General features: G+C 46.9%; 96 protein-coding genes (2 of these 96 only partly in view). 59 read left to right on the forward strand and 37 right to left on the reverse strand.

Annotated features, from left to right (window positions below; translation table 11 throughout):
• A protein-coding gene (gene ffoR / locus M1M80_RS01870; protein ID WP_019257422.1) for a ferredoxin--NADP(+) reductase crosses the window boundary here: on the forward strand, positions 1-20 show its 3' portion. Its footprint begins 991 nt before the window's first position; the window shows 20 of its 1,011 coding nt (coding positions 992-1,011); its start codon lies off the left edge, out of view; it ends in the stop codon at positions 18-20.
• Between the two features lie 30 nt (positions 21-50).
• On the opposite strand, the gene cobA is transcribed toward ffoR, so the two are convergent.
• The 5 genes from cobA to nirB all read right to left on the reverse strand — a co-directional run bounded on the left by cobA (position 51) and on the right by nirB (position 8,908).
• Complete coding sequence (gene cobA, locus M1M80_RS01875; protein ID WP_080428958.1) at positions 51-1,502, reverse strand: uroporphyrinogen-III C-methyltransferase; 1,452 nt, start codon at positions 1,500-1,502, stop codon at positions 51-53.
• Positions 1,503-1,563: 61 nt separating this feature from the next.
• Positions 1,564-1,884, reverse strand: coding sequence for a nitrite reductase small subunit NirD (gene nirD, locus M1M80_RS01880; protein WP_014662717.1), 321 nt, complete (start codon positions 1,882-1,884; stop codon positions 1,564-1,566).
• Between the two features lie 32 nt (positions 1,885-1,916).
• The gene (gene nasD / locus M1M80_RS01885; RefSeq protein ID WP_060397887.1) at positions 1,917-4,334 is read right to left on the reverse strand and encodes an NADPH-nitrite reductase; all 2,418 of its coding nucleotides are present in this window, start codon (positions 4,332-4,334) and stop codon (positions 1,917-1,919) included.
• 119 nt (positions 4,335-4,453) lie between these two features.
• Entirely contained in the window at positions 4,454-6,586 is a 2,133-nt protein-coding gene (gene nasC, locus M1M80_RS01890; protein ID WP_060397888.1) for an assimilatory nitrate reductase catalytic subunit NasC, read from the reverse strand.
• Between the two features lie 6 nt (positions 6,587-6,592).
• Positions 6,593-8,908, reverse strand: coding sequence for a nitrite reductase large subunit NirB (nirB, locus tag M1M80_RS01895; protein WP_060397889.1), 2,316 nt, complete (start codon positions 8,906-8,908; stop codon positions 6,593-6,595).
• Between the two features lie 165 nt (positions 8,909-9,073).
• Between nirB and M1M80_RS01900 the strand changes: the two genes are divergently transcribed.
• The 5 genes from M1M80_RS01900 to zinU all read left to right on the forward strand — a co-directional run bounded on the left by M1M80_RS01900 (position 9,074) and on the right by zinU (position 14,375).
• Positions 9,074-10,279: an MFS transporter gene (locus M1M80_RS01900; protein WP_060397890.1), complete on the forward strand. Its 1,206-nt coding sequence runs from the start codon at positions 9,074-9,076 to the stop codon at positions 10,277-10,279.
• A gap of 115 nt (positions 10,280-10,394) precedes the next feature.
• On the forward strand, positions 10,395-11,309 hold the full coding sequence (folE2, locus tag M1M80_RS01905; protein ID WP_060397891.1) for a GTP cyclohydrolase FolE2: 915 nt from the start codon (positions 10,395-10,397) through the stop codon (positions 11,307-11,309).
• Positions 11,306-11,890: a L,D-transpeptidase gene (locus M1M80_RS01910; protein ID WP_060397892.1), complete on the forward strand. Its 585-nt coding sequence runs from the start codon at positions 11,306-11,308 to the stop codon at positions 11,888-11,890. Before folE2 ends, M1M80_RS01910 begins: the two co-directional genes overlap by 4 nt.
• A gap of 82 nt (positions 11,891-11,972) precedes the next feature.
• Positions 11,973-13,145 carry an NAD(P)-binding domain-containing protein gene (locus M1M80_RS01915; protein ID WP_003241144.1) on the forward strand — a complete coding sequence of 391 codons (1,173 nt, stop codon included), beginning with the start codon at positions 11,973-11,975 and terminating at the stop codon, positions 13,143-13,145.
• Positions 13,146-13,181: 36 nt separating this feature from the next.
• The gene (gene zinU, locus M1M80_RS01920) at positions 13,182-14,375 is read left to right on the forward strand and encodes a zinc metallochaperone ZinU (protein WP_060397893.1); all 1,194 of its coding nucleotides are present in this window, start codon (positions 13,182-13,184) and stop codon (positions 14,373-14,375) included.
• Between the two features lie 48 nt (positions 14,376-14,423).
• On the opposite strand, the gene M1M80_RS01925 is transcribed toward zinU, so the two are convergent.
• Both M1M80_RS01925 and M1M80_RS01930 read right to left on the reverse strand, forming a co-directional pair.
• The gene (locus M1M80_RS01925; RefSeq protein ID WP_019257432.1) at positions 14,424-15,104 is read right to left on the reverse strand and encodes an amino acid ABC transporter permease; all 681 of its coding nucleotides are present in this window, start codon (positions 15,102-15,104) and stop codon (positions 14,424-14,426) included.
• Between the two features lie 9 nt (positions 15,105-15,113).
• Positions 15,114-15,977, reverse strand: coding sequence for a transporter substrate-binding domain-containing protein (locus M1M80_RS01930; RefSeq protein ID WP_080030895.1), 864 nt, complete (start codon positions 15,975-15,977; stop codon positions 15,114-15,116).
• A 382-nt stretch (positions 15,978-16,359) separates the two neighbouring features.
• Here M1M80_RS01930 and M1M80_RS01940 point away from each other — a divergent pair, with 382 nt between their 5' ends.
• The 6 genes from M1M80_RS01940 to bglC all read left to right on the forward strand — a co-directional run bounded on the left by M1M80_RS01940 (position 16,360) and on the right by bglC (position 20,351).
• Positions 16,360-16,815 carry an RDD family protein gene (locus tag M1M80_RS01940; RefSeq protein ID WP_060397894.1) on the forward strand — a complete coding sequence of 152 codons (456 nt, stop codon included), beginning with the start codon at positions 16,360-16,362 and terminating at the stop codon, positions 16,813-16,815.
• Positions 16,816-16,897: 82 nt separating this feature from the next.
• A complete protein-coding gene (locus M1M80_RS01945) occupies positions 16,898-17,230 on the forward strand; it encodes a YckD family protein (protein ID WP_060397895.1) in 333 nt (110 codons plus the stop codon).
• A 116-nt stretch (positions 17,231-17,346) separates the two neighbouring features.
• Positions 17,347-17,763 (forward strand): MarR family winged helix-turn-helix transcriptional regulator, encoded by a 417-nt coding sequence (locus M1M80_RS01950; protein WP_104010211.1) that lies wholly within the window; start codon positions 17,347-17,349, stop codon positions 17,761-17,763.
• A complete protein-coding gene (locus M1M80_RS01955) occupies positions 17,757-18,098 on the forward strand; it encodes a DUF3147 family protein (RefSeq protein WP_060397897.1) in 342 nt (113 codons plus the stop codon). The genes M1M80_RS01950 and M1M80_RS01955 overlap by 7 nt, the downstream gene beginning before the upstream one ends.
• 19 nt (positions 18,099-18,117) lie before the next feature.
• The gene (locus M1M80_RS01960; protein WP_060397898.1) at positions 18,118-18,846 is read left to right on the forward strand and encodes an AAA family ATPase; all 729 of its coding nucleotides are present in this window, start codon (positions 18,118-18,120) and stop codon (positions 18,844-18,846) included.
• A 71-nt stretch (positions 18,847-18,917) separates the two neighbouring features.
• Positions 18,918-20,351 carry a 6-phospho-beta-glucosidase gene (gene bglC / locus M1M80_RS01965; protein ID WP_060397899.1) on the forward strand — a complete coding sequence of 478 codons (1,434 nt, stop codon included), beginning with the start codon at positions 18,918-18,920 and terminating at the stop codon, positions 20,349-20,351.
• A 36-nt stretch (positions 20,352-20,387) separates the two neighbouring features.
• Here bglC and nin read toward each other — a convergent pair whose 3' ends face one another.
• From nin to hxlA, 5 genes are all read right to left on the reverse strand, one after another.
• A complete protein-coding gene (gene nin / locus M1M80_RS01970) occupies positions 20,388-20,786 on the reverse strand; it encodes a DNA-entry nuclease inhibitor (RefSeq protein WP_003241129.1) in 399 nt (132 codons plus the stop codon).
• A 26-nt stretch (positions 20,787-20,812) separates the two neighbouring features.
• Complete coding sequence (gene nucA, locus M1M80_RS01975) at positions 20,813-21,262, reverse strand: DNA-entry nuclease (RefSeq protein ID WP_133488530.1); 450 nt, start codon at positions 21,260-21,262, stop codon at positions 20,813-20,815.
• 174 nt (positions 21,263-21,436) lie between these two features.
• On the reverse strand, positions 21,437-23,161 hold the full coding sequence (gene tlpC, locus M1M80_RS01980) for a methyl-accepting chemotaxis protein TlpC (protein ID WP_060397901.1): 1,725 nt from the start codon (positions 23,159-23,161) through the stop codon (positions 21,437-21,439).
• 111 nt (positions 23,162-23,272) lie between these two features.
• Positions 23,273-23,830, reverse strand: coding sequence for a 6-phospho-3-hexuloisomerase (gene hxlB / locus M1M80_RS01985; RefSeq protein ID WP_003241122.1), 558 nt, complete (start codon positions 23,828-23,830; stop codon positions 23,273-23,275).
• Between the two features lie 5 nt (positions 23,831-23,835).
• Positions 23,836-24,468 carry a 3-hexulose-6-phosphate synthase gene (gene hxlA / locus M1M80_RS01990; protein WP_060397902.1) on the reverse strand — a complete coding sequence of 211 codons (633 nt, stop codon included), beginning with the start codon at positions 24,466-24,468 and terminating at the stop codon, positions 23,836-23,838.
• A gap of 231 nt (positions 24,469-24,699) precedes the next feature.
• Between hxlA and hxlR the strand changes: the two genes are divergently transcribed.
• The 6 genes from hxlR to M1M80_RS02035 all read left to right on the forward strand — a co-directional run bounded on the left by hxlR (position 24,700) and on the right by M1M80_RS02035 (position 53,110).
• Positions 24,700-25,062, forward strand: a complete 363-nt coding sequence (gene hxlR / locus M1M80_RS01995; RefSeq protein ID WP_003241118.1) for a transcriptional activator HxlR — start codon at positions 24,700-24,702, stop codon at positions 25,060-25,062.
• A gap of 576 nt (positions 25,063-25,638) precedes the next feature.
• Positions 25,639-36,402, forward strand: a complete 10,764-nt coding sequence (gene srfAA, locus M1M80_RS02000; protein ID WP_178938635.1) for a surfactin non-ribosomal peptide synthetase SrfAA — start codon at positions 25,639-25,641, stop codon at positions 36,400-36,402.
• A 12-nt stretch (positions 36,403-36,414) separates the two neighbouring features.
• On the forward strand, positions 36,415-47,166 hold the full coding sequence (srfAB, locus tag M1M80_RS02015; RefSeq protein ID WP_178938634.1) for a surfactin non-ribosomal peptide synthetase SrfAB: 10,752 nt from the start codon (positions 36,415-36,417) through the stop codon (positions 47,164-47,166).
• Between the two features lie 36 nt (positions 47,167-47,202).
• Complete coding sequence (srfAC, locus tag M1M80_RS02025) at positions 47,203-51,030, forward strand: surfactin non-ribosomal peptide synthetase SrfAC (RefSeq protein ID WP_060397904.1); 3,828 nt, start codon at positions 47,203-47,205, stop codon at positions 51,028-51,030.
• Between the two features lie 27 nt (positions 51,031-51,057).
• The gene (srfAD, locus tag M1M80_RS02030; RefSeq protein ID WP_003240143.1) at positions 51,058-51,786 is read left to right on the forward strand and encodes a surfactin biosynthesis thioesterase SrfAD; all 729 of its coding nucleotides are present in this window, start codon (positions 51,058-51,060) and stop codon (positions 51,784-51,786) included.
• Positions 51,787-51,883: 97 nt separating this feature from the next.
• Positions 51,884-53,110, forward strand: a complete 1,227-nt coding sequence (locus M1M80_RS02035) for an MFS transporter (RefSeq protein WP_060397905.1) — start codon at positions 51,884-51,886, stop codon at positions 53,108-53,110.
• Positions 53,111-53,138: 28 nt separating this feature from the next.
• Here M1M80_RS02035 and M1M80_RS02040 read toward each other — a convergent pair whose 3' ends face one another.
• Both M1M80_RS02040 and M1M80_RS02045 read right to left on the reverse strand, forming a co-directional pair.
• Entirely contained in the window at positions 53,139-53,678 is a 540-nt protein-coding gene (locus tag M1M80_RS02040; protein WP_060397906.1) for a YcxB family protein, read from the reverse strand.
• A gap of 49 nt (positions 53,679-53,727) precedes the next feature.
• A complete protein-coding gene (locus M1M80_RS02045) occupies positions 53,728-54,672 on the reverse strand; it encodes a DMT family transporter (RefSeq protein ID WP_060397907.1) in 945 nt (314 codons plus the stop codon).
• A gap of 124 nt (positions 54,673-54,796) precedes the next feature.
• Here M1M80_RS02045 and M1M80_RS02050 point away from each other — a divergent pair, with 124 nt between their 5' ends.
• Positions 54,797-56,131 carry an aminotransferase-like domain-containing protein gene (locus tag M1M80_RS02050; RefSeq protein WP_060397908.1) on the forward strand — a complete coding sequence of 445 codons (1,335 nt, stop codon included), beginning with the start codon at positions 54,797-54,799 and terminating at the stop codon, positions 56,129-56,131.
• Here M1M80_RS02050 and M1M80_RS02055 read toward each other — a convergent pair.
• The 6 genes from M1M80_RS02055 to bsdA all read right to left on the reverse strand — a co-directional run bounded on the left by M1M80_RS02055 (position 56,126) and on the right by bsdA (position 61,112).
• A complete protein-coding gene (locus M1M80_RS02055; RefSeq protein ID WP_060397909.1) occupies positions 56,126-56,800 on the reverse strand; it encodes a 4'-phosphopantetheinyl transferase in 675 nt (224 codons plus the stop codon). The two genes, M1M80_RS02050 and M1M80_RS02055, sit on opposite strands and share 6 nt — an antisense overlap.
• A gap of 101 nt (positions 56,801-56,901) precedes the next feature.
• The gene (locus M1M80_RS02060) at positions 56,902-57,549 is read right to left on the reverse strand and encodes a YczE/YyaS/YitT family protein (RefSeq protein WP_003240151.1); all 648 of its coding nucleotides are present in this window, start codon (positions 57,547-57,549) and stop codon (positions 56,902-56,904) included.
• 320 nt (positions 57,550-57,869) lie between these two features.
• Entirely contained in the window at positions 57,870-58,613 is a 744-nt protein-coding gene (gene tcyC, locus M1M80_RS02065; RefSeq protein WP_003240152.1) for a cystine ABC transporter ATP-binding protein TcyC, read from the reverse strand.
• Between the two features lie 13 nt (positions 58,614-58,626).
• The gene (gene tcyB, locus M1M80_RS02070) at positions 58,627-59,331 is read right to left on the reverse strand and encodes a cystine ABC transporter permease TcyB (RefSeq protein ID WP_003240153.1); all 705 of its coding nucleotides are present in this window, start codon (positions 59,329-59,331) and stop codon (positions 58,627-58,629) included.
• Positions 59,318-60,124: a cystine ABC transporter substrate-binding lipoprotein TcyA gene (gene tcyA, locus M1M80_RS02075; protein WP_060397910.1), complete on the reverse strand. Its 807-nt coding sequence runs from the start codon at positions 60,122-60,124 to the stop codon at positions 59,318-59,320. Before tcyA ends, tcyB begins: the two co-directional genes overlap by 14 nt.
• Before the next feature lie 115 nt (positions 60,125-60,239).
• Positions 60,240-61,112 carry a transcriptional regulator BsdA gene (bsdA, locus tag M1M80_RS02080; RefSeq protein ID WP_003240155.1) on the reverse strand — a complete coding sequence of 291 codons (873 nt, stop codon included), beginning with the start codon at positions 61,110-61,112 and terminating at the stop codon, positions 60,240-60,242.
• A gap of 89 nt (positions 61,113-61,201) precedes the next feature.
• Here bsdA and M1M80_RS02085 point away from each other — a divergent pair, with 89 nt between their 5' ends.
• The 5 genes from M1M80_RS02085 to M1M80_RS02105 all read left to right on the forward strand — a co-directional run bounded on the left by M1M80_RS02085 (position 61,202) and on the right by M1M80_RS02105 (position 64,854).
• Entirely contained in the window at positions 61,202-61,816 is a 615-nt protein-coding gene (locus tag M1M80_RS02085; protein WP_060397911.1) for a non-oxidative hydroxyarylic acid decarboxylases subunit B, read from the forward strand.
• 2 nt (positions 61,817-61,818) lie between these two features.
• Entirely contained in the window at positions 61,819-63,246 is a 1,428-nt protein-coding gene (gene bsdC, locus M1M80_RS02090) for a phenolic acid decarboxylase BsdC (protein WP_060397912.1), read from the forward strand.
• A gap of 5 nt (positions 63,247-63,251) precedes the next feature.
• Complete coding sequence (bsdD, locus tag M1M80_RS02095; RefSeq protein ID WP_019257455.1) at positions 63,252-63,479, forward strand: phenolic acid decarboxylase subunit BsdD; 228 nt, start codon at positions 63,252-63,254, stop codon at positions 63,477-63,479.
• The gene (locus M1M80_RS02100; protein ID WP_060397913.1) at positions 63,476-63,940 is read left to right on the forward strand and encodes a pyridoxamine 5'-phosphate oxidase family protein; all 465 of its coding nucleotides are present in this window, start codon (positions 63,476-63,478) and stop codon (positions 63,938-63,940) included. The genes bsdD and M1M80_RS02100 overlap by 4 nt, the downstream gene beginning before the upstream one ends.
• 68 nt (positions 63,941-64,008) lie before the next feature.
• Positions 64,009-64,854, forward strand: a complete 846-nt coding sequence (locus tag M1M80_RS02105) for an alpha/beta fold hydrolase (protein ID WP_060397914.1) — start codon at positions 64,009-64,011, stop codon at positions 64,852-64,854.
• Positions 64,855-64,893: 39 nt separating this feature from the next.
• Here the strand turns inward: M1M80_RS02105 and M1M80_RS02110 are convergent, their stop codons facing one another.
• Positions 64,894-66,372, reverse strand: coding sequence for a peptide MFS transporter (locus tag M1M80_RS02110; protein ID WP_060397915.1), 1,479 nt, complete (start codon positions 66,370-66,372; stop codon positions 64,894-64,896).
• A 279-nt stretch (positions 66,373-66,651) separates the two neighbouring features.
• On the opposite strand from M1M80_RS02110, the gene M1M80_RS02115 reads away from it, so the two are divergent.
• Positions 66,652-68,406 (forward strand): right-handed parallel beta-helix repeat-containing protein, encoded by a 1,755-nt coding sequence (locus tag M1M80_RS02115; protein WP_060397916.1) that lies wholly within the window; start codon positions 66,652-66,654, stop codon positions 68,404-68,406.
• A gap of 15 nt (positions 68,407-68,421) precedes the next feature.
• Here M1M80_RS02115 and M1M80_RS02120 read toward each other — a convergent pair whose 3' ends face one another.
• Positions 68,422-68,643 carry a YczF family membrane protein gene (locus M1M80_RS02120; RefSeq protein WP_003240168.1) on the reverse strand — a complete coding sequence of 74 codons (222 nt, stop codon included), beginning with the start codon at positions 68,641-68,643 and terminating at the stop codon, positions 68,422-68,424.
• A gap of 124 nt (positions 68,644-68,767) precedes the next feature.
• On the opposite strand from M1M80_RS02120, the gene gerKA reads away from it, so the two are divergent.
• Genes gerKA through M1M80_RS02135 form a run of 3 tightly spaced genes read left to right on the forward strand, consistent with a single transcriptional unit; the run spans position 68,768 to position 72,764 of the window.
• Positions 68,768-70,402: a spore germination protein GerKA gene (gerKA, locus tag M1M80_RS02125; RefSeq protein ID WP_003240170.1), complete on the forward strand. Its 1,635-nt coding sequence runs from the start codon at positions 68,768-68,770 to the stop codon at positions 70,400-70,402.
• The gene (locus M1M80_RS02130) at positions 70,392-71,615 is read left to right on the forward strand and encodes a Ger(x)C family spore germination protein (RefSeq protein ID WP_060397917.1); all 1,224 of its coding nucleotides are present in this window, start codon (positions 70,392-70,394) and stop codon (positions 71,613-71,615) included. Before gerKA ends, M1M80_RS02130 begins: the two co-directional genes overlap by 11 nt.
• Before the next feature lie 24 nt (positions 71,616-71,639).
• Entirely contained in the window at positions 71,640-72,764 is a 1,125-nt protein-coding gene (locus M1M80_RS02135; protein ID WP_060397918.1) for a GerAB/ArcD/ProY family transporter, read from the forward strand.
• Positions 72,765-72,870: 106 nt separating this feature from the next.
• Here the strand turns inward: M1M80_RS02135 and M1M80_RS02140 are convergent, their stop codons facing one another.
• Positions 72,871-73,551, reverse strand: a complete 681-nt coding sequence (locus tag M1M80_RS02140) for an ABC transporter ATP-binding protein (protein WP_060397919.1) — start codon at positions 73,549-73,551, stop codon at positions 72,871-72,873.
• A gap of 15 nt (positions 73,552-73,566) precedes the next feature.
• Complete coding sequence (locus M1M80_RS02145; RefSeq protein ID WP_060397920.1) at positions 73,567-75,027, reverse strand: ABC transporter permease; 1,461 nt, start codon at positions 75,025-75,027, stop codon at positions 73,567-73,569.
• A gap of 212 nt (positions 75,028-75,239) precedes the next feature.
• Between M1M80_RS02145 and yclJ the strand changes: the two genes are divergently transcribed.
• The 4 genes from yclJ to phrC all read left to right on the forward strand — a co-directional run bounded on the left by yclJ (position 75,240) and on the right by phrC (position 78,743).
• On the forward strand, positions 75,240-75,923 hold the full coding sequence (gene yclJ / locus M1M80_RS02150) for a two-component system response regulator YclJ (protein ID WP_003240180.1): 684 nt from the start codon (positions 75,240-75,242) through the stop codon (positions 75,921-75,923).
• Positions 75,910-77,331: a two-component system sensor histidine kinase YclK gene (yclK, locus tag M1M80_RS02155; RefSeq protein ID WP_080428959.1), complete on the forward strand. Its 1,422-nt coding sequence runs from the start codon at positions 75,910-75,912 to the stop codon at positions 77,329-77,331. Before yclJ ends, yclK begins: the two co-directional genes overlap by 14 nt.
• A gap of 157 nt (positions 77,332-77,488) precedes the next feature.
• Positions 77,489-78,637 carry a response regulator aspartate phosphatase RapC gene (gene rapC / locus M1M80_RS02160; RefSeq protein WP_019257465.1) on the forward strand — a complete coding sequence of 383 codons (1,149 nt, stop codon included), beginning with the start codon at positions 77,489-77,491 and terminating at the stop codon, positions 78,635-78,637.
• Complete coding sequence (phrC, locus tag M1M80_RS02165) at positions 78,621-78,743, forward strand: phosphatase RapC inhibitor PhrC (RefSeq protein WP_003240188.1); 123 nt, start codon at positions 78,621-78,623, stop codon at positions 78,741-78,743. Before rapC ends, phrC begins: the two co-directional genes overlap by 17 nt.
• 95 nt (positions 78,744-78,838) lie before the next feature.
• On the opposite strand, the gene M1M80_RS02170 is transcribed toward phrC, so the two are convergent.
• Entirely contained in the window at positions 78,839-78,946 is a 108-nt protein-coding gene (locus tag M1M80_RS02170) for a YjcZ family sporulation protein (RefSeq protein WP_019257466.1), read from the reverse strand.
• 150 nt (positions 78,947-79,096) lie between these two features.
• A complete protein-coding gene (locus tag M1M80_RS02175) occupies positions 79,097-80,461 on the reverse strand; it encodes an aspartate kinase (protein WP_060397922.1) in 1,365 nt (454 codons plus the stop codon).
• A 384-nt stretch (positions 80,462-80,845) separates the two neighbouring features.
• Between M1M80_RS02175 and yclN the strand changes: the two genes are divergently transcribed.
• The 4 genes from yclN to M1M80_RS02195 are packed head-to-tail and all read left to right on the forward strand — an operon-like array spanning position 80,846 to position 84,463.
• Positions 80,846-81,796 carry a petrobactin ABC transporter permease YclN gene (gene yclN / locus M1M80_RS02180; protein ID WP_003240192.1) on the forward strand — a complete coding sequence of 317 codons (951 nt, stop codon included), beginning with the start codon at positions 80,846-80,848 and terminating at the stop codon, positions 81,794-81,796.
• The gene (gene yclO, locus M1M80_RS02185; protein ID WP_060397923.1) at positions 81,789-82,736 is read left to right on the forward strand and encodes a petrobactin ABC transporter permease YclO; all 948 of its coding nucleotides are present in this window, start codon (positions 81,789-81,791) and stop codon (positions 82,734-82,736) included. The genes yclN and yclO overlap by 8 nt, the downstream gene beginning before the upstream one ends.
• Positions 82,730-83,488: a petrobactin ABC transporter ATP-binding protein YclP gene (gene yclP / locus M1M80_RS02190; RefSeq protein WP_003240196.1), complete on the forward strand. Its 759-nt coding sequence runs from the start codon at positions 82,730-82,732 to the stop codon at positions 83,486-83,488. The genes yclO and yclP overlap by 7 nt, the downstream gene beginning before the upstream one ends.
• A 21-nt stretch (positions 83,489-83,509) precedes the next feature.
• Positions 83,510-84,463 carry a siderophore ABC transporter substrate-binding protein gene (locus M1M80_RS02195; protein ID WP_060397924.1) on the forward strand — a complete coding sequence of 318 codons (954 nt, stop codon included), beginning with the start codon at positions 83,510-83,512 and terminating at the stop codon, positions 84,461-84,463.
• Positions 84,464-84,508: 45 nt separating this feature from the next.
• On the opposite strand, the gene M1M80_RS02200 is transcribed toward M1M80_RS02195, so the two are convergent.
• The 4 genes from M1M80_RS02200 to M1M80_RS02215 all read right to left on the reverse strand — a co-directional run bounded on the left by M1M80_RS02200 (position 84,509) and on the right by M1M80_RS02215 (position 88,041).
• The gene (locus M1M80_RS02200) at positions 84,509-85,927 is read right to left on the reverse strand and encodes an MDR family MFS transporter (RefSeq protein WP_003240201.1); all 1,419 of its coding nucleotides are present in this window, start codon (positions 85,925-85,927) and stop codon (positions 84,509-84,511) included.
• A gap of 19 nt (positions 85,928-85,946) precedes the next feature.
• Positions 85,947-86,825 carry a TetR/AcrR family transcriptional regulator gene (locus M1M80_RS02205; protein ID WP_060397925.1) on the reverse strand — a complete coding sequence of 293 codons (879 nt, stop codon included), beginning with the start codon at positions 86,823-86,825 and terminating at the stop codon, positions 85,947-85,949.
• A gap of 162 nt (positions 86,826-86,987) precedes the next feature.
• Positions 86,988-87,737 (reverse strand): oxygen-insensitive NADPH nitroreductase, encoded by a 750-nt coding sequence (gene nfsA, locus M1M80_RS02210; RefSeq protein WP_003240207.1) that lies wholly within the window; start codon positions 87,735-87,737, stop codon positions 86,988-86,990.
• Positions 87,738-87,753: 16 nt separating this feature from the next.
• On the reverse strand, positions 87,754-88,041 hold the full coding sequence (locus tag M1M80_RS02215) for a putative quinol monooxygenase (RefSeq protein ID WP_003240208.1): 288 nt from the start codon (positions 88,039-88,041) through the stop codon (positions 87,754-87,756).
• 138 nt (positions 88,042-88,179) lie between these two features.
• On the opposite strand from M1M80_RS02215, the gene M1M80_RS02220 reads away from it, so the two are divergent.
• Positions 88,180-88,494 carry an ArsR/SmtB family transcription factor gene (locus M1M80_RS02220; protein WP_003240210.1) on the forward strand — a complete coding sequence of 105 codons (315 nt, stop codon included), beginning with the start codon at positions 88,180-88,182 and terminating at the stop codon, positions 88,492-88,494.
• A gap of 1 nt (position 88,495) precedes the next feature.
• On the opposite strand, the gene gabR is transcribed toward M1M80_RS02220, so the two are convergent.
• Complete coding sequence (gene gabR / locus M1M80_RS02225; protein WP_060397926.1) at positions 88,496-89,935, reverse strand: MocR-like transcriptional regulator GabR; 1,440 nt, start codon at positions 89,933-89,935, stop codon at positions 88,496-88,498.
• Between the two features lie 105 nt (positions 89,936-90,040).
• Here gabR and gabT point away from each other — a divergent pair, with 105 nt between their 5' ends.
• The 4 genes from gabT to gdh all read left to right on the forward strand — a co-directional run bounded on the left by gabT (position 90,041) and on the right by gdh (position 94,599).
• The gene (gene gabT, locus M1M80_RS02230) at positions 90,041-91,351 is read left to right on the forward strand and encodes a 4-aminobutyrate--2-oxoglutarate transaminase (RefSeq protein ID WP_060397927.1); all 1,311 of its coding nucleotides are present in this window, start codon (positions 90,041-90,043) and stop codon (positions 91,349-91,351) included.
• A 68-nt stretch (positions 91,352-91,419) separates the two neighbouring features.
• Complete coding sequence (gabD, locus tag M1M80_RS02235; protein ID WP_060397928.1) at positions 91,420-92,808, forward strand: succinate-semialdehyde dehydrogenase; 1,389 nt, start codon at positions 91,420-91,422, stop codon at positions 92,806-92,808.
• A gap of 123 nt (positions 92,809-92,931) precedes the next feature.
• The gene (glcU, locus tag M1M80_RS02240) at positions 92,932-93,795 is read left to right on the forward strand and encodes a glucose uptake protein GlcU (RefSeq protein ID WP_003240218.1); all 864 of its coding nucleotides are present in this window, start codon (positions 92,932-92,934) and stop codon (positions 93,793-93,795) included.
• Positions 93,796-93,813: 18 nt separating this feature from the next.
• On the forward strand, positions 93,814-94,599 hold the full coding sequence (gene gdh / locus M1M80_RS02245; RefSeq protein ID WP_003240219.1) for a glucose 1-dehydrogenase: 786 nt from the start codon (positions 93,814-93,816) through the stop codon (positions 94,597-94,599).
• A gap of 44 nt (positions 94,600-94,643) precedes the next feature.
• Here the strand turns inward: gdh and M1M80_RS02250 are convergent, their stop codons facing one another.
• From M1M80_RS02250 to cutR, 3 genes are read right to left on the reverse strand one after another with little or no spacing between them, the layout of a single operon-like run.
• Entirely contained in the window at positions 94,644-95,258 is a 615-nt protein-coding gene (locus tag M1M80_RS02250; RefSeq protein WP_060397929.1) for a YcnI family copper-binding membrane protein, read from the reverse strand.
• Positions 95,259-95,271: 13 nt separating this feature from the next.
• Positions 95,272-96,897 carry a copper transporter YcnJ gene (gene ycnJ / locus M1M80_RS02255; protein ID WP_060397930.1) on the reverse strand — a complete coding sequence of 542 codons (1,626 nt, stop codon included), beginning with the start codon at positions 96,895-96,897 and terminating at the stop codon, positions 95,272-95,274.
• A gap of 34 nt (positions 96,898-96,931) precedes the next feature.
• The gene (cutR, locus tag M1M80_RS02260; RefSeq protein ID WP_060397931.1) at positions 96,932-97,504 is read right to left on the reverse strand and encodes a copper uptake transcriptional regulator CutR; all 573 of its coding nucleotides are present in this window, start codon (positions 97,502-97,504) and stop codon (positions 96,932-96,934) included.
• 164 nt (positions 97,505-97,668) lie between these two features.
• Here cutR and M1M80_RS02265 point away from each other — a divergent pair, with 164 nt between their 5' ends.
• From M1M80_RS02265 to M1M80_RS02285, 5 genes are all read left to right on the forward strand, one after another.
• Positions 97,669-98,022, forward strand: coding sequence for a reductase or disulfide isomerase (locus tag M1M80_RS02265; RefSeq protein WP_003240226.1), 354 nt, complete (start codon positions 97,669-97,671; stop codon positions 98,020-98,022).
• 173 nt (positions 98,023-98,195) lie between these two features.
• Positions 98,196-99,629 (forward strand): PTS mannitol transporter subunit IIBC, encoded by a 1,434-nt coding sequence (locus M1M80_RS02270; protein ID WP_060397932.1) that lies wholly within the window; start codon positions 98,196-98,198, stop codon positions 99,627-99,629.
• A gap of 24 nt (positions 99,630-99,653) precedes the next feature.
• A complete protein-coding gene (locus tag M1M80_RS02275; protein WP_003240230.1) occupies positions 99,654-100,085 on the forward strand; it encodes a PTS mannitol transporter subunit IIA in 432 nt (143 codons plus the stop codon).
• Between the two features lies 1 nt (position 100,086).
• Complete coding sequence (locus tag M1M80_RS02280) at positions 100,087-101,208, forward strand: mannitol-1-phosphate 5-dehydrogenase (protein WP_060397933.1); 1,122 nt, start codon at positions 100,087-100,089, stop codon at positions 101,206-101,208.
• Positions 101,209-101,295: 87 nt separating this feature from the next.
• Complete coding sequence (locus M1M80_RS02285; protein ID WP_019257484.1) at positions 101,296-102,363, forward strand: tartrate dehydrogenase; 1,068 nt, start codon at positions 101,296-101,298, stop codon at positions 102,361-102,363.
• Here M1M80_RS02285 and M1M80_RS02290 read toward each other — a convergent pair.
• Positions 102,358-102,954, reverse strand: coding sequence for a dienelactone hydrolase family protein (locus tag M1M80_RS02290; RefSeq protein WP_060397934.1), 597 nt, complete (start codon positions 102,952-102,954; stop codon positions 102,358-102,360). The two genes, M1M80_RS02285 and M1M80_RS02290, sit on opposite strands and share 6 nt — an antisense overlap.
• An 84-nt stretch (positions 102,955-103,038) precedes the next feature.
• Here M1M80_RS02290 and M1M80_RS02295 point away from each other — a divergent pair, with 84 nt between their 5' ends.
• Complete coding sequence (locus M1M80_RS02295; RefSeq protein WP_003240238.1) at positions 103,039-103,431, forward strand: 3-hydroxyacyl-ACP dehydratase FabZ family protein; 393 nt, start codon at positions 103,039-103,041, stop codon at positions 103,429-103,431.
• 35 nt (positions 103,432-103,466) lie between these two features.
• On the opposite strand, the gene M1M80_RS02300 is transcribed toward M1M80_RS02295, so the two are convergent.
• The gene (locus tag M1M80_RS02300; protein WP_003240240.1) at positions 103,467-103,631 is read right to left on the reverse strand and encodes a hypothetical protein; all 165 of its coding nucleotides are present in this window, start codon (positions 103,629-103,631) and stop codon (positions 103,467-103,469) included.
• Between the two features lie 132 nt (positions 103,632-103,763).
• Between M1M80_RS02300 and M1M80_RS02305 the strand changes: the two genes are divergently transcribed.
• From M1M80_RS02305 to M1M80_RS02345, 9 genes are all read left to right on the forward strand, one after another.
• Complete coding sequence (locus tag M1M80_RS02305; RefSeq protein WP_060397935.1) at positions 103,764-104,513, forward strand: Cof-type HAD-IIB family hydrolase; 750 nt, start codon at positions 103,764-103,766, stop codon at positions 104,511-104,513.
• A gap of 204 nt (positions 104,514-104,717) precedes the next feature.
• Positions 104,718-105,485, forward strand: coding sequence for a 5-oxoprolinase subunit PxpA (locus M1M80_RS02310; protein ID WP_019257488.1), 768 nt, complete (start codon positions 104,718-104,720; stop codon positions 105,483-105,485).
• Positions 105,486-105,506: 21 nt separating this feature from the next.
• The gene (locus tag M1M80_RS02315) at positions 105,507-106,721 is read left to right on the forward strand and encodes an NRAMP family divalent metal transporter (RefSeq protein WP_003240245.1); all 1,215 of its coding nucleotides are present in this window, start codon (positions 105,507-105,509) and stop codon (positions 106,719-106,721) included.
• Positions 106,721-107,518, forward strand: coding sequence for a putative hydro-lyase (locus tag M1M80_RS02320; RefSeq protein ID WP_060399988.1), 798 nt, complete (start codon positions 106,721-106,723; stop codon positions 107,516-107,518). The genes M1M80_RS02315 and M1M80_RS02320 overlap by 1 nt, the downstream gene beginning before the upstream one ends.
• Before the next feature lie 44 nt (positions 107,519-107,562).
• Positions 107,563-108,285: a 5-oxoprolinase subunit PxpB gene (gene pxpB, locus M1M80_RS02325; protein ID WP_060397936.1), complete on the forward strand. Its 723-nt coding sequence runs from the start codon at positions 107,563-107,565 to the stop codon at positions 108,283-108,285.
• A 2-nt stretch (positions 108,286-108,287) separates the two neighbouring features.
• Entirely contained in the window at positions 108,288-109,295 is a 1,008-nt protein-coding gene (gene pxpC, locus M1M80_RS02330) for a 5-oxoprolinase subunit PxpC (RefSeq protein WP_080010742.1), read from the forward strand.
• A 15-nt stretch (positions 109,296-109,310) separates the two neighbouring features.
• Positions 109,311-110,063 carry an IclR family transcriptional regulator gene (locus M1M80_RS02335; RefSeq protein ID WP_060397937.1) on the forward strand — a complete coding sequence of 251 codons (753 nt, stop codon included), beginning with the start codon at positions 109,311-109,313 and terminating at the stop codon, positions 110,061-110,063.
• 63 nt (positions 110,064-110,126) lie between these two features.
• Positions 110,127-110,768, forward strand: coding sequence for a spore germination lipase LipC (gene lipC, locus M1M80_RS02340; RefSeq protein ID WP_060397938.1), 642 nt, complete (start codon positions 110,127-110,129; stop codon positions 110,766-110,768).
• Positions 110,769-110,941: 173 nt separating this feature from the next.
• The gene (locus M1M80_RS02345) at positions 110,942-111,187 is read left to right on the forward strand and encodes a YczI family protein (protein ID WP_003240256.1); all 246 of its coding nucleotides are present in this window, start codon (positions 110,942-110,944) and stop codon (positions 111,185-111,187) included.
• Between the two features lie 5 nt (positions 111,188-111,192).
• Here the strand turns inward: M1M80_RS02345 and M1M80_RS02350 are convergent, their stop codons facing one another.
• Positions 111,193-111,480: an antibiotic biosynthesis monooxygenase family protein gene (locus tag M1M80_RS02350; protein WP_019257494.1), complete on the reverse strand. Its 288-nt coding sequence runs from the start codon at positions 111,478-111,480 to the stop codon at positions 111,193-111,195.
• A 151-nt stretch (positions 111,481-111,631) separates the two neighbouring features.
• Here M1M80_RS02350 and pbpC point away from each other — a divergent pair, with 151 nt between their 5' ends.
• From pbpC to mtlR, 3 genes are all read left to right on the forward strand, one after another.
• The gene (pbpC, locus tag M1M80_RS02355) at positions 111,632-113,638 is read left to right on the forward strand and encodes a penicillin-binding protein 3 (RefSeq protein ID WP_060397939.1); all 2,007 of its coding nucleotides are present in this window, start codon (positions 111,632-111,634) and stop codon (positions 113,636-113,638) included.
• A 100-nt stretch (positions 113,639-113,738) separates the two neighbouring features.
• Positions 113,739-114,641, forward strand: a complete 903-nt coding sequence (locus M1M80_RS02360) for an aldo/keto reductase (protein WP_060397940.1) — start codon at positions 113,739-113,741, stop codon at positions 114,639-114,641.
• A gap of 189 nt (positions 114,642-114,830) precedes the next feature.
• A protein-coding gene (gene mtlR / locus M1M80_RS02365; RefSeq protein WP_060397941.1) for a mannitol operon transcriptional activator MtlR crosses the window boundary here: on the forward strand, positions 114,831-115,343 show its 5' end (the start). 1,572 nt of this gene lie beyond the right edge of the window; 513 of the gene's 2,085 nt are visible here — the first part of the coding sequence; it begins with the start codon at positions 114,831-114,833; its stop codon lies beyond the right edge, outside the window.

A 115,343-nucleotide genomic window follows, 5' to 3' on the forward strand; every position in this document is an offset into this window, starting at 1 on the left:
AAAAATTGGTGCATAAATAAAACAGCCCTTGAGAAAAGGGCTGCTTGCAATCAGCTGTGAAGGAGCTTTTTTTTCGGTTGTTGATTCTGAATGAGAGCAAACAATTCCTCCTGTTCTTGGACAGTTGTGAATCCATAAGCACCGGCAGCTGAGTCATCGCCTATGCAGACGATGGGAGGTCGGCTTGCTGACGGTTCCGGCGAGATGCCAATTTGTTCGCCTGCGCTGATCAATTGCTGAACGGACGGTTTGCTCGGACAAATGATCATGTGCAACGGAGATTCACTGATGGTTCGCTGAATCATGTGGGTGAACCGGTCATCTATAACATTTTCATGGGTGACATAAAACGAACAGGGCTTCTGCGTCTGCATGTTTTCCACTGCATGGCGGCTCCCGACAACAAGACGTTTTTCAGATTCAGGCTGACTGGCGGAGACGCGAAAACCTCGTTTTTCAAGCTCTGTCTCTGCATGTTCAGATGCCGCACTCAGTCCGGCTGTCAGCTGGCGGATGTCGATTTTCTTGGAAGCAAGTGTTTGGAAAAATTCACAAACCGCACGGCGCGATGTGAAAAAAATGTCTTCAAAGGTGCCGATCTTTTGAAGAATCTCTTCATTGACGGGCGTATTCTCAGTCCGCCATTTCGGCCATTCGATGACATCGGCACCGGAATCGCGCAGCTTGTCTGCAAGCGGGTCTTCATCTTCGCCATGAGTGACAACCATCATATGCTGTCCGATGAGTGGTTTGCTTTCAAACCAGCTGTGTGTTTGAAAGTTGACGATATCTCCGATGACGATAATCGCAGGGTTTGTGATCTGGTGTTCCTGAACTTTTTGCTGAATGTTCTCAAGCGATCCTTTCACACTCCGCTGTCGGCCCCATGTTCCCCATTGGACCACAATGACAGGGACGGAAGGAGATTTTCCGTACGCAATGAGCTGCTTGCAAATATAAGGTAAATTCTTGACGCCCATGTAAAAGACAAGGGTTTGAACGCTCCGGGCAAGCCCTTCCCAGTCAAGATTCGGCGTGCCTTTTAATGATTTATCATGCGCTGTAATCATGGCAAAAGACGATGCGAAATCCCGATGCGTGACAGGGATGCCCGCATATAGCGGCGCTGCAATTCCAGAGGTGATTCCCGGCACCATTTCATAGCGGATGCCGTGCTCATGGAGAGCATCTGCTTCCTCGCCGACTCTGCCGAATACGCTCGGATCTCCGCCTTTTAAACGGACGACGGTTAACCCCTTTAATGCTTTTTCAACCAGCAGGGCGTTAATTTCTCTTTGTTTCATAAAATGGCGGTCTGGCAGTTTTCCGCAATAAATAAACTCGCAGTCCGGTGATGCAAATTCGAGCAGCTTCGGGTTGGCGAGCCGGTCATATAAAATGACATCTGCTTCCTCCAGCGCCTGTTTTCCTTTAATGGTGAGCAGCCCTGGATCGCCGGGGCCGGCTCCCACGAAATATACGATTCCGTTCTTCATGGTCATGTCATCCTTCCGTCACTGTAAAAAATGAAGGGATCACTTGAAAAGTGATCCGGTCTTTTGATCAATATACGAGATAAACATGTTCTCCTTCGATCAGCGTTTCGTATGTTTTAACGCATCCGTGATCAGGTTCTTGGACAATTCCGTCTTCTAAGGAGATTTTCCAGTCGTGCATCGGGCAGAAAACATATTCGCCGCTGACGATGCCTTCTGCCAGAACTCCGCCCTTATGCGGACAGCGGTTTTCGATGGCGCGGATGCTTCCATTTGAAAGCTTGAAGACTGCAAGCTCCTTATCTTCAATATACACTGTTTTGCCTAATTGTTCAGGCAATTCTCCAATTTTTCCGATACATACTTTTGTTACGTCTTTGTTCACCATGTCCGTTCCTCCTCAATGTTTGTTTTTTGTCATTATGATGTCGTCACGACATTTTCAAATAATTCTTTAGAGGTTTGTTTGTTTTCCAGGAAATTCTTCCACGGATCCTTGTGGACAGAGAGTGTTTCATTCATTCGGTCGTTCAGCTCCTGCCGTTTTTCCGGATCGTTTAACACGGATTGGACATGGGATAAACCGACGCGCTCAAGCCATGCGGAAGTACGCTCCAGATAGTTTGCGGTTTCCCGGTAATATTGCAGGTAGGCGCCTGCGTATTCTAAGACTTCTTCATTTGTTTTCACCTTCATCAGCAAATCACCGGCGCGCAAATGGGTTCCGCCGTTCCCGCCGACGTAAAGCTCCCAGCCTCCGTCAATGCCGACAACGCCAAGGTCCTTAATGCCGGATTCCGCACAGTTCCGCGGGCAGGCAGACACGGCCATTTTGACTTTATGAGGCGTGTTCAGCCCTTCGAATTTTTTCTCAAGCGCAATGCCCAGTGCCATGGAGTCTTGTGTGCCGAAACGGCAGAATTGCTCACCTACGCACGTTTTTACTGTGCGGAGTGTCTTTCCGTACGCGTAGCCTGACGGCATATCAAGATCTTCCCATACCTTCGTAAGGTCTTCTTTTTTCACGCCGATGAGATCAATTCGCTGGCCGCCGGTCATTTTCACGAGCGGGATCTCATATTTGTCGACGACATCTGCGATCTTGCGCAAATCTGTGGAGTTGGTCACGCCTCCGTACATCCGGGGAACGACTGAGTATGTTCCGTCTTTTTGAATGTTGGCGTGCATTCGTTCATTAACAAAGCGGGATGTCCGTTCATCCTCGTATTTGGTTGGATTGATCATGCCTAAGTAGTAGTTCAGAGCAGGCCGGCATTTGGAACAGCCTTCTGGTGTTTTCCAGCCGAGCACATTCATGATTTCTCTTGTATGTGACAGCCCTTTGGCTTTGATTTCTTCTACGACTTCATCTCTCGACAATGTGGTGCAGCCGCAAATCGCTTCTTTTTGCGCTGACGCATCAAAGTCTGATCCGAGCGTATGCTGGAGGATTTCTTCTACGAGCGGCTTACAGCCTCCGCATGAGCGGGATGCACCGGTGCATGCTTTGATCTCGTCCGTTGACGAGCAGCCCTTTTCCTGTATGGCTTGAATAATGTCACCTTTTGACACGCCGTTGCAGCCGCAGATGATTTCATCGTCGCTCATCGCTGCGGTAATGCTTGTGCCTGCTTCTTGGTTGAGAGGCTGTAAGATTGATATTTTAGAGGTTTCAGAGATATCGGCTTCTTTTTGAATCATAGAAAACAGGCGGTTGCCCTCGCTGCTGTCGCCGAATAAAACAGCACCGACAATTTGGTTGCCTCTCAGGACGATTTTTTTATAGATGCCGTCCTGCTCATCGAATACTTTAATCGCTTTTTTGTCCTCTGATTCATCAAAGTCACCGGCAGAGAAGACCTCGACGCCTGATACCTTTAACTGAGTAGAGAGAACGGAGCCTTCATACGGTTTTGTTTCGATGCCGCACATATGCTTCGCCAGCACTTTGGCCTGTTCATAGAGCGGCGCCACGAGCCCGTATGCGATTCCCCGGTGCTCAGCACATTCACCGACTGCATAAATGTGCGGGATTTCAGTTTGCATATAATCGTTGACAATGATTCCGCGGTTAACCGGAATGCCGCTTTCGGCTCCAAGTACTGTATTCGGGCGGATGCCGACAGCCATGACGACTAAATCAGCTTCAATGCTTGTGCCGTCTTTGAATCGGACGCCTTCGACACGGTCATCACCGACAATTGCTTCGGTTTGCTTTTCAAGTAAAAAGGTCATTCCTTGTTTTTCTAACTCGTTTTGCAGCAGGCGTCCTGCCGTTGCATCAAGCTGGCGTTCCATCAGGAATGGCGCGAGATGGATGACGGACACGTCCATGCCGAGATTCAGCAATCCGCGAGCGGCTTCCAAACCGAGCAGGCCTCCGCCGATGACGGCTGCTTTTTTATATTGTTTTGACGCGGCGAGCATCGTGTCTGTATCTTTGATGTCCCGGAAAGCCGTGACGCCTTTTTTGTCTGCGCCCGGAATCGGAAGGATAAAAGGGACAGAGCCTGTCGCCAGGATCAATTCGTCGTAAGGCTGGATTCGGTCTGCGTCTGTGATGACCGTTTTGTTTTCTGTGTCCACTTTGATGACTGTTTCATTTGTATACAATTGAATATTGTTTTCTTCGTACCAGTCCCAATCATTTAACGTAATATCTTTGATGTCGGTATCGCCTTGAAGCACTTTTGACAATAGGATTCGGTTGTAGTTGGGATGCGGTTCGGAACCGAAAATAGTGATCTGAAATTCATCTTTTGCAACACTCAATATCTCTTCAATGGCCCTTACCCCGGCCATTCCATTTCCAACAAGGACTAGCTGTTTTTTTCCCATCAGATGATCCGCTCCTTATCAATGTTTTTTCCAGCGTAGCACAGCAAAAAGGAATATTTAAGATACATGTTATAAAATGTAACAAAATATACGAAAAGTTCTAAAAATTTTATGAAAAATTAAATAGGTTTGATTCGGACCGCGCATATCTTAAAACCGGGCATTTTACAGGCTGGATCTAAGGCTTCTCCGATTAAATCATTCACGTTTTGAGCATCCGCCCAATGGATGGGAACAAAAACGGTATCTTTTCTGATTTGTTCCGATAATTTGCTGCGGACAGTGATGCTTCCCCGCGGGGATTCTATTTTTACGAGAACACGGTCTTCAATATGGAAGGACGCCGCTGTTTGCGGATGGATTTCCATAAATGATTCAAAATGTCTCGCGGCAAGGGCGGCGCTTTTTCTCGTTTGGACGCCTGTTAAGTAGTGAGACATGACCCTGCCTGTCGTTAAATACAGCGGATAATCGGCTGTCGGCTTCTCTTTTGGAACAGCCGGTTCGTTTGGAATCACACTTAATGCCGCTTTTTGGTCCGGATGTGCAAATGAGTCCGCAAACAAGCGTCCGGTTCCGGGGTGATCAGGTTCCGGACACGGCCAGTGAATGCCGCCTTCACGTCTGAGCCTGTCGTATGTGATGCCTGAATAATCGGCAATTCCGCCTCGGCTTGCTCCTCTTAATTCATTAAAAATATCCTCTGCTGACGTGTAAGAAAAGTAACGGCCTTTCCCGAGAGCGGATGCGATCTTACAAATGATCTGCCAATCATGCTTTGCTTCTCCGGGACACGGCCGGCTTGCTTCTCTTAATGTCACGCGGCCTTCGACATTTGTCATGGTGCCCTCATCTTCTAAGTAAGAGGAGGCGGGCAAAATCACATCTGCGTATGTTGCAGTTTCAGAAATAAACAAATCGATTGCGACAAAGAAAGTCAGTTTTCTTAAAGCTTTTTTCACGAGATTTGCATTTGGACTGGAAACAGCAGGATTGGAGCACATGAGGAACAGTCCTTTGATGTCGCCGTCATTGATTTTTTCCATCATTTCATAGGCTGAGACACCTTTTCGCGGGAGTTCATCCTGATGGATTCCCCACACTTTCGCAATATGCGCCCGGTGTTCTTCATTTTCGATAGAACGGTAGCCTGGAAGCTGATCGGCTTTTTGGCCATGCTCTCTGGCGCCTTGCCCGTTGCCTTGTCCGGTGATCGCCCCGTAGCCCGAGTAAGGTTTGCCGATTTTTCCTGTGATCAGCACCATGTTTAAGAAGCCTTTCACAGCCGCTGTTCCATCGGTTTGCTGTTCGATCCCGCGGGCTGTAAACAGCATGCCGGACGTTTCCTTGGCAAACTTCACGGCCGCTTTTCGCATGTGCGCCAGCGGGACACTCGTCTGTTCGGAGATATCATTCAGGCTCAGCGCGTCAGTATGCTGCTTCAGCTCCTCGAATCCATTTGTTCGTGAGCGAATGAAATCCTCGTTAATGAGCTGTTCGTCGATGATGATTTTGACGAGACCGTTGGCAAGAGCGGCGTCTGTGCCGGGTTTGATTTTCAAATGAAGATCTGCGATTTTCGTTGTCGCTGTTTCACGGGGATCAATGGCAATGATGTAAGCTCCGTTTTCTTTCGCTTTTTCAAAATACGGCATAATCGTAGGCTGGCATTCCGCAATATTGGTGCCGGCCAGTATGATCACACGGGTGTGGGGGATGTCTGATAATGGATTCGTTAAGCCTCTGTCCGCGCCGAATGTTTGGTTGGCTGCGGTTGCTGCGGCGGACATACAAAGTCTCCCGTTGTAGTCGATGTATTTTGTCTGTAAGCCTACCCGCGCGAACTTCCCTAACAAGTACGCCTCTTCATTTGTAATCGAGGCGCTTCCGTATACAGCCATGGCGTCATGTCCGTGTTCAGTTTGGATCATTGTCACTTGGTCTTTGATATGATTCAGTGCTTCTTCCCAGGAAACAGACATAAACTCGCCGTTTTTCTTCAGCAGCGGCCGGGTGATGCGGGAGGAGTTCAGTGCATGCTGATGGGCGTTCATGCCCTTCATGCATAACCGGCCCTGTGACGTAGGATTATCAATCCCGATCGCTGTGTACTTTTTCCGTGTAACGATGGTTTGTTCCACGAGCTGCATTTTGCACTGCATGCTGCAAAACGGGCATTGGGTGTCATACGTTTTTTCTGATTGGATGTCTTGCTGTTTCTCGCGGAAATATCTAAGCAGTCGTTCAGTCAAAATGCCTCATCCTTTCTTATGTGCGCCTGCCTCTATGGGCGTGTTTTGAATCAGTGACAGGTCTGTTTGGAGGCTTTCCAGCAGCTGTGTCCTTAGATCCTCTTCAAATAGCACTTCTCTGATATGCACGATCCCGAGACGGTCCATCCACTGATGCACGGCTTCCTCGTAATGAGCCGTTTCACGATAATACTGGATCAGTCCTTTGATCATGCCGGCAGTGCTGTCTGCGTTGTCTGTCACGCAAAACAGGGCTCCAGTACGGGCATGAGTTCCCCGAACACCGCCGATGTAAATGTCCCAGCCAGCTTTCGTCCGAATCGCGCCGACATCTTGTATGGCGGCATCGATGCAGTCTGTTTCACATGATAAGCTGATAGAAATATAGGCGGGCATGGAAAGCATCTCAAGATGTCTCTCGATCTGGGCTGCAAGCTGCTGAATCGATCGGTTTTGTCCGCATGTACATGCTCTGACACTTTGCAGTGCGCGGCGGTGTTCATTGGAGCAAACGTGCACTTTCAGGTCTTTTTTGATGTTCGGGAGATCCGCAGGTTTGATCCCGGAAAGCTTCAGTCTTTGGCCGTGAGTGATGGATACGCCAGGGATGCTGTATGCCTCGATGGTGTCAGCGATATTTCTTAGTTGCTCCGCGTTCGTCAGCCCGCCGTACATTTGCGGAACCAAGGTGTATGTATCTTCGGCGGCTGATTCAGGCTGAACAAAACCAGGGTGCAGCATTTCCAGGTAATATTGAATCGCCGGGACACACTTGCTGCATCCGTTTTTCGTTTTCCAGCCAAGCTGGCTCATCGCTTCTGCCGGATCAGTGCATGGTCTGCGCTGAAGCTCAGCAATGATGTCGTCTTCCGTAAAATCGGTGCAGTCGCAAAACGCAGGTGGGCCGGCGGGCTCTGTATATTCGCCGCTGGTCATGTGCTTCAAAAGATCTTCAACGAGCGGCTTACATCCTCCGCAGGAGCCGGATGCTTTGGTGCAGTGCTTGACTTCCTCAACAGTTGTTAAGCCTTTCGTGTGCACCGCTTCTTCAATCCCGCCTTTTGTCACTGAGTTGCATTGGCAAATTGTTTCACTGGAGGGCATGGATTCAAATAATGTGTCGGTTTTCTCGGGTTCGATGATCTGCTTTTTGACAATGGAGATGTCTCTTTGTTTGAGCAGGCTGTCGAGAAATCGTTGCTTGTCACGTGTGTCTCCGAATAAAATAACGCCGGCCAGTTTGTCATCCTCAAAGAGTGCTTTTTTATAAACGCCGGCTTGCTCATCGTAGATGTTGATGCTCGTCGTGCGTTCATCTTCGTGAATCTTTCCGGCTGACCACACATCAATTCCAGCTATTTTTAAAGCTGCAGATGGTGCTGAGCCTTGATATCCCTTACATAGAACGCCGCAAATATGTTTGGCGAGAACATTTCCCTGCTCATAAAGCGGGGCTGCCAAACCATATACCGTTCCGTTATGCTCGGCGCATTCCCCGACGGCATACACATTCGGTTCGCTCGTCTGCATGTAGTCATTCACGATGATCCCGCGGTTTACTGCAATTCCGGCTGATACAGCCAATTCAATATTCGGCCTCACGCCAGCCGCCATCACAATCAAGTCTGCTTTCAGTGAAGATCCGTCTTTAAAACGGATTCCGTCTGCCCGCGAGGTGCCAGAAATGGATACGGTGTCTTTCTCTAAAAGAAAGGTTAAGCCTTTTCGTTCCAGCTCCGTCTGCAGCAGCCGCGACGCCGTTTGATCGAGCTGTTTTTGCATGATGCCGGCGGAGTGGTGAATGACGTTGACATCCATGCCGAGATGCTGTAAACCGACAGCAGCTTCCAGTCCTAATAAGCCGGCTCCGATCACCGCTGCCTTTTGATAGTGTTTGGCCATGGTCATCAACGCCTGGCAGTCTTCTATTGTTCGAAACCCGTATACGCCTTCTTTGTCTGCCCCGGGGATGGGGAGAATATGAGGGGAGGAGCCTGTTGCCACAATTAATTTGTCATAAGACAGCGTGCGCTTCCGATCCGTGATGACCCTCTGCTGATCTGTATCAATTTGGACAACCGTTTCGCCCGTGTAAAGGGTAATCCCATGCTTGGCGTACCAACCCTTGCTGTTTAATGTAATGTCATCGAGTGACGCCTCACCCTGCAATACAGAGGATAAGAGAATGCGATTATAGTTGGGATGCGGTTCGCTTCCGAAAATGACAATCTCGAACATTTCGCGATTCAGCTTCAATACTTCTTCAATACAGCGGATTCCGGCCATTCCGTTCCCTGCTAACACCAATCTTTGTTTCTTCATGTGCCAGACCTCCTTTGATTCTCCTATTAAAAATTATGTCACAACGCATTGTTAACGCATTAAACGTGTCACAAAAACTTACACATGTCTTTTCCAGAAAAAAATGGTCATATATCCTTAATTCAGAAAATTTAAATTAATCAAGGGTCAAGAAAGGGGAAACTTATGAAGCTGTCGGAACTGAAAACTAGCGGTCATCCACTCACTTTGCTCTGTTCCTTTTTATACTTTGATGTGAGTTTTATGATATGGGTTATGCTTGGGGCGCTGGGTGTTTATATTTCTCAGGATTTTGGCCTGTCTCCTTTTGAGAAAGGGCTTATCGTGGCTGTGCCGATTTTATCAGGATCTGTGTTTCGTATCATTTTAGGAATATTAACGGACAGAATTGGACCGAAAAAAACGGCAGTGATCGGTATGGTGGTGACAATGGTTCCGCTGCTTTGGGGGACATTTGGCGGCCGTTCGCTGCCTGAGCTGTATGCCATCGGAATTCTGCTTGGCGTGGCGGGGGCAAGCTTTGCCGTTGCGCTGCCTATGGCAAGCCGTTGGTATCCGCCACATCTGCAGGGGCTTGCGATGGGGATCGCCGGCGCGGGGAACAGCGGCACCTTGTTTGCAACCCTGTTGGGCCCGCGTCTTGCAGAGCAGTTCGGCTGGCATATTGTCATGGGAATTGCGCTTATTCCTTTATTGATCGTCTTTGTTCTTTTTGTATCCATGGCAAAGGATTCTCCTGCACAGCCGGCGCCGCAGCCGCTCAAAAACTATCTCCATGTGTTCAGGCAAAAGGAAACATGGTTTTTCTGCCTGCTGTACAGCGTCACATTCGGAGGATTTGTCGGGCTATCAAGCTTTTTATCTATTTTCTTTGTCGATCAATACCAGCTCTCAAAAATTCACGCTGGTGATTTCGTTACATTATGCGTGGCAGCGGGGAGCTTTTTCCGTCCTGTGGGGGGCTGGATCTCGGATCGTGTCGGCGGCACGAAAGTTCTTTCTGTATTGTTTGTCATCGTGGCCCTGTGTATGGCCGGGGTCAGCAGCCTGCCGTCTCTTTCAATGGTCATCGTTCTTTTGTTTGTCGGAATGATGGGGCTCGGAATGGGGAACGGAGCCGTATTCCAGCTCGTACCGCAGCGCTTCCGCAAAGAAATCGGCATGGTGACCGGAATTGTCGGCGCGGCCGGTGGCATAGGAGGATTTTTTCTGCCGAACATCTTAGGATCGCTAAAACAGATGACAAGCACATATGCTATCGGTTTTATCACGTTTTCCTGTATCGCGCTGCTGGCGTTTGCGCTCGTGCTTGCCGCAGGCTATTACTGGAGAAAAAGCTGGAGCACGGAAAGCAGCCCCGCTGATATTTAGGCTTTGACGGACACGCATTTGTGCGTGTCTTTTTTATTTTCTCTTGATTTTCATCAGTGAACCCATCAAAATAAATAGTAATTATTACGATTTGTTAATGAGAGGAGTTTTCTGATTGAATCAACTTACGCCGCTTCCGGGAAAACCGGAACGTCTTCAATACTTTGGGTCGGTCAGTCCGATAAAAGGCGAGAAACCTGTAGAAAAAGAGAAAATGAAGGATCTGCAAAATATCAGGAAGGATTATTTTTTTGACATTCAGCATGTAGGTGTCGCTAATGTATCCCATCCGGTCACAATCACTTCTGCTATGACGCCTGCTGAGCAAACAACGGCTGCAAAATTTACAATGACTTGTGATTTGCGGAGAAATCAGAAGGGGATTAACATGAGCCGGTTAACAGAGCTTCTGCAAGTCTATCATCAAAACGGCTGGATTCTCTCATTTTCCTCACTTCAGCAATTTACGAAAGAGCTTGCGGAAAACATGGGCCAGTCCTCTGCTTCAGTCGAAGTGCGGTTTCCATGGTTTTTCGAACGGAAAAGCCCGAAGCTTGAGAAAGCGGGTCTGATGCATGCTGATATATTGATGTCTGTCACCTATCGCGAAGATCAGCCGTTTGAACAGCGTGCAGGCATTTCAGCGAAAGTAACGACTCTGTGCCCTTGCTCCAAGGAAATCAGTGAATACAGTGCCCATAATCAGAGGGGAACGGTCAGCATTTGGGCTGATATTCATCCGGCCGCATCGCTGCCAAGCGATTTTAAAGCCGATTTGCTTCACGCCGCAGAATCAAATGCCTCTGCGAAGCTGCATCCGGTGCTGAAGCGCCCTGATGAAAAAGCCGTGACGGAAACAGCATATGAAAACCCGAGATTTGTTGAGGATCTCGCCCGGCTGATTGCCGCGGATTTGTATGAGCTTGAATGGGTGTCAGCCTTTGAGATTGAATGCCGCAATGAAGAATCGATTCATCTCCACGATGCCTGCGCGAAGCTGCGTTTTTCGAAACAGGTGGATAGAATATGAAACGCTCATTATTAATTGTTGCAGTTCTTGTGCCGGCCAGCCTGCTGTCAGCGTGTTCTTATCATACGGAAGAACACGCAAGTTCAAATACGAAGAAAACGGACGAGCACATAACGGCCGCCCGAAAACCAGAAAAAACAAGCATTGATTGGACAAAGCCTTCAGGCGGTGAATACCCGGATATTAAGCAGAAGCATGTCTGGATTGATGTGGACGTGAAGGAACAGAAGGCTTACATCAAAGAAGGAAGCAAAACCATCTATACAATGATCGTCTCGTCAGGACTTGATCAAACAAAGGACGACACTACGCCAAAGGGCACCTTTCATATAGAGCCTGAACGGGGAGAATGGTTTTTCTCCGAAGGATATCAGGAAGGAGCGGAATACTGGGTTTCATGGAAAAACCATGGCGAATTTCTATTTCACAGTGTGCCGATGACAAAGGATAAAAAAGTCATCGATAAAGAAGCAGAAAAACTAGGGGCGAAAGCATCTCATGGATGTATCAGGCTGACCATTCCAGATGCGAAATGGATATATGAAAACATCCCCGAACATACAAAAGTTGTGATCAGCTGAAATAAAAGCGGTTGACAAAAAGGAAAAAAGAACATACGATTTAAATCGTAACAATTACGTTTTGTAGAGAGGAGATTCTCCCATGTATAAATGGCTGATCATTGGCGGCGGCATCCAAGGCACTACCTTGGCTGTGCATCTGGTGAAAAGCGGAAAGGCATCGATTAAGGATCTTGCTGTCATTGATCCCCATGAACGGCCTCTTGAATGCTGGAAACGAAACACTGGCCGCATTCAGATGAAATACTTGCGTTCTCCATCGGTTCATCACGTGGACACAGAGCCGTTCAGTCTGCAAATGTATGCGGATAAAAGCCAATGGCCGGAAGTGTTCTTTGGAAGGTATAAGAGGCCCTCGCTGTCGCTCTTCAATCAGCACTGCGAGACTGTGCTGGATGAGATACATATTGAGCAAGCATGGAAAACAGGCACAGTGACAGATTTGAGAAGGACAAACGGGTTGTGGGAAGCGGAGACAGATGCCGCCGGAACAATTACGGGTGAACGAGTGGTTTTAGCCATGAGTTTTTCTCATCAGCCTTCATGGCCGGAGTGGGCAAAACCATTTCAGAATGACGGCATTTATCATGTGTTTGATAGAGATGTGGACGATGTAAGGAATGAAAGTGTGCAAATGGCAGTTGTAGGCGGGGGGATAACGGCGGCTCATTACGCCATAAAACTCGCAGATGACGGCCATGATGTCACGATGCTAGTGAGGCATCCGTTCCGAATCTATGACTTTGACAGTGATCCGGGCTGGCTTGGTCCGAAATATATGAAAGCATTCAGTAAAACGTCAGACTATCAAAAGAGAAGGCAATGGATCACAAGCGCGAGACATCGCGGCTCTTTTCCAAAGGACATTTCAAGAACGCTTGCTGTCTATAGGGAAGAGGGCAGAGTAAAAGTTATTCAGGATGACATTGATTCTTGCCAAAAAACAGTTGATGGCAAGATACAGATACACGGTAAGAACAGCGAATCGCCATACGAATATGAGCGTATCGCACTGGCAACAGGTTTTACCTCGGACATCAGCCGGTTCGAGTGGGTGCAGAGAGCGGCGCAAGCCGAGCAACTGCCTTATGCAGGCTGCGGTTTTCCGATTGTCGGCCAGGATTTGCAATGGGGAAAAGGATTATACGTAATGGGAGCCTTTGCTGAATTAGAAATCGGGCCGACAGCGAGAAATATTTCCGGAGCGCGAAAAGCTGCTTACACCATTGCACATACGGCGAAGCATACATTTTAAATCGTAATCATTCTATTTTATAAGGAGGACATTACCATGAAAAAAATTCCGGTTACCGTACTGAGCGGTTATCTTGGAGCGGGAAAAACAACATTGCTGAACAGCATTTTGCAAAATCGTGAAGGCTTAAAAATAGCAGTCATCGTCAACGATATGAGCGAGGTGAACATTGACGCGGGCTTGGTGAAGCAGGAAGGAGGCCTTTCAAGAACAGATGAAAAGCTTGTGGAAATGTCAAACGGCTGTATTTGCTGTACGCTTCGTGAAGATTTATTAATTGAAGTCGAGAAGCTGGCAAAAGAAGGGCGGTTTGATTATATCGTAATCGAATCAACGGGAATCAGTGAACCGATTCCGGTGGCCCAGACTTTTTCTTATATCGATGAAGAGATGGGAATCGACCTTACAAAATTCTGTCAGCTGGATACGATGGTGACAGTCGTTGATGCCAACCGTTTTTGGCATGATTATCAGTCAGGCGATAGCCTTCTGGACCGCAAAGAAGCACTGGGGGAAGGGGATGAAAGAGAAATTGCCGACCTCTTGATCGATCAAATCGAGTTTTGCGATGTTCTGATCTTAAATAAATGTGATTTGGTCAGCGAGCAAGAGCTCGAACAGCTTGAAAAAGTGCTTCGCACACTGCAGCCAAGGGCCAAATTCATTCGTTCTGTTAAAGGAAATGTAAAACCCCAAGAGATTTTACATACAGGGTTATTTAACTTCGAGGAAGCGAGCGGATCTGCCGGCTGGATTCAAGAGCTGACGGCAGGACATGCGGAACACACCCCGGAAACAGAAGAATACGGCATCTCATCATTTGTGTATAAGAGACGTTTGCCGTTTCATTCCACGCGGTTTTATCGCTGGATGGATCAAATGCCAAAGAACGTGGTTCGCGCAAAAGGAATCGTCTGGTGCGCATCTCATAATAACCTCGCTTTACTAATGTCGCAAGCCGGGCCGTCGGTTACGATTGAGCCTGTATCCTATTGGGTGGCGGCACTGCCAAAGCTTGAGCAGGAGCAAGTCAAACAGCAGGAACCGGAAATTTTGGAGGACTGGGATCCAGAATTCGGCGACCGCCTGACACAGCTGGTGTTTATCGGAACAGACTTGGATGAAGAAGCAATCACGAAAGAGCTTGATCAATGCCTGCTGACTGAGTATGAATTTGATTCCGACTGGTCGCTTTTTGAGGACCCGTTTAAATGGAATCTGAATCAATAGAAAAAAAGCCGTCTCCTGCGGAGCGGCTTTTTTTAATGAAACGTTTGTTTAAACATAGTGAGCGTATTTTTTCTCAAGGATATTCTGAAAAGCCGCGGCAATTGAGCAAATGGCCCAATAAATGAGAGCGGTCAGAATATACATGGTCATGTAATCAAACTCTCTGCCGCCGATGATTTTCGCATGCTGGAGCAATTCCGGCACTGTAATCATCGCTGCGAGAGAGGACGCTTTGATTAAGTCGAGCAATACATTGGCAAGCGGAGGCAGCGCAATACGGATCGACTGCGGCAAAATGATGCCTCTCATCGTCTGCCAATAGGAAAGGCCGAGCGAGGATGCGGCTTCCCACTGTCCTTTTTCAACGGATGAAATGGCTGAACGGTTAATTTCCGCAATGTAGGCGGCGCTATTAAGGCTAAAACCGATTAAAGCGGCCGTGACGGCGGAAAATTCAATGCCGATGTAAGGAAATCCGAAATAAAGGATAAACAAGATCACCAAAATCGGAACGCCCCGCATAAATGAGATATAGAGCTTCGCCGGCCATCTTAACAAGGCAAGCTGAGACATTCTGGCGAGTGATATGAACAGGCCGATCACCGTTCCCGCAAACATGCTCACAAAAGAGATGAGCAGCGTATACCCAATGCCTCTTATGACATAAGGAAACGATTCAATTGCCAGCTTCGTGTTAAAAATATATTCCCACTGAATGCTATTAATCATGGCGTCCGATTACAAATCAACGTCCTGAACGTCGACATCCAGTTTCTTTGATACATCTGCTTTATTGAAGAATTGTTTCGACAGCTTAGTCAAAGTGCCATCCTTGCTCATTTCTTTCAATGTTTCGTTCATCTTTTTCTGAAGTGCTGCATTGCTTTTTTTCATGACAAGCGCCTGTTTGTTCGGCATGTACTTGATGTCAGGGTGGATCGTAATGTTGAGATCCGGGAATGCTGCGAGCGCAAGTGTCTGCAGGTAATAGTCGTTTAAAATGACATCAGTGCGTCCGTTGGCGACATCTTTTAAATACTGCTCGTTGGTCGCATTATCATAAATCACTTCTTTGGCGCCGTATTTTCTCGCAACATCCATGTAAACTGTCGTTGCCGCGCCAGCTGCTTTCTTCCCTTTTAAATCCTTTAGCGTTTTAATCCCTGATAAATCGTCTTTTCGGACAATTGCTGTGCCGTATGAATATTTATATGGAGTGGAAAACGCGAACTTCTTCTCGCGGTCCTTTGTCACATCGATGTCATTTGCGGCTGCGTCAACCTGTCCGCTGTTCACCGCTGTCAGCATCCCGTCAATGCCCATCTCCTTGAACTCAACCTTCAGCCCCAGGCGTTTTGTCGCTTCACGAACGACTTCAACCTCGTAGCCTGTCAGCTTATCGGAACCAGAATCGGTATCGTGGTAAGAAGTAGGATAAAGCGTGCCGGATGTAGCGACAACGATTTTCCCTTTGTCTTTGATCTGTTCCCAGCCTGTATCCTTGGAACCGGCTTCATTTTTGCCGGAACAGGCTGCCAATATAAGAAAGAAAGCCATTGTAAAACTGAATATAACGGCTTTGGATTGCATGAATGATTTCACCTTTGTTTCCCCCAATCTGTTAATCAACTAAAAAGATAGCATTGAACATAAGGGGTTGCAATATGTTGATGACGTTTTCAAAAAGTTCGAATTGTGTGTACAAAAGCGTGTGAGCGTTTAAAAGCGGCTATGAAGGGAAGGAGTGATAAAAAAGGAGTTGTCTAAGGATGAAAGCACTGACACATCAAGGGAAAGAGCATGTGAAAGTGAAGGAAGTAGCAGGCCCCGAAATTAGCCAATACTGTATGAAATGGTGAAGAAGCATGTAGTTGATCTTCTGCATAATTTAAGTCTTGCTGATGTCCATAAGGCATATGATATATTCAATAAGAAAAAAATGGAAACCATCAAAGCTATATTGAAAACATAATGGGGGAGTCAAATGAATATTTACAAACCAGCCGGATTCTGGATCAGACTGGGAGCTTCATTGCTGGATTACATTATTGTCTCGGTGCCTCTTTTGCTGATCTATTGGCTGATTACAGGAAAAGACCCGAATGACAGCATGTTCATCAGTTTGATTGTTCTGCTGTACTCTATTTTGCTGCCGGTGTTTTGGAACGGCTACCTTATCGGAAAAAGAATCTGCGGAATCAGAATCGTAAAAAAAGACGGATCACAGGTCAGCCTGTTAACGATGTTTTTGCGGGTTATTGTTGCCAGCCTGGTTTACGGCATCACCTTCGGACTCGGCTTGATCGCCAGCCTGATTCTCATCGGCGTGCGAGAAGACAAACGGACACTGCATGATTTAATCGCGGGAACGTATGTCACTTACGCGTCACCGGGTGAAGAAGAACTTGATAATGACGAACAGATCAGAAAGAGCGAATAATGGTTCGCTCTTTTTATTTTGTATGCATAAAAAATGAAATGCAGCAAAACATATGAAAAATAGGATTGGAGGAATAAATTGGATGAAACGAATGAAAATCAATATCATCACAATGTTCATAGCCGCGGCTGTCATTTCTCTGACCGGCACAGCTGAAGCCGCTGAAAAACAGCAGCAGCCTCCCGCTAATGTTTCACTGACAGATCAGCAAAAGAAAGAAATTGAACAGCTGGAAGCAGACATACTAAAAAAGCGTAAAGACGTAATCTCAAAATATGTGCAATACGGCGTCCTGCCTAAAGAAAGAGGAGAACACATCAAAAATCACATGGACAAACACTTTGAAATGATGAAACAAAACGGCTTTGTTCCAAAGCCCCATCCTCATGCGCATAAATTTGAAAAAAGGCATTAAGACGGTAAGCATCCAATGGAAATTGGGTGCTTTTTTATTGTGAAAAAGTTGTAATTTAGAAAATAACATCGTTCAAACCGTTTATATCGTATAATAAGATATAAAGGAGTGATATGATGGAAATGGATTTCATAGCTAAACTAAATCAGCAGTGGACAGATATTTATTATTTATTACATTACAAACATAAAGATAATATTTCTCACCAGGCAATACGGCTCATGCAGCATATTGAAAAGCAAGGCGAAGCAACAATAGGGGCTTTGGCTGAATACTTGTCTGTCTCTCACAATACAGCGTCAGAGCATACTAAACGTTTAATTCAAAAGGGATTTGTAGCTAAACGGCGAAGTCAGCAGGATGAACGAAAGGTTTTAGTTTTCTTGACACAAAAAGGAAGATCTGTTCTTGAACAGCATACACAGCTAGATAAAGAGAAGTTAAAAGATATAATTGAACGAATGAGCACATCAGAAAAGGAATTACTTGAAAAGGCATTTGAACTTTTAAGTAAGGAAGCTAAACAATGGTAGTTTTAAGCAAAGTAATCATCTCTGCGTTGATTATCGGTTTTGTTACTGAAATAGCAAAAAGACATCCGACCTACGGGGGAATCATCGCTGCTTTGCCCCTAGTCAGTTTATTAAGCCTTTTTTGGATGCAATTACAGGGTGAAAAAACAGCACAATTAAGTCAATTTGCATCTGGTGTGCTTACAGGAATCCCTGCTACAGTTTGTTTACTCGCTATTTTGGCGTTTTTGCTGAAAGTTCATGTACCGTTCTGGTTAGCATTCTGCGTTGGAATACTAGGATGGGCTGTATTTTTATGGATGCAAAAGATTTTTCTCAATATATTATGTAACTGAGTGATAGAAAGGAGATGCTATGTTTTTAAAAAAGGTTACCCTTCTTCGAGATAAGATTTCGGACTTTGACAAATTTCCATTTTCTATTCCGGCTATCAGTCAATTAAATGAAATTTTATTTACTAGCCCAGTGACTTTTTTTGTAGGAGAAAATGGATCTGGCAAGTCTACTTTGCTTGAAGCGATAGCAGATAAGTGTGAATTCAATACAGCGGGCGGAAGCCGGAATAATGTCTATGAATTACAGGAGTCAGACTCTCATTTAGGAGATTACATACGTTTATCTTGGCTCCCAAAGGTAACAAATGGCTTCTTCTTAAGAGCTGAATCGTTTTATCATCTTTCTCTTCATCTGGATGAGAAGGAATTAGATGCTGCGCAGCCATACCGTTCTTATGGAGGGAGGCCGCTGCACAAGCAATCACATGGAGAGTCCTTTATGTCTCTATTCTGTCATCACTTTAAAGAAAAAGCGATTTATCTTTTAGATGAGCCAGAAGCAGCACTTTCTCCAGCCAGGCAGCTGGCTTTTTTGAGAGTTATATATGATTTGGTGAAGGGTGGAAATGTACAGATGATCATTGCGACTCACTCTCCAATTCTGTTGGGCTATCCCAATGCTAATATTTTAAGCTTTGATGGTGGAAGAATACATCATACAGAATATGAGGATACAGAACATGTTCAATTAACACGATATTTTCTTGGACAAAGAGAAAAAATATTGGCTGAGCTGTTCCGCGACTAATATCGAGTTGATCTGAAACGCGTTTCATAACCTATGATAGGTTTATCAATAGTTCAGGAGTGATAAACACTATGATCCACCAGCATCCAGAATCTTTTCCGAAACATTTTTTGTGGGGCTCTGCTTCGGCAGCGTACCAGATTGAAGGCGCTTGGAACGAAGATGGCAAAGGCCCTTCTGTATGGGACGTGTTTACGAAAATACCGGGCAAAACGTTCAAAGGAACTAATGGCGATATTGCGGTTGACCATTATCACCGTTATAAAGAAGATGTCGCTTTAATGGCTGAAATGGGCTTAAAAGCGTATCGATTTTCCGTCAGCTGGCCGCGGATTTTTCCAAAAGGACAAGGGGAGGTCAATGAAGCAGGCCTTGCGTTTTACGATAACCTGATTGATGAATTGCTTTCTCATAACATCGAGCCTGTTCTGACTTTATATCACTGGGATTTGCCTCAGGCGCTTATGGACGAGTATGGCGGCTTTGAATCAAGAAATATCATCGAGGATTTTAATAATTACTGTATTACTCTTTATAAACGTTTTGGAGACAGAGTAAAATATTGGGTTACGTTAAACGAACAAAACTACAATTTTAATCACGGATTTATTACAGCCATGCATCCGCCTGGAGTGAAAGACAGAAAACGATTTTACGAAGCAAACCATATAGCGTTCCTGGCTAATGCGAAGGCCATTGAATCTTTTAGGGAATATGTGCCTGAAGGCAAAATAGGTCCAAGCTTTGCTTATTCTCCGGCATACCCTTTATCTAGCCATCCAGAAGACATACTGGCTTTTGAAAATGCTGAAGAGTTTATGAACAATTGGTGGCTTGACATGTATTGCTGGGGAACCTACCCGCAAATTCCTTTCCGCTATTTAGAAAAACAGGGCTGGGCGCCGACAATCGAAGCGGGAGATATGGAGCTGCTTGCCAAAGGGAAGCCTGATTTTGTAGGTGTCAATTATTATCAGACCATCACCTACGAACGAAATCCGCTTGATGGTGTGTCAGAAGGAAAAATGAATACAACAGGACAAAAGGGGACCAACCAGGAAACAGGGATACCCGGAGTATTTAAAACGAAAAAAAATCCGCATCTGACAACGAGCAACTGGGATTGGACAATTGACCCAATTGGATTGCGTATCGGCCTTCGACGAATTACAAGCCGCTATCAGCTTCCAGTGTTTATCACAGAAAACGGTTTGGGTGAGTTTGATAAGGTTGAAGACGGCACTGTACAGGATGATTATCGAATTGAATATTTGCGTTCGCATCTTGAGCAATGCAGACAAGCCATCAGCGACGGTGTCGATTTGATAGGCTATTGCAGCTGGTCGTTTACTGATCTGTTAAGCTGGCTGAATGGCTACCAAAAAAGATACGGATTTGTATATGTCAATCGCGATGAAGAAAATACACATGATTTAAAACGTTTGAAGAAAAAAAGCTTTTATTGGTATCAGGATGTAATCAAGACGAATGGAGAAAGTTTATAAAGAGTCCCTGAGAGTCACTCTCTCAGGGCTTTTTCATTACACAGAAACAGCATCAATAATATAAGTGTCGGCGTGCAGATCTGACTTCTCAGCCGGCACAGTCCAGCATGTCAATTGATAGTCCCCTTTAGGAAGATCAAAGGACAGCCTTTTAGACATAATGCTTTCAATCTCAATTCCGTTTTCTGTGACATGAAAAGGAACAGTCACTTTTTTTTCGTAGGAGTTTACAGTTTCTGAACTGTTAAGGCGCAAAAGAATAAATGCCTTTGTATTTCTCTGAGCCTCAAAGGAAATTGCTCCGTCCGCCGCAGCATATCCTTTTTCAATCGCTTCGTCAGTCCAATCCATGACAGGAGGTGCGGAATCCTTTTGAAATACAGTAAATTGATGATATGAAATCGACAGTTCTTGCGGCTTCCATGACTTGATCAATGTGCTGTTCCTCCTCTTTTAACTGTTTACTGAATCGTGAATAAAACCTTTGTGCCGTCAGGGTAATCGGTAAGCTGATGCCCGACCCAAGAACCTGCACCGCGGTTGTCAGCGGGAGAAATATATTCTACAGAAGCTCCCTCACCGCCTTCTTTGCACATGGCCATTGGCCATTCATCTCTGTCATACCCCGTTTTAGGCGGTACGTCTTTTAATGATTGCTCACGGCGTTCCTCAGCTCCGTCCCTGTCGATGGTACACACATCTGAGTGCCCCTCATTTATCGCATCCTTTATATGTTTTGCCGTTTCGGGATAACGGTCAGAAGGGAAGGCGATTGTTTCGTCATATTGTTTCGTTTGAGACGTTTTTTGATCAGCTGAGAAAAAGTCTCCCTTTATCAGGCTGACAGCTGCAGCTGCTATGACGACGATGACGAGAAGTATCGTTTTTATGATGTCCATCGTGATGTTCACCTCCCGCAATTAGCAACTTTAAAAACTGATCCAAGAGTAATCCAGAAAGCGTTTGGTGTAAAGGTTAAAATTTTATTTTTTACACTCAGTTTATTGCAGAAATCGTAATTTTAGCTGGTCGAAATATTTGTTTTCAGTAAAATACCGTTGCCAATTTACAATAATGATAGTAAGTCATCGGCCGTTTTCAGGTTGATCAATCATTTTAAATTGGCTTATGATACCGGTAAGCTCCTCAGCTAATTGAGATAGCGTTTCAGAAGCTGCAGTAATCTCTTCCATCGCAGCAAATTGCTCTTCTGTTAATGCAGCGGCCTGCCGGGTATTTTCTGTAGATTCTTTAATGTCAGCCGTATTGGCTGCGAAGGAATCGTTTATTTGATGCGCACTGGCTGAAATGTTTGATACAGATGCTGATAAATCACTGATCTCGGCACTGATTTCACCTGTTGCGGCTGCAATTTCCTTAAATGCATCTTTTGTGCGCTGGATCATGGTAACACCTTCGGCAGCCTCTGTTTTTACATGCTCAACTGACCTTGCAGATTGGTTCATATCTTTTTGTATCTCTGTAATTAATGTTGAAATTTGTCCTGCAGACTGTTGAGACTCTTCCGCTAATTTACGTACTTCATCGGCAACAACAGCAAAGCCTTTGCCATGTTCACCGGCTCTGGCAGCTTCAATCGCTGCATTCAGTGCAAGCAGGTTTGTCTGATCTGCAATTTGGGTGATGACGGATAAAATTTGTTCAATTTGTTTAGAGCGGCCGTCCAGCTGCTGTATGATCTCTCCGCTTTTCTGAATCGAATGGTGTATCGCATCCATTTGTGCCTGTACATCTGCAATTTCCTTTTGCCCGATGTCGGCTTTTGATTGCGCAAGCTGTCCTTTGTCAGCAATAGCAGCAGTATTTGAAGAAATATCTCGTATGTCTGCTGAAGCTTGTTTCAGCGAGCTTTCACTGTTTTCGATTCGGGTGATCTGATGCTGGGCTCCATTTGCAATGTGCTGTACAGCTTCTGTGATCTTTTCTGAAGCTTGATTTGTTTCCTCTGCTCCGGCTGAGAGCTGCTGGGAGGCTGACGCAAGCTGAAGGGCTGATTGCTGCACGGTTTGAATGGTATTGTTCAGTTTCATTCTCATCTTATTGTAATAGACGCTGAGTTCTGATAGCTCGTCACCGGATTTGTCTGATACCTCTATTGTCATATCTCCGTTTCCAGCACTTTCAAAGGCACATTTTAAAGCGTTGAGCCGCTTATTGATTCTTCTGGTGAAAAGCAGGACAAGGATGACTGATACAATAATGACGATAGCAAGAACGATAGCGAATTGAGTGAAGAGTGACTTGGTAAGCGATGCTAAAATGCTTTGGTTGGCTCCGGTATACAGCATGCCGATGATGTCCCCGTTTTGATCTTTTAAAGGCATGTATGCCGTCTGATAAGAGGAGCCTGCTACGTCTGCTTGTCCGTAGAATGATTTTCCGCTCTTTAAAACAGCGTCAGTAACTTCAGAAGAAGCCTGAGTGCCGACAGCTCTTTCTCCGTTCTTCATGACATTGGTTGCAACACGAGTATCTCCTTGGAAAATGGTAACCGTATCACCTGTTTTTTCACCAAGCAGATCAACAATATCTTCATTTCCGTTGATTTGGATCTTGCCTTTATACAGCTTATTGTTTTTTACCTGCCAGTCCCCTGAAATGACATCATCAATATAAGCGCTGCTTAAAGCGAGATCGCCTTTCGCTTTTTCAGTCGCCATTTGTTTCATGCTTTCTGTAATTTCCTTAAGCATTACAGTACCGACTGATACCGAAAACAAAAGAATAATCACGAAAACCATGCAGAGAATTTTTGTTCCTAGCTTAAGCTTTAGTTGTTTTATCAACATAATTCCTCCTTTTTGTGATTTGTAGGTCATATTACTTATCGGGTTTTTGGGTTTAAAGCTTTATTTAGAAAATAATAAAACCGGCCTGATCTACAGGCCGGTTGTGTGACGCTATTCAAGGTTTGCGTGGTGGGTGAACATGGTTTCAGAATCGAGTCCTTTTTTCTCCATGAGTTTTAAAATCACTGCATCATAGAATAGCAGCAATGTTTGCTCAAATAAGGAACCCATTGGCTGAATGGTTTTATAGCTTCCGTTTGACCGGTCTTTAGGGGACCCGGGCATTTTGACGATGAGATCCGCTTGTTTTCCGATGCTTGATTCCGGATTGATGGTTAAAGCGGCAACGATCCCGTGTAAGCTTTTTGCTTTTGCTGCTGTATGGATTAAGCTCTTTGTCTCGCCGGATCCTGAGCCGATAATGACGAGATCTCCCTCGCGGAGCGGCGGAGTGAGAATCTCACCGGCAATATGAGCGTTGAAGCCCATGTGGATCAATCTCATCGCGAAGGATTTTGCCATCAGGCCAGACCGCCCCGCCCCTGCAGTGAAAATTTGATGGGACGAAAGAATGTGATCGGCGAGCTGATCAGCTTCTTCATTAGAAATATAAGCCGCTGAACGGTGTAACTCGTTTAGAATTTCCGTTACGAATTCAGTCGTTTTCATATGATTTATCCTTGGGCAATAAGCTGTTTCATTTTTGAAGCTGTTTCCGCTTTATCGGCTGCGCTTGTAATTCCGCCCCCAACAATGACAAGGTCAGGATTTTGTTTGATCACTTCTGGCAGTGTATCAAGTTTGATCCCGCCCGCAATTGCGGTTTTTGCGTTTTTAACGGTATTTTTGATTGTCGTTAATTCTTCGAAAGAGTTTTTGCCCTCTGCTTGAAGATCATATCCAGTGTGGACGCAGATGTAGTCAACACCGAGTGCGTCAATTTCTTTCGCACGGGATTCAATATCTTTCACGTTAATCATGTCTACTAAGATTTTCTTCTTCTGTTTTTTGGCTTCTTCTACTGCGCCTTTAATCGTTGCATCGTCTGTAGCCCCTAAAACGGTGATAATGTCAGCGCCTGCTTCAGATGCTTTCATGATTTCATATCCGCCGGCATCCATGATTTTCAGGTCTGCTAAAACCTTCAATTGCGGAAATGCTTCTTTTATTTCTTTAACGGCTCTAAGGCCCTCATTAATGACAACCGGTGTTCCGATTTCAACCACGTCGATGTATTGTTCCACTTCTTTGACAAGCTCGATGGCTTCCGGGATGTTGACGAGGTCTAATGCCAGCTGTAATTCCATTGTTGATCCACTCCCTTTTTCGAATTATTTTTCATTCTATAGGTTCACTCTTTTGCTGAGAAGTAGGCACTTTGAAGTCAACTAGTTACTTGGAGGATACTGTGAGTAGAGGCAATCAGATTTCTTTCGCTTGGTTTTAGGAGTGAGTATAATAAAAAGGAGTCTGCAAAAAAGTAAGTAAGTGATGATACGTATCTAACATACAAAAAATATACTAAGGGGGGATTTCTTTTGAGCCGGATGGACGACAAAAGGTTTAATTGTGAGAAGGAATTAACGCTTGCGGTGATCGGCGGTAAATGGAAAATGCTCATTTTGTGGCATTTAGGAAAAGAAGGCACGAAACGGTTCAATGAATTAAAAGCTTTGATTCCTGATATTACGCAGAAGATCCTCGTGAATCAGCTGAGAGAGCTTGAGCAGGATATGATTGTTCACAGGGAAGTGTATCCAGTTGTCCCGCCGAAGGTTGAATACTCCTTGACCCCGCAAGGAGAAAGCCTGATGCCTATTCTTGATGCCATGTATGAGTGGGGGAAAGGCTATATGGAGCTGATTGACATCGATAAAAATGTCATAAAGGAATCATTGTAGGCGCTCTTGAATAAGGGTGTCTTTTTTTTGCCTGTTTTTCGGTTTTTGCGCGGTAAACATATGGGATGTAAAGATTGTAAATGGCTTTCAACAATAAATGGGATGAAGCGGAAAGGATCATTTTAAAAATTTTTATTTTTCTGTAAATAATGTTTAGTGGAAATTATTGCGGCATCCCGCAAAAATATCCCAGTAAATAAACTGGAATCTTTCGGTATCCCGCATGAAACTTTTCACCCATTTTTCGGTGATAAAAACATTTTTTTCATTTAAAGTGAACGGTAGTAAGGTAAAAAAATATTGAAAACAATGAATAATTAGCCAAAATTGTATCGTGTTTGGATGAGAGATCTTGCGGTCTTTATTTGCTTGTGTTAAACCCCGCAATGATGATTGATGGCAGTTGTTTTGACAGCGGCAATCTGTTTTTTTGTTTGGATGCACTGTTTTTTAAACGTAGTACTTTGGGCTTTTTCGGCTGTTAGTTCATAAGGATTAAAAGCTTATATGGATAAGAAAGGGAAAATATGCTGCACATGTTCACTGGTTATTGAAGATTAGGGGAGGTATGACAATATGGAAATAACTTTTTACCCTTTAACGGATGCACAAAAACGAATTTGGTATACAGAAAAATTTTATCCTGACACGAGTATTTCAAATCTTGCGGGGATTGGTAAGCTGGTTTCAACTGAAAAGATTGATTGGAAGCTTGTGGAGCAGGCGATTCAAGCGTTTATCCGCAGAAATGACGCCATGCGACTTCGTTTGAGTCTCAATGAAAACGGAGAGCCCGTTCAATATATTAGCGAGTATCGGCCTGTTGATATAAAACATACTGACACCACTGGAGATCCGAATGCGATAGAGTCTATTTCACAATGGGGCCGGGAGGAAACGAAAAAACCTCTGCCGCTGTACGATTGTGACTTGTTCCGTTTTTCCTTGTTCACCATAAAGGAAAATGAAGTATGGTTTTACGCAAATGTTCATCACGTGATTTCTGATGGAATATCCATGAATATTCTCGGAAATGCGATTATGCACATTTATTTAGAATTAGCCGGCGGCTCAGAAACAAAAGAGGGCATTTCGCATTCATTTATCGATCATGTTTTATCTGAACAGGACTATGCTCAATCAAAACGGTTTGAAAAGGACAAGGCGTTTTGGAACAAGCAATTCGAAACGGTGCCTGAACTTGTTTCCCTGAAACGGAATGTCTCTGCAGGAGGAAGTTTAGAGGCTGAGCGGTTTTCTAAAGATGTGCCTGAAACGCTTCATCAGCAGCTTCTATCGTTTTGTGAGGCAAACAAGGTCAGCGTTCTTTCGGTGTTTCAATCGGTGCTCGCCGCCTATTTGTACAGAATCAGCGGCCAGAATGATGTCGTGACGGGAACCTTTATGGGCAACCGGACAAATGCGAAAGAGAAGCAGATGCTTGGCATGTTTGTATCAACGGTTCCGCTGCGGACGAACATTGACGGCGGGCAGGCGTTCTTAGATTTTGTCAAAGACCGGATGAAGGATCTCATGAAAACACTTCGTCACCAAAAGTACCCATATAATCTCCTGATCAACGATTTGCGTGAAACAAAGAGCTCTCTGACCAAGCTGTTTACGGTTTCTCTTGAATATCAGGTGATGCAGTGGCAGAAAGAAGAGAATCTGGCCTTTTTGACTGAGCCGATTTTCAGCGGCAGCGGATTAAATGATGTATCAATTCATGTAAAGGATCGATGGGATACTGGGAAACTCACCATTGATTTTGATTACCGCACTGATTTATTTTCACGTGAAGAAATCAAAATTGTTTGTGAACGCATGATTACGATGCTGGAGAACGCATTATTGCATCCAGATCATACCATTGATGAATTAACGCTGATTTCTGCAGCGGAGAAAGAGAAGCTGCTTGTGAGGGCCGGCGGTGAATCTGTCAGCTATCGTAAGGATATGACGATTCCAGAGCTGTTCCAAGAACAGGCTGAGCAGCTTTCTGATCATCCAGCGGTTGTATTTGAAGATCGCACATTGTCCTATCGAACGTTACATGAGCAATCTGCACGCATCGCCAATGTGCTGAAACAGAAAGGCGTTGGCCCTGACAGACCTGTTGCGGTTCTGCTTGAACGCTCTGAACGGATGATTACGTCTATCATGGGGATTTTAAAAGCCGGCGGAGCCTATGTGCCGATTGATCCCGCTTTTCCTGCGGAGCGCATTCAATATATTTTGGAGGACTGCGGGGCGGACTTCATCCTGACTGAATCGCAGATTGAAGCTCCTGCGGCCGATGCTGAATTGATTGATTTTGATCAGGCGATTGCGGAAGGTGCTGGCGAAAGCCTGAATGCAGATGTAAACGCACGGAACCTTGCCTACATTATTTACACATCAGGAACAACCGGACGTCCGAAAGGCGTTATGATCGAGCATCGCCAGGTTCATCATTTGGTTGAATCTTTGCAGCAGACGATTTACCAAAGCGGCAGCCAAACACTGCGGATGGCATTGCTTGCGCCATTCCACTTCGATGCGTCAGTGAAGCAGATTTTCGCGTCGCTTCTTTTGGGACAAACCCTTTATATTGTACCGAAGAAAACAGTGACGAACGGATCTGCCCTAGCTGCGTATTATCGCAGGCACTGCATTGAGGCAACGGACGGAACACCGGCCCATCTGCAAATGCTGATAGCAGCTGGCGATTTTGAAGGCTTAAAGCTGAAGCACCTGCTGATTGGAGGAGAGGGTTTATCGTCTGTCGTTGCGGACAAGCTGCTGAAGCTGTTTAAAGAAGCCGGCATAGCGCCGCGTTTGACCAATGTGTACGGGCCGACCGAAACGTGTGTGGACGCATCTGTTCATCCGGTTATCCCGGAGAATGCTGTTCAATCAGCGTATGTGCCGATCGGGAAAGCGCTGGGGAACAACCGCTTATATATTTTGGATCAAAAAGGCCGGCTGCAGCCGGAAGGCGTGGCGGGCGAGCTTTATATCGCTGGCGATGGTGTTGGCCGAGGTTATTTACATCTGCCTGAATTGACGGCTGAGAAGTTTTTACAAGATCCATTCGTACCAGGCGATCGGATGTACCGGACCGGAGACGTGGTGCGTTGGCTTCCAGATGGAACAATCGAATATTTAGGAAGAGAGGATGACCAGGTCAAAGTCCGCGGATACCGGATTGAGCTCGGGGAAATTGAAGCCGTTATTCAGCAGGCGTCTGACGTTGCAAAAGCCGTTGTTTTGGCACGTCCTGACGAACAGGGAAATCTCGAGGTCAGTGCATATGTTGTGCAGAAGCCTGGAAGCGAATTTGCTCCAGTCAGCCTGCGGGCACACGCGGCCAGACAGCTTCCTGACTACATGGTGCCGGCTTACTTTACGGAAATCACAGAAATTCCGCTCACGCCAAGCGGCAAAGTCGACCGCCGCAAGCTGTTTGCACTAGAGGTGAAGGCGGTCAGCGGAACGGCCTATACGGCGCCGCGAAATGAGACGGAAAAAGCAATCGCAGCCATTTGGCAGGATGTGCTCAATGTTGAAAAAGCGGGGATCTTTGACAATTTCTTTGAAACGGGCGGGCATTCATTGAAGGCAATGACGCTTTTAACAAGGATTCATAAGGAAACAGGCGCTGAGATTCCGCTTCAATATTTGTTTGAACATCCGACAATTGCCGCTCTTGCAGAGGAAGCTGATCACAGAGAAAGCCGGGCATTTGCAGCAATTGAACCTGCTGAAAAACAGGAGCATTACCCGCTTTCATTAGCACAGCAGCGAACATATATCGTCAGCCAGTTTGAGGATGCGGGAGTCGGATACAACATGCCGGCGGCAGCGATTTTGGAAGGACCTTTAGAGATTCAAAAGCTGGAGCGGGCATTTCAAGGGTTAATCCGCCGCCACGAGTCTCTGAGAACGTCATTTATTCTTGAAAACAACACGCCTAGACAGAACATTCATGACAGTGTCGATTTCAAAGTCGAGTTGATGGAAAGAGGCGGCCGCTCCGATGAGGAAATTATGACTTCATTCGTCCGGAAATTTGATTTGGCGAAAGCGCCGCTGTTCAGAATCGGCTTGATGAAGTTAGAAGAGAACCGTCATATGCTGCTGTTTGACATGCACCATTTGATTTCTGACGGTGTGTCCATCGGCATTATTTTGGAGGAGTTAGCACGGTTATATAAAGGCGAACAGCTTCCTGAGCTTCGTCTTCAGTATAAGGATTACGCCGTGTGGCAAAGCGGACAGGCTGCTGAAGGGTACCAGAAGGACCGGACGTATTGGAAGGAAGCCTTTGCGGGCGAGCTTCCGGTGCTTCAGCTTCTGTCCGATTACCCGAGACCGCCTGTTCAAAGCTTTGAAGGAGACCGGGTGTCAATCAAGCTGGACGAGGGATTGAAGAATCGCTTAAATCGTTTGGCTGAACAAAACGACGCCACGCTTTATATGGTGATGCTGTCCGCTTACTATACGCTTTTGTCAAAGTATACAGGACAGGATGACATTATTGTCGGCACGCCGTCAGCGGGCAGAAACCACTCCGATACAGAGGGCATTGTTGGGATGTTCGTCAATACGCTCGCGATTCGCAGCGAAGTGAAGCAGGATGAGACGTTTACCGATTTGATCACGCGTGTCCGCAAACAGGTGCTGGATGCTTTTTCTCATCAGGATTATCCGTTTGAGTGGCTTGTTGAAGATTTGAACATTCCACGTGATGTAAGCAGACATCCGCTGTTTGACACGATGTTCAGTCTTCAAAATGCGACAGAGGGCATTCCGGCTGTCGGCGATCTGTCCTTGTCTGTTCATGAGACTAACTTCAAGATTGCAAAATTTGATTTGACGATGCAGGCAAGAGAAACCGATGAGGGCATTGAGCTTGATTTGGACTACAGCACGAAGCTGTTTAAACAAAGCACGGCAGACAGGCTGCTTACGCATTTTGCGCGTTTGCTTGAAGATGCTGCTGCTGAGCCTGAGAAACAGATTTCTGAGTACAAACTTCTTTCCGAAGAGGAGACTGCTTCGCAAATTCAGCAGTTCAACCCGGAAAGAACACCTTATCCGAAAGACAAGACAATTGTTCAGCTGTTTGAAGAGCAAGCGGCGAAAACGCCAGACCAGCCGGCACTTCAATATGAAGGCGAATCACTTACCTATCGTGAGCTGAATGAACGGGCCAATCGGTTAGCGCGCGGCATTCTTTCTCTTGGGGCAGGCGAAGGCAGAACAGCGGCTGTCTTATGCGAGCGGTCAATGGACATGATTGTGTCGATCCTCGCGGTATTAAAGACAGGTTCGGCTTATGTTCCGATTGATCCGGAGCACCCGATTCAGCGGATGCAGCATTTCTTCCGCGACAGCGGAGCGAAGGTGCTTCTAACTCAGAAAAAATTAAAGGCTTTAGCAGAAGAAGCGGAATTTAGCGGCGTTATCGTGCTTGCAGATGAGGAAGAAAGCTATCATGCCGATGTGCAAAATCTTGCACTGCCTCTTGATTCTGCGGCGATGGCCAACCTGACGTATACTTCCGGAACGACAGGAACACCGAAGGGAAATATCGTGACACATGCTAATATTCTGCGCACGGTGAAGGAAACGAATTATCTCAGCATTACAGAACAGGATACGATTCTTGGACTTTCCAATTACGTATTTGACGCGTTTATGTTTGATATGTTCGGTTCTTTGTTAAACGGTGCCAAGCTTGTGCTGATACCGAAAGAAACAGTTTTGGATATGGCTCGCCTGTCTCGCGTTATTGAGCGGGAGAACATCAGCATTCTTATGATTACAACAGCTTTGTTCCACCTGCTTGTGGACTTGAATCCGGCGTGCTTGTCAACGCTGCGCAAGATTATGTTTGGCGGGGAGCGGGCTTCAGTTGAGCATGTAAGAAAAGCTTTGCAAATTGTCGGAAAAGGCAAGCTCCTTCACATGTACGGGCCGTCTGAAAGTACGGTTTTCGCGACGTATCATCCGGTTGATGAATTGGAGGAGCACACGCTGTCTGTTCCGATTGGAAAACCGGTCAGCAATACGGAAGTATACATTCTTGACCGGGCGGGACACGTGCAGCCTGCCGGGATCGCCGGGGAGCTATGCGTCAGCGGCGAAGGGCTCGTGAAAGGCTATTACAACCGTCCTGAACTGACTGAGGAGAAATTCGTTCCGCATCCGTTTGCATCCGGCGAACGCATGTATAAAACGGGTGACCTTGCCAGATGGCTGCCGAATGGCGATATCGAATTTATCGGGCGGATCGACCACCAGGTGAAAATCCGCGGACAGCGCATCGAGCTTGGAGAAATCGAACATCAGATGCAAACCCACGACCGCGTGCAAGAGAGTGTTGTGCTTGCAGTTGACCAAGGCGCGGGAGACAAACTGCTCTGCGCGTACTTTGTCGGAGAGGGAGAAATCTCATCTCATGAGCTGAGAGAGCATGCGGCGAAGGATCTGCCGGCTTATATGGTTCCTGCGGTGTTTATCCAGATGGACGAGCTGCCGCTGACCGGGAACGGAAAAATCGACCGGAGAGCGCTGCCGCTTCCTGATGCCAACGTCTCAAGAGGTGTTTCATATGTTGCGCCTCGCAATGAAACGGAACAAAAAGTCGCAGACATTTGGGCGCATGTGCTTCAGGCTGAACAAGTCGGCGTTTATGACCAATTCTTTGACATCGGCGGACATTCATTAGCAGGCATGAAGATGCTTGCCTTGGTTCATCAGGAACTGGGCGTTGAGCTGTCACTCAAAGATCTCTTCCAGTCACCGACGGTTGAGGGCTTGGCACAGGTGATTGACTCTGCTGAAAAAGGGACAGTCATCAGCATCAGCCCTGCAAAGAAACAAGATACGTATCCTGTTTCTTCACCGCAAAAACGGATGTACGTGCTCCAGCAGCTTGAAGGAGCGGAAACGAGCTATAACATGCCGGCGGTTCTGCGCCTTACAGGTGAGCTTGATGTTGAAAGGCTTAACAGCGTGATGAAGCAGTTAATGCAGCGTCATGAAGCCTTTAGAACCACGTTTGAAATAAAAGATGGAGAAACGGTGCAGCGAATCTGGGAAGAAGCTGAATGTGAGATGGCATATTTCGAAGCCGCAGAGGAAGAGACAGAGCGGATCGTTTCTGAGTTTATCAAGCCTTTCAAAATCGATCGGCTTCCGCTGTTCAGAATGGGGCTGATCAAGCATTCAGACACTGAGCATGTGCTGCTGTTCGATATGCATCATATTATTTCTGATGGGGCGTCTGTCGGCGTGCTGATTGAGGAGCTTTCAAAGCTGTACGACGGTGAAACCCTTGAGCCGCTCCGCATTCAATATAAGGATTATGCCGTGTGGCAGCAGCAGTTCATTCAATCTGAGCTTTACAAGAAGCAAGAGGAGCATTGGCTGAAGGAGCTGGACGGAGAGCTGCCGGTGCTGACGCTACCGACTGACTATAGCAGGCCTGCCGTTCAAACATTTGAAGGGGACCGTATTGCATTTTCATTAGAAGCAGGCAAAGCTGAAGCTCTGCGCAGACTAGCAAAAGAAACGGATTCCACACTGTACATGGTGCTTCTGGCTTCATACAGTGCGTTTTTATCAAAATTGAGCGGGCAAGACGATATCATCGTCGGTTCACCGGTAGCCGGACGATCCCAAGCTGACGTCAGCCGCGTCATCGGAATGTTCGTCAATACGTTGGCGCTGCGCACGTATCCGAAAGGTGAAAAGGCGTTTGCTGACTATCTTAGCGAAGTGAAAGAAACGGCACTCAGCGCTTTTGATGCGCAGGATTACCCGCTTGAGGACTTGATCGGGAACGTACAGGTTCAGCGTGACACGAGCAGAAATCCGTTATTCGATGCAGTGTTTTCAATGCAAAATGCGAACATCAAGGATCTAACGATGAAAGGGATTCAGCTGGAGCCGCATCCGTTTGAACGGAAAACGGCCAAGTTTGACATTACACTGTCCGCTGACGAAACCGATGGAGGGCTTACGTTCGTACTCGAATACAATACAGCGCTGTTTAAGCCGGAAACGATTGAACGATGGAAGCAATACTGGATGCAGCTTCTAGATGCTGTCACAGGCAATCCGAACCAGCTGCTTGCCAGCCTGTCAATCGTCACGGAAACAGAAAAACAAACGCTTCTCGATGCATGGAAGGGCAAAACGCTCCCTGTGCCGACAGACAAAACCGTTCATCAGCTATTCGAAGAGACCGCTCAGCGCCACAAAGACCGCCCGGCTGTCACATTCAACGGACAATCATGGACGTACGGGGAGCTGAATGCGAAGGCAAACCGTCTTGCGCGGATTCTGATCGACTGCGGCATCAGCGCGGATGAGCGCGTCGGCGTTCTCACGAAGCCGTCGCTGGAAATGTCCGCTGCGGTGCTCGGCGTCTTAAAGGCGGGGGCGGCGTTTGTGCCGATTGATCCTGACTATCCGGATCAGCGGATTGACTATATTTTACAAGACAGCGGAGCGAAGCTTCTCTTGAAACAGGAAGGCATTTCAGTTCCGGATAGCTTCTCAGGAGACGTCATTCTTCTCGACGGGGATCGCACGATTCTAAGCCTGCCGCTAGATGAAAACGATGAGGAAAATCCAGAGGCGGATACAAACGCGGAGAACCTCGCGTACATGATTTACACGTCTGGAACGACCGGACAGCCGAAAGGTGTCATGGTCGAGCACCATGCGCTTGTGAACCTGTGCTTCTGGCACCATGACGCGTTCAGCATGACAGAGGAGGACCGCAGTGCAAAATACGCGGGCTTTGGATTCGATGCCTCCATTTGGGAGATGTTCCCTACCTGGACAATCGGCGCCGAGCTTCACGTCATCGATGAAGCGATCCGCCTTGATATCGTCCGCTTGAACGACTATTTCGAAACGCACGGCGTAACGATCACGTTCCTGCCGACACAGCTGGCGGAACAGTTCATGGAGCTTGAGAACACATCACTCCGTGTCCTCTTGACTGGAGGAGACAAGCTGAAGCGTGCGGTCAAACAGCCGTACACGCTCGTCAACAACTACGGGCCGACAGAAAATACGGTCGTTGCCACGAGCACAGAAATCAATCCGGAGGAAGGCTCGCTTTCCATCGGGCAGGCGATCGCCAATACGAGAGTGTACATTCTCGGCGAGGGCAATCAGGTGCAGCCGGAAGGCGTAGCCGGAGAGCTTTGCGTGGCGGGACGCGGCCTGGCGCGCGGCTATCTGAATCGAGAAGACGAAACCGTGAAGCGGTTTGTCGCTGATCCGTTTGTGCCAGGTGAACGCATGTACCGCACCGGCGATTTGGTGAAATGGGTGAACGGCGGCATCGAGTACATCGGCCGGATCGACCAGCAGGTCAAGGTCCGCGGCTATCGGATCGAGCTCTCAGAAATCGAAGTCCAGCTCGCCCAGCTTTCTGAGGTACAGGATGCGGCGGTGACAGCTGTCAAAGATAAAGGCGGCAATACAGCGATCGCGGCGTATGTGACACCGGAAACAGCTGACATAGAAGCATTAAAGTCTTCGCTTAAAGAAACCCTGCCGGACTACATGATCCCGGCGTTCTGGGTGACGCTGAACGAGCTTCCAGTTACGGCAAACGGAAAGGTTGACCGCAAAGCGTTGCCGGAGCCGGACATCGAAGCGGGAAGCGGAGAATACAAAGCGCCGACAACGGATATGGAAGAGCTGCTTGCAGGCATCTGGCAGGATGTGCTCGGCATTTCGGAGATCGGTGTCAGTGACAATTTCTTCTCGCTCGGCGGAGATTCCATCAAAGGAATCCAAATGGCGAGCCGCTTGAACCAGCACGGCTGGAAGCTGGAAATGAAAGATCTCTTCCAGCACCCGACGATCGAAGAGCTCACCCAATACGTGGAACGTGCCGAAGGCAAACAGGCGGACCAAGGGCCTGTGGAGGGCGAAGTCATTCTGACGCCGATTCAGCGCTGGTTCTTTGAAAAGAACTTCACGAACAAGCACCACTGGAACCAATCGGTGATGCTTCATGCCAAGAAGGGCTTTGATCCTGAACGGGTGGAGAAAACGTTGCAGGCGCTGGTTGAGCACCATGATGCACTCCGTATGGTCTACCGTGAGGAGCTGAAAGACGTCGTTCAATACAACAGAGGACTTGATGCTGCTTCAGCTCAATTAGAGATCATTCAGATTGAGGGTCAAGCGAAAGATCATGAAGACCGCATAGAGAGAGAAGCGGAACGGCTGCAAAGCAGCATCGACTTGCAGGAAGGCAGCTTGTTAAAAGCAGGCTTGTTCCAAGCAGAAGATGGAGACCACTTGCTCCTTGCCATTCACCATTTAGTGGTTGACGGCGTGTCGTGGCGGATTTTACTGGAGGATTTCGCCGCGGTTTATACACAGCTTGAGCAAGGCAATGAACCGGTTCTCCCGCAGAAAACACATTCATTTGCGGAGTATGCGAAGAGATTGCAAGACTTTGCGAACTCCAAGGCCTTTTTGAAAGAAAAAGAGTATTGGAGACAGCTTGAAGAACAGACTGTCGCGGCAAAGCTTCCGAAAGATCGCGAATCTGGTGATCAGCGAATGAAACATACAAAGACAATCGAATTTTCGCTGACTGCTGAAGAGACAGAGCAGCTTACCACAAAGGTGCATGAGGCATATCACACAGAAATGAATGATATTTTGCTGACGGCATTCGGGTTGGCGATGAAGGAGTGGACAGGTCAGGATCAAGTAAGTGTTCATTTAGAGGGGCATGGGCGTGAAGAAATCATAGAAGACCTGACCATTTCCCGCACAGTCGGCTGGTTTACGAGTATGTACCCGATGGTGCTCGATATGAAGCATGCGGATGATCTGGGCTACCAGCTGAAGCAAATGAAAGAAGATATCAGACATGTGCCGAATAAGGGAGTCGGATACGGCATTCTGCGCTATCTGACGGCGCCGGAACATAAAGAAGATGTGGCGTTCTCGATTCAGCCGGATGTCAGCTTCAACTATTTAGGACAGTTCGATGAAATGTCGGATGCAGGCTTGTTCACGAGATCAGAGCTGCCGTCAGGACAGTCGTTAAGCCCGGAAACAGAAAAACCGAACGCGCTCGATGTTGTCGGATACATCGAAAACGGAAAACTGACGATGACACTGGCCTATCATTCTCTTGAATTTCATGAAAAAACGATAAAGACATTCAGCGACAGCTTTAAAGCCCATCTTCTCAGAGTCATTGAACATTGCCTATCTCAAGATGGAACGGAACTGACGCCGAGTGACCTTGGCGATGATGATTTGACGCTGGATGAGCTGGATAAATTAATGGAAATTTTCTAATAGAGGTGGCATATGAGCAAAAAATCGATTCAAAAGGTGTACGCACTGACACCGATGCAGGAGGGAATGCTGTATCATGCGATGCTTGATCCGCATTCTTCCTCGTACTTCACACAATTAGAGCTTGGGATTCACGGTGCTTTTGATCTTGAAATCTTTGAGAAAAGCGTCAATGAACTGATTCGGTCATACGATATTCTCCGTACGGTATTTGTGCACCAGCAGCTGCAAAAACCGCGTCAGGTTGTATTAGCGGAACGCAAAACAAAGGTGCACTATGAAGATATCAGTCATGCGGACCGAGACCGCCAAAAAGAGCACATCGAGCGTTATAAACAAGACGTGCAGCGCCAAGGTTTTAACCTGGCAAAAGACATTTTGTTCAAGGTGGCGGTTTTCCGTCTTGATGCAGAACAGCTGTATCTTGTCTGGAGCAATCATCATATTATGATGGACGGCTGGAGCATGGGCGTACTCATGAAAAGCCTGTTCCAAAACTATGAAGCGCTCAGAGCAGGCCGGACACCGGCAAACGGCCAGGGCAAGCCTTATTCCGACTACATCAAGTGGCTTGGAAAACAGGACAATGAAGAAGCAGAGAGCTACTGGAGCGAACGCTTGGCGGGTTTTGAACAGCCGAGCGTGCTCCCAGGCCGCCTGCCTGAGAACAAAGATGAATACGTCAATAAAGAATATTCATTTACATGGGACGAAACACTGGTTGCCCGCATTCAGCAAACCGCAAACCGCCATCAAGTGACGGGGCCTAACCTGTTTCAGGCTGTTTGGGGCATTGTTCTCAGTAAATACAACTTTACGAAGGACGTGGTCTTCGGCACGGTCGTATCGGGACGGCCGTCTGAAATCAACGGGATTGAAACGATGGCGGGGCTGTTTATCAACACCATTCCAGTGCGGGTAAAAGTAGATCAAGATGCTGCTTTCGCTGATATTTTCTCAGCTGTTCAGCAGCATGCAGTAGAGGCGGAGCGTTACGATTACGTGCCGCTCTATGAGATTCAAAAACGCTCAGCGCTCGACAGCAATCTCTTGAATCATCTGGTCGCGTTTGAAAATTATCCGCTTGATCAAGAGCTTGAAAACGGCAGCATGGAAGACCGCCTCGGATTTTCTATCAAGGTAGAAAGTGCATTTGAGCAAACAAGCTTCGATTTCAACCTGATTGTGTATCCGGGCAAAACGTGGACCGTCAAAATCAAATATAACGGAGCTGCCTTTGATTCCGCTTTTATCGAACGGACAGCGGAGCACCTTACCCGCATGATGGAAGCAGCTGTCGATCAGCCAGACGCTTTTGTGCGTGAGTACGGGCTTGTGGGAGACGAAGAGCAGCAGCAAATTGTCGAGGTCTTCAACCGCACGAAAGCCGAACTCCCTGAAGGAATGGCCGTTCATCAAGTGTTTGAAGAGCAAGCGCAACGGACGCCGGCGAGCACTGCCGTCGTATATGAAGGAACCGAGCTGACGTACCGCGAGCTGAATGCAGCTGCTAACCGTCTGGCGAGAAAGCTTGTCGAACAAGGTCTTCAAAAAGGAGACACAGCCGCGATAATGAACGACCGCTCGGCAGAAACCGTTGTTGGCATGCTGGCTGTGTTAAAAGCAGGCGCCGCCTATGTGCCGCTTGATCCAGCGCTTCCTGAGGATCGTCTTCGTTTCATGGCGGAGGACAGTTCCATTCGGATGGTATTGGCCGGAAAGTCTTATACAGAGCAGGCACATCAGCTGCAAGTGCCGGTACTTACACTGGACAGCGGTTTTGAAGAGAGCGAAGCGGCTGACAATCTCAATCTGCCATCCGCACCGACTGATTTGGCGTACATTATGTACACATCTGGTTCGACGGGCAAACCGAAAGGCGTCATGATTGAACATAAAAGCATTCTTCGTCTCGTCAAAAATGGCGGGTATGTTCCTGTCCATGAAGAGGACCGCATGGCGCAAACGGGAGCTGTCAGCTTTGATGCCGGAACCTTTGAAGTATTCGGCGCACTGCTGAATGGCGCAGCGCTTTACCCTGTCAAAAAAGAGACGCTGCTTGATGCGAAACAATTTACAGCATTTCTGCGCGAACAGAGAATCACGGCCATGTGGCTGACATCACCTTTATTCAACCAGCTTGCCGCAAAGGATGCCGGCATGTTCGGCACACTGCGCCATTTAATTATCGGCGGAGACGCCCTCGTGCCGCATATTGTCAGCAAAGTGAAACAGGCATCGCCGTCGCTTTCATTGTGGAACGGATACGGCCCGACTGAAAACACGACGTTTTCAACAAGTTTTCTGATCGACCGTGAGTATAGCGGCTCTATTCCAATCGGGAAACCTATCGGAAATTCGACTGCCTACATCATGGATGAGCAGCAGCGCCTGCAGCCAATTGGCGCGCCCGGCGAGCTGTGCGTCGGCGGAATCGGTGTAGCGCGAGGATATGTCAATCTCCCTGAGCTGACGGAGAAGCAATTTCTCGAAGATCCGTTCAGAGCGGGTGAAAGGATTTATCGCACTGGCGACTTGGCGAGATGGCTGCCGGACGGCAATATCGAGTTTTTAGGAAGAATCGACAATCAAGTGAAGGTGCGCGGCTTCCGAATTGAGCTTGGCGAAATTGAAACAAAACTGAACATGGCAGGGCATGTGACAGAGGCAGCCGTGATCATCCGCAAGAACAAAGCAGACGAAAATGAAATTTGCGCATACTTTACGGCGGACCGTGAAGTGTCTGTGAGCGGGCTGAGAAAAACGCTGTCTCAATCTTTGCCTGACTATATGGTTCCTGCCCATTTGATTCAGATGGACAGCCTGCCGCTCACGCCAAACGGAAAAATCAACAAAAAAGAACTGCCTGCGCCTCAATCAGAAACCGCGCAGCCGGAGTACGCAGCACCAGAAACAGAGAGTGAAAAGAAATTAGCGGAGATCTGGGAAGGGATACTCGGCGTCAAAGCAGGCGTTACCGATAACTTCTTTATGATCGGCGGTCATTCTTTGAAAGCGATGATGATGACGGCGAAAATCCAGGAGCATTTTCATAAGGAAGTACCGATTAAAGTGCTTTTTGAAAAGCCGACCATTCAAGAACTGGCGCTGTATTTGGAAGAGAACGAAAGCAAGGAGGAGCAGACGTTTGAACCGATCAAGCAAGCACCTTATCAGCAGCATTATCCTGTATCCCCGGCCCAGCGGAGAATGTATATCCTCAATCAGCTTGGACAAGCAAACACAAGCTACAACGTCCCCGCTGTACTTTTGCTGGAGGGAGAAGTAGATAAAGACCGGCTTGAAAATGCGATTCAGCAATTAATCAACCGGCACGAAATCCTCCGGACATCGTTTGACATGATCGACGGAGAAGTTGTGCAAACCGTTCATAAAAACATATCGTTCCAGCTGGAGGCTGCCAAGGGACGGGAAGAAGACGCGGAGGAAATGATCAAAGCGTTCATTCAGCCGTTTGAACTAAACCGCGCGCCGCTCGTCCGTTCGAAGCTTGTCCAGCTTGAGGAAGAACGCCACCTGCTGCTCATTGATATGCACCATATCATCACTGACGGCAGTTCAACAGGCATTCTGATCGGTGATCTCGCCAAAATATATCAAGGCGCTGATCTTGAGCTGCCGCAGATTCACTATAAAGATTACGCTGTTTGGCACAAAGAACATGCTGATCATCAAAAAGATGAAGCATACTGGCTCGAAACCTTTAAAGGCGAGCTGCCGATTCTTGATCTTCCGGCGGATTTCGAACGGCCTGCTGAACGGAGCTTTGCGGGAGAGCGCGTAATGTTCGGGCTCGATAAGCAAAGCACGGCTCAAATCAAATCACTCTTGGCAGAAACGGATACGACAATGTACATGTTTTTGCTGGCAGCGTTCAATGTACTCCTTTCTAAGTACGCGTCACAGGATGATATCATTGTCGGCTCGCCGACAGCGGGAAGAACACATCCTGATCTGCAAGGTGTGCCGGGCATGTTTGTCAACACGGTGGCACTAAGAACGGCTCCTGCGGGAGATAAAACCTTTGCGCAATTTCTGGAAGAGGTCAAAACAGCCAGCCTTCAAGCATTCGAGCACCAGAGCTATCCGCTTGAGGAGCTGATTGAAAAGCTTCCGCTTACAAGGGACACAAGCCGAAGTCCGCTGTTCAGCGTGATGTTCAACATGCAGAACATGGAGATTCCTTCATTGAGATTAGGAGATTTGAAGATTTCTTCGTATTCCATGCTTCATCACGTGGCGAAATTTGATCTCTCCTTGGAAGCGGTCGAGCGTGAAGAGGATATCGGTCTAAGCTTTGACTATGCGACCGCTCTGTTTAAGGACGAAACCATCCGCCGCTGGAGCAGCCACTTTGTCAATATCATCAAAGTGGCCGCGGCTAATCCGAACGTTCGGCTGTCTGATGTAGACTTGCTTTCACCAGCAGAAACGGCTGCTTTGCTTGAAGAAAGACATATGACTCAAATTACTGAAGCAACCTTTGCAGCTCTTTTCGAAAAACAGGCCCAGCAAACACCTGATCATCCTGCGGTGATATCTGGCGGAAATCTGCTGACCTATCGCGAGCTTGATGAACAGGCGAACCAGCTGGCGCATCATCTTCGTGCGCAAGGGGCAGGAAGTGAAGACATCGTCGCGATTGTCATGGATCGGTCAGCTGAGGTTATGGTATCGATTCTCGGTGTCATGAAGGCGGGTGCGGCTTTCCTTCCGATTGATCCTGATACGCCTGAAGAACGAATTCGCTATTCGTTAGAGGACAGCGGAGCGAGAATTGCGGTCGTGAACGAAAGAAATATGACGGCCATTGGGCAATATGAAGGAACAATCGTCAACCTTGATGACGCAGCATGGAGAAATGAAAGCAAGGAGCGCCCATCACCGATTTCCGGATCTCGTAATCTTGCATACGTCATTTATACGTCAGGTACGACCGGGAAGCCGAAGGGGGTGCAGATCGAGCATCGCAATCTGATAAACTATGTTTCTTGGTTTAATCATGAGGCGGGCCTGACGGAAACCGATAAGTCTGTTTTGCTTTCGTCCTACGCATTCGACCTGGGCTATACGAGCATGTTCCCTGTTCTTCTGGCAGGGGGCGAGCTCCACATCGTGCCGAAGGAAACCTATACGGCACCGGATGAAATTGGGCGTTATATCAAGGAACACGGGATCACATATATCAAACTGACACCGTCTCTGTTCCATACGATGGTGAATACGGCCAGCTTTACAAAAGAGCCAAACTTTGAATCTTTGCGCTTGATTGTCTTGGGAGGAGAAAAAATCATCCCGGCGGATGTTCTCGCCTTCCGCAAGGTGTATGGGCATACCGAATTTATCAATCACTACGGCCCGACTGAAGCAACGATCGGCGCCATCGCCGGACGGGTTGATCTGTCTGAACCGGGCGCATTCGCGAAACGCCCGACAATCGGACAGCCGATTGCGAATGCCGGCGCGCTTGTCTTAAATGAGGCGTTAAAGCTTGTGCCTCAAGGAGCGAGTGGCCAGCTCTATATCACGGGGCAGGGGCTTGCGAGAGGATATCTCAACAGGCCTCAGCTGACAGCCGAGAGATTTGTAGAAAATCCATATTCACCGGGCAGCCTCATGTACAAAACCGGAGATGTCGTACGAAGACTTTCTGACGGTACGCTTGAATTTATCGGCCGGGTTGATGATCAGGTGAAAATCCGCGGCTACCGCATTGAGCCGAAAGAAATTGAAACGGTTATGCTCAGCCTCAGCGAAATTCATGAAGCGGTTGTGCTAGCGGTTTCCGAGGGCGGACTTCAAGAGCTTTGCGCGTATTATACGGCGGATCAAGACATTGAAAAAGCAGCGCTCCGGAACCAGCTTTCACAAACACTGCCGTCTCATATGATTCCTGCTTTCTTTGTGCAGGTGGACGCGATTCCGCTGACGGCAAACGGGAAAACCGACAGAAACGCATTGCCGAAGCCGAACGAGGCACAATCCGGACGCAAGGCCTCAGTTGTACCGGAAACAGCGCTTGAAGAGAGCCTATGCCGCATTTGGCAGAAAACGCTTGGCATAGAAGCGATCGGCATCGACGACAATTTCTTCGATTTAGGCGGCCATTCATTAAAAGGAATGATGCTCATCGCCAACATTCAGGCCGAATTGGAGAAAACCGTACCGCTTAAAGCACTGTTCGAGAAGCCGACTGTTCGCCAGCTTGCGGCTTATATGGAGGCATCGGCAGTTTCAGGCGGCTATCATGTGCTCAAACCGGCTGACAAACAGAATATGTACCCATTGTCATCCGCGCAGAAACGGATGTATGTACTGAATCAGCTTGACCGGCAGACGATCAGCTACAACATGCCATCTGTTCTTCTGATGGAAGGCGAGCTTGATATTTCACGTCTGCGCGACTCACTGAATCAGCTTGTGAACCGCCACGAGTCATTGCGCACATCATTTATAGAAGCCAATGGTGAGCCTGTTCAGCGCATTATTGAGGAGGCGGTGATTGATCTTCATGTGTTTGAAGCGGAAGAAGACGAAGTGGAACAAAAGATCAAGGAATTTATCCGGCCATTCGACCTAAACAATGCGCCGCTCATTCGTGCGGCTTTGCTTCGAATAGAAGCGAAGAAACATTTGCTGCTTTTGGATATGCATCACATCATCGCAGACGGCGTATCAAGAGGCATTTTTGTGAAAGAATTGGCGCTGCTTTACAAAGGAGAACAGCTTCCGGAGACGGCGCTTCATTATAAGGATTTCGCCGTTTGGCAAAATGAAGCTGCGCAAAAGGAACGGATGAAGGAGCATGAGGCGTACTGGCTCTCGGTTCTTTCAGGCGAGCTGCCGGAGCTTGATCTTCCGCTCGATTACGCCCGTCCGCCTGTGCAAAGCTTTAAAGGAGACACGGTCCGTTTCCGTACGGGAAGCGAGACGGCAAAGGCGGTAGAGAAACTGCTTGCAGAAACCGGAACGACCTTGCACATGGTGCTTCACGCTGTTTTCCACATCTTTTTAAGCAAAATTTCCGGACAGCGGGATATCGTCATCGGCTCCGTCACTGCCGGCCGGATGAATGCCGATGTCCAAGACATGCCGGGGATGTTTGTCAATACGCTTGCCTTAAGAATGGAAGCGGAAGAACAGCAAACCTTTGCAGAGCTTCTGGAGAAAGCGAAGCAGACGAACCTGTCAGCGCTTGAACATCAGGAATATCCGTTTGAGGACTTGGTCAATCAGCTTGATCTTCCTCGGGATATGAGCCGAAATCCATTGTTTAACGTAATGGTGACGACAGAAAATCCTGATAAAGAACAGCTTACATTGCAGAACCTAAGCATTTCACCTTATGAGGCCCATCAGGGAACGTCTAAGTTTGATCTGACATTAGGCGGATTCACTGATGAAAACGGCATCGGCCTGCAGCTCGAATATGCGACTGATCTGTTCTCAAGAGAGACGGCTGAGAAATGGAGCGAATACGTTCTCCGTTTACTAAAGGCTGTTGCGGAAAACCCGAACCAACCGCTTTCCAGCCTGTCAATCGTCACTGAAACAGAAAAACAAACGCTTCTGGACGCATGGAAAGGCAAAACGCTCCCTGTGCCGACAGACAAAACCGTTCATCAGCTATTCGAAGAGACCGCTCAGCGCCACAAAGACCGCCCGGCTGTCACATACAACGGCCAGTCATGGACGTACGGCGAGCTGAATGCGAAGGCAAACCGTCTTGCACGGATTCTGATCGACTGCGGCATCAGCGCGGATGAGCGTGTCGGCGTTCTCACGAAGCCGTCGCTTGAAATGTCCGCTGCGGTGCTCGGCGTCTTAAAGGCGGGAGCGGCGTTTGTGCCGATTGATCCTGATTATCCGGATCAGCGGATTGACTATATTTTACAAGACAGCGGAGCGAAGCTTCTCTTGAAACAGGAAGGCATTTCAGTTCCGGATAGCTTCTCAGGAGACGTCATTCTTCTCGACGGGGATCGTACGATTCTAAGCCTGCCGCTAGATGAAAACGATGAAGAAAATCCAGAGACGGATACAAACGCGGAGAACCTCGCTTACATGATTTACACGTCTGGAACGACCGGACAGCCGAAAGGTGTCATGGTCGAGCACCATGCGCTTGTGAACCTGTGCTTCTGGCACCATGACGCGTTCAGCATGACAGAGGAGGACCGCAGTGCGAAGTACGCGGGCTTTGGATTCGATGCCTCCATTTGGGAGATGTTCCCGACCTGGACAATCGGCGCCGAGCTTCACGTCATTGATGAAGCGATCCGCCTCGATATCGTCCGCCTGAACGACTATTTCGAAACGCATGGCGTGACGATCACCTTCCTGCCGACGCAGCTGGCGGAACAGTTCATGGAGCTTGAGAACACATCACTCCGTATCCTATTGACTGGAGGAGACAAGCTGAAGCGTGCGGTCAAACAGCCGTACACGCTCGTCAACAACTACGGGCCGACAGAAAATACGGTCGTTGCCACGAGCACAGAAATCAATCCGGAGGAAGGCTCGCTTTCCATCGGGCAGGCGATCGCCAATACGAGAGTGTACATTCTCGGCGAGGGCAATCAGGTGCAGCCGGAAGGCGTAGCCGGAGAGCTTTGTGTGGCGGGACGCGGACTGGCACGCGGCTATCTGAATCGAGAAGACGAAACCGCGAAGCGGTTTGTCGCTGATCCGTTTGTGCCGGGAGAACGCATGTACCGCACCGGCGACTTGGTGAAATGGGTGAACGGCGGCATCGAGTACATCGGCCGGATCGACCAGCAGGTCAAGGTCCGCGGCTACCGGATCGAGCTCTCAGAAATCGAAGTCCAGCTCGCCCAGCTTTCTGAGGTGCAGGATGCGGCGGTAACAGCTGCCAAAGATAAAGGCGGCAATACAGCGATCGCGGCGTATGTGACACCGGAAACAGCTGACATAGAAGCATTAAAGTCTTCGCTTAAAGAAACCCTGCCGGACTATATGATCCCGGCGTTCTGGGTGACGCTGAACGAGCTTCCGGTTACCGCAAACGGCAAAGTAGACCGCAAAGCCTTGCCAGAGCCGGACATCGAAGCGGGAAGCGGAGAATACAAAGCGCCGGCAACGGATATGGAAGAGCTGCTTGCAGGCATCTGGCAGGATGTGCTCGGCATTCCGGAGATCGGTGTCAGTGACAATTTCTTCTCGCTTGGCGGAGATTCCATCAAAGGAATCCAGATGGCGAGCCGCTTGAACCAGCACGGCTGGAAGCTGGAAATGAAAGACCTCTTCCAGCACCCGACGATCGAAGAGCTCACCCAATACGTGGAGCGTGCCGAAGGCAAACATGCGGACCAAGGCCCTGTGGAGGGCGAAGTCATTCTGACGCCGATTCAGCGCTGGTTCTTTGAAAAGAACTTCACGAACAAGCACCATTGGAACCAATCAGTGATGCTTCACGCCAAAAAAGGATTTGATCCTGAACGGGTGGAGAAAACGTTGCAGGCACTGATCGAGCACCATGATGCACTCCGTATGGTCTATCGCGAGGAAAACGGAAACATCCTTCAAGCGTATAAAGCTATCAGCGAAAGCAAAGTCAGCTTCGAAATCGTGGATCTGTATGGCTCCGATGAAAACATGCTGAAAAGCCAGATCAAGATTCTCGCGAACAGGCTGCAAAGCAGTCTCGATCTGCAAAACGGACCGCTACTCAAGGCGGAGCAATACCGTACGGAAGCTGGCGACCACCTGCTCATCGCTGTACACCATCTCGTGGTCGACGGCGTGTCATGGCGGATTTTGCTTGAAGATTTTGCTTCAGGCTACATGCAGGCTGAGAAAGAAGGGAACATTGTCTTCCCGCAAAAAACAAATTCCTTCAAGGATTGGGCGGAAGAACTGGCGGCATTCAGCCAATCAGCGCATCTTTTACAGCAGGCTGAATACTGGGCGCAAATTGACGCTGAACAGGTTTCTCCTGTGCCGAAGGATTATGAAACAGTGCAGCGGATGGTCAAACATACATCATCTGTCCTCTGTGAATTAACGGAAGAAGACACCAAACATCTCTTAACGGATGTTCATCAGCCATATGGAACTGAAATCAATGATATTCTTCTCAGCGCGCTCGGTCTAACAATGAAAGAATGGACAGACGGTGCCAAAATCGGCATTAATCTGGAGGGACACGGACGGGAGGACATCATTCCGAATGTGAATATCTCCAGAACGGTCGGCTGGTTTACGGCGCAATATCCTGTTGTGCTCGACATGTCTGAAGCAGACGCCTCAGCCGTGATCAAATCAGTCAAAGAAAACCTGCGCCGCATTCCGGACAAAGGTGTTGGCTACGGCATTCTCCGTTATGTCACAGAAACAGCGGATACAAAGGGCTTCACGCCAGAAATCAGCTTTAACTATTTGGGCCAATTCGACAGTGAAGTAAAAACCGACTTCTTTGAGCCGTCCGCTTTCGATATGGGGCGCCAAGTAAGCGAGGAATCAGAAGCGCTGTACGCTTTAAGCTTCAGCGGCATGATCAGGAACGGTCGATTTGTGCTTTCCTGCTCCTACAATGAGAAGGAGTTTGAAAGAGCTACGGTCGATAAGCAAATGGAACGGTTTAAAGAAAACCTCTTGATGCTGATCCGCCATTGCACGGAAAAAGAGGACAAGGAATTCACGCCGAGCGACTTCAGCGCCGAGGACCTTGAAATGGACGAGATGGGCGAAATCTTTGACATGCTTGAGGAGAATTTAAAATAAAACGCAAGGGAATTACAGAAGGCGGGAGCGAAGCATATGAGTCAATTTAGCAAGGATCAGGTTCAAGATATGTATTACCTATCGCCGATGCAGGAAGGGATGATGTTTCATACCATCCTGAATCCCGGCCAGAGCTTTTACCTTGAACAAATCACGATGAAAGTAAAAGGCAGCTTGAATATCAAATGCCTTGAAGAAAGCATGAATGTGATCATGGACCGGTACGATGTATTTCGTACCGTGTTCATTCACGAAAAAGTAAAAAGACCTGTCCAAGTCGTATTGAAAAAAAGGCAGTTTCATATAGAAGAAATCGATCTGACACACTTAACGGGCAGCGAGCAAACAGCCAAAATCAATGAATACAAAGAACAAGATAAGATCAAGGGATTTGATTTGACGCGGGATATCCCAATGCGGGCAGTCATTTTCAAAAAAGCTGATGAAAGCTTTGAATGGGTGTGGAGCTACCACCACATTATCTTGGACGGTTGGTGCTTCGGCATCGTCGTGCAAGATCTGTTTAAAGTATACAATGCCCTGCGCGAACAAAAGCCGTACAGTCTGCCCCCTGTCAAACCGTATAAAGACTACATCAAGTGGCTTGAAAAGCAGGATAAACAAGCATCACTGCGTTACTGGCGCGAGTACTTAGAGGATTTTGAAGGACAGACAACGTTTGCGGAGCAAAGAAAGAAACAAAAGGGCGAATACGAGCCGAAAGAGCTGCTCTTCTCACTGCCGGAGGCGGAAACAAAGGCCTTTACCGAGCTTGCAAAATCGCAGCATACCACTTTGAGTACGGCGCTCCAGGCAGTCTGGAGCGTATTGATCAGCCGCTATCAGCAGTCTGGCGATTTGACCTTCGGCACAGTCGTTTCCGGGCGTCCCGCGGAAATCAAAGGCGTTGAACATATGGTCGGACTGTTTATCAACGTTGTCCCAAGACGGGTGAAACTGTCTGAGGATATCACATTTAACGGTTTGCTCAAGCAGCTGCAGGAGCAATCGCTTCAGTCTGAGCCGCATCAATATGTGCCGCTCTATGACATCCAAAGCCAAGCCGATCAGCCGAAACTGATTGACCACATCATTGTCTTTGAGAATTATCCGCTTCAGGATGCAAAAAATGAAGAAAACAGTGAAAACGGCTTTGATATGGAGGATGTACATGTTTTTGAGAAGTCGAATTATGATCTCAATCTAATGGCTTCCCCAGGGGATGAGATGCTGATTAAGCTTGCCTATAATGAGAATGTGTTTGATGAGGCGTTTATCCTGCGCTTGAAATCTCAGCTTCTCACAGCGATTCAGCAGCTCATCCATAAGCCGGATCAGCCTGTCAGCACGATCAACCTCGTTGACGACAAGGAGAGAGAGTTTTTGCTTACCGGCTTAAACCCGCCGGCTCAAACTCATGAGGCAAAGCCTCTGACGGAATGGTTCAAGGAAGCGGTGAACGTTAATCCTAATGCACCGGCGCTCAAGTATTCCGGACAGACTCTTTCCTATCGCGAATTAGATGAGGAAGCGAACCGCCTTGCACACCGTTTGCAAAAGCAGGGCGCCGGCAAAGGCTCCGTTGTAGCTTTGTACACGAAACGTTCGCTTGAACTGGTGATCGGCATTCTCGGTGTATTAAAAGCGGGAGCGGTCTATCTGCCGATTGATCCGAAGCTGCCGGAGGAACGAATCTCGTATATGCTGACTGACAGCGCCGCAGCCTGTTTGCTGACACATCAGGAGATGAAAGAAAAAGCGGCTCAGCTGCCGTATACAGGAACAACGCTCTTCATCGATGATCAAACACGGTTTGCAGAACAGGCAAGCGATCCTGCAGTCGCGATTGAACCCGACGATCCGGCATATATCATGTACACGTCCGGTACAACCGGAAAGCCGAAAGGCAATATCACCACTCATGCCAATATTCAAGGATTGGTCAAGCATGTAGACTACATGGCATTTTCCGAAAAAGATACGTTCTTATCTGTTTCGAATTACGCCTTTGACGCATTTACCTTTGATTTCTACGCTTCAATGCTGAATGCGGCACGGCTCATTATCGCAGATGAACATACGCTGCTTGATACAGAACGTCTAACCGATCTGATTCATCAAGAGAATGTCAATGTCATGTTTGCGACAACTGCACTATTTAATCTTCTCACAGATGCGGGAGAGGATTGGATGAAGGGGCTTCGCTGCGTGTTATTCGGCGGAGAGCGCGCGTCTGTGCCTCACGTCAGAAAAGCGCTGCGGGTCATGGGGCCGGGCAAGCTGATTAACTGCTATGGGCCTACTGAGGGAACGGTGTTTGCGACAGCTCACATCGTGCATGATATACCGGATTCCATCTCCTCATTGCCGATCGGAAAGCCGATCAGCAATGCCAGTGTTTATATTCTCAACGAGAAAAACCAGCTCCAGCCATTCGGAGCGGTCGGTGAACTGTGCATCAGCGGAATGGGCGTGTCAAAAGGGTATGTAAACCGTCATGACCTGACGAAGCAAAAGTTTATTACGAACCCGTTCAAGCCGGGAGAAACGCTTTACCGCACAGGGGATTTAGCACGCTGGCTGCCGGATGGAACAATTGAATACGCCGGCCGTATTGACGACCAGGTCAAAATACGCGGACACCGGATTGAGCTTGAAGAAATCGAAAAGCAGCTGCAGGAATATCCGGGTGTGAAAGATGCGGTTGTTGTTGCAGACCGCCATGAGTCTGGCGATGCATCAATCAACGCCTACCTCGTGAACCGGACGCAGCTTTCAGCTGCAGACATAAAGACACACCTGAAAAAACAGCTTCCTGCTTACATGGTGCCGCAAACCTTTACTTTCATGGACGAGCTTCCTTTAACGACAAACGGGAAGGTCAATAAACGGCTGCTGCCAAAACCGGATCAGGATCAGCTGGCGGAAGAATGGATCGGGCCCCGCGACGAGACGGAAGAAACGATCGCACAAATCTGGTCCGAGATTCTCGGCAGACAGCAAGTCGGCATTCATGACGATTTCTTTGCGCTTGGCGGGCACTCCTTAAAGGCAATGACCGCGGCTTCCCGCATCAAGAAAGAGCTCGGGATTGATCTCCCGGTAAAACTTTTGTTTGAAGCGCCGACGATCGCCGGCATTTCAGCGTATCTGAAAAACGGGGGCTCAGATGGATTGCAGGATGTAACGATAATGAATCCCGATCAGGATCAGATCATTTTCGCATTCCCGCCGGTCTTGGGCTATGGCCTCATGTACCAAAACCTGGCCAGCCGCCTGCCGACATACAAGCTGTGCGCCTTTGATTTCATTGAGGAGGAAAACCGGCTTGACCGCTATGCGGATTTGATTCAGAAGCTTCAGCCGGAAGGGTCTTTGACACTGTTCGGGTATTCAGCGGGGTGCAGCCTGGCGTTTGAAGCTGCCAAAAAGCTTGAGGAACAAGGACGCATTGTTCAGCGGATCATCATGGTGGATTCCTATAAAAAACAAGGTGTCAGTGATCTGGACGGACGCACGGTTGAGAGTGATGTTGAAGCGTTGATGAATGTCAACCGGGACAATGAAGCGCTCAACAGCGAAGCCGTCAAACAAGGCCTCAAGCAAAAAACACACGCTTTCTACTCATACTACGTCAACCTGATCAGCACAGGCCAAGTGAAAGCGGATATTGATCTGCTGACTTCTGGCGTTGATTTTGACATGCCGGAATGGCTTGCATCGTGGGAAGAGGCAACAACAGGTGCTTACCGTGTGAAAAGAGGCTTCGGAACACACGCTGAAATGCTGCAGGGCGAAACGCTAGATAGGAATGCTGGGATTTTGCTCGAATTTCTTAATACACAAACCGTAACGGTTTCTTAAATGAAGTGATGAAAGGAGGAGACGGCCATGAGCCAACTCTTCAAATCATTTGATGCGTCGGAAAAAACGCAGCTCATCTGTTTTCCGTTTGCGGGCGGATACTCAGCGTCGTTTCGCCCTCTCCATGCTTTTTTGCAGGGGGAGTGTGAGATGCTCGCTGCCGAGCCGCCGGGACACGGCACGAATCAAACGTCAGCCATTGAGGATCTCGAAGAGCTGACCGATTTGTACAAGCAAGAATTGAACCTTCGTCCTGATCGGCCGTTTGTGCTGTTCGGACACAGTATGGGCGGAATGATCACCTTCAGGCTGGCGCAAAAGCTGGAGCGTGAAGGCATCATTCCGCAGGCAGTTATCATTTCTGCGATACAGCCGCCGCATATTCAGCGGAAGAAAGTGTCTCATCTGCCTGATGATCAGTTTCTCGATCATATTATTCAATTAGGCGGAATGCCCGCGGAGCTCGTTGAAAATAAGGAGGTCATGTCCTTTTTCCTGCCTTCCTTCAGATCAGATTACCGGGCTCTTGAACAATTTGAGCTTCACGATGTGACCCCGATCCAATCGCCTGTTCATGTCTTTAACGGGCTTGATGATGAAAAATGCATTCGGGATGCGGAAGGCTGGAAGAAGTGGGCGAAAGACATCACATTCCATGAATTTGCCGGCGGACACATGTTTTTGCTGTCACATACGGAAGAAGTGGCAGAACGGATTTTTGCAATATTGAATCAGCATCCAATCATTCAATCGTGATCAAAAGCGGACAGCGCCTGCTGTTCCGCTTTTTTGTTGAGTGGCAATTTTTACATGATATAATAGTCGCAATACTCAAACAAAGGTAGGTCGAAACATGCGCGCGTCTCCTATGATGAAATGGTTTGTATTGCTGTTTACGTTTGTTTTCGCCATCGGATTGAACTCATTCAGAAATTCCTTTCAATTTTTTATGCTGCCAATGGCGGATACCTTCCATGCCGACAGGTCGCTGATCTCGGTTTCTGTCAGCATTTTTATGATTACAACGGGCATCGTTCAGTTTTTTGTCGGTTTTTTTATTGACCGGTTCAGCGTCAGAAAGATTATGGCGCTTGGAGCTGTTTGTATCAGCGCAAGCTATTTGGTGCTTCCGTATTCACCGAATGTTCATGTGTTTTCTGCCATTTACGGCGTGCTCGGCGGAATCGGCTATTCCTGTGCGGTCGGCGTGACGACCCAGTATTTCATCAGCCGCTGGTTCGACACGCACAAAGGCCTGGCGCTTGCTATTTTGACCAATGCCAACTCAGCGGGCCTGCTGCTGCTCTCGCCCATTTGGGCCGCGGCTCCGTATCATGCTGGCTGGCAAAACACCTATACGATATTGGGCATCGTTATGGCGGCTGTTCTGCTGCCGCTCCTCGCCTTCGGGATGAAGCACCCGCCGCATGCGCAAGCGCAGTCTGTAAAAAAGTCTTATGACTGGCGGGGATTTTGGAACGTGATAAAGCAGTCCCGCCTCATTCATATCCTGTACTTCGGCGTGTTTACATGCGGATTTACAATGGGGATCATTGATGCTCATCTCGTTCCGATGCTGAAGGATGCGCATGTCTCTCATGTCAACGGAATGATGGCCGCGTTCGGGGCGTTTATCATCATTGGCGGATTATTGGCGGGCTGGCTGTCAGATCTCCTCGGCAGCAGAAGCGTGATGCTATCTATCTTATTTTTCATTCGGCTGCTCAGCCTGATTTGCCTGCTCATTCCCATTCTCGGAATCCATCACAGCGAACTTTGGTACTTCGGTTTTATCCTGTTATTCGGACTCAGTTACACAGGCGTGATCCCGCTGACCGCGGCGTCTATTTCAGAAAGCTATCAAACAGGATTAATCGGCTCGCTGTTAGGCATCAATTTCTTTATCCATCAGATCGCCGGTGCTCTCAGTGTGTATGCGGGCGGTTTGTTTTATGACATGACTCATGATTATCTGCTGATTGTTGTGGTTTGTGTGGTGCTTGTCGGTTTATCAGCTTTATTGGAGCTGGTGCCATTCAAAAACATTCATTTTCAACACAAAGAGAGAATTGACATTTAATAAAAAAAAAGAGGGGACACCCCTCTTTTTAAGATTGCAACTTTACTTTTTTGGCGGGCACATGTTCTTTCACAAGCTGTCTGAACGAGTGCCGCTCATTTTCGAATTTGAAAAAACGTTGAGGTATCAAAATCAGCTGGTGACTGGAGGTTTTTATGGAGAATAAGTGTCTATATTCTGCCGCTCCCTTTATTTCATTCCATTCAAACAAGGCATCATAGTTTTTGGATTGAATTTGAATGCCTTGCCGATTAATGGTATATGTCCTTTTGCGTTTTAACCGCTCACTGTTCTTATAGCCGGTACGCAGCCGCAGATATAAAAAGGCAGTGAAGATCAGTGTGAAGATCAGAGATACAACTGCTATGAAAATACCATTATAAATCAATTCTAATGTTTCGTTGTTATAAACGGTAAACGGAAATCCATATACGGAATACACCAATGCAGATAGGAGAAAAATATAAATATAACAAATCACCGCCGCTTTTCTTTGCCGGTATATAAAGTAATATCTCATATCTCGTAATGAAATGGCTCCCTCTAGAAAGACGCTATGTTGAATCATTCTTACAATGCACCTCAAATATATTTTCCTTCAACCCTAACATAAATTTTCATTTGTTCATAGAAATGGTTCCTCTTTGATGTTTCTTCTTTTTCTGCAGATTGATATTGCTCCCCAGCACGCCAATAATAATACAAACGGCACCGGCAAGATGATACCAGGCCAGGCTTTCGTCTAGAATCACGACTCCTGCAATCATCGTCACGATGGTGGAGACATGATTAAAAGCGCTCATTTTAAACGCCTCAATCCGAGACAGCGTATAGTTGGACAGAAACGAAGTGACGAGTGAAGACAGCACGCCCAAATACACAATTGCGAGAACAAAGCCGGGTTCCCGGAATGGCTGAAAATAAGTGCCGGCAGTTCCAGCCGCTCCGTGGCGCACAAGGGCGATGGCGTTGAAGGCGACAAAGCCGATCGCTGACATGATGTAGGTGAGCTCGGTCAGCTTGAACCGCTGCGTCATTTTTCTGGCAGCGGTATTGTACATCGCGGAGGACAAGGCGGACAGCAGGATCAGCAAAGATCCTTTTAAGCTGGCAGATTCCACATCAACGCCTTTCATCACAAAAATAAACATGACGCCGGCAACGGATAAAACCGTGAAACCCTTCTGCGTCAACGTCGAGCGTTCCTTTAAAACATAAGAGGCAAAGACCATCGTAAAAATCGGAATGGCTGCCTGAATAATTCCCGCTTCAGAAGAGGACGAGTATACAAGGCCGAATGCCTGAAAGCTGAAAAACAACGCCGGATACAGCAGGGCGAGCGGCAAAATGGCAATGACGTCCTTTACACGGATTGATAGCTTTACCCAGCCGAATAAGACGGGTACAGTGGCCGCAGCAAACGCAATGGTGAACCGATGCGCCAGAATATCAAACGGTTCGGCTGTTTGCAGTGCGATTTTTACGAATAGAAAGGATAAACCGATAATGAACGAATATAAGATAGCCGCCATATAAGCGGAGGCTTGCTGTTTTTTTAACATAATGGGAGGTGCTCCTTTACCTGAATTGCAGCGCCGGTCGCTTTATTTTATTGTATGGCTGTGATCAGAGCGGTACAATGAGAAAAACAATGAACTGTACCGGTACAAAACAGGGGGAGAAAGCATGGAGAAGTATATGAGCCTATTGACGAGAATAGAGGAGATGATGCAAAGCAGCGCTTATCAAGAAGGTGACAGGCTTCCGTCCATCCGTCAGCTGTCCGTCCGTTATCAAGTCAGCAAAAGCACTGTGATCCGCGCGCTGCAGGAGCTGGAAAAGCGTCACCTCATCTACTCCGTTCCGAAAAGCGGCTATTATATTGTGAAAAAGACGGGAAAAGCAAAAAGCGGACAGCAAGGCCTCATTGACTTTGCCACATCTGCGCCGGACCCCGATGTATTTCCGTATCTTGATTTTCAGCACTGCATCAATAAAGCGATTGATACATACAAAAACGATTTGTTTATTTATGGGACGCCAAAGGGGCTTCCATCACTCATCCGTGTACTCCGAAAGCTGCTCGCCAATCAGCAGGTATTTGCGGATGAACGGCATATTTTCATTACATCAGGTGTCCAGCAGGCGTTATCCCTGCTTTGTGCCATGCCGTTTCCAAATGGGAAAGAGAAGATCGCCATTGAACAGCCGGGCTATCATTTGATGATTGAACAGCTTGAAACGCTTGGGATACCCGCCGTTGGAGTGAATAGAACGGAAGAGGGGCTAGATATAGCCGAGATTGAGCGGCTGTTTCAGACAGAATCAATCAAATTTTTTTATACGATGCCGCGTTTCCATAACCCGCTAGGCTGTTCTTTATCAGAGCGTGATAAACAAGAGCTTGTGAGGCTCGCAGAAACGTATGATGTCTATCTCGTTGAGGATGATTATCTCGGTGATCTGGAGGAAAATAAAAAGGCAGATCCGCTGTACGCATATGATCTGTCCTCGCATGTCATCTATCTGAAAAGCTTTTCAAAAATGATGTTTCCCGGTCTTCGCGTGGGGGCTGCTGTTTTGCCGGATGCGCTGATTGACACGTTTCACACGTACAAAAAGCTGAACGACATCGACTGCTCGATGATTTCTCAAGCGGCGTTGGAAATTTATCTGAAAAGCGGCATGTACGGCAGGCATAAGGAGAAGATCCGTGCTTCCTATAAGGAACGGTCACTAAGGCTTCATCAAGCCATCCAAACACATAGGCAGCTGGGGCGCGGCCGCTTCACGTTTTCCAGCGGGCAGGCACCCTGCATGCACACCCATCTGGTGCTTCCTCAGGATCTGCCGGCCTCAAGGGTGATTCAAAGGCTGAAAAAACAAGGGGTTCTCCTTGAGGCGATAGACCGTCATTATTTATCAGATTATCCGAAAGAAAATCTATTAAAAATCAATATTTCCAATGTGAAAACGGAAGATATTGAACACGGCGTCAATCTGCTGCTGAGCCACTTATAAAAGCGCTTCGTACGAAACCATTGTGATATCCTCGGGGAAATCAGGGTGCGCGGCGCATACGGCCATTTTGTAGCCGGGATCCACCTCATAGGTTTTGATATAGCATGGTGTATGGCTGTCCGGAAGCTCAATGGATACTTGTCCGTCCTGATGCAGGCGCACTGAAAAGGAGTCAAGCGGAAGCGATAAGCCTTTGCCTTCCTGTTTGATAAAGCTTTCTTTCATTGACCATAGATGATAAAAATAGTCTGTCTGCTCGTCTTTGTTTTTGGCTAAAAGATCGCTGTACTCTGTTTTTGAAAAGAAACGTTTGGCGATCTCAAGGCTGATCGGTTTCGCTTTTTCAATATCAATGCCGATCGGCTGTGAATCAAACGCACAAATGACCCAGCGGCCGGAGTGCGAAATGTTGAAATGGGCGTCAGGAAGATCAGGGATGCAGGGCTTCCCATATTCCTGCGTGCTGAAGCGGATATCAGCTTTGTCCAGCTGATACTGACCGCTGATGACTGAGCGGACGAGCACATCTCCCAGCAGGGTGCGGTGAGCATCTTCTTTATGGTAAAATCTCCGGCATTTCTCTCGTTTTTCAGGCGATATGAAAGACATGAACCGTTCAGTCTCTTCCTGTGAAAGCGGGCGGTCCATATAAATTCCGTAAATCTTCATTCTAGATCCTCCGTCTGCAAAAGATTGTCAAAACCATCCTATCATACTTCAATTAGACTCATATAGAGGAGAAAATAAAAAACAAAGCCGGGGGCTTTGTTTTAATGTAAGGGCGGAGTTGCTTTCACAGCGGCTGTCCGCCTTGCCACAGCATAATTCAGCAGCTGGATTGACTGCGGCAATGAAAAGCGCAATATGAGTCCGGTGAGGATAGCAGTCAAAATAGTACCTAAACCGATCGGACCGCCCATGCCCCATGCAGCAAACAAAATCGTTATTTCAATGCCGTTCCGCACCCATTGCACATTCCAGCCGGTTTTTTCTGATATCAGCATCATCAGCGAATCACGCGGCCCCGCGCCAAGGCCTGCTGATACATAAACACCGACGCCGTAGCCGATCAGCAGCACACCGAGCGAGAAGACGATGACGGATCCCGTGTAGGTGGAGGGGGCAGGCAGAAGAAAATTGAAAAAATCTATGAAAACACCTATGAGCACCATGTTCAGGATCGCCCCAATTTTTGGCCAAGCCCTCGTAAACAATGATGTTAATCCGACGATGAGCGCTCCAATAATGATGGACCACTGGCCGACGGTAAGCCCGAAGTGCTGAAACAGGCTGTAATGAAATGCATCCCACGGACTAATGCCGAGTGCTTTTCCTTCTATCGTCAGGGATACACCAAAAGCCAAAATGATCAAACCGGCAAAATAAAATGTCCAGCGCAGAACAAGTTCTTGCTTCACGTGAGGTCCCTTCTTTCGTAAAAATCAGTCGATTGTCATTGTAGCACATCTGACAAAAGGGCGGAATAGGCGAAAGGGGCTCAACAAAAAAACAGGGCCGCCGCAGGCGCCCTGTTTCAGCGTGTTGGCAAACCCTTGCATTCGTTGTCAGGCCTGCGCTTCGGTGCTCACGAATTTAACATTCGCTGTGCTCCAATGCTGGCCCTTCCTAGACTTCAAAGGTTTTCAATCACGCTGAAAATGACAAAATCCTAAAACGAAAATCGTTTTAGGATTTTGTCAACAATCTGAAACAGGGCGCTGACGCCCTGTTTTTCTTTTTACAACGGGTTCAAAATCCGGTTTAAGAACCGCTGTGTCCGTTCTTCTTTTGGTGCGGAGAAAATTTGCTCCGGCGGTCCCTGTTCCACGATGACGCCGCCGTCGATGAAGACGACTTCGTCCGCCACATCCTGGGCGAATTTGATTTCGTGGGTCACGACGACCATGGTCCAGCCTTCGTTGGCCAAATCCTTGATAACCTTCAGCACATCTCCGACAAGCTCGGGATCAAGCGCTGAGGTCGGTTCGTCAAACAGCATGAGCTCAGGCTGAATCGCCAATGCACGAGCGATGCCGACGCGCTGCTGCTGTCCGCCGGAAAGCTGGAACGGATATAAATCCATTTTGTCCTTCAATCCGACCTTATCAAGAAGCTGAATGGCTTCTTTTCTGACTTCCTCTTTGTTCCGTTTTTGCACCTGAACAGGGCCTTCCATCACGTTTTCGAGCGCTGTGCGGTGCGGGAACAGGTGATACGCCTGAAACACCATGCCGGATTTCCGGCGAAGCTTTAGGATATCCGCCTGCTTCACCTTTTTGGAGAAATCGATGGAGAAATCATCAAATGCAAGCTCCCCGCGATTCGGAATCTCCAGCGCGTTCAGGCATCGGAGCAGCGTCGTTTTCCCTGAACCTGAAGGCCCAAGTATGGCGATGACTTTCCCTTTTTCAATCTTCATATCTATCTTTTTTAAAATTTCATTTTCACCGAATGATTTGTTTAATCCTTTAACGGTAAGCATACTCGGAACCTCCTTATTTGGCCACGTAGCGGTCAAGACGCCGTTCGATGACATGCTGGACGAGTGAAAGCAGGAAGCAGATAATCCAATAAATAAAGGCTGCTTCAATATAGATCACTAAAATCTGATCAAGATTCCGCGCGCCGATTTCCTGAGCTTTTCTGAACAGCTCAGCGACCAAAATCTGAGAGGCGAGGGATGTATCTTTGATCAGGCTGATAAAGGTATTGGATAATGGCGGGATCGACACACGAAACGCCTGCGGCAAAATCACGCGGAACAGCGTTTTCTGATGCGTCATGCCGATTGTATAGCCGGCTTCCCATTGCCCTTTCGGTACGGATAAAATAGATGCCCGAATGATTTCAGATGCATAGGCGCCGACGTTTAATGAAAAGGCGATAACTGCGCTTGGAAATGGATCTAATGTGACGTTAAAGGCCGGGAACAGATAGAAAATGATGAACAATTGAACGAGAAGAGGAGTGCCCCGTATCGCGGATACGTATACGCTGAACACCCATCTCAAAGGTCTCACTTTCGACATTCTGGCGAGCGCTGTAAGCAGCGCGATGATCATTCCAAATATAAAGGAAAGAATGGTAAGGGGAATCGTATAGTAGATTCCCCCTGAAAGTATCGGCCAGAATGACTGCTGCACCAGATCCCACGGGATCGCCGTGCCAAGCGTCAATGCCGGCAGATTATTTAGAAACATCTTCGCCGAACCATTTTTTAGAAATTTTAGAAAGAGTCCCGTCCTCTTTCATTTCTTTTAATGCTTTGTTGACTTGATCAACAACCTCGCCGCTTCCTTTGCGGAACGTGAAATATGTTGATTGCGGATCGCCTGTTTCAAACGCGATTTTCACGTTTTTGTTGCCTGATGTTTTTAAGTAGTTCAATACGGCAAGTTTATCGTTGTATGTCATATCGACGCGGCCTTGCTGGATCAATTGAAGGGATTGTGCCAAGCCTTCAACGCCTTCCACTTTCGCGCCCGCATCTGTAGCTAATTTGTTGTAGTTGCTTGTCAGTGATTGAGCTGATGTTTTTCCTTTTACATCTGCTTCTGACTTAATATCGTTGTTGTCTTTTTTCGTAACGACAACGGCTCTTGATGTTGTGTATTTATCTGAGAAATCATATTTGTCTTCACGATCTGTTTTTCCGACTTGGTTGGCAATGACGTCAAACCGTTTGGAATTCAGGCCGGCAAACATGCTGTCCCATTGAGTTTCTTTAAAATCGGCTTTCAGTCCTAGCCGTTTTGCGACTTCTGTGATGACTTCCACATCATAGCCAGTCAGCTTGTCAGTATCTTTGTCGTGGTAAGTGAACGGTTCATATGTTCCTTCCGTACCGACTGTCAGGACACCTTTTTTCTTAATTGAAGCCCAAAGATCGCCGTCTTTGGCGTTATCTTTTGACTGATTGTCATTTCCTGCTCCGCAAGCTGCGAGAACTGCAATGGTTACGACCATGAATAAAGCCAATAATGCTTTTTTCATCTTATTCCCCACTTTTCTGGTTGATTTTATTGAAATAAAAAAATAGCTTACAAATCTAAAGGATAACTTTTTTTTAGTATGAGTCAAGTAATTGGTTTTCATAAGGCAAAATCTTTTAAAATAAATTCAAAAATTGCTGTACCGGTTTTGGCAAATAACTGTCCGTTCTCCACATGACAGCCGGTGTCATAATGAAGGGATTGTTTTCGATATGCACAGTGTGAACGTGGTTTCTCATATGAACGGGAATCATCGTGACGGGCAGAATGGACGCGCCAAATCCGGAAGAAACGAGACTGAGCAAAGTTGCGGAATCGTGGCATTCACAAACAATACGCGGCTCCAGATTCAAACGATGAAATTCATTCATGACCTGATTATAGACGCCTTTCCCGTTGACAGGCCGCAGCAGAATCAGCGGAAAGGAAGGAATGTCCTCCATTTTAATGGTGTCACCGCACGGATATCCGGCCTCTTCTGAAAGCACGAGCACACATGGAATGTCATCAAGCTGTTTAAATTGGACTGTGTCGCTTTTGATCAGTGTCGTCGTGACCGCCGCATCGATTTGACGGCTTTCCAGCAGCTCTAACAGCGTCGCAGGCTCATTCTCCCAAATATTAAAGGTGAGGTGCGGGTATCTTTCTTTGATCTGTGTTACTTTTTCAAGCATCAGAGCGGCACAATAAATCGTTGAACCCACGGCCAGCGTGCCTGCCACCTCCTCCTTCAGCTCTTGTACCTCGATGACGGCATCCTCAAACCTATGCAAAATCTCCTTGGCTCTTTTCAGAAAAACAGTTCCTTCATATGTAAGCGTCATTTGCTTTTTCTTATTCCGGTCAAACAAAACGACACCAAGCTCGTCCTCCAGCTGTTTCAGCTGCCTGCTTAAAGGCGGCTGCGCCATGTGGAGCTTTTTGGCGGCGGACGTGATTTTCTGTTCTTGAGCTATGGTAATGAAATATCGAAGCTGGCGAATGTCCAAAAGAAAGCGCCTCCTTACTATACCTTTTAGGTATTAAATATAGATTTAACAGATATTTTTCATATGGATATATCAGGAGTATGATGGAAATGAAAGCAGAATTCAAGCGTAAAGGAGGGGGCAAAGTGAAACTCGTTGTCGGAATGACAGGGGCAACAGGGGCCATTTTCGGGGTCAGGCTGCTGGAGTGGCTGAAGGCCGCCGGAGTGGAAACCCATCTCGTTGTGTCTCCTTGGGCTAACGTCACGATCAAACACGAAACAGGCTATACCTTAAAAGAAGTAGAACAATTGGCCACATTCACATATTCGCATAAAGATCAGGCGGCAGCCATTTCAAGCGGTTCGTTTGATACCGATGGAATGATTGTTGCGCCGTGCAGCATGAAATCACTCGCAAGCATTCGCACCGGGATGGCTGATAATCTGCTGACACGTGCGGCGGATGTCATGCTCAAGGAGAGAAAAAAACTCGTCCTCTTAACGAGAGAAACGCCTTTGAACCAGATTCATCTCGAAAATATGCTAGCGCTTACGAAAATGGGCACCATCATTCTTCCTCCGATGCCGGCATTTTATAATCAGCCGAGCAGCTTAGATGAAATGGTCGACCATATTGTATTCAGAACATTGGACCAATTTGGCATTCGCCTTCCTGAAGCGAAACGCTGGAATGGGATTGAAAAACAAAAAGGAGGAGCTTGATCATGGCTTATCAAGATTTCAGAGAATTTCTCGCTGCCCTTGAAAAAGAAGGACAGCTGCTAACAGTGAATGAAGAGGTAAAGCCGGAGCCGGATTTAGGAGCCGCAGCACGCGCAGCCAGCAATCTTGGCGATAAAAGCCCCGCGCTCTTATTTAATAACATTTACGGCTATCACAACGCACAAATTGCGATGAATGTGATCGGCTCTTGGCCGAACCATGCAATGATGCTGGACATGCCAAAAGACACGCCGGTAAAAGAACAGTTTTTTGAATTCGCGAAGCGTTATGACCAGTTTCCGATGCCGGTCAAACGTGAGGAAACAGCGCCGTTTCATGAAAATGAAATCACAGAAGATATCAATTTGTTCGATATACTGCCTCTTTTCAGAATTAACCAAGGAGACGGCGGTTACTATTTAGACAAAGCGTGTGTCATTTCCCGCGATCTTGAAGACCCTGACAATTTCGGCAAACAAAACGTCGGCATTTACAGAATGCAGGTCAAAGGAAAAGACCGCCTCGGCATTCAGCCTGTGCCGCAGCACGATATTGCGATCCATCTGCGCCAAGCCGAAGAACGCGGCATCAATCTTCCGGTCACCATTGCGCTCGGCTGTGAGCCGGTCATTACAACGGCGGCATCGACTCCGCTTCTTTATGATCAATCAGAATACGAAATGGCAGGCGCAATTCAAGGCGAACCATATCGCATCGTTAAATCAAAGCTGTCTGATCTTGATGTTCCATGGGGCGCTGAAGTTGTGCTTGAAGGCGAAATCATTGCCGGAGAGCGTGAATATGAAGGCCCGTTCGGTGAATTCACAGGCCATTATTCCGGCGGACGCAGCATGCCGATTATCAAAATTAAACGCGTGTATCACAGAAACAATCCAATTTTCGAACATTTATACTTAGGCATGCCTTGGACAGAATGCGATTACATGATCGGCATCAATACTTGTGTGCCGCTTTATCAGCAGTTAAAAGAAGCATATCCGAATGAAATTGTGGCAGTAAACGCCATGTACACACACGGTTTGATCGCGATCGTTTCCACAAAAACACGCTATGGCGGATTTGCAAAAGCGGTCGGCATGCGCGCACTCACAACACCGCACGGACTCGGCTACTGCAAAATGGTCATTGTCGTTGACGAGGATGTCGATCCATTCAACCTGCCGCAGGTCATGTGGGCGCTTTCGACCAAAATGCATCCGAAGCACGATGCGGTTATCATTCCGGATTTATCTGTCCTGCCGCTTGACCCGGGATCTAACCCATCAGGGATCACTCACAAAATGATTCTTGACGCCACTACACCGGTTGCGCCTGAAACAAGAGGCCATTATTCACAGCCGCTTGATTCACCATTAACAACGAAGGAATGGGAACAAAAACTAATGGACTTAATAAATAGGAAAGGATGATTGATATGCATACATGTCCTCGATGCGATTCAAAAAAGGGAGAAGTCATGAGCAAATCGCCTGTAGAAGGCGCATGGGAAGTTTATCAGTGCCAAACATGTTTTTTTACATGGAGATCCTGTGAGCCGGAAAGCATTACAAATCCGGCGAAATACAACCCGGCGTTTAAAATCGATCCGAAGGAAACAGAAACAGCAATTGAAGTTCCGGCTGTGCCTGAACGAAAGGCCTGATCAGCGTGAATTGTATATCAGACCGTCTCTTTGAGCTGCTTGACGGGAAACGCCTGAAGGAGAAGCGGCATGAGGCTTTCGTTCTCCAAACGGTATCGGAGGACGGCTGGCCGCACGCCGCCATGATCAGCGCGGGAGAAATCATTGCTCTGAGCCGAACGGATATAAGAATCGCGCTTTGGAAAAACACAGCGACTGCCGCCAACATCCTTCGCACAGGGAAAGCGCAGTTCACGGCATGGTGGGAGGGAGCCGCTCATTATGTGAAGCTGCAATGCGAGCCTTTGCCGCCTTTGAAGGAAGCCGAATATGACAGAGACCGTTTTGCCTGCCGCATCGTTTCGGTGAAGGAGGACGTTGCGAAATATGCTGATTTGACTTCTGGTGTCCATATCCAGCTTCACAGCCCTGAAGAGGTGCTGAACAGATGGGAAAAGACGCTTGAGGAATTGAAGCGATAATATTAAAAGCCTGACGCCATGCGTCAGGCTTTTATTTTTATATAATGAAAACAAAGGAGGCGAGAGAAATGGAACGTACGGGGATCTGTCACTCAGACGGTTTTGATTTATCATATCGAATCGAGGGAGAGGGCGCACCCATTCTTGTGATCGGGAGTGCGGTTTACTACCCGCGTCTTTTTTCCGAACACATCAAACAGAAATATCAATGGATATTTGTCGATCATAGGGGATTTGCTAAACCCAAGAGGGAACTGCGGACAGAAGATCTGAGTCTTGATACCGTCTTGGCCGATATTGAAAGGATGAGAACATCTCTTCAGCTTGAAGATGTCGTCATCTTGGGCCATTCTGGGCACGCTTTTATGGCTTTAGAATATGCCAGGACATATCCTGAGCATGTTCGGAAGGTTGCGCTTTTCAATACCGCACCTGATAACAGTGAAGAAAGACAGCGAAAAAGCGAATCGTTTTTCATGGAGACCGCCAGTCTCGAGAGAAAGAAACGCTTTGAAAAAGACATTGCGAATTTGCCGCGGGACATAGAGATTGATCCCGAAAGACGCTTCGTGCACATGTGTATTCGCGCTGAAGCGAAAAGCTTTTATCAAGAGCGTCCGCATGCTGCTGCTTTATGGGACGGCGTTTTCACGAATATGCCGATTATTGATGAATTATGGGGACATACATTTGCCCAGCTTGATCTTATTAAGCGGTTAGCTGACGTTCAAGTGCCGGTGTATATCGGCTTAGGCAGATATGATTATCTGGTTGCGCCTGTTACGCTGTGGGATGCTGTTGAGGGGTCATATCCCCATGTGGAGAAGGTTATTTTTGAGAAGAGCGGCCATCAGCCGATGCTGGAAGAACCGCAAGCCTTTGATCAAAGCTTCAGCAAATGGATGGACAAATAAAAAAACAGCCCGCGATCAAAATCCGCGGGCTGTTTCTTATTATAAGACCCCTTTCATCGCGCGTTTGATAATCGGCGATAGCAGCAGGAGAATGCCGCCAAGTACGATTGATATCAAACCGATGGTGCCGAAGTACATTGTTTCAGGAATTTTATCAAACAATCCGGCTACTTGGGCATTGATCGCTTGGGCTGCTGCGTTAGTCAGAAACCACATACTCATTGTCTGTGCAGAGAATGCAGCTGGCGCCAGTTTCGTTGTTACGGATAAACCGACTGGAGACAGGCACAGCTCTCCAAGCACGACAAGCAGGAAGCTGAGGACGAGCCAAAGCGGGCTTACGAGTGCTTCTTTTCCTTGCATTGCAGGGAATACCATAATGATAAATGACAAGCCAGCTAGAATAATTCCGATTGAGAATTTAACTGGTGTGGACGGCTGGCGTTTGCCAAGCTTCATCCATAGCCACGCAAAAATTGGCGCAAAAATGACGATAAACAATGGGTTTAATGATTGGAACCAAGATGACTGAAGTTCAAATCCGCCCAATGAAAGCCTTGTGCGTTCATCAGCGTATACCGCAAGAATGGTTGCTCCCTGTTCCTGAATGGCCCAGAACATGACAGCGGCGATAAACAAAGGAACGTAAGCGGCAAGACGAGATTTTTCTGTTTTGTCCGCTTTTTTGCTTGTAAACATGATAATGAAATAAACAATAGGAATCAAAATACCGAGAATACTTACAAGGTCGATGAACCGATTGATCGTCAGCACGCCTGTTCGTACAGCAATAATCGCCGCGATCGCTACAATGATAACCCCGATTCCGGTGCCGATCGCTGATTTTTTAGACAGCGGGTTCGGCACATTTGAACCTGCAATCCCGAGGTTTTTCTTTCTTGTCAGAGCAAATACGATAAGTCCGAGAAGCATTCCGACTGCGGCAGCTCCGAAGCCGAGATGGTAGTTGTACTTCTGTCCGAGTGTTCCGACAATTAACGGCGCGAGTAAACCACCGAGGTTGATCCCCATGTAGAAAATACTGAAACCTGAGTCGCGGCGTGTGTCTTCTTTCGTATAAAGATCTCCAACCACGCTGGAAACGTTTGGTTTTAATAAGCCTGTTCCGATAATAATAAGCGCCATGCTGATATAGAATGCTGTCGCGCTGCCCGGATAGGCGAGTGCAATGTGGCCGAACATAATGAATATGCCGCCGTAAAATACGGTGTTTGCGGTACCGAATACCCGGTCAGCGAGCCATCCGCCGATAATACTGGACATGTATACGAGAGATCCGTAAATTGACATAATGGCAACCGCTGTGCCTTTGTCAAAGCCGAGCCCTCCGTTTACTGTCTCTGTATACAAATAGTAAAGCAAGATTGCTCTCATTCCATAGTAAGAGAAACGCTCCCAAAATTCGGTGAAAAATAGCGTAAATAGTCCTCGCGGGTGACCAAAGAACCCTTTTTGCGGGACGCTTTTAATGATACTTTCGTTATCAATCGAAGCCATGTCAGCCAAACCCTTTCTTAAAAAAGTGTATTATAAAAATCATATTCTTATATAATACTTGTGTCAATATAATTTATACTCATTTCAAGAAGTTCCAGAATAGAAAAAATATAAACGTATGAAAATAGTGAATTTATACTGGTTTTTAGGACTTTTTTCGTGAGGTTTTCTTACAAAACTATTCCTTTATATTTTTTTAATAAAATTTTAGAGAAATGTACAAGCGGATCGGGCCTTTGTGAGTATCATGATACTAATCATGGAGAAGGAGGCTCGCAATTGGCTGAATTCATATTAAATGCGGCGGATTTTGGTATTTCAGGAGATGGTAAAACGGATTCAACAGAATTGATTAATCAGTGCCTCAGTACGGCTGTTTCGAAAGGATATCATACTGTCTGGTTCCCAAAAGGGACATATTTAATAGACGGGACACTTGGAGGAGATTCCAATCAAAAGTTTCGAAACGCCGGAATTATTGTTCCCGGCAACCTTGAGATTATGATGGACCCAGAGTGCATCATCAAAGTCATTCCGAACAGTTCGTGGGGGTATTCCGCATTTTATGTAGGCAGGCAAGAGAATATAACCATTTCCGGGGGACAAATTATCGGCGAGCGGGATGAACATACGTATGCGTCCGCGGGGATAAGGTCAACCCATGAATGGGGCTTCGGCATTTGCATTGAAGGATGCTCGAATGTTGTCATTGATGATGTCAAAATTTCTGATTTCACCGGGGACGGGATTATTGTCAGTCCGTTAGGCTTAAAGACATCTAATAATTATCGAACGTCAGAGCATATTACCATCCGCCGCTGTGAGGTTCGGCGGTCGAGAAGAAATAACATTTCCATAACCGGATGTGACATGGTCACAGTGGAGGAATGCGTGATTGAAGATGCCGGGACGGGAAATGGAACAGCGCCGAAATTCGGAATTGATATAGAAGGATACGGTGAAGGCGATGTTGACTATGAAGAGCCGATCAATGTATCCATTCGCAATAACCATTTTAGCGGAAACGTTTCAAGTTCTGTGACCAATTTTAACGGGTACGGCATTTCAATAGAAGGAAACCATTCAGACAATACGATCAGCTATGGATATGGAACTCAAACGGTGATCAAGGGAAATATTCTCAGACGGGCGGAAGACGCGGCTGCTGCACCTAGAGTCGGGATTACCGGACTCGGTGTGTCACAAGGAAAAGAGAGCAGTGATGCGGTGATCGCCGGCAATCTTATTACCGGGTTTTCAACCGGGATTGATGTCAGAGGAAAGAGCGTTCTTGTCACGAACAACAAAATCAGTAACTTTGAAAACACAGGGATATTGGTTTATCAGTCTTCCGACGTGAAGGTAGACGGCAACCAAATTCAAAGCGGACTGTCTGAAACAAGGCGCAGTACCGGTCTTCGCGCAGTGCTGTCAGATGATAGCGCATTTCTGAATAACTGCCTCATTGAAGTCATTGACGGTGTGACCATAACCGGCGGCGATATGATCATAAAAGATAATGTGCTGAGAAAATTCAGCCGGGGAATTTGGATCGCTCAAGGAAACGCGGTGATTGAAGGAAATACAATGATTCCCGATGCGTTCGAAGGAGCCTTGGAATCGTATACCGTTTCCGTCACGAACAATGCTAACGCCGTCATCAAAAACAATACATTTAAAAATTTTAAAAATTATCCGATTTACTGCTCCACAAGTGCAAAAACCTCTATTATCAGCAACCACTTTGAAAGATCTCCGCTTTTGGTCACCATCTATATCAGCGCCGGTGTACATGAGATATTTGATAATACCATTTCAGTCAACAGAACGGCCGGGAATCCGATTGTCATTTATGTCAACGGTTCTGCAGGTTCTATCATCTCCGGAAACACCATCAATAACCTCTCCGCAGGCACGGCGGTAGCCATCCAAACAAACACCTCAACCAATTCCAAAATCATCGGCAATCGCATCTTCAAAGGAACAATCAACAAACATACTAGCGATACAGCAGACGGCAATATTATCGCCTGAAAAAAACGCCCCGCTCTAGGGGTTCTTTTTTTTCGCTTTATAGAGCATATATATTTCCCTCACCAGTATCAGAACAAAAAATAAAAGCACGACCCATTCTGTAAACGTCGTCATTTTAAAGCTGGACATATTGTTATAAATGGCTTTTGTCAAACTGAAACCTTGAAGCATGTCCATGAAAACAGAAATAGTTAATAAACAAATTAATATGATCCCTGTCACGCCTAATATTTTCATGCTTCATCACCCTCCGCTTTTAGTGTCTATCTTTATCAGAGAAGTTATACCGCAGCCATCCGAATGCATAATCTCAACTCTCAAAGGAAGAATATGAGAAAACGACAAGGAAAGGTATTTGTGTATGCCTTTATTTTTTAAGCGAAAGAACAATACCGGTTCAAAAGACAAACAGAATATGGAAGAAAAGAATCAGAACCAGCAACAGGAAAAAGAAAGGCCGGTTCTCGTTTCCCCAAGTTTGGCAAAAAACATAGCTGAAACGAAAAAGGAAGTCGGAAGCAGCTCCGACGTCATCATTCGCGAGATCAAAATCGGGGAACAGGATCGTGTCCACCTCGCTGTTATTTATATTGCGGGTCTGGTCGATAATAACACGATTCATGAATCTCTAATCGAGCCCTTGGTTCAGGACGAGTCCATCCAAAATTCTCATGCCATCCAGCAGATTCTTGAAAAAACGCTCCCGCTGGGCGGAGTGAAAGCAGAAAAGGGCTGGGACAAGCTTTTTTCTGAATTAATGCTCGGCAATTCACTGATTTTCGCAGACGGTTCAGAAGAGGCGCTTATTTGCAGCACACAAGGGGGAGAGAAACGCTCCATCCAAGAGCCGAGCACCCAGGTGTCCTTCCGCGGTCCGCGCCAAGGGTTCACAGAGTCTCTGCAAACCAATATTTCCATGATCCGCCGATACATCAAAAATCCGAATGTATGGGTAGAGAAAATGAAAATCGGATCTGTGACACACACGGATGTCGCGCTCATGTACATTCATGGCATTTGTGATGAAAAGGTGCTGAAAGAAGTGCGCTCGCGCCTGAAAAAAATAGATATTGACAGTATTTTAGAGTCTGGATATATCGAGCAGCTGATTGAAGATGAAACATTTACGACGTTTCCGACCTTGTATCATACAGAACGCCCGGATGTTGTGGCGGGAAATCTGTTAGAAGGAAGATTTGCGATCGTTGTGGACGGAACGCCGTTTGTTCTCATTGCGCCGGCTTTATTTATTCAATTTTTTCAGTCCGTTGAAGACTATTATTCGCGTTTTGACATTGCGACAAGCATACGGGTTCTGCGGATTTTAATCTTTTTTATTTCACTTGTCGCGCCAGCAGTTTATGTGGCAGCCACGACGTTTCACCAGGAAATGATTCCGACTCAGCTGTTAGTGGTTATTGCGGCTCAGCGGGAGATTGTCCCTTTTCCGGCTGTTGTCGAAGCAATCACGATGGAGGTTGCTTTTGAGATTCTGAGGGAAGCCGGCGTCAGGCTGCCGCGTGTTGTTGGCTCGGCGGTATCGATCGTAGGTGCGCTTGTTATCGGCCAGGCTGCCGTACAAGCAGGCATCGTCTCTCCGGCTATGGTCATTATCGTTGCCATCACCGCGATTGCCAGCTTCGCGACACCCGCATTTGCCATGGCCATTTCAGCCCGTCTCATTCGATTTATCTTTATTATTGCATCTTCTATTATGGGGTTTTACGGGCTGATTTTAGGGATCATTATGATGTTTGTTCATTTATGCAGCCTGCGCTCTTTCGGTGTTCCTTATATGTCGCCGCTTGCTCCCTTTTCTTCTCAAGGGGTAAAGGACACACTGTTCAGGGTTCCATGGTGGGCTGATCAAAAAAGGCCGGAATCAATCAGCAAGGAAGATAAGGTGCGGCAGGCGGAAGATCAGCGACCAGTGCCTGATGGTTCACGCGGAATGGTGAACAAAGACTTGGAAGAAGGGGATAAGAATGGTACGTAAACGTGTATTAGCCGTTCTCATGCTTTTGAGCGTCATTGTGCTGCCCGGCTGCTGGGATAAGCGGGAACTGACGGACCTTGCGATTATCTCAGCGATTGGCATCGATCGGACGAACGAAGGCAACTACGTGCTGCATCTTCAAATTATCAATCCCGGAAATGTTGCCGGCGGGCTGCAGGGCGGCGGTGCTGGAGACAGGCCGCCTATCTCGGTCTATTCCATTGAAGGCGATAATATGACGGAAGCACTCAGAAAAGCCTCCATGAAAGTATCCCGGCGGCTTTACTTTGCCCATACCAATCTGGTCGTGATCAGTGAAAAGCTGGCGAGAGAGGAGGGCTTGGATTTTGTGTTAGATAACCTTGACCGCGATACGGAATTTAGGACAACAGCGACAATGGTCGTTGCCCATAAGACAAAAGCGGAAAATATCGTAAAAATCCTGACGCCGATTGATAAAATTCCGTCAAATAAAGTCAATAAAACACTCGACTTCACGGAGGCGCAATACGGACGGGTGGTCAAAACGAATATTCAGGACGTCCTGAAAACACTTGCCATCACCACAAAAGCGCCGGTTATCCCGGGATATATGATGATTGGTGATGATAAAAAAGGAATCAGCATGGAAAACACGCAGGCGACAGATCCGAAAGCCATTCTTCAGGCAGACGGTTTGGCGGTTTTTGATAAGTCAGGCCATTTAAAGTATTGGATTGAAGACAAGGAAAGCGTTGGAGCCGTCTGGCTTATGAATAAGGTTCAGCATACATTTGTTAATGCTGACTGGGGCAAGACGAAGGACGCGGTCAGCTTACAAATCACCCATCAAACCACAAAGCTGGTACCTGAGATGCGGAACGGGCGTCCTCACATCCACGTTCATGTGACGGTTGAAGGAATTGTGGATGCTGTCAAATACCCTTTCCAATTGTCTAATCCAAAGGTACTGGCCGATATTGAAAAAGCTCTCAACAAAGAGCTGGAAAAGGAAATCAGCCATGCTGTGAAAAAGATCAAAAAGAACAAAATTGACTTTATCGGTTTTGGTGACACGATATATAGAAAGTATCCGAAGCAGTGGGAAAAAATGAAGGACACATGGGACAAAGAGTATTTGCCGGAACTGCCTGTCGATGTGAAGGCGGAGACGTATATCAGAAGAACGGGGTTGCGAAACAATCCACTCAGGCACCAGCTTAAAGGTGAGTAGGGCTGGAGAAAGGGGAAATGGCAGATGGAAAAAGCCAAAATCAGCATCAGGCAGCTGTTTGTCATGATTATCATTTTTGAGCTGGGCAGCGCCTTATTGATTACACCTGGATCAATGGCCGGCAGGGATGCTTGGATAGCAGTTCTATTGGGCTGTGCGGTCGGTTTGTTTCTTTACTATTTGTATCAAGGCATTTATCAATGTTACCCGGAATATTCCCCGAAAGAATATATGGATGATATGCTGGGAACCAAACTGAGCTGGCTGTTTTCATTTCTGTATATCCTGTACTTTGCCTATATTGCCGCCCGGGTGCTGCGTGACTTTGGGGAAATGCTGCTGACGTTTGCTTATCATGATACGCCGATTCTGATTGTGAATGCTTTATTAATGATTGTTAGCATATATGCCGTCAGAAAAGGAATTGAAGTGCTCGCCCGCGCGGCGGAGCTTCTTTTCGGAGCCATGTATTTACTGGGTGCGATCGGCCTCGTGCTAATTGTTGTTTCAGGTTCCATAGACCCGCAGAATTTAAAACCGGTTTTAGTAGATGGCATTCCTCCTGTCATTCACTCTGTTTTTACGCAGACCATGTACGTTCCGTTTGGTGAAGTCGTTTTATTCGTGATGATTTTCCCTTATCTTAATGACCGAAAAGATGTGAAAAAAAAGGGGATGATCGCCATGGCCATCAGCGGATTGGTTGTGGCGCTTACCGTGGCGATTAATATCAGTGTACTTGATGTTGATCTTACACTCAGATCCCAGTTTCCGCTTTTAAGTACGATTCAGACGATCAAGGTTGAAGAATTTTTAGACCGGCTCGATGTCTTTTTTATGCTGGCACTGATCATCGGCGGCTTCTTTAAGGTTAGCCTCTACTTATATGCAGTGGTAGTGGGCACGTCCACGCTTTTTAAGGAAAAGAACCCTTCTCAATTGGCTTATCCGATGGGACTGGGCATTTTAATTCTTTCTATTACGATCGCGACTAACTTTTCAGAGCATTTGAACGAAGGCCTGAAAGTGGTGCCGCTGTATATTCATTTGCCTTTTCAGGTATTGTTTCCGCTCTTTCTGTTTATTCTTGCCGTTTGGAAAAAGAAGCGAAGAGAGAAATCAAATGGATCGGGAAGAAAAAAACAATAAATAAAAAGAGCGGGGGGATGCAGCCGCCGCTCTTTTTATGTTCACTTCTATATAAAAGGGGGATATAGGTTGCGCCCCTGTCTGCACTGGCAGAGGCGCGCTTTTGTTATACGACTGCGGTGTTTTCCTTCACAGTAAAGCTTCCTCTTGAAAGTCTGATGTTGATGTCCGATACTTTTGCAATTTGCTCATCGTGCGTCACCATGATGACGCATTTATTTTCCTTGTGCGCCAGATCTTGAAAGAGGCGTACGATTTCTTTTGATGTATCTTCATCAAGGTTTCCGGTCGGTTCATCGGCTACGATGAGATCCGTGTCACAGCAGAAAGCTCTTGTAATGGATACCCGCTGCTGCTGTCCGCCGCTCAGTGTCAGCACTTTTTGCCGGGCTTGTTTTTCGCTGATGCCGACCTTCTGCAGCATTTCCAGCGCATACGCTTCTTTGTCCTTTTCTTTAGAACCTGTGATTTCCATGGCGGTTGTGACATTCTGCAGAGCCGTCATATATGGAAGCAGGTTGTACGCCTGAAAGACAATTGATACACATTGATTTCTGAAATTTGTTAAGCCGATTTTGGAAACAGCTTTTCCCTCGTAAAAGATGGTTCCTTCTTTTGGCGCGTCTAGTCCGCCTGCCAGAGACAGGAAAGTGGTTTTTCCTGTCCCTGATGTGCCGACGATTGTATAGAATTTTCCTTTTTGAAAGCTGATGTTGATATCCTGAAACAATGGCTGGCTTTTGTCTTTATACCAGTAGCCGACTTGTTGAAATTCTAATAAGCTCATAAATTTCGCCTCTTTCTATTCCTGTTTTGTCAATATCGTTTTCGGATGGAGCCGCAGTACTGAAATTGACGGCAGCAATGTTGCGATGATGGCGATGAAGATGCCGATTCCGCCAAGAACAAGCATGTCGTTCATAGAAACCGCAACGTTCAGTGAATCAATGACATCTACGTTTGCTGAGCTGTGTCCGAACATTCCGCCGCCCATGCCGCCACCGCCGCCGGGCATTTGTCCGCTAGCGGTTTGTGTTGAATCAGTTGATGAACTGATCTGCTGGGTTAAAAGCTGATTTCCGAGCTGGTTTGCAACTAGATTTCCCGTCAATGATGCAATGCCGATCGCGATAACAGCCACGATCAGAATCTCAGTTAAGAACTGTCCGATCAGTTTCCAGCGTTTTTCACCGATCGCCATTAACACGCCCATCTCATATTTGCGCTCTCTGATAGACATCATGACAATCAGGCCAAGAATGACAGCGCCTGCCACAGACACAAGATACACGACATTTTTAGAGAAAGAAGCTACATTTTCAATCGGGCCGACCATTTGCTGGTAAAGCTGATCGTTTGTATTCAATGTGAATGTATCAAAATCAATTGATGTTTTCTTCGCTGCTTTTACGAAGACATCGATATTTTTCGCATCATCCATATAGTAAACGGCTGAGTCAATCGTATTTTTATAATCGTCACCTTTCAGCGCTGCTGTTGCTGTGTAAGGTGTGTAAAGCTTGTTGTAAGGATTTAAGAAAGAGAAATTCTGGGCTTGGTCATCGCCTGAAGACGTTGTTTGATAGATACCGACAATCTTCAGCTTTACCGTTGTATCTTCATCCGTTGCTGATTCAATTGTGATCGAATCGCCAACGCTTAAATCATTTTCTTCCGCTAATGTTTCGTTGATCACTGTTACTTTTTTGCCGACATCAGATTTTGTAATCGCTCGTCCGTCTGTGATTTTTGAATCTCCGTCAGAGAAATCATCGACTAACGCTGTGCTGATGACACCTTCGATAGAAAGGTCGGCTTGAACCATTTGTGGCCCGCCTTGTCCGCCGCCTTGGCTGTTTTTATTATTTGAGCTTGAACTGCTTGAGCTGGAATCACTTGAACTAGAGCTTTCAATCGCATCAAAGTTTCCTGCGTTGGCTGAAGCTGATGTGGTGTAGTTGTAGCTCTTCACATGATCAAGCGCTGCAAGCTTATTCGCATCAGATACTTTGATCGGTGTTGATTCGAAGCTGCGTTTTTCTCCGCTGTCCTGCTGTTTTTCCATTTGCTTTTGGCGGTCAACCTGGAGCGTCACGCTTCCGCCGAGCTCCTGTCTGGCCAGTTCGCTTGATTTTTGTGCTGCCGACTGGATTGTGAGGCCTGACAGAACAAAGACACATATGACTGTAAACACAAATAATTGCAATAACGTTTTTCCCTTTTTAGCCTTCATATTCCAAAAGGCCCGTTTGATAAAGTTCATTTATGTTCCTCCGTATAGGTATTTATATTGTTAAGACCGCCTGTGGGGCGGGCCCGCTTGTTGATAAATTAATAGTAGTCCAAAGGTATGAAAAAAGTATGAACAATCTATTTCTAGTTGATTAAATAAAAACTAACAATTGTGAAACACAAATGCATCTGTATAAAATGGTGCTATTATATAGAAAAGCATCAAAACAACCGGAGGATACAATGAAAATATTAATGATAGAAGATAATGTTAGTGTATGTACGATGACGGAGATGTTCTTTTTTAAGGAAGGTTTTGAAGCGGAATTCGTTCATGATGGGTTAGAGGGATACCAGCGTTTTACGGAAGAAAATTGGGACCTGATCATTTTGGATATTATGCTGCCATCCATGGACGGCGTGACCATCTGCAGAAAAATAAGAGAGACAAGCACGGTGCCGATTATCATGCTGACTGCCAAAGACACTGAATCAGATCAGGTCATCGGTTTTGAGATGGGAGCGGACGATTATGTCACGAAGCCGTTCAGTCCGCTGACATTGGTTGCCCGCATCAAAGCCGTCATCAGAAGATATCAGGCGACAGGCAAAGCGGTCATTGATGAAGATTTGATCGAATCGGAATGCTTTACCATTAATAAGAAAACGAGAGAAGTATTTTTAAACGGAGAGCCTGTAGAAAACCTCACGCCGAAGGAATTCGATCTGCTGTACTACCTTGTCCAAAACCCGCGACAGGTGTTCTCCAGAGAACAGCTGCTTGAGCAGGTATGGGGCTATCAGTTCTACGGAGATGAGCGAACGGTTGATGTTCATATTAAACGGCTGCGGAAAAAGCTTGCCAGCGAAGACAAGCCTTTCCTATATACGGTGTGGGGAGTAGGGTATAAATTTGATGAAGATTAAATATTTATATCAGCTGCTGCTGAGCCATATCAGCATTTTGCTTTTAGCGTTTGTCATTATCATTTCTCTGTTTTCCCACTTTGTGAAAGAGTTTGCCTATCAAAACAAAGTAGAGGAATTGACGTCATATGCGGTACAGATCGCAAACGAATTCCAGGGCGGCCAGGTTGATATGCACAGGCTGTACCCGTATCAGGATTTGCTGAGCACAAGAAAGACACAGTTTATGCTTTTTGATGAAAAGCAGCGTCCTTATTTCATGCCCGAAGGCTTTCCGCCAAGGGAAAAGCTGAAGAAATCAGAATGGAATAAGCTGAAAAAAGGGCAGACTGTCATGATCAGAGCTGATGGCCGTTTTGATGATGAAGTGTCCCTTGTGGCGCAGCCTATTTTTGTTCAGAACGAATTTAAAGGCGCCGTTCTGCTGATTTCTCCGATCAGCGGTGTTGAACAGATGGTCAATCAGGTCAATCTCTACATGTTTTACGCTGTGATCAGCACACTTGTGATTACCATTCTCGTCAGCTGGCTTCTGTCCAAATTCCATGTGAAACGGATTGAAAAGCTGAGAGAAGCGACAGATAAAGTGGCTTCCGGCGATTATGATATCCACTTGGAAAACAGCTATGGTGACGAAATCGGCGTGCTGGCGTCTGACTTTAATATCATGGCGAAAAAATTAAAGCAATCAAGGGATGAAATCGATCGACTTGAGAAGCGGAGAAGGCAGTTTATCGCTGACGTGTCTCATGAGTTAAGGACACCGCTGACGACGATCAACGGTTTGGTTGAAGGGCTGAACAGCCATACGATTCCTGAGGATAAGAAGGAAAAATGCTTCTCGCTCATCAGTGAGGAAACGAAGCGAATGCTGCGGCTCGTAAAAGAAAATCTGGATTATGAAAAAATCAGATCCCAGCAAATTACCTTGAACAAGCTCGATGTTCCGCTGATCGAGGTTTTCGAAATTGTGAAAGAGCACTTGGAACAGCAGGCGGAAGAAAAGCAAAACAAGCTGACGATTCAGGTAGAGGATAACATTATCGTCTATGCCGATTATGACCGGTTAATTCAAATTCTCGTCAACATTACGAAAAACAGCATCCAATTTACGCAAAGCGGCAACATTTGGCTGCGCGGATTAGAAGGATATAAAGAGACGATTATCGAAATCCAGGATACGGGAATCGGCATTTCAAAAGAGGATATTGAGCATATTTGGGAGCGGTTCTACAAGGCTGATATTTCAAGAACGAACACGGCATACGGGGAATACGGACTTGGTCTCTCCATCGTCAAGCAGCTCGTTGAAATGCATCAGGGCACAGTAGAAATCAAGAGTGAAGAAGGAAAAGGCACGAAATTCATCATCCGCCTTCCTATTAACGGCAAAACAGCAATAACATAAAGGGCGGCGGCATCGTCAAATGCAGCCGCCTTTTTTGCACATCGCTTCGGTTTATTGCGTGCTCCCGAAACAAAGATTGCGTGTTTTTCGGGTCGGGACAGCCTGTAAACATGATAAAATATGACATAAACAGTTTTTGATGGGAGAGGGTGAAGGAATGAAGAGCGGGGTAATTCCTTCTTCAGCGGTCGGTCAAAAAATTAACGAATGGTACAAATATATCCGGACATTCAGCGTACCGGATGCCGAAGTGTTAAAAGCTGAAATCCAGCAGGAACTGAAACACATGCAGCACGATTCCAACTTGCTGCTCTATTATTCACTAATGGAATTCCGCCACCAGCTTATGCTTGATTATCTAGAGCCGTTAGAGAAATTAAATATCGAAGACCAGCCAAGCCTGTCTGAATTATCAAGAAACATCGACAGCAACCAGGCAGATCTCAAAGGGCTGCTCGACTATTATGTGAATTTTTTCCGCGGGATGTATGAGTTTGATAAGCGGGAATTTATTTCTGCCATTACATATTATAAACAGGCGGAGAAAAAGCTTTCCTTTGTTGCAGACCATATTGAACGGGCTGAATTCTATTTTAAAATCGCGGAAGCTTATTATTATATGAAGCAAACATACTTTTCACTGATCAATATAAAAAACGCCTATGAAATTTATGTGGAGCAGGAAACCTATAATGTGAGAATTATTCAATGCCATTTCGTATTCGGGGTCAACCTGATGGATGAAAGGAATTTCGAACAAGCCGCACGCCATTTCAAGTTGGCGCTCGAAATGGCCGAAGCAGAACAAAAAGCCCAGCTGGTTGGAAGAGCGTACTACAATCTTGGGTTATGCTATTACAACCAAGAGCTTCTTGACCCTGCCATTGACTACTTTGAAAAATCGGTTTCCACGTTTGAAAGCAGCAGAATCATCAATTCGCTGCCGCAAGCCTATTTTTTAATCACCCTGATTTATTATAAACGGGGAAAACATGATAAAGCTTCGGAATATCACAAGCGGGGCTATGAATATGCTAAAGAAACAGACGATGCAGACTACGCGGTAAAATTCGAGTTTTTGCAATCCCTATATCAGGATCAGCCCAATGAAGAAGGAATCGAACGATGTTTCCATTACTTAAAAAATAAAAATATGTACGCTGATATAGAGGATTTAGCCCTAGAAGTAGCAAAATACTACTATGAACAAAAATGGTTCAAACTGTCTGCTTCCTACTTTCTAAAAGTTGAAGAGGCAAGAAAACAAATACAAAGGAGTGAAGGTTTGTATGAAATTGAAATCTAAGTTGTTTGTTATTTGTTTGGCCGCAGCCGCGATTTTTACAGTGGCTGGCGTTTCTGCTAACGCCGAATCACTCGACTTTCATGTAACGGAAAGAGGAATGACGTAAGAACCAGCCCCTTCTCATCAAGAGAAGGGGTGTTTCTTTTTTAATCAGCGCCGCAAGAGGTAGAGCTTACGGCGCCCGCAGAGACGGTCAGCTGCTTAGTAGCTGCCGAAAAACGCAGTCCCTACGATAATTAAAAGAATAAACAATACAACGATTAAAGCAAAAGAACTGCCGTAACCGCCGCCGTTAGAGTATCCTGACATAAGGTTTCACCTCCCTATGAAGGATACTATAAGATATGCAGAAACGATCAGCTTGGCAGGGATAATAGTGGACAAGAAAAAAATTGAACAATTCGGCTATACTGAGGTGATATAAAAAAAGCGGGCGCTGCCGCCCGCTTTTTATGTGCATTAAGAGACCAGCACGCCCGCGAAAAATTCCTGGTATAACGCTTGAACGGCTTTTCGTTCTTCGGCTTCTTTCACGCCGAACATCATGCTTACCTCAGAAGATCCTTGGTTGATCATTTCAATATTCACTTTTGCCTCTGATAATGCTTTGGCCGCTCTTGCCGTTGTGCCGACATTATGGCGCATCGCTTCTCCTACAACCATAATCAGTGCGAGATGATGCTCGACAATCACTTCATCGGCTTGCAGATCCTCTTTGATCCGTTTGATGACGCTGCGCTCAGTGGCCGCGTCCATTTGCCCTTCCCTTAAGACGATGGTCATGTCATCAATTCCCGATGGAACATGTTCATACGTCAAACCGTGCTCCTCCAGGATTTGAAGGGCTCTGCGGCCAAATCCGATTTCTCTGTTCATTAAATACTTGCTGATATAAATGCTGCAAAAGCCGGTATCGCTGGCTATGCCGACGACAGGCCCGTTTGTGTTATCCCGTTTGCTGACGACGCGGGTCCCTTGTGCTGACGGGTTGTTCGTATTTTTGATTTGAACAGGAATCCCCGCTCTGAATGCCGGAATGAGCGCTTCATCATGAAACACCGAAAAACCCGCGTAGGACAGCTCCCGCATCTCTCTGTAAGTCAGCTCGCTGATTTCCTTTGGATTCTCAACAAAAGACGGATTAACAGAGTACACAGCATCCACGTCCGTAAAGTTTTCGTACAAATCGGCTTGAAGTCCGTTGGCAAGAATCGAGCCGGTAATATCAGAACCGCTCCGTGAGAAAGTGATCACATCGCCATCCTTGCTGAATCCGAAAAAGCCGGGAAAAATGATGAGGCCGTCGCGTTCCCGAAGACGATAGAGGTTTTGATAGGATTCAGGAAGAACTTGCGCGTTGCCGGGTTCATTTGTCACAAAAAGGCCGGCATCCTTCGGGTTCACATATTCTGCTTTCACACCCTTATGGCGGAAATAGGCGGCAATCAGCTTGGCGTTGTTATCCTCTCCGCTGGCTTTGACGGCGTCAAGATACTGCTCGGGATTGCTTTTATCTCCTTCTAAAAGCGTAAACAGGTCATCGCGTATTTTTTCGATAATGCTTTGCTCCAGCTGAAGCTCATTTGCGATGAGGGCATACCGTTCCACCACAGCTTCCGCCAGCTCAGGGGCGCTGCCTGCTGCCAAATATTGTTCTGCACATGCGATTAAGAGATCAGTCACTTTCGTATCCTCGGCATAGCGTTTTCCGGGAGCTGAAACGACTACAGCTTTCCGTGCCGGGTCTGAGGTTACGATGTGAAACACCTTTTCAAGCTGGGCGCCTGAAGCGAGTGAGCTGCCTCCGAATTTAACGACCTTCATGTTTACATCTCCTAATGTTTAAAATTTTCACACAAATTTAGTACTTATTATCTCTCTTTCAGTCCTGTAAATCAAGGGAAAATTTCTTTCTGGAACGAACATTTGTATTTTCCACAAGGAATGGCGTTAGGTTTGCTGACCGTATAATTGCGATATGAAGTTCATTATGGTAAACAATCTACGATTTGGGATGGAAAATGGTTAGAATTATTAGTAAAATTGAATAAATGACTAGGTTAATATTTTGAAAGAATATTGACTAACACTAGAAAAATGGTAATATGTAAATGATAATGATAATCAATTACTATATGGCCATATTGTTTTGAGTCCTTGCGGAGTAGGAGATGCGTTCTTTTTGCTGTAAGGATGTAAGGAGGCAGCATGAAGCTACGTTACTTATTTATTCTACTTATCATATTAGCAGTCACATCTGTATTTATCGGCGTGGAAGATCTGTCGCCGCTTGATCTCTTCGATTTAAGCAACCAAGAGGCGTCAACGCTGTTTGCTAGCCGTTTGCCGCGATTGATCAGCATTATCATCGCTGGCTTAAGCATGAGCATCTGCGGTTTGATTATGCAGCAGATCAGCAGAAACAAATTCGTGTCACCGACGACGGCGGGCACGATGGATTGGGCGAGGCTCGGCATTTTAATTTCCCTGCTGCTGTTTACATCCGCCAGTCCTTTAATGAAAATGCTGGTTGCATTTGTCTTTGCCCTTGCAGGAAATTTCTTGTTTATGAAAATCCTTGAAAGAATCAAGTTTAACGACACGATCTTTATTCCGCTTGTCGGGTTAATGCTCGGGAGTATCGTCAGTTCAATCGCGACATTTATCGCATATAAATATGACTTGATCCAGAATGTGTCATCATGGCTTCAAGGAGACTTCTCTTTAGTCGTGAAAGGAAGATACGAGCTTCTTTATCTGAGTATTCCGCTCGTCATCATTGCCTATATTTATGCGGATAAATTCACAGTGGCCGGTATGGGAGAAAGCTTTTCTGTCAACCTCGGCCTGAAGTACAAACGGGTTGTGAACATCGGGCTCATTATCGTGTCCCTGGTCACGTCTCTTGTCATTTTGACTGTCGGTATGCTGCCGTTTCTCGGTTTAATCATCCCGAATATTGTATCGATTTACAGAGGAGACAATCTCAAGAGCAGCCTGCCGCATACTGCGCTATTGGGAGCGGTTTTTGTGCTGTTTTGCGATATATTGGGCAGAATCATTATCTTCCCTTACGAAATCTCGATTGGCCTGATGGTCGGAATCATCGGCAGCGGCATTTTCCTGTTTATGCTGTTAAGGAGAAAAGCATATGCGTAACCAGATGAAAATTGCGTTGCTCGTTGGTTTAGCCTTGATATGTATCGGCTTGTTTCTGTTTTATGACTTAGGCAATTGGGATTACACCCTGCCGAGACGAATCAAAAAGGTCGCTGCCATTGTGCTGACGGGGGGAGCGATTGCGTTTTCGACCATGATCTTTCAAACGATTACGAATAACCGCATCCTGACGCCGAGCATCTTGGGCCTTGATTCTCTCTACATGCTGATTCAGACCGGCATTATCTTTTTGTTCGGTTCTGCGAATATTGTCATCATGAATAAAAACATCAACTTTATCATCTCTGTTCTGCTGATGATACTGTTTTCCCTTGTTCTTTATCAGATCATGTTCAAGGGAGAGGGGAGAAATATCTTTTTCCTTCTGCTCGTCGGAATCGTGTTTGGCACGCTGTTCAGCAGCCTGTCTTCCTTTATGCAGATGCTGATTGATCCGAATGAGTTTCAAGTTGTGCAGGATAAGATGTTTGCCAGCTTTAACAACATCAATACGGATTTGTTATGGCTCGCGTTCATCATCTTCCTGCTGACAGGCGCTTATGTCTGGCGTTTCACAAAATTTTTCGACGTGCTGTCGCTCGGACGCGAGCACGCCGTGAACTTGGGCATTGACTACGACAAAGTGGTGAAGCAGATGCTGGTCGTGGTTGCGATCCTTGTTTCTGTTTCAACCGCGCTAGTCGGGCCGATTATGTTCTTAGGCCTTCTTGTCGTCAATCTGGCGAGAGAATTCCTGAAAACATATAAGCATTCATACTTAATCGCAGGCTCCGTCTTCATCAGCATCATTGCGCTGGTCGGAGGGCAGTTTGTGGTTGAGAAAGTGTTTACCTTCTCAACGACGCTGAGCGTCATTATTAATTTTGCCGGCGGGATTTATTTTATCTACTTGCTGTTAAAGGAGAATAAATCATGGTAGAGGTCAAAAATGTAAGCAAACAATACGGCGGGAAAGTTGTCCTTGAAGAGACGTCAGTCACGATTCAAAAAGGCAAAATTACCTCGTTTATCGGTCCTAACGGCGCCGGCAAAAGCACACTGCTGTCTATTATGAGCCGCCTGATCAAAAAGGATTCCGGCGAGATTTTCATAGACGGACAAGAGATTGGAGCCTGCGACAGCAAAGAGCTTGCCAAAAAAATGAGCATTTTGAAGCAGGCGAACCAAATCAATATCAGGCTCACCATCAAAGACCTCGTCAGCTTCGGCAGATTTCCGTACTCACAAGGCCGGCTGACAGAGGAAGACTGGGTTCATATCAATCAGGCGCTAGGCTATATGAAGCTGGAAGACATTCAGGACAAATACCTGGATCAGCTGAGCGGCGGACAGTGCCAAAGGGCATTTATCGCAATGGTCATTGCCCAGGACACAGATTATATTTTTCTGGATGAGCCGCTGAACAACCTGGATATGAAACATTCAGTTGAAATTATGAAACTGCTGAAACGGCTGGTAGAGGAGCTTGGGAAAACAATCGTGATCGTTATTCATGATATTAACTTCGCATCCGTCTACTCCGATCATATCGTTGCCTTGAAAAACGGCCGAATCGTAAAAGAGGGGCCGCCTGAGGAGATTATTGAAACCTCTGTGCTTGAGGAAATCTACGATATGACCATTCCGATTCAGACGATTGATAATCAAAGAATAGGTGTTTATTTTTCTTAATATATAGAAGAGGTGAAGAGCATGAAAAAATTCGCATTACTATTCATCGCTTTGGTGACGGCAGTTGTCATTTCTGCATGCGGAAACCAAAGCACAAGCAGCAAAGGTTCTGATTCAAAGAAAGAGCAAATCACAGTAAAACACCAGCTGGACAAAAACGGCACAAAAGTGACGAAAAATCCTAAAAAAGTAGTCGTATTTGATTTTGGCAGCTTAGATACGTTAGATAAACTCGGTCTTGATGATAAAGTAGCGGGCCTTCCGAAACAAGCCCTTCCAAGCTATCTGTCTAAATTCAAAGATGACAAATATGCTGATGTCGGAAGCTTAAAAGAGCCGGACTTCGAAAAAGTGGCGGATATAGACCCTGACCTGATCATTATCTCAGGCAGACAATCTGAGTCTTACAAAGAATTCTCTAAAATTGCGCCGACGATTTACCTTGGCGTAGACACAGCGAAATACATGGAAACATTTAAATCAGATGCACAAACAATCGGAAAAATCTTTGATAAAGAAGATGAAGTAAAAGACGAACTTGCAACAATTGATAACTCAATTGCAGATCTTAAGAAAAAAGCTGAAAAGCTGAACAAAAACGGTCTTGTGATTATGGCGAACGACGGCAAAATCAGCGCCTTTGGTTCTAAATCAAGATACGGCCTGATCCATGACGTATTCGGCGTGACACCGGCTGATAAAAACATCAAAGCGTCTACTCACGGACAAAGTGTTTCTTATGAGTACATTTCAAAAACAAACCCTGATTACCTGTTTGTTATTGACCGCGGTACAGCGATCGGAGAAACATCGTCTACTAAACAAGTCGTTGAAAATGATTATGTGAAAAACGTAAACGCAGTGAAAAATGATCATGTCGTTTACCTTGATTCTGCTACTTGGTACTTATCAGGAGGCGGACTTGAGTCTATGACGCAAATGATTAAAGAGGTAAAAGACGGTTTAGAGAAGTAAAACCAAAAAGAGCCTCCGCTAAAAAGCGGGGCTCTTTTTTTATGATCAGCGTGCCGGCTGCTGTTCGGCAGGGCGCTGAGGTTTCTTTAATGTAAAGGAGAGAAGGAAGCCGACAAGTGCAATGCAGGCTGCCACGATAAAAGCGGCGTTCATGCCGTGCAGGGCGGCGTGCTTTACATTTGTCGTGCCTGCGTGTGCCGCCTGGTTGCTCATGACGGAAACCAATAGTGCGGTTCCGATGGAGCCGCCGACTTGGCGAATGGTATTGTTCATCGCTGTTCCGTGCGGAATCAGGTGGCGCGGCAGCGCGTTGATTCCAGCTGTCGTCACCGGCATCATGATCATGGCGGTACCTAAAAGACGAACAGTGTATAGAACGACAATCCAAGCGAGTGACGTATGGTCAGTCAGCTGCATAAACGGCAGCGATGTCAGGAAGATGATACAGAAACCTGCAATCGCCAGGCCTCTTCCGCCGACACGGTCAAAGATTCTGCCGATAATCGGTGACATGAAGCCCATCACGACGGCTCCCGGAAGAAGCATGAGCCCTGTATCAAAAGCTGTGACGTCTCTGACGTTTTGTGTATAAAGCGGCAGGATGGTTTCCGTACCGATCAATAATGCAAAGACAAGTGTTCCGAGCAGTGTTGTTAAGCTGAACACGCCAAACGTAAAGACGCGGAATTCCAGCATCGGTTTTTCAAGCTTCATTTGTCTTGTGATAAACAGGAGCAGTGCGATGACACCCACCAGCAGTGAAATCAAGACGGTTGAACTGGTCCAGCCGTAAGAGCCGACGCTTGAGAAGCCGTACAGAAGGCCGCCGAATCCAAATGTCGATAGGATAACTGATAAAATATCAATCTGTGTTTTTCTTAAAGTCGTCACATTCTTCATCAGGATGCTGGCAAGAATTAAATCAATCACAGCAAACGGAAGAATGATATAAAACAGTGATCTCCAAGAGAAAGCTTCGACTGCCCATCCGGAAAGAGTCGGTCCGATCGCAGGCGCAAACGAGATGACCAATCCGACCATACCCATGGCCTGGCCGCGCTTTTCAATCGGAAAGATCGTCAGGAATACGGTCTGCATGAGCGGCATCATAATGCCGGCTCCGGCCGCTTGAATGATACGCGCTGTCAGCAGAACCGGGAAGTTCGGCGCGAACGCTCCGACGATTGTTCCGGCAGTAAAAATGCTCATTGCTGTAATGAGCAGCGCCCGGCTCGTGAATTTCTCAATTAAAAACGCGGTAATCGGAATTAATATTCCGTTGGTTAACATAAATGAAGTGGTCAGCCATTGCGCTTGGTTGGCATCGACATTGAAATCCCTCATGATATGGGGAAGTGCAGTAATTAACAGCGTCTGATTCAAAATCGCGACAAACGCCCCGGCTAACAAAATGCCGACAATGACAGAACGGTTAAAAGGTTTTTGTTCAATACTTGTGTTCAATACATATCCCTTCTTTTCTCTAAGTAATTAACAGTGTTTTTAACATCGAAACGGGCTGTGTTAAAACACCGGTTTGTTCCAGATAGCCAATCAGTGATTTGAGCAAAAAAGCGCGGGGTTCTTCCTTCTTCGCTTCTTCCTCCAGCATGGCGGCTGCTGATGTCAGTTCATCTACGTCATAGTCCGCGGCAGGCAGGGAAGAGATGCCTTTATGTAATTCCTTCAGGCTTTCCGACAATAGGGCTGATTTATCCTTTGGTTTGTAGGAGGATGCTGAATGAATATAAAGCTCGATGGCTTCTTGCGGAAGAAGAGACTGCCGGGTTTCCTTGTTTTTGACAATCTGATTGAGGGTGCTGATGATAAACTCTGCAATCGGGTCAAGCTTAAGCGGTTTTTCCTCTATTTTGATCAGCATTAAAAACTCACGCATCATGCCGTGAAGAATGATGACCAAATCCCACACAAACGGGAGAATGGTTTCTCCGTAAGCCTGGATCAGCGAATCGCGGTGCCAGCAGATAATCGTTGATCTGGTCTGATGGATATGCTGTTTGACCCGGTCATTATGCAGCTTGGGGTTTCCGTAGGTCAGCATATTGAAAAACTGCTGATTCCGCCTGAAGCCTTCCAGCTCCATTTTGACCTTTTGCATCAAACGTTCCTCCGGTGTCAGCGCGGTATTTTCCTGAAGTCTTGAGGCCGCGGCCACCATTTGTTTCTGGTTAAATGACAGCAGCTCCAAAAGCAGATCTTCCTTAGATTGAAACAGCTTATATATCGAAGCTTTTGACATCTTACATTCTTCTGCGATCGCCTGCATGGAAACCGACGTAAAATCCTTTTCCGAAAAAAGCTTTCGCGCGGCTAACAAGATATCAGTTTTTTTATCAAGCATCTCATGGCTTCCTTCTTTCTTGAACATTAGAAAACCCATTGGTTCACAGAAAACCAATGAGTAACAATGAAAAAATTTTACCAAATAAACTAAATAGAAGTCAATGGATTTTAACCGGACAATCGAAAGGCCTGCCGGAAAATCCGACAGGCCGGGTGAGACTTATTTTTCAACTTTAAATCCTTGTTTCTCAAGCATTTCACGGATATGCGGATAGTACAGGCGCTCATAATAGGAAGCGATGCTCTGTGACCAGTTTCTTGTTTCTTTTCCGTTTGTCCGCTTATTCATGTATTCAGACATCTGCTCATCATATGCCTGAATATGAGAAGTCAGCTCATCTTGATTCAAATATGTTTCCTGATGATTTACTGCTTCCTGCGGAAGGCGCGGTTTTTTCGCTGAACGGTCGGCAGGATGGCCAATGACAAGGCCGGATAAAGGAAACACGTATTTCGGAAGCTCAAGCAGTTCGATCAGCTCTTGAGGGTTTCCGCGAACCGCACCGATCGGAACCGTGCCAAGTCCGAGTGATTCAGCCGCTGCTGTCGCTGTTCCTAGGGCGATACCAGCGTCTACTGCGCCGACAAGAACAGATTCTAAGCCATTTGTGATTTCCATTTTGAAATCATTCAGATCCTCAAGCGCGATTTTGGTCCGGTTGAAGTCTGCGCAGAACAGCAGGAAAACAGGAGCCTGGTCAATCCAAGGCTGTCCGCCTGCCAGCTCGGAGATTTTCTTTTTGCGCTCTTTATCCTGCACTGTGATTACAGTCACTTGTTGCCCGTTGATAGAAGATGGGGCTGATTGTACTGCTTGAATGATTTGGTCCAATTGTTCCTGAGCTACAGGCTCATCTGTATAGCTGCGAATCGAGCGGTGGTCTGTTAATGATTTGATGACTTCATTCATATGGGACACCCTTTCCTTACTCGCTAAGCTCTGTGCGGACAACATCAAGAGGAGCGCTCAGCAGTTCTTTTCCTTTTGCTACAAATCCTTGGAAATGCGCAGTTTCATTGTGGAATTTCATCGCCGCTTCATCTTTCCATTGTTCAAGCATCACAAATGTATTTTCTTCGCCTACTTTTTCAAATAGGTCGTATTGCGCGTTGCCTTCCTCAGCTCTTGAATGCTGAACAAGCGATTGCGCCTCGCTCAAAAATTCCTCGCGTTTTTCTGGTTTTACTTTGATATAAGCTTGTAATACGATCATGTCAATCTCCTCCATCGTTATACTGATTATTGTTCGAATTTCATCGAACTAACTGTAACATGTATTTAAAATGAGGTAAAGGAAAAACCCTTAAATAGTAAAATTGTCATTCTAATTGTTGTGTGATACATTTGTGTCATGAACATTCCAAACCATCCAGAAACAGAAACGTTGCAGCTGACAAAGGTTCTTCACGCACTGAGTGATCCGCTTCGTTTAGAGCTCGTCAAGCAATTAGCTGAAGCGAAAGAAAAAACGTGCGGCACCTGTGCGGATGTACAGGTTGCCAAATCGACCTTGTCACATCATTTTAAAGTATTGAGAGAATCAGGCATCGCTCAAGTTCGCATAGAAGGAAAGCGCCGGTATTATTCGCTTCGGGCTGAAGATCTTGAAAAGGCGTTTCCGGGCCTGCTTGATGCCGTGCTGAATGTGGACCAGGACCGCTGGTGAATCAATCCCCTGTACCGGGGATTTTTTTATGTCCGTAAACAGCACGGAAAAGCCTCTCGACACCCTCCTGAATCTCTTCTTCCTTCAGCCGGGCGAAGCCGATAATGAGAGCGGGCCTGCCCGTTTGCCGCTTGTTTTCCTTCAAATCAAATCGGCTCATTCCGAAGATCTCAAGCTGCTGGCCGGCGGCATGTGCCAGGATGTCTTGTTCGGTGCGGCTGGTATCAAATTCGGTGACAAAATGCAGTCCCGCATTTGCCCCTTTTACGGTAACCTCTCCGCTGAACTCTGCTTCTAAAGCAGTGATCAAGCGTTCTCTCTTTTCTTTATAATGCTGCTTCATTTTTTTTATATGCTTCTGATATTCTCCGGACTCGATAAATTCCTGCAGGGTGAGCTGCGTCAGAGACGAGCATGTCTGCAGATCGTAGCCCCGCTGTTTGTATGTCCTCAATAGCTCAGGCGGCAAAACCATATAGCTGATCCGCAAGCCGGGGAGAAGGGACTTTGAAAAGGTGCCCATATAGATGACATTTTGAAAACGGTCGAGGCTTTGAAGCGCCGGAATACTGTCTACATCATATGTAAATTCACTATCATAATCGTCTTCAATAATATAGCGGCGCGGCTCCTCGGCCGCCCAGTTCAGCAGCTGAATTCTTCTGGATACAGGCATAATCGTTCCGGCCGGAAATTGATGCGATGGGGTCGTCACCAGCACATCAGGCTGCTGTCTGCTGATTTCATCAATCGACATGCCTTTTTCATCCAGCATGATCGTCTTCACTTGTTTTCCGGCATGTTTTAAAAGCTGGTACATGCGCCTGTAACCGGGCTCCTCCATTGCATATACTGCTTCCTGAGGCAAAAGCTCAGTCAATAGCTGCATGAGCACCTGTGTGCCTGCCCCGATGACGATTTGTTCCGGCCGGCATTTTACGCCCCGCGTCAGGGAAATGAGCCTGGTGATGGCCGCTCTCACTTCATATATCCCTTGCGGATGCGACATATCGCCAAGCGTGCGGTATGAGCGGGAGGCCGCTTTTTGCTCGCAGCGAAACCAGCTTTTGATCGGGAAATGGTCTGTATCAGAACTCATGTGTGAAAACGAAATCCAATCGCTCTGATCTGTGTGAACCTCTTTCAGGTCATCCGGCAGTGCAAATGGGGGGTGCTCCTCGGCAGAAAACATGTCCAGCTTCTCAACGAAAAAACCCTTTCGCTCAATGGCGTACAAATATCCCTCAGCCAGCAGCTGCTGATAGGCTGAATTCACTGAGTTTACGCTGACCTTCAGCTTTTCAGCCAGCTCCCGTTTGGAGGGAACCTTTGAGTGTGGAAGCAGATTGCGGCTGAGGATTTCTTTTTTCAGCTTTTGATAAATTTGCTGATAAATATAATCGGCTTGTTCTGAGCGGTCGAGTGTGATTGTGATGTCCATATGCGGCTTCTCCTTCTGATACCATCAAAAAGTTATAATTGGTACTTTTCATCATACCAAAAAGAAGTCAGAATGATAAGAAAATAGCGACAGGGGGACATTCACATGAGTCAAACAACAGCAAACATTACGACTGCCCAGTGGCAGCAAAAACGGGATCAATTCGTATCAAAAGGTGTGAGCAACGGCAACCGCAGTCTGGCGGTAAAAGGAGAAGGGGCTGAGCTGTATGATCTGGACGGCCGGAGATTTATTGATTTTGCAGGCGCCATCGGAACGTTAAACGTCGGACACTCGCATCCGAAGGTGGTTGAGGCTGTGAAGCGGCAGGCGGAGGAGCTGATTCACCCGGGCTTCAATGTCATGATGTACCCGTCTTATATCGAATTAGCGGAAAAACTTTGTGGGATTGCGCCGGGCAGCCATGAGAAAAAAGCGATCTTCCTGAACTCAGGGGCGGAAGCGGTAGAGAATGCTGTGAAAATCGCCAGAAAGTATACAAAGCGCCAAGGGGTTGTCTCGTTTACACGCGGATTTCATGGGCGCACGAATATGACGATGAGCATGACGAGCAAGGTCAAACCTTATAAATTCGGCTTCGGCCCTTTTGCGTCAGAGGTTTATCAAGCGCCGTTCCCATATTATTATCAGAAGCCGGCCGGCATGAGTGATGAAAGCTATGACGACATGGTCATCCAAGCGTTCAATGATTTCTTCATCGCTTCAGTCGCGCCTGAAACGGTAGCCTGTGTCGTGATGGAGCCAGTGCAGGGAGAAGGCGGCTTTATCATTCCTTCGAAACGATTTGTGCAGCACGTCGCATCATTCTGCAAGGAACACGGCATTGTCTTTGTCGCTGATGAAATTCAAACCGGATTTGCCAGAACCGGCACTTATTTCGCAATTGAGCACTTTGATGTAGTGCCTGATTTGATCACGGTCTCTAAATCACTTGCAGCGGGATTGCCGTTAAGCGGTGTGATCGGCCGCGCGGAAATGCTTGATGCAGCAGCGCCAGGGGAGCTGGGCGGCACGTATGCCGGCAGCCCGCTCGGGTGCGCGGCAGCGTTGGCTGTATTGGATATCATTGAAGAAGAAGGGCTGAATGGGCGATCTGAAGAAATTGGCAAAATCATTGAAGACAAGGCCTATGAGTGGAAACAAGAATTCCCGTTCATCGGTGACATCCGCAGACTCGGGGCAATGGCGGCAATCGAAATCGTCAAGGATCCTGACACGCGTGAGCCTGATAAAGCGAAAGCGGCAGCGATCGCGGCGTATGCAAATCAAAACGGATTGCTTTTGCTGACTGCGGGAATTAACGGCAATATCATCCGCTTTCTGACGCCGCTTGTCATCTCGGACAGTCTTCTGAATGAAGGGCTCAGCATCTTGGAGGCAGGCCTGCGAGCTTAATCATTGGAAAGAAAACGGCTGTGTCTGCTATCATTTTAAGTAATCATGAAAAGAAAGGAATGTTCAATATGCCAGATCAATTAACGGTCTACAACCCGGCTACGGGCGAGGAGATCAAAACGATTCCTCAACAATCGGCCAAAGAAGTAGAAGAAGCCATTGAACGTTCACATCAAGCGTTTAAAACATGGTCTAAAACATCAGCGAACGAAAGAGCGTCTCTTTTGAAAAAATGGTATGAGCTGATTGTTGAGCATAAAGAAGAACTTGCAGATTTAATTACAAAGGAAAACGGAAAACCGTATCAGGAAGCAGTCGGTGAGGTACTGTACGGCGCAGGCTATATCGAATGGTTCGCAGAGGAAGCGAAGCGTGTGTACGGAAGAACGGTCCCTGCTCCGACAACCGGTAAACGAATTGTCGTCACACGCCAGCCGGTCGGCCCTGTTGCCGCCATCACGCCTTGGAATTTCCCGAATGCGATGATTACACGCAAAGCGGCGCCTGCTCTTGCTGCCGGCTGTACGTTTATCATCAAGCCGGCACCGGACACACCGCTGTCTGCATATGAGCTTGCGCGCCTCGCATATGAAGCGGGTATTCCGAAGGATGTTCTTCAGGTTGTGATTGGCGACGGAGAAGAAATCGGGAATGTGTTCACAAGCAGCCCGAAAATCCGTAAAATCACGTTCACAGGATCAACGCCAGTAGGGAAAATCCTCATGAAAAACAGTGCGGACACTGTGAAACACATCTCTATGGAGCTCGGCGGACATGCGCCGCTCATCGTGGATGAAGATGCAAACATTGACCTTGCCGTTGAACAAGCGATGGTGTCTAAATACCGAAACGCAGGCCAAACTTGCGTATGTGCTAACCGCCTGATCGTCCATGAATCCATCAAAGATGAATTTGCTGCGAAACTGAGCGAGCAAGTGTCTAAGCTTAAAGTCGGAAACGGACTTGAAGAAGGCGTCAATGTCGGCCCGATTATCAACAAAAGAGGTTTCGAAAAAATCATCAGCCAAATTGATGATGCCGTTGAAAAAGGAGCGAAAGTTCTCGCGGGGGGCACGTATGACCGAAACGATGACAAAGGCTGCTACTTTGTCAATCCGACAGTGCTCGCCGATGTCGATACGTCCATGAATATCATGCACGAGGAAACATTCGGCCCGGTTGCACCGATCGTCATGTATTCTGATATTGATGAAGCAATTCAGCTTGCCAACGATACACCGTACGGCTTGGCTGCTTACTTCTTCACAGAAAACTACCGCCGCGGCATCTATATTTCCGAGAATCTTGAGTATGGCATTATCGGCTGGAATGACGGCGGACCGTCAGCGGTTCAAGCCCCATTCGGCGGAATGAAAGAAAGCGGCATCGGCCGTGAAGGCGGTTCGGAAGGCATCGAGCCGTACCTTGAAACAAAATATATGTCCATCGGTTTGTAAAAGAATGCAAGCTCCTGAGAGCTGCCGGATCTTCCGGCAGCTCTTTTTGTTGTTCTGGCGAATAAACACAATAATTCCAGCCAAAATAACAGCAAATACATTTTGAAAGAAGGTTCCCCAACAATGGATTTATTATTGGCTCTTCTCCCGGCTTTGTTTTGGGGGAGCATTGTTCTCTTCAATGTGAAATTAGGCGGCGGGCCGTACAGCCAGACACTGGGAACAACGATCGGAGCGCTTATTGTTTCTATCGTGATTTACTTTTTTGTTCAGCCCGTTCTGTCATTGCGCATTTTTATTGTTGGCATCGTATCCGGCTTATTTTGGTCCCTTGGACAGAGCAACCAGCTGAAAAGCATTGAATTGATGGGTGTGTCCAAAACAATGCCGATTTCCACCGGAATGCAGCTCGTTTCGACCTCGCTGTTCGGTGTGATCGTGTTCCGCGAATGGTCTACACCGATTGCGATTACGCTTGGCATTCTCGCGCTGATCTTTATCATTGTGGGAATCATCCTCACGTCATTGGAAGATAAGAAAGACAGGAAAGAGGGAGAGCCAAGCAACTTAAAAAAGGGTATCTTGATTCTTCTTGTCTCGACGCTCGGTTATTTGGTTTATGTAGTCGTCGCCAGATTGTTCAATGTGTCCGGCTGGTCGGCTCTTTTGCCGCAGGCGATTGGGATGGTGATTGGGGGCGTTGCTTTAACCTACAAGCATAAACCCTTTAACAAGTATGCGATCAGAAATATTCTCCCGGGCTTAATCTGGGCAGGCGGAAATATGTTTTTGTTTATTTCTCAGCCGAGAGTCGGTGTCGCAACAAGCTTTTCTCTCTCTCAAATGGGAATTGTCATTTCTACGCTCGGCGGTATTTTCATCCTGCGTGAAAAGAAAACAAAACGCCAGCTCATTGCGATTGCCATCGGGATTGCCCTGATTATTGCGGCCGCTGTATTTTTAGGAATTGCCAAAACAAATTCATAACAATGGAGGAGGATGTATATGTATCCAGATTTAAAAGGAAAAGTCGTCGCTATTACAGGAGCCGCTTCAGGACTTGGAAAGGCAATGGCCATTCGCTTCGGCAAGGAGCAGGCAAAAGTGGTCATCAACTATTATAGTGATAAACAGGATCCGAACGAGGTAAAAGAAGAGGTCATCAAGGCGGGCGGTGAAGCCGTTATCGTCCAGGGAGATGTCACGAAAGAGGAAGATGTAAAAAATATCGTGCAAACTGCCATTAAAGAGTTCGGCACGCTTGATATTATGATTAATAATGCCGGACTTGAAAATCCTGTGCCGTCTCACGAAATGCCCCTGAAAGATTGGGATAAGGTCATCGGCACGAACTTAACAGGCGCCTTTTTAGGAAGCCGTGAAGCGATTAAATATTTCGTAGAAAACGATATCAAGGGAAATGTCATCAACATGTCCAGCGTACATGAAAGGATTCCATGGCCGTTATTTGTCCACTACGCGGCAAGTAAAGGCGGAATTAAGCTGATGTCAGAAACATTGGCTTTGGAATACGCGCCGAAGGGCATTCGCGTCAACAATATCGGGCCAGGTGCGATCAACACGCCAATCAATGCTGAAAAATTTGCTGACCCTAAACAGAAAGCAGATGTAGAAAGCATGATTCCGATGGGATATATTGGCGAACCCGAGGAAATCGCCGCAGTGGCAGTGTGGCTTGCTTCGAAGGAATCCAGCTACGTCACAGGCATCACGTTGTTTGCGGACGGCGGAATGACGAAATATCCTGCCTTCCAGGCAGGACGCGGTTAATCAAAAAAAGCGACCCAGACATGACATCTGGATCGCTTTTTTGATTAGGCACGCTTTTTCTTTACCAGTGCCGCTATAGATAAGATAATGGCAGCCGCAGACAGCACAATCGCTGTGATGTCCAGAGCTGAAGAACCTGAGTCTTCGGAATCGTCTTCTGTTTTCGTCGCGCCGTGCTCATCTGTCACTTGCTTTGCAGCGGTGATTTTTGTAATGGAGTGAGGTGTATCCGCATCCTCGTCACCTGTCCACTCAACAATGCTACCGTCTTTGTAATATTGGTAGGCGTCCCAAGCAGCTTCCTCGGCTTTTTCAGGGTTTTTGGCAACAAAGGTAAACTGCTGGAATTGTCCTTCCTGAATGCCGCCGTCAGTTGCTTCCCACGTCACGGACACTGATTTGTCATCATGTTTCTGAGTGGATACCTTCCAGCCCGGAATTGGCTCGTATTGCTGGAATTCAACATCCTTTGGCATCTTGAGGACAACCTTCGTTGTGGGCAGATTTTTCTCAGAAGGAACCTTCATTGTATAAGTCTCCCAAGAGCCTGCAGCGGATTCAGCAGGCTTTACAGTAACGTGCGCGCTGGCTGGGGCCGTAAAGAATAAGAGAGAGCCGATAATAGCCGGACATAGTGTGAATGCGATTTTTTTTAACAACTCAAACACTCCTTTAATTGGTCTTTGTAAAGATGATATTGATTTCGTTAAAGTCTCCGGTCAGCCCGTGGACTTTGATTTTCCAGTTTCCCTTTTCATTAATGGATAGGTTTTCATCCTGGAAGACGCCTTTTGTTTTCTCTTTTAATTGAAACGTGCTTTTGTTTTCGCTTCCTGACAGGCCTGTTTTATAAATGGTTAACGTGATTTGCTGAATGTTTTTCACCGGGTCGCCGTTATGGTCAGTGACCCGCAGCTCAAATACGTTTTTGCCTGGCTGGTTCGGGCTGATGCTGAGAGACACGCTTTGCCCGTTTTCAATTGCTTTGGTTTGATAGAACGGTTCCGGCGCCGGCTCAGGCGGGCTTGGCAGGCTTGTAAACACGGCCGCTGTGATTAAGACAGCGATGCCGATTGCCCATTCCGCTTTCAGTGTTCCGCTGATTCCTTCATGGCGCCGTTTTCTGGTGAGCAGAAAATGAATCGCGCCTAAGATCAGCATCAAAACAAACAGTCCGCTTTTCACTAAAAGAGCCTGGCCGTACGCTGTATGGAACAGTGAATCCATGGAACGAATGATGAAAAATCCATTGAGCAAGCCTGAAAACAAAATGACGCCGACTGCAGTAAGTGCCCACGGGGAGAACCGGCTTACCGTTTCCCATGCGAGCGTTTTGTCAGGCTGCTTCCATTCTTTTGCGAGCAGCAAAACAAGTGCCGCAACCCCGCCGACCCAGATGGAAGCGGAAGATAAATGAAGGAAATCCATCAAAATGCCGATCGCTTTTTCTTCAACGACAGCAGCATGCCCGGTAAACGCTTTGGCAAGCAGGAGACCGAAAAAGAAAATGAGCGGCGCTGTCCAATAGCCGAAGGACGAAAAGCGGTTTTTGCGTATCGCAGGGATCACAGACAGTGCAAGCAGCACATACAGCACGGCCTGTATGATCCAAATGGTGCCGCCGGCAGTCTCAAGCAGTGTTTCTCTGATGTAGCCCGGCTGGAAGGCGCTGCCCCAGCCGCCGCCCGCGTTTGCTTTTGTCTGAATCGGAAGCTGAAGCAAAAGCGCCAGACCCAATGCGGCGATGGAAACGATCAGGATACGTCTTGTCCGTTTGGTCAGCTGTTCTGAATCCCCTTTATACCAGAAGAGATGGAAGAAAACCGTTCCGATAAACAGAGATAAAGCTGTATACAGTATCGCGCGGTCTGCGGCTGTTGCCGGATTCAGAGCTGAGCCGGCTGCTTTTTGGCTGCTGAATCCGCCGTCCGCTTTCCCGATGCTGAACGGAATGACGCCGGAAACGGGATGCCCGTCCGCGGACACGGCATTCCATTCCGCTCTGTACACATCATGCGGCAGCTTCTTTTTGAGCTTTACTGTCATGATGTGATTGTTGTCTTTTTTGATTTCGGTCTTGTCTGTGTCCACCCGGTCGCCGTTTGAATTATAGACTTTAATGTAATGAAACCCTTCTTCAACCGGTTCATTAAATTCGATCTCCACCTGTGCAGGGGCGCTTTTTAATTCGCTGTTTTCCCCAGGTGAAGATTTGACAATATAGGCGTGAGCAAAGCTTGTTTTCGGCAGGAAAACAAGAAAAAGCAGAAGGATGATCCACCATCTGTTTTGCTTCATCACTCAGACACCACCTTCCGCTGTATATGTTGTGTTATGTCTTGGTGCAGGTGCAGCGCTTTTTTCTGTCTTGAAGCATGTCCTCTAGCGCCTGGTCGAAGGTGCGGACGGCTCCGCCGAATCCTTTTTGAAACCGTTCGGCATGGTCGAGTGTCGCAAACGGAATCGCCTGCGGCTGGCAGCAGTGCAGGTTTAATTCAGCGTTGACGACGAAATAAGCCGAACCGGCACTGACCGTTGTGTGTAACAGAAAATCTCTGCAAATCAAGTGTGAAACCTCTTCCGTTTTATCTGCGTAACGCAAAAACGCGCAATGTGCGCAGCATAGCTGTTCGATGTCTTGATTTACCGTAATCAGCTGAACCGAATGGGCCTGATTGACCGGCTTCAGGCAATAGCTGCACATATGATCCGCTTGAGGTGTTCGGGCTGGGAGCGTGATGCCGCCTGCTATTTTGATGACTTGGTTTGACTGGACAAGCTGATTGACATCTCTGTATACCGTCATTTCCGAAACGCCGAACCGTGCGCTGATGTCAGAAATTCTGAGCGTGCCTTCTTCATTCAGCCACTTCAGTATGTGTTGCTGTCTATTAATCGGAAGCATTCATACATCCCCTCCATTAAGATCTATTTAAGCGTAGAGGATTTTAGAGACAGAGACAAGTAAGCTGATGATAAAAAATGTGAAAATGTGTTGAACAGCAACAAAACGAAACAGAAGGGACTCTGGTATAATAGACATATGGAATGGAAAGTGAGGAATACCCTATGAAAGAAACAGTATGCCCGAACTGCGGCAAACCTTTGACAGGCGACATGGTCAGATCGTCAAATGTGCCTTGTCAATTTCGCTGCGGACACTGCCGGGAACGGCTTTATGAATATAAAGTATCAGCACCGATTATGCTGGTGTCATTAGCAGTCATCGTGCTGCTCATTTATCTTTTGCTGCTCCTCCGCAATGCGGCAGGCTCAATGATACCGGCCGTACAGCACGTGCCGATGGCTGTATTTGCGCTTGTGTGCGCCTATCCCGTTTTTATTGTGAGTGAGCGGATGATCGCCAAGTACGTGATTCAAAACGGAAACATTATTTATAGAGGAAAGAGAAAAGGCTCCTGATATCAGGGGCCTTTTTATTTTTAACAAATTGTCACACCCGTGTGACAAAGTCCTCTTTACTTTCAATTGTATAGGGACTGTAAGCGTTTTAACATAGAGTCAAAGGGAAGCATGATTCTCTGAACATCTTTTTATATCTTACAGCGACAAACAAAAACAGGGAGGGTTTATATATGCAGCAAGAACAGCAGCAAGGCGGCATGAAAGTGAAAGTGCAGCGCTTCGGCAGTTATTTGAGCGGAATGATCATGCCGAATATCGGCGCGTTTATCGCGTGGGGCATCATTACCGCGCTATTTATTCCGGCGGGATGGTTTCCGAATGAACAGCTGAATACACTTGTCAGCCCGATGATCACGTATTTACTGCCGCTTTTGATAGCGTATACAGGCGGAAAAATGATTTACGACCATCGCGGCGGAGTCGTCGGGGCAACAGCGGCAATCGGGGTGATTGTCGGGTCGGATATTCCAATGTTTTTAGGTGCAATGATCATGGGGCCGCTTGGCGGATACCTCATTAAACAGACTGATAAATTGTTCAAGGATAAAGTCAAACAAGGCTTTGAAATGCTGATCAACAACTTTACGGCAGGGATTGTCGGCGCGGCTTTAACGATTCTCGCGTTTTACGCCATCGGTCCGGTTGTCCTGACGTTAAACAAACTGCTGGCAGCCGGTGTGGAAGTCATTGTACACGCTAATTTACTGCCTGTAGCCAGCGTGTTTGTGGAACCGGCGAAAGTGTTGTTCCTAAATAACGCCATTAACCATGGAATCTTAAGTCCGATCGGAATCGAGCAAGCAGCCCAAACGGGAAAATCGATTCTGTTCTTAGTAGAAGCAAACCCTGGACCGGGGCTCGGCATTTTGCTGGCGTACATGTTCTTTGGCAAAGGTTCTTCAAAGTCAACGGCTCCCGGCGCGGCGATTATTCATTTCTTCGGCGGGATTCACGAGATTTACTTCCCGTACATTTTGATGAAACCGGCCTTGATTCTGGCGGCCATTGCCGGCGGAGCAAGCGGACTCTTAACGTTCACGATCTTTAATGCCGGACTTGTCGCAGCATCGTCACCGGGAAGCATTATCGCATTGATGGCGATGACGCCAAGAGGAGGCTACTTCGGCGTATTGGCGGGTGTATTGGTCGCTGCAGCTGTTTCGTTCATCGTATCAGCAGTGATCCTGAAATCCTCAAAAGCAAGCGAAGAAGACCTCGCTGCAGCAACAGAAAAAATGCAGTCCATGAAGGGGAAGAAAAGCCAAGCAGCTGCTGCTTTAGAAGCGGAACAAGCAAAAGCTGAGGAAGCGTCTGAGCTGTCTCCTGAAAGCGTAAACAAAATTATCTTTGCGTGTGATGCGGGAATGGGATCAAGCGCCATGGGAGCATCCATCTTAAGAAATAAAGTGAAAAAAGCGGAGCTTGATATCAGCGTGACCAACACGGCCATTAACAATCTGCCAAGCGATGCGGATATTGTCATCACCCATAAAGATTTAACAGATCGCGCGAAAGCGAAGCTGCCGAACGCGACGCACATATCAGTGGATAACTTCTTAAACAGCCTGAAATACGACGAGCTTATTGAAAAGCTTAAAAAGTAACCTCATAGAAAGAGAGTGATATTCATGCAAGTACTCGCAAAGGAAAATATTAAACTCAATCAAACGGTATCATCAAAAGAAGAGGCCATCAAATTAGCAGGCCAAACGCTGATTGACAACGGCTATGTGACAGAAGATTACATTGGCAAAATGTTTGAACGGGAAGAAACGTCTTCTACGTTTATGGGGAATTTCATTGCAATTCCTCACGGCACAGAAGAAGCGAAACGTGAGGTGCTTCACTCTGGAATCTCAATCATACAAATTCCAGATGGTGTCGAGTACGGTGAAGGCAACACGGCAAAAGTGGTATTCGGCATTGCTGGGAAAAATAATGAGCATTTAGACATTTTGTCTAACATCGCGATTATCTGCTCAGAAGAAGAAAATATTGAACGCCTGATCTCTGCTAAAAGCGAAGAAGATTTGATTGCCATTTTCAACGAGGTGAACTGACATGATCGCCTTACATTTCGGTGCAGGAAATATCGGGAGGGGGTTTATCGGCGCTCTGCTTCACCACTCCGGCTATGATGTGGTGTTTGCGGATGTGAACGATACGATGGTCAGCCTCCTTAATGAAAAACGGGAATACACGGTGGAGCTCGCTGAAGAAGGTCATTCATCAGAGGTGATCGGCCCGGTCAGTGCCATTAACAGCGGCAGCCAGCAAGAGGAGCTGTATCGGCTGATCAATGAGGCGGCGCTCATCACAACGGCGGTCGGCCCGAACGTGTTAAAGCTGATTGCACCAGCTATAGCAGAAGGTTTAAGACGAAGAAAGGCTGCAAACACACTGAATATCATTGCCTGCGAAAATATGATCGGCGGCAGCAGCTTTTTGAAGAAAGAGATATATAGCCACTTAACGGAAGCAGAGCGGGAATCCGTCAGTAAAACGGTCGGTTTTCCGAATTCCGCAGTTGACCGGATCGTGCCGATTCAGCATCATGAAGATCCGCTCAAAGTATCGGTTGAACCGTTTTTTGAATGGGTCATTGATGAATCAGGCTTTAAAGGGAAAACGCCGGCCATTAACGGAGCGCTGTTTGTTGATGATTTAACGCCGTACATCGAACGTAAGCTGTTTACGGTCAATACCGGACACGCGGTGACAGCGTATGTCGGCTATCAGCGCGGACTGAAAACGGTCAAAGAAGCAATCGACCATCCGGAAATCCGCCGTGTCGTTCATTCGGCGCTGCTTGAAACCGGTGACTATCTCATCAAAACATATGGCTTTAAGCAAGCCGAACACGAACAATATATCAAAAAAATCATCGGACGCTTTGAAAATCCATTCATTACGGACGATGTGACCCGTGTGGCGAGATCACCTCTCAGAAAGTTGGGAGAGAATGATAGACTCGTAGGCCCGGCAAAGAAAATAAAAGAGCCGAATGCACTGGCGGAAGGGATTGCCGCAGCACTGCGCTTCGATTTCACCGATGACCCTGAAGCGGTTGAACTGCAAGCGCTGATCGAAGAAAAAGGATACAGCGGCGTGCTTCAAGAGGTGTGCGGCATTCAGTCTCATGAGCCGCTGCATGCCATCGTTTTAAAGAAACTCAACCAATAACCGACCCGTGACAGCATGTCACGGGCTTTTTTTACCATCTCGCAATCTAGTATAATAGAAAACGCTTACGATAACAGGGGGAGGAGAATGACGATGAAACAATTCGAGATTGCGGCAATACCGGGAGACGGAGTAGGAAAAGAGGTTGTGGCGGCTGCTGAGAAAGTGCTTCATACAGCTGCTGAGGCGCACGGAGGTTTGTCATTCTCATTTACGTCTTTTCCATGGAGCTGTGATTATTACATGGAACATGGTGAAATGATGCCTGAAGACGGAATACATACGCTTACTCAATTTGAAGCGGTTTTCTTGGGAGCAGTCGGAAATCCGAAGCTGGTTCCCGATCATATTTCGTTATGGGGGCTGCTGCTGAAGATCCGGAGGGAGCTTGAGCTTTCCATTAATATGAGACCTGCCAAACAAATGGCGGGCATTACGTCGCCGCTTTTGCATCCAAATGATTTTGACCTTATGGTGATTCGCGAGAACAGTGAAGGTGAATACAGTGAAGTCGGCGGACGCATTCACAGGGGTGACGATGAAATCGCCATCCAGAATGCCGTGTTTACAAGAAAAGCGACAGAGCGTGTCATGCGTTTTGCCTTCGAATTGGCGAAAAAACGGCGCGGGCATGTGACAAGTGCGACAAAGTCTAATGGCATTTATCACGCGATGCCGTTTTGGGATGAAGTCTTTCAGCAGACTGCCGCTGATTACAGCGGGATTGAAACGTCATCTCAGCATATTGATGCGTTGGCCGCTTTTTTTGTGACGCGTCCGGAAACGTTTGATGTCATTGTGGCAAGCAACCTGTTTGGTGATATTTTAACCGACATCAGCTCAAGCCTGATGGGAAGCATCGGCATTGCGCCGTCTGCGAACATCAACCCGTCCGGCAAATACCCGTCCATGTTCGAGCCGGTTCACGGCTCAGCTCCCGACATTGCCGGACAGGGCCTAGCTAATCCGATCGGCCAGATTTGGACAGCGAAGCTGATGCTTGACCATTTCGGAGAGGAAGAACTGGGAGCGAAAATCCTCGATGTGATGGAACAGGTAACAGCTGACGGCATCAAAACACGCGACATTGGCGGACAAAGCACAACAGCTGAGGTCACTGACGAAATCTGTGCGCGTTTAAGAAAACAATCATAAAACAGGGCGGGGCAGTTTTGCTGCCTCGTTTTTTATGATGGAAAGCGTCTTGAAGAAGACTGCCCTGTCAAAATAAACCGAATCAGGATTGGCAAAGCCATGAAGAGCATCAAATTGATAAATCTCCAAATCGGGCTGCTGTTTTTCCTGCAGTTTTTTGATGAGAACCGTAACATCAAACGCCGGCTCATATGAAGGGAAAAACAATAGAACCGGGCAGACTGGCACGTGATCAAGGGAATCGCGTATCCGGGAACCGTAATAACAAACAGCTCCGCTCACCTCAGGCATACTGCTGCATTTCCATGCGATCGTTGCGCCCGCGCTGAATCCGATCACAAAGATGCGCCGTCCCGCATGTTGCCTAATCAAGCTCTGAATGATGGTTTCTCCCGTTTTCATCCGTTCATGTTTTGTAAACTGTTCGTATGCGGTTTTTTCCTCTTGCAGTCTGTAGACTTCACCATCCTCGAGCAGGTTAGGTGTCACCACCTCATATCCAGCCGTTTTGATCAGCCGGGCGATTTTTTTCATATGGCTGTTTACACCGTATATTTCGTGTACGAGAATGACGAGCGGTTTTTGGGACATAATGGTCTCCTTTTGCGTTTTTTCCATTATATCCTATCGTTCAGATTGAGGCTGATATATAATGGTCAAAAAAGGAGAAATAGAATGAACTCATTATCTTTGCCTCACCGCTATCCGTTTTTATTTATTGATGGCGTGACGGAAACCGAGCCCGGCAAACATGCAGCCGCTTATAAGCTGGTCAGTGAAAACGACTGGTTTATCACTGACACGCAAACAGAAATGCCGTTTTCACTTGTGATTGAAGCACTTGCGCAAACCGCGGCTTTTACAGGGATTACAGATGAGAACAGCTTGGGCTTATTGTCATCCGTGAAGAAAGCGGAAAAGCTGGGCGCGGCCATACCTGGTGACCGGCTTGATCTTACGTTTGAAGTCACGCGCAATCGGCGCGGGTTTGTGTTTGGACATGCCAAGGCGTCAGTCGGCGGGCAGCCTGTTGCTGAAGCTGAAATCGGCATCTATATTGAAAAATGAAAAAAACCCTTCACAACGATTTGTGAGGGGTTCTATTATTTCGTATCGTAATCTCGTTCGCTTTGTGAGTGATCTCTTTGCTGGCGTTTGTGTTTTTCATCATTCATGTTTTCCTTCAGCTCTTCATTCGGAATCGGATCGGTTAAGTCATTGTGTTCGGGGTTTTCATTTGGTTTGTTTTTCTGTTTTCTTTCTGTCATGTTTGATCACCTCACCGTTTGTTTTCCTCTTATCAGTGCACCTCAAACATGCGAAATCGCATTTTTGTTCCGCTGGGTATAATGTATTAGAATAGAAAGAAGCACAATTAAAAGATAAAGAGAGGTACATATATGTCTATTCAAAGAGAAGATGTGGATATCAAGCTGATCGCTATTGATATGGATGGAACGCTGCTGAATGACGAGCAGCTGATTTCGGATGAAAACCGTAAAGCCATTCGTGAAGCAGAGGATAAAGGCGTGTATGTGGTGATCAGCACAGGCCGGACGCTGATGACGTGCCGGGAGCTGGCGGAATCGCTGAAGCTGTCTTCCTTTTTAATTACGGCAAACGGCAGCGAAATCTGGGACTCGAATTTTAATTTGGTGGAACGAAAGCTGCTCCATACGGATCATATTCAGATGATGTGGGATTTGCGGAATAAGCACAACACCAATTTCTGGGCTTCTACAGTAAATAAAGTATGGAGAGGCGAGTTTCCGGAAAACATTACGGACCATGAATGGCTCAAATTCGGCTTTGACATTGAGGATGACGACATCCGAAACGAAGTGCTGGAGGAGCTGAGAAAAAACAAAGAGCTCGAAATCACAAATTCAAGCCCGACAAACATCGAGGTCAACGCGCTCGGCATCAACAAAGCCGCAGCCCTTGCGAAGGTTTCTGAAAAACTCGGCTTTACGATGGAGAATGTGATGGCAATGGGCGACAGCCTTAATGACATCGCGATGATCAAAGAAGCGGGTCTGGGCGTCGCAATGGGCAATGCGCAAGACATCGTGAAAGAAACGGCTGATTGGGTTACGGAGACAAATATTGAGGATGGTGTCGCTAAAGCGATTCGCCATTGGGTACTATAAAAAAAGGGAGTCCTAAGATGGACTCTCTTTTTTAGTTTGGTAGGTTTTCTTCTGGGACCATGGTAGGTTTTCTAACAAAAGTATTTCACAAACTTATATGATTGAATTATAATGAAACAAAGTTCAAAAATTCGGAATAGTCATTCCGAATTGCGGAACAATAAATACATAAAGCAATTCGTTTGCTTTGGCAGGAGGGATTCTGTGTTTCAAGTTGATTTGAACTGTGATTTAGGAGAAAGCTTCGGAGCCTACACGATAGGCCTTGACCAAGATATTTTAGAGTATGTCACATCTGCGAACATCGCATGCGGATTTCATGCAGGAGATCCCGGTGTCATGAGGAAGACCGTCGCGCTTGCGGCAGAAAAAGGCGTAAAAATCGGTGCCCATCCGGGTTTGCCGGATTTACTCGGCTTCGGTCGCCGCAATATGGCAATCTCCCCTGATGAAGCGTATGACCTTGTTGTTTATCAGATTGGCGCGCTCTCTGGTTTTCTAAAAGCAGAAGGCCTTCACATGCAGCACGTCAAACCGCATGGTGCTTTGTACAATATGGCGGCAGTCGATCAAAAGCTGTCGGACGCCATTGCGAAAGCTGTCTACAAGGTTGATCCCGGCCTGGTTCTTTTCGGTCTTGCTGAGAGCGAGCTCGTAAAAGCGGGGCAACGGATCGGACTGCAAACAGCGAGTGAAGTGTTCGCCGACAGAACGTATCAAGCGGACGGCACGCTCACACCGCGCTCCCAGCCGGACGCACTTATTGAAAGCGATGATGCCGCTGTCAGCCAGGTGATCAAAATGGTGAAAGAAGGGGCGGTCAAGTCTCAGCAAGGACATGATGTGTCCTTAACAGCAGATACGGTTTGCATTCACGGAGACGGGGCCCACGCGCTGACATTTGCGCAAAAAATCAGAAAAGAGCTAAAAGCGGCAGGAATTGATGTAACCGCTATTTCAGCACAGAAGTAAAACATAAAGGAGGAGCAATAGATGGAGCAGCAGAAAAAAGCAGCGGGGAAAAAAGCAGGCAGCTGGTCGTTGCTGATGGGTGCCGCCTTTTTAATGGCGACATCAGCGATCGGCCCTGGTTTCCTGACACAGACCGCTACATTCACAAACACACTCGCGGCAAGCTTTGGTTTTGTTATTTTAATTTCTATTATTTTAGATATTTTTGCCCAAACCAATGTATGGCGCATCATCGCGGTTTCTGGAAAACGCGGTCAGGAAATTGCGAATATGGTGCTTCCCGGACTGGGGTATTTCATCGCCATTCTCGTCGTGCTTGGCGGACTGGCTTTTAATATCGGGAATATCGGGGGTGCCGGGCTGGGGCTTCAGGTGTTGTTCGGCATTACACCAGAAACAGGCGCCTTAATCAGCGCCGTGATTGCCATTTTGATTTTCGTTATCAAGGAAGCAGGAAAAGCGATGGACCGCTTTACGCAAATTGCGGGCTTTGTCATGATTATTTTAACGGTCTACGTTGCGGCGACAACAGCTCCGCCGGTTGGACAGGCTGTTACACATACATTCGTCCCGGAACATATCAGCATATTTGCTATTGTCACACTGGTGGGCGGAACCGTCGGCGGATATATCACATTTGCCGGGGGACACCGTTTGCTCGATGCAGGAATTAAAGGGAAGGAATCAATCCCGCAGGTGACAAAAAGCTCGGTTGTCGGCATTTTAATTACATCTGTTATGCGTATCGCTCTTTTCCTTGCGGTGCTTGGCGTTGTGTCAAAAGGCCTGCACATCGATGAAAGCAACCCTGCGGCGTCTGTCTTCAAGCTGGCTGCTGGAAATGTCGGTTATAAAATTTTCGGATTGATCATGTGGTCTGCGGCGATTACATCTGTTATTGGGGCAGCCTATACATCTGTTTCGTTTTTCAAAACCTTTTCTCCAAAAATCGAAAAGAATTCGCGCGGTATTATTATCGGATTTATCGTGATTTCTACGTTAGCTTTTGTCACAATCGGACAGCCTGCGAAAATCCTCGTGCTTGTCGGATCTCTGAACGGCTTGATTTTGCCGATTGCACTCGGAACGCTGCTTATTGCCGCATATAAGAAAAACATTATCGGTGATTATAAGCATCCGCTTTGGCTGACCGTTTCAGGTGCACTTGTTGTTATCGTAATGGCTGTTATGGGAGTCTACACGTTATTTACACAACTTCCTCAATTGTGGAGCTGATGAAGGTGGATCAATTAAACAAAATGGCGCCGAAGGATGTGCGCGCCCTGATACGAGAGGGAAAAATAAACGGGCCGACCGCAGGCATGTCCGGCGGCTATGCCCAAGCGAACCTTGTGATTTTGAAGAAAGACCTTGCTTTTGATTTTCTGCTGTTTTGCCAGCGAAATCAAAAGCCCTGTCCTGTGCTGGATGTGACAGAAGCAGGTTCGCCTGTGCCGTCACTGGTTGCGCCGGATGCTGATATCAGAACGGACTTTCCGAAATACCGTATTTACAGGCACGGTGTCTTGACGGAAGAAGTATCTGATATCACGCCGTACTGGGAGGAAGACTTTGTCGGCTTTCTGATCGGATGCAGTTTCTCCTTTGAACAGGCGCTGATCAACAATGGAATAGCTGTCCGGCATATTGATGAAGGGACAAACGTCCCGATGTATAAAACGAATATCGATTGTGTTCCGGCGGGGCCGTTTCAAGGACAAATGGTTGTAAGTATGAGACCTGTTCCAGAACGGCTGGCTGTACGCACCGCTCAGGTGACCTCACGTTTTCCGGCTGTGCACGGAGGACCAATCCATATCGGCAATCCGGGAGCAATCGGGATTCGCGATTTGGACAAACCGGATTTTGGAGATGCCGTTTCCATTCATGAAGGCGAGGTTCCTGTTTTTTGGGCATGCGGAGTGACCCCGCAAGCCGTGGCTATGAATGTAAAACCTGAAATGGTCATCACACATGCGCCGGGGCATATGCTCATCACAGATATTCGAGACGAGTCACTTGCGGTGCTGTAACCTCTCGTCCTCCTGATGAACGAGAAATAAAAGAGGTGAGAAAGATGACTGTACGATGCCAAATCGAACAGCTCGGTGATTCTGCAATGATGATCCGATTCGGAGAAGAGATAAACGAGCAGGTCAACGGCCTTGTCCATGCCGCGGCCGCTTATATAGAAGAACAGCCATTTCCGGGATTCATTGAATGCATCCCGGCTTTTACAAGTCTGACGGTATTTTATGATATGTATGAAGTGTACAAGCATTTGCCTCAAGGGATAAGCTCACCTTTTGAGAAGGTCAAGTGCGATGTCGAAGAGCGGCTGAAGGAAATAGCCGCAGACTATGAAAACAGCCGCCGTATTGTAGAAATTCCTGTCTGTTATGGCGGTGAATTCGGGCCGGATTTAGAAGAGGTGGCGAAGATCAATCAGCTGTCACCGGAGGAAGTCATTGACATTCATACAAGCGGCGAATATGTTGTGTATATGCTTGGCTTTGCTCCAGGTTTTCCTTTCTTAGGCGGGATGTCCAAACGCATTGCCGCTCCAAGAAAATCATCACCAAGACCGTCGATTCCCGCAGGTTCAGTCGGAATTGCGGGATTGCAGACAGGCGTTTATCCGATTTCGACGCCGGGCGGCTGGCAGCTGATCGGCAAAACGCCGCTGGCTCTTTTCCGGCCGCAGGAAAACCCGCCGACATTACTGCGGGCGGGAGACACTGTGAAATTCGTGCGCATCTCAGAAGAAGACTATCACGCCTATAAGGAGGAGTCCAATTGAGCATGAAAGTGTTAAAGCCTGGACTGCTCACAACGGTTCAGGATATAGGCAGAACGGGTTATCAAAAATACGGAGTTCTGGCAAGCGGCGCCATGGACACGGTTTCGCTGCGCATTGCAAATCTGCTGATTGGCAACAGCGAAAATGAAGCCGGTCTTGAAATTACGCTGATGGGGCCCGGACCGTCATTTTATTTTTCGAAAACGACGCTGATTGCAGTGACAGGGGCGGACTTCACCCTGCGTATTAACGACGAGGAAGCGCCTTTATGGAAGCCTGTGCTCGTCAAGGAAAACAGCACAGTCAGTTTTGGCCCCTGCAAACTTGGCAGCCGTGCTTATTTAGCGGCAGCCGGCGGCTTCGATGTGCCTGCCGTCATGGAAAGCAAAAGCACGTACGTCAGAGCAGGCATCGGCGGACATCATGGCAGAGCGCTTCAAAAGGAAGATGAACTGTCCATTAGAGAGATGTCATCCCTTTCGCAAACCATCCTTTCCCGATTAAGCCCTCAGCTTGGAAAGCAAGGATTTGCAGTACCGAAATGGTCCGTCAGCCGCGGCAGGTTTCTGCCATTGAAAAAGAATCCCGTCATTCGGGTGCTGGAAGGAAAACAATTCGGTTTTTTTACAGAAGAATCAAAAACACGTTTTTATGAAGAAACGTTTCGTGTCACGCCGCAATCCGACCGTATGGGCTACAGGCTCAAAGGAGAACCGCTCGAACTGAAGGCGCCGCTTGAGATGGTGTCGGAAGCGGTTTCATTTGGAACGGTTCAGGTGCCGCCTGATGGCAACCCGATTATTCTGCTTGCAGACCGGCAAACGACCGGCGGCTATCCGAGGATCGCGCACATCATATCCGCTGACCTTCCGATTGTCTCGCAAATCATGCCGGGCGAGCAAGTCCAGTTTGAGCCTGTATCCCTTCAGGAAGCGGAAGCACTTGCGATTGAACGGGAACAGCATATAAAAGAACTGAAAACGAGAATGAAGATGGAATGGCTGACATAACAAAGGGGATGAATGATGCAGAATAAAAACAAAACCGTAGTCAAATCTATGGCTCTGCTTAATTTGTTTTTGCATGAACCAAGCCTTACCTTAAGTGAACTGGTGTCGCTGTCAGGAATGCCGAAAACCTCTGTTCACCGTATGGTCAGCTCTTTAGAGGAAATGGGATTCCTCAATCGGGATTCGTCAGGCGCTTATTCGCTGGGACTGGTGTTTTTGGAATTCGGCCAGCTCGTCGCTGACAGGCTAGATATCAGAAAAATAGCGAAACCGGTGATGGAAGAGCTGTGCAGTGAAGTGGATGAGGCCGTGCAATTGATCATGAGAGACGGCAATGAAGCGATATACGTTGAGAAAATAGAAGGGACGCAGACTGTGCGGCTGTACACGGCGATCGGCAGGCGTTCTCCTCTGTATGCGGGAGCGTGCGCCAGAAGCATTTTGTCCTTTCTTCCCCGTGAAGAAATTGAAACATACATCAAACAAACGGAACTCATTTCAATTGGGTCCGGGACGATTACTGATCCCGAAAAACTGCTGCAGGAGATTGATGCCTCTGTGAAAAATGGCTATACCGTCAGCTATTCAGAGCTCGAAAACTATACAGCGGCTATCGGTGCCCCGATTTTTAACCATAAGCGGCAAGTCGCAGCCGGCATCAGCATTGCAGGCTTTGAAGCAAGGTTTACCGAAGACAGGCTGCCTTATTTAACGGAAAAGGTGAAGGACGCCGCTTTGCAGATTTCCAGAAAAATAGGGTATTCATAAGTAGCCGATCTTTTCTCTACTGCGTACATTAACGTATCGACGTTCAGGAGTGGAGGAAAGAACATGGTGCTTCAATATACAGCTCTGGGGGATTCTTTGACGACGGGGAAAGGCTCCGGGCTGTTTTCTCCCGGCTTCGTCCAGCGTTTCGGAGACATGATGGAAGCCGACTTGCAAACAAAAACGGCAATATCCATCTTTGCCAAATCAGGTTTAAATACAGAAGAAATTCTGGGGCTCCTGTCATATCCCTTTGTGCAAAAGTGCATTAAGGGCGCAGACATGATAACAATCACAGGGTGCGGAAATGATCTGATCGATTCAGTCTTAGCCTACCAAACGTCTAAGGATGAAACGATTTTCAGCCATGCATCTGCCCATTGCCATGAGAATTTTGAAAAGATGATTGCCAAAATCGCCGAAATCAAAGGAGAAAATCCGTCCCCGTACGCGATCCGTGTATTCAACTTATATAATCCGTTTCCCGGCATTGAAATCGCTGGCAAATGGATCACATCTTTTAATTCACATTTAGAAACACTTGCATCAGCACCCCATGTCAAAATCGCGGATGCCTACAGCATCTTCAAAGGAAAAGAGCAGGAATATCTGTCCTTTGACGGTGTCCATCCGAACAGCAAGGGCTATCAAGCGATGGCTGAAGCCGTTCACAAGTTAGGCTATAAAGAATTGTCAGTTTCATAAAAAACGCGCCTCATGACAGGGCGCGTTTTTTATGTGTGATTGAAATATTAAAAGAAACTTAAAATTCTCTGTCTTCTGTTCTACAGACAAACAAAGTGCGCTAGAATAATGGAGGACGTAGGCAAATATAGCCATAACGTTCAATATTTCGTATATAAGGAAGGATGGTCCTTTTGTTTCGCATTTTTAAAATGTCTTTTGCGGTTATCATTATTATACTGGCGCTTATTGCTTTTAACTATACGGAACATACCTCTGTTATTCAATCGGTCATGCTCGTCTTTCTTGGCGCAGTCATGTTTATGCAGGGGCTTGAAGAGCGCAAAAAAGAAAACGACGGCTCAGGCGCTTTTAATATTTATACCGCCGTTTTCGTATGGTCTGTCTCTCTCATCGGTTTTACACTTCATATTATATAAATCTATTACACATCCTGAAAATGCTCGACCGTCGGGAACGGGGTATAGAACCGATGAAGCAAGGCTTTCCACTCCTGATATTCTGAAGAACCGCGAAAGCCTTCCGTATGGTCCTCAAGTGTTTCCCACTCCACAAGCAGCAAATATTTATGCGTTTCTTCCATGCATTTAGATAACGAGTGCGTAATATAGCCCTTCATGCCGGAAATGATCGGCGCCGCTTGCCGGAACGCCTCCTCAAACTCTTGTTCAAGCCCTTCTTTAATGTGAAGCATTGCTGCCTCTCTGACCATGTCATCCCTTCTTTCCGTCTTTTCAAATAGTCTACAGCAAACGACAGGAGATTTCTGCAAAATCGGTGAACCTTTTCCTTCATTTTCAAAAAAATCTTGCACGCACCAATTCATTTAAGAGAAAATAACAAATGGAAGGCAGGGGAAAGTCATGTTAAAAAAGTGTATTCTACTAGTATTTCTATGCGTCGGATTGATTGGTTTAATCGGATGCTCCAAGACAGATTCACCAGAGGATCGCATGGAAGCATTTGTGAAACAATGGAACGATCAGCAATTCGATGACATGTATCAAAGCCTGACCAAAGATGTTAAAAAAGAAATCTCCAAAAAAGATTTCGTCAACAGGTATAAAACCATCTATGAGCAGGCAGGCGTAAAAAATCTGAAAGTCACTGCGGGAGAAGTGGATAAGGACGATAAAGACAACGAGACAATGAAGCACATCCCATATAAAGTCAGCATGGATACTAATGCGGGCAAGGTCAGCTTCAAAAATACCGCTGTGCTGAAAAAACAAAAAACAGATGATGAGGAGTCATGGAATATAGATTGGGATCCGTCGTTTATTTTCAAGCAGCTGGCTGATGACAAAACAGTGCAAATCGCCAGCATTGAACCGAAACGCGGCCAAATCTACGATAAAAATGGGAAAGGCTTAGCCATCAATACAGATGTTCCTCAAATCGGAATTGTTCCCGGAGAGCTTGGCGATAAAAAAGAAAAAGTCATAAAAGAGCTCGCGAAAAAACTTGATTTGACTGAAGATGACATCAAGAAAAATCTGGATCAAAGCTGGGTGAAAGACGATTCGTTTGTGCCGCTCAAAAAAGTCAAGCCGGACCAGAAAAAATTAGTGTCTGAGGCGACGTCATTACAAGGAGTGACAAGAACGAATGTCAGCTCCCGCTATTATCCGTATGGCGAAAAGACAGCCCATTTAACAGGCTATGTCCGCGCTATTACTGCAGAAGAATTGAAGAAAAAGAAAGACGGAACGTACAGTGATACGTCTAACATCGGCATCGCCGGACTTGAAAATGTGTATGAGGACAAACTAAGAGGCACAACCGGATGGAAAATCTACGTGCCGCAAACCGGAGAAGTCATCGCTGAAAAGAAAGCGAAGGACGGCGAGGATCTTCACCTCACAATTGATATCAACACGCAAACGAAGCTGTATGATGAATTGAAGGATGACAGCGGCACGGCAGTTGCGCTGCAGCCGAAGACAGGCGAAACACTCGCTCTTGTCAGCGCGCCTTCTTACGATCCAAACGGATTTATTTTCGGCTGGAGTGATAAGGAATGGAAAAAACTAAACGAAGATAAAAATAATCCGTTTTCAGCGAAATTCAACAAAACATACGCACCGGGTTCTACGATTAAACCGATTGCGGCTGCAATCGGAATCAAAAATGGCACCCTTAAAGCAGATGAGAAGAAAACAATCAAAGGAAAAGAGTGGCAAAAAGATTCAAGCTGGGGCGGTTATTCAGTGACACGTGTGTCTGAGAGCCTTCAGCAAGTCGATCTGGAAAATGCCCTCATTACATCAGACAATATTTATTTTGCACAGAACGCGCTTGATATGGGGGCAGACAACTTTACAAAAGGGTTGAACACGTTTGGCTTCTCAGAGGACATTCCATATGAATTCCCGACCCAGAAGTCGTCTATCGCAAATGACAAGCTCGATTCAGACATTTTGCTTGCGGATACAGGGTACGGACAAGGGCAAATGCAAATGTCTCCGCTTCACTTGGCAGCTTCTTACACACCATTTGTTGACAACGGGGATCTTGTCAAACCGACATTGATCAATAAAGACTCACAAACAGCTGATGTCTGGCACAAGCAAGTAGTCACGAAGGAAGGAGCGGCAGACATTACTAAAGGTCTGAAAGGCGTTGTGGAAGACGAGCGCGGATCAGCGTATCAGCCTGTCGTGAAAGGAATCACTGTTGCCGGAAAAACAGGAACAGCTGAGCTGAAAACATCAAAAGATGATAAAGACGGCGCGGAAAATGGCTGGTTCGTCGGCTATGATTACAAAAACAAAGACCTGCTTGTCGCCATGATGATTCAAAATGTGCAGGACCGCGGCGGCAGCCACTATGTTGTGGAGAAAGCGAAGAAGCTATTTCAATCGAATTAAAATGCCTTTTTGACGGGAGCGAAAGGAAAAAGGGGATCTGAGGCCGAATGAACTAGTAAGGGGCAAGACCCGGTTTATACAAGGAAAAGAGGGATTTTGCATGCAGCGTATTCAATTGGCGGAGGATCTTCAATTTTCAAGAGTCATACACGGGCTTTGGCGGCTGAATGAATGGAACTATTCAGATGCTGAACTGCTCAGCCTCATTGAATGGTGTATCGATCACGGCATCACGACCTTTGATCATGCGGATATTTACGGAGGCTATACGTGCGAAAAGCTGTTTGGAAACGCCCTTGCCCTTTCGCCCGGATTAAGAGAAAACATAGAGCTGGTCACAAAATGCGGCATCGTTCTTGAATCACCTGAACGTCCCGCTCACAAGTCGCATCATTATAATACAAGCAAATCACATATCCTGGCATCCGTTGAGCAATCCCTTCTAAACCTTAGAACGGATTATATTGACGTACTGCTGATTCACAGACCGGACCCGCTCATGGATCCGGAGGGAGTAGCAGAGGCGTTTCAGGCGCTGAAAGGCTCCGGCAAGGTCAGGTACTTCGGCGTTTCGAATTTTAAAGATCACCAGTATCGCATGCTGGAATCGTATTTGCCTGAGAAGCTCGTTACCAACCAGATTGAGCTTTCCGCATATGAATTAGAAAATGTTCTGGACGGCACTCTGAACCTGTGCCAGGAAAAACGGATTTCACCGATGGCTTGGTCACCGCTGGCAGGCGGCAGAGTATTCACTGGTGACACGGAAAAAGACCGCCGTGTCCGCACGGCGCTTGAATCCGTTCAGGCGGAAATCGGCGCCGCTTCATTGGACGAGGTGATGTATGCATGGCTGTTCACGCATCCGGCCGGCATCATGCCGATTGTCGGAAGCGGAAAACGCGAGCGGATATCCGCCGCAGTAAATGCGTTGGCATACAAGCTTGACCATGATCAGTGGTTCCGTATTTTTACAGCTGCACAAGGTCACGATATTCCATAACAAAAAGCATCAGCTTAGCAGCTGGTGCTTTTTCAATATTGTCACACCGCTTAGTGCCAAATTCCCATTTATAAGTGATTGAATCTCATTTGAAAGCGTTTTATATTATAAAGAAACCTCTCTTTTTTCCTCTCATGAATCTCCTTGCAACTTCATCCGCACAACACGACTGTCTAGGAGGCCTTTTTTATGTATATGACTGCCAGAGAACAAAAGCTTTTAAAGCACTTATTATTACAAAGCCGATATGTAACCGTAACTGAGCTTGCTGAGCTGATGGAAGTCAGCACGAGAACCATCCACAGGGAGCTCAAATCAATTAAGCCGCTGATGGAAACCGTCGGGCTTACGCTCGATAAACAGCCTGGCAAAGGGCTGAAGGCAGTGGGAAGTCCCGAGGATAAACAAAAACTGCTTACCGATTTATCATATGAACAGCATGAATATAGCGCGGACGAACGAAAACTGCTCATTCTCTGTTCGTTATTAGAGTCTCAGGAGCCCGTCAAGCTGTACTCGCTAGCCCATGATCTGCAGGTGACGAATGCCACGGTCAGCTACGACTTAGACGAGCTCGAAAAATGGATTTCTCCCTTCGGTTTGACACTGATCCGTAAAAGAGGCTTTGGCATCCAGCTTATAGGGCCGGAGAATGCGAAACGTAAAATTGTCGGCAACCTGATTGTGAATCGCCTCGACATC

The sequence above is a fragment of the Bacillus inaquosorum genome, from assembly GCF_023238325.1.
GTDB classification, from domain to species: Bacteria; Bacillota; Bacilli; order Bacillales; family Bacillaceae; genus Bacillus; species Bacillus inaquosorum.

What these genes read in the sequence shown, in the direction of transcription:
- glcU (WP_003240218.1), top strand. Translation starts at nt 92,932, where the DNA reads ATGGATTTATTATTGGCTCTTCTCCCGGCTTTGTTTTGGGGGAGCATT.
- yclP (WP_003240196.1), top strand. Translation starts at nt 82,730, where the DNA reads ATGGTAGAGGTCAAAAATGTAAGCAAACAATACGGCGGGAAAGTTGTC.
- srfAA (WP_178938635.1), top strand. Translation starts at nt 25,639, where the DNA reads ATGGAAATAACTTTTTACCCTTTAACGGATGCACAAAAACGAATTTGG.
- M1M80_RS02175 (WP_060397922.1), bottom strand. Translation starts at nt 80,461, where the DNA reads ATGAAGGTCGTTAAATTCGGAGGCAGCTCACTCGCTTCAGGCGCCCAG.
- bsdC (WP_060397912.1), top strand. Translation starts at nt 61,819, where the DNA reads ATGGCTTATCAAGATTTCAGAGAATTTCTCGCTGCCCTTGAAAAAGAA.
- M1M80_RS02050 (WP_060397908.1), top strand. Translation starts at nt 54,797, where the DNA reads ATGGAGAAGTATATGAGCCTATTGACGAGAATAGAGGAGATGATGCAA.
- M1M80_RS02305 (WP_060397935.1), top strand. Translation starts at nt 103,764, where the DNA reads ATGTCTATTCAAAGAGAAGATGTGGATATCAAGCTGATCGCTATTGAT.
- M1M80_RS02195 (WP_060397924.1), top strand. Translation starts at nt 83,510, where the DNA reads ATGAAAAAATTCGCATTACTATTCATCGCTTTGGTGACGGCAGTTGTC.
- M1M80_RS02220 (WP_003240210.1), top strand. Translation starts at nt 88,180, where the DNA reads ATGAACATTCCAAACCATCCAGAAACAGAAACGTTGCAGCTGACAAAG.
- M1M80_RS02045 (WP_060397907.1), bottom strand. Translation starts at nt 54,672, where the DNA reads ATGTTAAAAAAACAGCAAGCCTCCGCTTATATGGCGGCTATCTTATAT.
- pxpC (WP_080010742.1), top strand. Translation starts at nt 108,288, where the DNA reads ATGAAAGTGTTAAAGCCTGGACTGCTCACAACGGTTCAGGATATAGGC.
- M1M80_RS02300 (WP_003240240.1), bottom strand. Translation starts at nt 103,631, where the DNA reads ATGACAGAAAGAAAACAGAAAAACAAACCAAATGAAAACCCCGAACAC.
- gabD (WP_060397928.1), top strand. Translation starts at nt 91,420, where the DNA reads ATGCCAGATCAATTAACGGTCTACAACCCGGCTACGGGCGAGGAGATC.
- M1M80_RS02110 (WP_060397915.1), bottom strand. Translation starts at nt 66,372, where the DNA reads ATGGCTTCGATTGATAACGAAAGTATCATTAAAAGCGTCCCGCAAAAA.
- M1M80_RS01910 (WP_060397892.1), top strand. Translation starts at nt 11,306, where the DNA reads ATGAAACGCTCATTATTAATTGTTGCAGTTCTTGTGCCGGCCAGCCTG.
- M1M80_RS01960 (WP_060397898.1), top strand. Translation starts at nt 18,118, where the DNA reads ATGTTTTTAAAAAAGGTTACCCTTCTTCGAGATAAGATTTCGGACTTT.
- srfAD (WP_003240143.1), top strand. Translation starts at nt 51,058, where the DNA reads ATGAGCCAACTCTTCAAATCATTTGATGCGTCGGAAAAAACGCAGCTC.
- nfsA (WP_003240207.1), bottom strand. Translation starts at nt 87,737, where the DNA reads ATGAATGAAGTCATCAAATCATTAACAGACCACCGCTCGATTCGCAGC.
- pbpC (WP_060397939.1), top strand. Translation starts at nt 111,632, where the DNA reads ATGTTAAAAAAGTGTATTCTACTAGTATTTCTATGCGTCGGATTGATT.
- yclN (WP_003240192.1), top strand. Translation starts at nt 80,846, where the DNA reads ATGAAGCTACGTTACTTATTTATTCTACTTATCATATTAGCAGTCACA.
- gabT (WP_060397927.1), top strand. Translation starts at nt 90,041, where the DNA reads ATGAGTCAAACAACAGCAAACATTACGACTGCCCAGTGGCAGCAAAAA.
- pxpB (WP_060397936.1), top strand. Translation starts at nt 107,563, where the DNA reads ATGACTGTACGATGCCAAATCGAACAGCTCGGTGATTCTGCAATGATG.
- M1M80_RS02145 (WP_060397920.1), bottom strand. Translation starts at nt 75,027, where the DNA reads ATGAACTTTATCAAACGGGCCTTTTGGAATATGAAGGCTAAAAAGGGA.
- M1M80_RS02040 (WP_060397906.1), bottom strand. Translation starts at nt 53,678, where the DNA reads ATGATTCAACATAGCGTCTTTCTAGAGGGAGCCATTTCATTACGAGAT.
- srfAC (WP_060397904.1), top strand. Translation starts at nt 47,203, where the DNA reads ATGAGTCAATTTAGCAAGGATCAGGTTCAAGATATGTATTACCTATCG.
- M1M80_RS02265 (WP_003240226.1), top strand. Translation starts at nt 97,669, where the DNA reads ATGAAAGAAACAGTATGCCCGAACTGCGGCAAACCTTTGACAGGCGAC.
- M1M80_RS02270 (WP_060397932.1), top strand. Translation starts at nt 98,196, where the DNA reads ATGCAGCAAGAACAGCAGCAAGGCGGCATGAAAGTGAAAGTGCAGCGC.
- M1M80_RS02350 (WP_019257494.1), bottom strand. Translation starts at nt 111,480, where the DNA reads ATGGTCAGAGAGGCAGCAATGCTTCACATTAAAGAAGGGCTTGAACAA.
- M1M80_RS02295 (WP_003240238.1), top strand. Translation starts at nt 103,039, where the DNA reads ATGAACTCATTATCTTTGCCTCACCGCTATCCGTTTTTATTTATTGAT.
- M1M80_RS02055 (WP_060397909.1), bottom strand. Translation starts at nt 56,800, where the DNA reads ATGAAGATTTACGGAATTTATATGGACCGCCCGCTTTCACAGGAAGAG.
- tcyB (WP_003240153.1), bottom strand. Translation starts at nt 59,331, where the DNA reads ATGTTTCTAAATAATCTGCCGGCATTGACGCTTGGCACGGCGATCCCG.
- gabR (WP_060397926.1), bottom strand. Translation starts at nt 89,935, where the DNA reads ATGGACATCACAATCACACTCGACCGCTCAGAACAAGCCGATTATATT.
- M1M80_RS02105 (WP_060397914.1), top strand. Translation starts at nt 64,009, where the DNA reads ATGGAACGTACGGGGATCTGTCACTCAGACGGTTTTGATTTATCATAT.
- ycnJ (WP_060397930.1), bottom strand. Translation starts at nt 96,897, where the DNA reads ATGAAGCAAAACAGATGGTGGATCATCCTTCTGCTTTTTCTTGTTTTC.
- M1M80_RS01950 (WP_104010211.1), top strand. Translation starts at nt 17,347, where the DNA reads ATGGAAATGGATTTCATAGCTAAACTAAATCAGCAGTGGACAGATATT.
- hxlB (WP_003241122.1), bottom strand. Translation starts at nt 23,830, where the DNA reads ATGAAAACGACTGAATTCGTAACGGAAATTCTAAACGAGTTACACCGT.
- M1M80_RS02320 (WP_060399988.1), top strand. Translation starts at nt 106,721, where the DNA reads ATGAAGGTGGATCAATTAAACAAAATGGCGCCGAAGGATGTGCGCGCC.
- M1M80_RS01900 (WP_060397890.1), top strand. Translation starts at nt 9,074, where the DNA reads ATGAAGCTGTCGGAACTGAAAACTAGCGGTCATCCACTCACTTTGCTC.
- M1M80_RS02335 (WP_060397937.1), top strand. Translation starts at nt 109,311, where the DNA reads ATGCAGAATAAAAACAAAACCGTAGTCAAATCTATGGCTCTGCTTAAT.
- bglC (WP_060397899.1), top strand. Translation starts at nt 18,918, where the DNA reads ATGATCCACCAGCATCCAGAATCTTTTCCGAAACATTTTTTGTGGGGC.
- hxlA (WP_060397902.1), bottom strand. Translation starts at nt 24,468, where the DNA reads ATGGAATTACAGCTGGCATTAGACCTCGTCAACATCCCGGAAGCCATC.
- M1M80_RS01945 (WP_060397895.1), top strand. Translation starts at nt 16,898, where the DNA reads ATGAAACGAATGAAAATCAATATCATCACAATGTTCATAGCCGCGGCT.
- phrC (WP_003240188.1), top strand. Translation starts at nt 78,621, where the DNA reads ATGAAATTGAAATCTAAGTTGTTTGTTATTTGTTTGGCCGCAGCCGCG.
- M1M80_RS01940 (WP_060397894.1), top strand. Translation starts at nt 16,360, where the DNA reads ATGAATATTTACAAACCAGCCGGATTCTGGATCAGACTGGGAGCTTCA.
- yclO (WP_060397923.1), top strand. Translation starts at nt 81,789, where the DNA reads ATGCGTAACCAGATGAAAATTGCGTTGCTCGTTGGTTTAGCCTTGATA.
- rapC (WP_019257465.1), top strand. Translation starts at nt 77,489, where the DNA reads ATGAAGAGCGGGGTAATTCCTTCTTCAGCGGTCGGTCAAAAAATTAAC.
- bsdD (WP_019257455.1), top strand. Translation starts at nt 63,252, where the DNA reads ATGCATACATGTCCTCGATGCGATTCAAAAAAGGGAGAAGTCATGAGC.
- M1M80_RS02205 (WP_060397925.1), bottom strand. Translation starts at nt 86,825, where the DNA reads ATGCTTGATAAAAAAACTGATATCTTGTTAGCCGCGCGAAAGCTTTTT.
- nirB (WP_060397889.1), bottom strand. Translation starts at nt 8,908, where the DNA reads ATGAAGAAACAAAGATTGGTGTTAGCAGGGAACGGAATGGCCGGAATC.
- M1M80_RS02360 (WP_060397940.1), top strand. Translation starts at nt 113,739, where the DNA reads ATGCAGCGTATTCAATTGGCGGAGGATCTTCAATTTTCAAGAGTCATA.
- M1M80_RS02315 (WP_003240245.1), top strand. Translation starts at nt 105,507, where the DNA reads ATGGAGCAGCAGAAAAAAGCAGCGGGGAAAAAAGCAGGCAGCTGGTCG.
- M1M80_RS02285 (WP_019257484.1), top strand. Translation starts at nt 101,296, where the DNA reads ATGACGATGAAACAATTCGAGATTGCGGCAATACCGGGAGACGGAGTA.
- M1M80_RS02130 (WP_060397917.1), top strand. Translation starts at nt 70,392, where the DNA reads ATGGTACGTAAACGTGTATTAGCCGTTCTCATGCTTTTGAGCGTCATT.
- cutR (WP_060397931.1), bottom strand. Translation starts at nt 97,504, where the DNA reads ATGCTTCCGATTAATAGACAGCAACACATACTGAAGTGGCTGAATGAA.
- gdh (WP_003240219.1), top strand. Translation starts at nt 93,814, where the DNA reads ATGTATCCAGATTTAAAAGGAAAAGTCGTCGCTATTACAGGAGCCGCT.
- M1M80_RS02035 (WP_060397905.1), top strand. Translation starts at nt 51,884, where the DNA reads ATGCGCGCGTCTCCTATGATGAAATGGTTTGTATTGCTGTTTACGTTT.
- M1M80_RS02140 (WP_060397919.1), bottom strand. Translation starts at nt 73,551, where the DNA reads ATGAGCTTATTAGAATTTCAACAAGTCGGCTACTGGTATAAAGACAAA.
- gerKA (WP_003240170.1), top strand. Translation starts at nt 68,768, where the DNA reads ATGCCTTTATTTTTTAAGCGAAAGAACAATACCGGTTCAAAAGACAAA.
- tcyC (WP_003240152.1), bottom strand. Translation starts at nt 58,613, where the DNA reads ATGCTTACCGTTAAAGGATTAAACAAATCATTCGGTGAAAATGAAATT.
- tlpC (WP_060397901.1), bottom strand. Translation starts at nt 23,161, where the DNA reads ATGTTGATAAAACAACTAAAGCTTAAGCTAGGAACAAAAATTCTCTGC.
- nasD (WP_060397887.1), bottom strand. Translation starts at nt 4,334, where the DNA reads ATGGGAAAAAAACAGCTAGTCCTTGTTGGAAATGGAATGGCCGGGGTA.
- lipC (WP_060397938.1), top strand. Translation starts at nt 110,127, where the DNA reads ATGGTGCTTCAATATACAGCTCTGGGGGATTCTTTGACGACGGGGAAA.
- M1M80_RS02085 (WP_060397911.1), top strand. Translation starts at nt 61,202, where the DNA reads ATGAAAGCAGAATTCAAGCGTAAAGGAGGGGGCAAAGTGAAACTCGTT.
- M1M80_RS02215 (WP_003240208.1), bottom strand. Translation starts at nt 88,041, where the DNA reads ATGATCGTATTACAAGCTTATATCAAAGTAAAACCAGAAAAACGCGAG.
- M1M80_RS01955 (WP_060397897.1), top strand. Translation starts at nt 17,757, where the DNA reads ATGGTAGTTTTAAGCAAAGTAATCATCTCTGCGTTGATTATCGGTTTT.
- M1M80_RS02290 (WP_060397934.1), bottom strand. Translation starts at nt 102,954, where the DNA reads ATGTCCCAAAAACCGCTCGTCATTCTCGTACACGAAATATACGGTGTA.
- M1M80_RS02120 (WP_003240168.1), bottom strand. Translation starts at nt 68,643, where the DNA reads ATGAAAATATTAGGCGTGACAGGGATCATATTAATTTGTTTATTAACT.
- srfAB (WP_178938634.1), top strand. Translation starts at nt 36,415, where the DNA reads ATGAGCAAAAAATCGATTCAAAAGGTGTACGCACTGACACCGATGCAG.
- M1M80_RS01915 (WP_003241144.1), top strand. Translation starts at nt 11,973, where the DNA reads ATGTATAAATGGCTGATCATTGGCGGCGGCATCCAAGGCACTACCTTG.
- M1M80_RS02275 (WP_003240230.1), top strand. Translation starts at nt 99,654, where the DNA reads ATGCAAGTACTCGCAAAGGAAAATATTAAACTCAATCAAACGGTATCA.
- nirD (WP_014662717.1), bottom strand. Translation starts at nt 1,884, where the DNA reads ATGGTGAACAAAGACGTAACAAAAGTATGTATCGGAAAAATTGGAGAA.
- yclJ (WP_003240180.1), top strand. Translation starts at nt 75,240, where the DNA reads ATGAAAATATTAATGATAGAAGATAATGTTAGTGTATGTACGATGACG.
- M1M80_RS02170 (WP_019257466.1), bottom strand. Translation starts at nt 78,946, where the DNA reads ATGTCAGGATACTCTAACGGCGGCGGTTACGGCAGTTCTTTTGCTTTA.
- zinU (WP_060397893.1), top strand. Translation starts at nt 13,182, where the DNA reads ATGAAAAAAATTCCGGTTACCGTACTGAGCGGTTATCTTGGAGCGGGA.
- tcyA (WP_060397910.1), bottom strand. Translation starts at nt 60,124, where the DNA reads ATGAAAAAAGCATTATTGGCTTTATTCATGGTCGTAACCATTGCAGTT.
- M1M80_RS02280 (WP_060397933.1), top strand. Translation starts at nt 100,087, where the DNA reads ATGATCGCCTTACATTTCGGTGCAGGAAATATCGGGAGGGGGTTTATC.
- M1M80_RS01925 (WP_019257432.1), bottom strand. Translation starts at nt 15,104, where the DNA reads ATGATTAATAGCATTCAGTGGGAATATATTTTTAACACGAAGCTGGCA.
- M1M80_RS02135 (WP_060397918.1), top strand. Translation starts at nt 71,640, where the DNA reads ATGGAAAAAGCCAAAATCAGCATCAGGCAGCTGTTTGTCATGATTATC.
- cobA (WP_080428958.1), bottom strand. Translation starts at nt 1,502, where the DNA reads ATGACCATGAAGAACGGAATCGTATATTTCGTGGGAGCCGGCCCCGGC.